This window comes from Streptomyces incarnatus, from assembly GCF_001027185.1.
Classification (GTDB): domain Bacteria; phylum Actinomycetota; class Actinomycetes; order Streptomycetales; family Streptomycetaceae; genus Streptomyces; species Streptomyces puniciscabiei.
The window spans coordinates 5,783,068-5,898,410 of sequence record NZ_CP011497.1 but is presented as its reverse complement, the minus strand read 5'-3'; the positions used below and the strand labels follow the sequence as shown (position 1 = coordinate 5,898,410).

The window sequence follows — 115,343 nt, the reverse complement described above, 5'->3', positions numbered from 1 at the left end:
CACGCCCGCGCCCACCGGCTGCCGGTCGTGCCGTTGATCGCGACCGGGGGCAGCCGGATGCAGGAGGGCATGCTCGCGCTGAGCCAGCTGCAGCGCGTGGCCCGGCAGTCGGCGCTCACCCGGGAGGCCGGGCTGCCGCAGATCGCGGTCCTGCGGGACCCGACGACCGGCGGCGGCTGGGCCACGCTCGGCGCCGGAGCGGACGTCGTCCTGGCCCTGCCGGGCGCCCAGGTGGGCTTCGCGGGTTCCCGGGTCCGCCCGCCCGGCGCCGACCCGGCGGCCTACACCGCCGAGGGGCAGGTGGCGTTCGGGTCGGCGGACGCGCTGGTACGGCCCGAGGAGCTGCGGGAGACGCTGGGGCAGTGGCTCCGGCTGCTCACCACCCCCGCGCAGGCGGCCCCCGCGCCACCTGCCCTCGGCGCCCCCGGCCTGCCCGCCACCGGCTGGGCGGCCGTCCGCCGGGCACGCTCCCCCGAACGCCCCCGCGCCCAGGCCTACCTGGACGCCTGCTTCACCCACCGACGGGACATCGGCGGCGACCGGTGCGGGGGTGCGGACACCGGCGGCATGCTGTGCGGGTTCGGCGAGCGGGACGGCCGTACGGTGGCGTACGCGGCGCAGACCGGAGCGGCGACCCGGCCCGCCGGGTACCGCACCGCCGCGCGGCTGATCCGGCTGGCGGACCGGCTCGACATCCCGGTGCTGACGCTGGTGGACACCCCGGGGGCGGCCAATGACGCGGAGGCGGAACGGCAGGGGGCGGGGGCGGCGATCGCGGAGGTCTTCGGAGCGGTCGCGGCCGCCCGGGTGCCGATCACCACGCTGGTCATCGGCGAGGGCGGCTCCGGCGGGGCTCTGGCACTGTCCGCACCGGGCAACACCTGGGCCACGCCGGACAGTTACTTCTCGGTGATCGCCCCGGAACTCGCGGCGGCCATCCTCAAGCGGCCGCCGGAGGAGGTGGAGGCCACCGCCGAGCAGCTCCGGCTCCGGCCGCAGGACCTGGTCGAGCTGGGGGTGATCCGGGGGATCGTGAACCACCCCCAGCCGTAGGTCACTTCACCCCCACCGCCCGGATGATCTCCTGCGTCACCGAACCACCCTTGTCGTCGTGGGCCGAAGCCCGCAGCGAGATCGAGCTCGCGCCGCGCGGCACGGTCAGCGTGCCGCGCCAGGAGGCGCCCGCACCGGTCAGCGGGACCGTCCGCCAGGTGCCGCCGTCGTCGTACGACACCTCCAGCCGGCCCCCGCCCAGCGTCCCGGTACCGGTGGCGCCCACCACGTACCGCGCGGCGAGCCCCACCGGCACCCGGTGGCCGCCCCGCACGCTCCCCGCGAGGTCGGTGTCGATGTCGTACGCGAGGTTGATCAACGGCAGGTAGGTCCATTGGTCCTCCGGTGTCGCCGCCGACCGGAAGGTCCACTCGGCGTGCCCCCGCGAGCCCAGCGGCCAGCGCCCCGGGTCGAGCGCGGTGTCGGTGACGACCTTGTAGGTGTGGGCGTCGGCGGGCGCGTCCCAGACGTACGCGGCCGAGCCGTTGCCCTGGTCGACCAGGGTGCCGTCGAGGTGGACGGCGGTGGTCTGGGTCATGCCGCTGTCCGCGCTCCACACGTCGCCGAACCCGGTGTGGTCGGGCCCGGAGTCGCCCCAGCCGGGGGTGTTCAACCGGATCTGGTTCCCCGCGCGTTGCTGCCCCCAGCCGAGTCCGGTGCCGAGCCACGGGTGCCACACGGGCCGGAACCAGTTCAGCACCGGCCGCGAGCCGCCCTCGTACCGCACCAGCCCGCTGCGCTCCTCCAGGGTGCCGTCGCCGATCGCCACGGACTCGTGCCACAGCTGGCCGGGGCCGGTGGAGACGTAGTCGGTGCGCTCGGCGGGCAGGTGGACCCGCTCCTGGAAGCCGAGGCCGACGGGGAAGGCGTCGGTGAGGGAGTAGCGGAACTCGCCGCCGTCCGTCGGCCGGGCGGCATGGAACCTCACGTGCACGGCGGCCAGTTGACGCTTGCCGGGGGCGTAGGTGAGGTCGCGGTCGGGAATCGCGCCCCGGTGCCCCTCGGACAGGTCGTACACGTACGGGGAGTCGGCGGTGCCGGTCATCCGGACCGAGCGCATCGCCCGCAGCCGGGCCGCGTCCGCCCGGTCCACGGTGGCGATCTGCAGCGGCCGGCCGGCGTTGTCGCCGGTGCCCCACCAGGCCATCAGCCGGCCGGGGGCGTCGTCCGTCACGAACAGCGCCCTGGCGCCGGCGTCCTGCGCGGCCCCGGCGAGCGCGGCCGGGTCGGCGCCGTCGGCGAGGTGGGCGAGCACCGCCTTGCCGGAGACACCGGTGAAGGGTCCGTCACCGACGTCCACGAGCGGCAGCCTGGTCCGGCCCCCGATCAGCGTGCCGCCCGGCTGGACGGTCGCCTCTGCGACGCCCTCGACCGCCAGCTGCGGCTCGGCGAGCCGCCACACCGTGCGGTACTCGAAGCCGCCCTCGTTCACCTTCGGCGTGGGGGCGGCGAAGACGCTGTCGTAGGTCAGGGGCACCTGGACCGCGTCGAAGAGGTCGGCGCCGTTCGCCTGCCGGTCGTACTCCATGAGGAGCTGGTGGGTCTCGGTGCGCCGGTCCACCTCCGCCCTGAGCTCGCGCAGCTTCCGGCCGTCGAGGGTGACCTCCTGGTCGTGGTCGAGGGTGACCTCGGGTGCCGCGAGGAAGCCGAGGCCCAGGGAGTCGGCGCCGTGGCTGCCGTGCACGTCGAGGAAGGTGGCCAGGGAGTAGGTGCCGGGCTTCAGACGCAGCCGGAGGGTGCCGGAGTCGCCGACGTGGGCCGGCTGGGCGTCCTCGCCCACCGCGAGCCGCTGCACGGTGAGGTCGGCGGCGGTGGGCCTGCCCGCTCGGTCCTTGACGTGGACGGTGAGGGTATACCGCTCGTCCTCCTTGACCAGCCCGAACGCGGTGTGCGCGACGGCACCGCCGGACGGGCTCGTGGCCACGATCTGCCCGCTGGTCTCACCGACCGGAGCCCTGGATCCGTCGCCGGTGACGGTGGTGGAGGCGGTGCCGTGGGCCGGGACGGTGAGGGAGGTGTCGGCGAGGGTGACGGCACCGTCCGGGGCGCCGGACACGGACAGCTTCAATTCGACTGCCGCGTCGGAGGAGTTGGTGTAGGTGACGGTCCGGATGACGGGCTTGTCCCGGTCGTACGGCCAGCTGTAAAAGCCCAGGTCGGCGCTGCCGGTGGCGGTGACCTGGGCCTTGACGGCGTCCGGCACGCTGACCCTGCCCGCGCCCAGCACATAGGCGGACGCGTCCAGTCGCTTCGAGCTGGACATCAGCGCGTCCTTCAACCGCGCGCCGGTCCAGTCGGGATGCTCCTGGGCGAGCAGGGCGGCGACCCCGGCGACGTGCGGGGTCGCCATGGACGTACCGCTCATGGAGGTGTAGTAGCCGCTGCCGGCGGTGAGCTGGGAGCGGGCGGCGAGGATGTCGACGCCGGGGGCCGAGACGTCGGGCTTGAGGGCGTTGTCGCCGTAGCGGGGTCCGGCGCTGGTGAAGTAGGCCGCCTGGTCGGCGGAGTCGACCGCGCCGACGGTGAGGGCGGCGTCGGCGGCGCCGGGCGAGCCGATGGAGGACGGGGCGCCGGTGTTGCCCGCGGCGACGACGAAGAGCGCGCCGGTCTCCTTCGAAAGGGTGTTCACCGCCTCGGCCATCGGGTCGGTGCCGTCGCTGGCCTCCGTCGACCCCAGGCTCATGGAGACGATCCGGGCGTGCACGTCCCGGGCCGCCCACTCCATCCCGGCGATGATCTGGGACTCGCTGCCCGACCCCTGGTCGCTGAGCACCTTGCCGACGGCGAGGGTGGCCTCCGGTGCGACCCCCTTCTCCTTGCCACCGGAGGCGGCGCCGCTGCCGCCGACGGTGGAGGTGACGTGGGTGCCGTGTCCGTTGCGGTCGGCGACTTCCTCGCCGTCGACGAAGCTCCTGGTGGTGGTGACCCGGTCCTTGAGGTCCGGGTGGCCGAGGTCGACCCCGGTGTCGAGGACGGCGACCGTGACGCCCTTGCCGGTGAGCCCCGCGTCCCAGGCGGCCCGCGTGCCGATCTGCGCGTTGCTCTCGGCCATGTCGGCCTTCACCCTGCCGTCCAGCCAGGCCTTGTCGACGCCGTCGCGGTGCGTGAACGACCGCCAGAAGGTGCGCCCCTTGCCGGCCTCGACGGCGGCGCCGCGCAGGCTCGGCAGGTTCCGTATCCGGTGGGTCCCGGCCGGGGCGGCGGCCCGCACGCCCTTGCCGTAGGCCACGATGAGCGGTGTCGCGCCGGCCCGGGCGTCGCTCAGCCCCTGCCGGATCAGCCCGCTCACGTCGAACAGCCGCCGGTCCAGCGTCCCGGCCCACAGATACGGCAGCGCCTCGTCCGGTACGACACTGATCCCGCCGTCGCTCTCCCGCGTCCGCACGGCCCCGGTGGCCCCCTCGGGCCGCTGCACGGTGACCGCCTTCCTCCCGTGCCCGAGGTCGGTGACGGTCACCTTGTCGCCGGTGACGAGAGTGACGGTGGTGGGGGTCGCGGAGCGGGGAGCGGGGGTGACGGTGGTGGGGGTCGCGGAGCGGGGAGCGGGGGTGACGGAGGTGGGGGCCGCGGAGCCGGGAGTGGGGGTGACGGTGGTGGGGGTCGCGGAGCCGGCGGCGGGCGGCCCCGGGGCGGCGGTGGACGGTCCGTTGGGCAGCAGGGCACCCAACAGCCCCACCGCCACCAGTGCCGCCGAGCGTCTGACTGGTCCTGTGGTCATCCACGCCTCTTCTCGTGTGGGTTCGAGCGGGTCGCGTGCTGGGACGAGTGTCATGTGCCGCCTGTTGCGGGGGTGTTGACCGTCGGCGGCGGGAATGCGCCCCGGCGGTTTTCCGCCAGGGCGCGCGGCCTGCCTCGCCGGACCCGGAGACACCGTCAGGAGCCGTCGGCCACAATGGAGTTGGAAGCACAGCGAGCACACGGGGGCGATCAACGCCATGGGCAGACTGCTGGAGTTCACCACGGAGGACGGCGCCGTGGTCGTCGTGGAGAGCGGGGAGCCCGGGACAGGGACCCGCCTCGTCGGCCGCGGCGGCACCGGCCCGGCGGCCCAGGCGTCCAGCACCTTCGAGGGCGCCCTGGACGGGGTGCGCTCGGCGGCCCAGTCCGCGCTGCGGGTGTTCCGCGACGGCAGCCTGCGTCCCGACTCGGTGGAGCTGGAGTTCGGGGTGAAGCTGACCGCGGAGGCCGGCGCGGTCATCGCCAAGGGAGCCGCGGAGGGGCAACTGGTGGTGCGCCTGGCGTGGTCGTCGCGGCGTCCGGGCGCCGAACCGGCCGCGGCGGCGCTCCCGGCGGCGGCGAGCTCCCCGGAGCCGACGTCCCGCTCATGAGAAGCGCTTCCTGGCATGCCCGGATCGAGTGCGGGGACATGGTGCTGGGAGCGGGCTTCCTGGTGGGCCCCAGCACGGTCCTGACCTGCGCGCACGTCGTGCAGGACAGCGGGCCGGGCACCCTGACCGTCTCCTTCCCGAACCGCCCCGGCTTCACCGGGCTGCCCGCGACCGTGGCCGTGCACGGCGGCTGGGCGGGCGGCGCCACCGACCCCGGCGACCTCGCCGTGCTGGAACTGGCCCGGAAGGTGCCGCTGAGCCCGGCCAGGTTCGCCCCGCCGGACACGGAGGCGGACCTGACCGAGCGGGTGCTGGAGGCGTACGGCTTCCCGGACGGCTACGCCGAGGGGCAGCTGGCCCGGTACCGGGCCGTGTCCACCACGCGGATCGCCGGCCAGTGGGTGCAGCTGGAGGCCGTCACCGCCCATGGGCAACCGCTGACGGAGGGCTTCAGCGGCGCAGCGGCGGCCCTCCCGGACGGCCGGGTCGTCGGCATGGTCGCCCAGCGGGCGGGCGAGACCGGCGTCCTGGTCGCCCGGATGCTGCCCACCGAGACCCTGGCCCGGCACTGGCCCGGCCTCGGGGAACTCGTCCCGGCCTGCGACGCCGGCGAGGACCCGACCCGGCGGCTGTACGAGCTGGTGCGGCGGGCCGAGGCCGCCGGGCTGGAGTGCTCACCGGACCAGCTGTTCGTGGACGCCGTCGGCGACTTCGGCCCGGAGCCGCCGCCCGGCGGATTCCCCTCCCTGCGCGCTGCGGTCACCTATGTGCAGTGGGAGGTCGTGCCGTCGGCGCCGGCCCTCTCCCGCTTCGCCGACCGGCTGGCGGACCTGCTGGCGGGGCCCGCCCCACAGCCGTCACCGGCCGCACCCGCCGGTTCCTGGACCCCGATCGTCATCGAGATCGACCGCAGCGGCGCGGGCACCGACCAGGTCACGGTGTCGGTGTCGGCCTGCCGCGAGGGCCGGCGCCGGCCGGTGGGCACGGCCCGGCTGGCCCGTTCCGACGTGCGGGAGTACGTCCAGCAGGGCATCGACCGGGCCTTCACCCGGCTCGCCCCGGACGCCGAGGAGCTGCTCACCTTCGTCCTGCCCCGGGACTGGCTGAACCTGCCGGTGGCCCGGTGGGCGTGTGGTGCGGAGGACCCGACGCCGCTCGGTTGCGCCCACCCGGTGGTCGTCAACGACCGCTACCGGCACCACAGCGGCCGGCTGCGGCACAAGCTCGGCAAGAAGTGGCAGCGGCTGGCCGGAGGTTCCGGCACGGTGCTGCACCGCGTCGACTGCGGCACCCCGGAGCAGCCGCCGGGCCTGCGCAGGCGCCTGAGCGAGAACGGCGCGGGCCTCGCGGGCTTCGCCGCGCCGCCCGGCACCCTGCCCGAGCACTTCGCGGTGGGCCTGAACACGCCCGTGCCCGTGCTGGTGTGGCCGCGCTCGGGCTGCCCCGGCCCGGCCGAGCCGCACGACCCGTGCACCGGTTCGGCGTTCCTGGACGCGCTCGCCCCCGCCGTCGAGGGCGTCCCCGCGGCCGAACTCCCCCGGGTCATCACCGCGTTGCGGGAGGAGGCGGAGGCCGCGCCGGAGCCGGAACGGCACTGGGCGCGGGACGTCCAGCTGCTCTGGGACGACCCCCGCTGCTTCCCCGAGACCACCGCGAGCCTGCACTCCCCCGTCGCCTGAACCGCACCACAGCCGAGCACCGCGCCCCTCGAAGACCGTGATCCGCCGTACGACCGGAAGAAGAAGGTCCCATGCCCCTGAGGCCCGTGTACACCGGCACCGCGGAGCCGCACGACGGTATCGACGAGCTGCCGCCGCCCCCGCCCTGGCGGGCCTTCGACGGCGCGCCGGTCCTTCCGACGCCCGCCGACGCCGCCGACGAGACCGCCACGTCCCCCGACCGCACCCACCGCGCCGCCACCTACCAGGCCACCCCGCAGACCGTGCAGCTGGTCAACGCCGCGCTCTACCTGCGCCGTCCGCTGCTGGTCACCGGCCCGCCCGGCACCGGGAAGTCCTCGCTGGCGTACGCGGTGGCCCGCGAGCTGCGGCTCGGCCCGGTACTGCGCTGGAACATCACCAGCCGGAGCACCCTGCACGACGGCCTCTACCAGTACGACCCCCTGTCCCGCCTGTACGCGGCGCGTCAGGCGGCGGCGAGCGAGCCCCGCGCCCGCGTCCCCGAGGCGGCCGTCGAGGACCATCTGCGCCTCGGTCCCCTCGGCACCGCCCTCCTGCCCCACGCCCGCCCCCGCGCGCTGCTCATCGACGAGATCGACAAGAGCGACCTGGACCTGCCCAACGACCTGCTCAACGTGCTGGAGGAGGGCCAGTACGAGATCCCCGAGCTGGTCCGGGCCGCCCGGCACACCCCGCACGCCGAGGTGATGGTGGACGGCACCCACGACCGGGTCACCGTGGCGGGCGGGCGGGTCCGCTGCCGTGCCTTCCCGTTCGTCGTGCTGACCAGCAACGGCGAGCGCGAGTTCCCGCCCGCCTTCCTGCGCCGCTGCGTCCGGCTGCGGCTGCGGCAGCCCGACGACGCCCAGCTGGCCGCCATCGTCGACGCCCACTTCGACGGTGCCCCGGGCGCCTACGCCCGGACCCTGATCAGCCGCTTCCTGGACCGGGTGAGCGGCGGTGAACTGGCCACCGACCAGTTGCTCAACGCGATCTACCTGGCCCGCTCCGCCGACGTGTCCGCCGACTCCCTCCAGGAGCTGGCGGAACAGCTCATGCCGTACCTCGGCGAGGCGCAGCCGTCCGATGGCTTCTGACCGCCACGGCTCCCCGGACCCGCTCGCCCGGCTGGCCGGCGCCCTGGCCGGGGCGACGGGCGGGGTCCGCCCCACCCCGCTGGAGCTGGCGGAACTGCTGTGGCTGGCCCGGCAGATGGATCCGGTGACCGAGGCACCCCCGGAGGCGCCGCCCCCGCCACCGCGCCCGCAGGAGCCGTCGGACCGGTCAGCCGGGCGGGATGCGCCCGCCGACCCGCCGCCGCCCGAGCCCGAGCCCGAGCCCCGGCCCGCGGCACCCCCGGCGTCGCCCCGCGTACCGCTCCACCTGCCGGCCCCGCACCCGCGGACCGGCCGGTACGCCTCCCTGCTGGCGCCCGCGCCCCCGATGCTGCGTCATCCGCTGGCGCTGCAACGCTCGCTGCGCCCCGTCAAGCGCCGTACCGACGCCCCGCACGGTCAGCGCCTGGACGAGCGGGCGACGGTGGACCGCATCGCCCGCCTCGGTGCCGCACCCGAGCACTGGCTGCCGGTGCTGCGACCCGCACGGGAACGCTGGCTGCGGCTCAACCTGGTCCACGACACCGGCCCGACGATGCCCATCTGGCGCCCGCTGGTCCGCGAACTGCGCACGGCGCTGGGCCAGTCGGGCGTCTTCCGCACGGTCACCGTGATCCCCGCCCTGCCGGACGGCCGGCTCGGCGGCCACGGCACCCTCGGCCCCGCCGACGGCCGCACCGTCACCCTGGTCGTCAGCGACTGCATGGGCCCGCAGTGGCGGCCGGGCCCGGCGGGCAGCCGGTGGCAGGCGACCCTGCACCGCTTGGCCCGGCGGCAGCCCGTGGCCGTCGTACAGCCCCTGCCGGAACACCTGTGGCGGGACACGGCCCTGCCCGCCGAACCCGGCCTGCTCCGTGCGCCGTTCCCGGCGGCCCCCACGGCGGCGCTGACCTTCACGCCGTACGACGGCGACCCCGCGCACTACCTCGCGGCGGGCGTCGTCACGCTGCCCGTGTTGGAGCCGGGTCCGCGCTGGCTGGCCAACTGGGCGGAGCTGCTCGCGTCGGCGGGCGGCACGGACCTGCCCGGATCGGCGGCACCGCTGGGGCGGGTGCCGGATGCCACGGCCCGGACGGATCTGGCCCGGCTGTCCCCGCGGGAGCTGGTCCTGCGCTTCCGGGCGACCGCCTCCCCGGAGGCGTTCCGGCTGGCCGGCCACCTGGCCGTCGGCCGTCCCGACCTGCCGGTCATGCGCCTGGTCCAGCGGGCGGTCGAACCCGATCCGCGCCCCCAGCACCTGGCCGAGGTGATCCTCAGCGGCCTGCTGACCACGACCGACGGCACACCCGGCTCGTACGCCTTCCGCCCCGGGGTCCGCGACCTGCTGCTGCGCGGCCTGCCCCGCTCCGCTCGCGCCGCCACGAACGAACTGCTTGCCCGGGTGGGCGGGTTGATCGAGGAACGGGCCGGGGTGGCACCCGGTGAGTTCCGCGCGGTGACGCCCGCGGCCGACGGTGCGGCGGCCGACGGTGCGGCGGGGGCGGCCGCGGACGGGGAGGCGTTCGCGACCGTACGGCCGGAGAGCGTACGGCGGTTGGCCGGGGGCAGGGCGGAGCCGATGGCGCCGTCCGATCGGATCGGCCGCTATCGGCTGGTGCGCCGGTTCACCCCGTCCGGGCGCGCCGTGTGGCTGGCCGGGGACCCGGAGACGGACCGCCCGGTGGCGGTGCGGTTGTACCGGCCGTTCCGCGACAGCGCACGGCGCGAGGCGTTCCTGCGGGACGCCGCGCGTCTGCGGGCCCTCACGCACCCCAACCTCGCGCACGTCAGCGACTTCGGCATCGAGGACGGACGACCGTACGTCGTCATGGAGTACGTGCCGGGCGTCAATCTCAACGCCCTTGCGTCGCCCGGCGATTGCCGCATCCCGGCCCCCCTGCTGGTGTCGGTCGGGGCACAGGTGGCCCGGGCGATCGCCGCGGTCCACGAGGCCGGCCTCACGCACGGCGACCTGGGCCTGTCCAGGGTGATGCTCGAACCCGACGGCACGGCCAGGCTCAGCGGCTTCGCACCGGGCCGCACCTCCGGGGCGGAGGGGCGGGCGCAGGACCTGGTGAAGCTGGGCAGGCTGCTGCAGCGGCTGGCCATGGGGAACGCGCGGGCCGCGCCGCCCTTCGCGCCGGAACGGCTCGAGCACCTTCCGGAGGGTCTGCGCGAGCCGTATGCGCGCGCGCTCGGCCTGCTGATCTCCGGAACCCCTCGGGACCAGGCGCGGGGCAGGGACCTGCTGATGGACGAGGCGCTGCTGTCGCTCGCCCGGAGGGAGTACGAGCGGCGGGTCTACCGCGTTCTGGGCCCGGTGACCGTGCACCCGGAAGACCACCCTGAACGCGCCGTGGAACCCGAGCCGGAGGCTGCAGCGGTACTCGCGATGCTGTTGCTGCGGGACGGCGGCGAGGTGACCCGCGCCGAGCTGCGGGCCGGTGTGTGGGCCCCGAGCGAGGAACCGGAGGACGCCATGGCCGCCGTGGACACGATCGCGTCCACGTTGCACGCCTTGCTGCGGCCCGGCGCACTGGCAGTGCTCCCCGAGGGGTACGCCCTGCACACCAGCGCCGACATCGTGGACCTGGAGCGCCACGAGTACTTCCAGCGAACGGCAAGCGAGCGGAGCGTGTTGGGCCCCCGCGAGGACGCGAGCACGTACTACGACATGGCGCTCGCCCTGTGGAGCAACGAGGGCCCGCTCGCGGGCGTCCCCGGCCCCGCGGCCCGCACGGCGCGCCGTCGGCTCGTCCAGCTTCGTCTGGCGCTGCATCGCAAGCTCGCCGAACTCCACCTGGATCTCGGCGAGTACGAGCGTGCCGCCGCCCAACTCACCGAGCTCGTCGCGCGGTACCCCTCCCGGGCGGACTTCCGGCGGCTGCTGATGCTCGCCCTGCGCCGCCAGGGCCGTACCGAGGAAGCACTGGAGGTGTACGAGGAGTACGAGCTGTCCGGCGGCCGCGACCCGGAGCTGCTCGCGCTGGGGCACGAGCTCCGCGGGGAGTACGACGGCCCCCCGGACGAGACCGGTGCCGACCTCGACCACGACGCCACCCCGCTCTCGCAGAACCCGGTCCCGGAGCCCGACGCGCTGCCGGAGGGCAGCTTCCCCACCGAGGAGTCGGTGCCGTCGATCTTCGAGATGCGGGAGCGGGAGTCGGCGGTGGAGGAGCCGCTGCCGCAGAACGTGGTGCCGGAGAGCCTGTTCGCCGTGGACGACCCGCCGGCCGAGGAGCCCGAGGGGCCGTACGACGAGCGGCCTGACGACGACGGCCACGACGATCTGTACGACGCCCCGGGCGACGAGCCGCCCCCGCCCACCTACCGCACCGTCGCCACCTACGAGTTGGCCGACGGCACCCAGCACCCGGACACCATGGCCGCCCTCGGCCGGGCGGTCACCCGGATGCTGACGGGGACCGACCTGGACGGCGACGCGTACCGGCTGACGGCGACGGACCACGGCTGGTCGGTGGAGACGGCACCGGACGTGCCGGCGCTGCCGCTGCTGCTCGCCACGATGCTGCGCTTGGGGGACGAGATCGTGATTCTGCGCGGACGCAGATGGCTGGTGACCTTCTCGTGCGTCCGGGACGACGGACGTACGGAAACCCCTGACCCGGTGGCCGTCCGCCGGGCGCTGGACGCCTCCGACGACCGGCGGGGCATCATGGCCGTACCGCGGACGCTCCGGGACGAGCTGGACGGGGACATCGGGGTGGCCGCCCTGTTCCAGTTCCAGTCCCTCCGTCCGGGGACCGACGCGGGCTGGTACCGGCTGCACCGGCTGGAACGCCCGCTCTTCGACGGCTCGTACTCGGTTCCGCCGGTCGTCGGCCCTCTCCCGCTTCCCTCCGGCGATTTCTTCCCCGAGGGGACCGGTGAGACCAGGACCGTCGTCTACCGGACCGACGCGGGCGGACTCAGCCGCGCCCGGCGCCCGGGAGTCACGGAGTACTTCGAGGTCGACCTCACCGAGCGCCGCCTGGAGCTGGACGAGACGGAGTCTTTCTTCCGGGCCACGGGCACGGCGGTCTGGCGCGTCAGCGACCCGCTCCGGGCCGTGGCGCACTCGGACGCCGAGTCGTTCCGCGAACTCATCCGGGAGGCCGTGCGCGGGCATCTGCGGCACCTGGCGGACACCTACCCGGACGCCATGGCGGGGCCTGGTGCATCGCCCGTACCCGTCCGGCCCGACGACGTACCCGGTTGCACGGTCCGCTGCGAGCTGCGCATCACGCGAACCCGCGCCTGACCACGCGACACACCGGGCCGCCGCCGGAAACCCCCATTCAGCGGCACCCCGCCCGGCCCCCTCCAGAAGGCGCCCGGCACGGGCCCCCGCGCAGGATGCAGGGAGAGGAAGACACCCGCCGACCGGGCGGGCGCACTGGGCCCGCGCACTCGGGAGGATCCGCCGTGACCGTCAGTCTGGAGCAGTTGCGCCGCTGCCACTTCGCCGTCGACCTGGGCGCGGCCCGTACCCGGGTGTATGTGAAGGGCGCCGGACTCGTCGTCGACCAGCCCTCGGTCGCGGCCGTGAACACCCGCACCGGGGCGCTCATAGCCGTGGGCGACTTCGCGGAGCAGATGACGGGACGGACACCGGGATACATCCGGGTGGTCCGGCCCATCTCCGGCGGCACGGTGGTCGACATCGAGATGGCCCAGCGCATGCTGCGCCAGCTGCTCGGGGACCGGAGACGCCGCAACCTGCGCCGCAACCTCCGGCTGCGCGCGGCGGCCTGCACCCCGCACGACGCCGGTCCGCTGGCCCAGCGGGCCACCATCGAGACGCTGGTCGGGCTGGGGGCGCGCAGGGTCGAGCTGGTGGACACGCTGATCGCCGCCGCCGTGGGGTGCGGGCTGCCGGTGGAACGCCCCGAGGCCACGATGATCATGGTGTGCGGGGCCGCCGCGACCCAGGTCGCCGTCCTCTCGCTCGGGTCCATCGTCACCGCCGAGCGGGTACCGGTGGGCGGTGAGGCCGTGGACCACGCGATCGTGCAGCACCTGCGGCACGAGCACGAACTGATCCTGCCCAGCCAGTCGGTACGTCCGCTGCAGCTGGCCCTGTCCGGCAACGGGCTGACCCCGCAGGGGCCGGAGTCCACGGAGATCCACGGCCGGGACGTGGCCACCGGGCTCGCCCGCAGTGTGCGCGTCGACACCGCCGCCGTGCGGGACGCGATCCAGACGCCGCTGACCGCCGTCCTCGACGGCATCGGCAAGGTGCTCCGCGACTGCCCGCCCGACCTGGTCGCCGACCTCGCCGACCGCGGGATCACGATGGTCGGCGGCTCGGCGCTGCTGCCCGGCTTCGACCAGATGCTGCGCGAGGCCACCGGGATGCCGGTGCACATCGCCGAGCGGCCCGACATCTGCGCGGCCCAGGGCCTCGGCGAGATGCTGGAGGGCCGGATCGAGCCACTCGTACTGAACCCGCTGGCGGCCTGAGCGGAATCCCCCGAGGCGAGATCCCCTGACAGGAATCCGCCGGCCGGTGGCCCCGGGCCGGAATCATCTGACCGGAATCCCCTGGCCGGAATCCGCTGGCTGGTGGCCCCGGACCGGAATCAACTGACCGCAATCCCCTGACCGGTGGCCCCGGACCGGAATCAACTGACCGGAATCCCCTGGCCGGTGGCCCCGGACCAGAATCGGCTGACCGGAATCCCCTGGCCGGTGGCTCTGGACCGGAATCGGCTGACCGGAATCCCCTGGCCGATGCCCCTGCCCGGAATCGGCTGACCGGAATCCCCTGGCCGGAGAGCGACCCGTCGCTCAGTCGCCGGTCCGCGCCACCGACAGCACCGCGATGGCTCCGACCCCCATGAGCAGGTACCCGGAGCCGGTGAGCGCACCCGACGTCCCCAGCACCGCCACCCCGAGCGCGGAACCGGCCTGCCGTATCCCGTTGAGCGCGCCCTGACTCGTCGCCGCGTACTCCCCCGGCGCCGCGACGGCCACCGCCGCGGCCGCACCCGGGATGGACAGCGTGCCGGTCGCGGCCAGCGCCAGCTCCGCGGCCACGATCAGCGGCAGCGGCGGACGCCCGCCCGCCGCGCAGGCCAGCAGCGCCCCGGCGACGACGGCGGCGGCCATGCCGGTCAGCAGCACCGGCCGGGCACCGTGGCGGGCCACGAGCCGGCCGGTGAAGAACGGCATCACGCACACCGGGAAGGTCATCGGCAGCGCGGCGAGACCGGCGTCGAACGGCGTCAGGCGGTAGGCGTGCTGGAGCCATACGGCGAGCTGGTACAGGCCGCCGAAGTAGGCGAAGCAGGACACCGCGGCGGCCACCATCGCCGCCCGGACCCGCGGCAGGGCGAGCAGCGCGGGCGGCAGGACGGGCGCGGCGGCCCGGCGCTCCACGGCGGCCACCGCGGCGAAGCAGCCGAGCGCGGCGGCGAGCGGCAGCAGCGCCGCCGGCCCTTCCCAGCCCTGGATCCCGGCCTCGACCAGGCCGAGGGTGAGCAGCCCGAGACCGGCGGTGGACAGGACCAGGCCCGCGCGGTCCAGGGCGCGGCCGGTCCGTGCGGGCGGCGTGGGCAGCCGGCGGGCGAGGAGCAGCGCGGCCAGGGCGAGGGGCGGGTTGACGAGGAACACCAGCCGCCAGCCGCCGAGTTCGACGAGGGCGCCACCGAGCACGGGTCCGGCGGCGGCACCGAGCCCGCTGACCGCCGCCCAGGCGCCGATGGCACGGGTACGGCGGGCGGGATCGGGGTTCTGGTGGATGAGGAGGGCGAGGGAGGCGGGCACCAGACCGGCGCCCGCGGCGCCGAGCGCGGCCCGCCCGGCGATCAGGGCACCGGCGCCGGGCGCGAGGGCGCAGGCCACGGACAGCGCGGCGAACAGGCCGAGCGCCAGGGTGTAGACGCGGCGGGCGCCCCAGCGGTCGGCGATGACTCCGCCGGCCAGGAGCAGCCCGGCGAAGACGACCGTGTAGGCGTCGACGGTCCAGGGCAGCGCGGCGGCGGCCGGGTGCAGCGAGGTCTGGATGTCGGGGACGGCGACGTTGAGGATCGAGGTGTCCAGCAGGACGAGCAGATTGCCGGTGGCGATGCCGGCGAAGGCCGTACGGGACATGCCTCGGGTGGTCCTGCGCGAGGCAGGATCCGAGGCGGGATCCGAGGCGGGATCCGAGGCGGGTTCGGCGGCCTGCGTCCGCGGCGCGGCCGATCGGCAGGTGGGTTCGGACGTGGTCATGCGGGCAGCGTGTCCCGGACGGCGCGGTGCTCGCGACGCCGCACTTTCGATGGGGGCATCGGAAAGTCCGATGGATTGGTTACGCTGCCGTGGTGGACTCCCGCTATCTGCGCGCCTTCGTCGCGGTCGCCGAGCACGGCGGCATCTCCGCCGCCGCCCAGGCCCTGGGCTACGCCCAGTCCAGTGTGAGCGCCCAACTCCAGCGTCTGGAGGCGGACTTGGGGGTGAGTGTACTGGTGCGGACGGGCACCGGAGCGGTGCTCACCGAGGCCGGCGCCCGGCTGCTGCCGCACGCGCGCGAGTCGTTGGAGCTGGAGGAGCGGATGCGCCGGGCGGCCCGCGGCGACCGGCCCCGGCTGCGGATCGGGGCGCCGGAGTCACTGGCCCACGTGTGGCTGCCCGAGGTGCTGGCCGCACTGGAGTACGGCGCGGGCGGCCCGGGCACCGGCGCGGACGTCGTGCTGACGGTGGCCCCGCGCAAGCCACTGGAACAGGCCTTCGCGCAGGGCGAGTTGGACCTGATGTTCGAGTACGACAACGGCGTCCACCCGGTCCGCCCGCACGCGGTGGTGGGGCACTGCCGTACGGTGCTGGTGGCGGCGCCGGGTCATCCGCTGGCCCGGCAGGAGACGGTGACCGCCGGGCAGCTGCTGGACCACGACTTCCTGGTGGCCGAACGCCGCTGCACCTCGGAGATGCTGGTGGACCGCTTCGGCCGGGACCTGCTCGCGGGCGCCCAGCACAAGGTGCTCCAGGGCTCGATGGCCGCCCTGCTCCGCCTCCTCGGGCACGGCCACGGCATCACCCTGCTCCCGCACCTGACGGTCGCCCGGGAGCTGGGCGAGGGTGAACTGGTCGAACTGCCGCTGACCGAGCCCATCCGCCCGGTCGGCATCATCGCCCAGTGGCATCCCCGCCTGGGCGAGGCCGAACGTACCGTACGCACCCTGCTCGACCTGGCCCACCGCGCCGACCCCCTGCCGGAGGTGACGCGGGCGCGACGCGCGTCCTGACGCGGCTCTCACGGCACCGCACCCGGCGACGGACAAGTGCGGCACGGCGGCAACTCGCCCGGTCAGTACGGCAGGATGCGGCCCGAAGGCGTCCTGCGGTCGATCTCCCGGTCGCGCGGGGCGGCGGGGCGCCGGATGACGCGTACCCGGATGCGACGGTCCATGACGCCTCCCTCTGCCGAAGCGGCCCGGCGATCGACGCCGGTAGGGGGTGGGTGCCCACGACACGGGCTGTTCAAGCATGTACGGGTCAAGCAGTCGGCCGTATGCCGCTCTGAGCGAACAAGGTTTCTCGTCACGTCGGCGCGCTGGCACGAGCGACTTCTGCGTTCCGGTTTCACAGGGAGGGCACAGTCATCACGCGTGCGCGCAGGTTCCAGGCGGGCCACATGGTTTCGGCCATCCCACAGCAGGCCCTTGCCACCGATGGTGACTGTGCGCCTACAGTGCCCCCGTGTGATCCAAAGGTCCAGACCAGCCGTACGGATACACATGACCGCGCACGGGGGAGACAAGACAGCACGACGGCTTCACCAAGCCGGTCGACAGCGCTCGTGCTGTTCTCGCCACGTCCCACAACCAGTAACGGCGTTCCTGCCCGAGTACACGACCGGCGCGACCCCGGGCACCTTCCCCAGGGCCGGGGAGGCGCCAGTTGGTGAGGACCCATCATGCCCAGCAGAAGAACCGTCATCGGCTTGCCGGCGATGTTCGCGGACGTCTTCGGCGCGGCAGCCTGGTACATCGAGACCCAGGTCAACGCCTCCCCCGAGCCGGTCCGTGAGACGAGACAAGTCGAGGTGACGCAGTACGGCGTCGACCAGAGCCACGGACGCCGAATGGCGGTCGCCGAGTACGTCATCCACAACGACACCGCACCCGGACCGGACACCTACACCGTGACGTTCGGCTTCGGCGACGATCCCGCGGCCTTCACCAAGACCGTCGTCAAGCGCGTCGACGCCCACGACAGCTACACCGGCAGCGTCAGCATCCCCTGGGACCAGCTCGAGACCCTCGACGGGGTTCGTGTCCTCGGAGTCCAGCGTGACTGACCGGTCCGTTCCACAACTCCCTTGAGCTCCCGCCCCTGGCCTCCTGCGGGCAGGGCGGGCCGAGCCGGGCCCCGCGACCGGGGCACGGGACATCCCATTACCCAGGAGCGGGGGAAGTCCTGTCTTGAGGTCCAGAAGACGACACATGTCAGCACCCACCCAACCGCCCAAGCCCAGCCGAAGTGAACGGCCGCTGGCTCCGCCGGAGCGCGTACCGGAGTCGGCGAAGACCCTGGGCCAGGGCTGGAAGGCCGCCAGGGACCGGGCCGTGACCACGGCAGCGGACCCCTCGGGCTTCAACATCATCGTTGCGGACAGCACGCCGTCAGTGACCAACCATGCCTGACAGCCGACTTCGACACCCTGATTACCTGGCCGACTACCGACGTCTCAGCCTCGAATCGTTCCACCCCAAGGACGCCGGAACCACGGGCTACGCCCAGGTCATGGACCAGGAACTGGCCGACATCGGATACCAGGGCGCATAGTGCGACCTGACGGCCAGGGCGGTTCGGTGGTCATGGAGCGGATCAGCCGCTCCATGACCACCTGCTGCCTGACCATATTGATCGCGTTGGTCCTCATCCTCGCGTCCGGCCTCTCCTGGCTGTACTACTCCGACTGGCACGCGGGAAAGGTCGACGACGAACGCAGGCAGAGAGCCGTGTCGTCGATCCTCCGGCAAGCCCACAAGGCGGCCGACGACACTGCCCGCTCGCTCAACGCGAGCCACTCCAGCGATGCCGACAGGCTCACCGATGTGATCTGGAAGCACACCGGATCCCCGCTGATCACCTACGACACGTCCCGCCGCGCGTTCACGGCCCGGCTGTCCAAGCAGGTCATGTACGAGACGGCGGGAGTCATTCCAGGGGGAGGGAGTGACGCTGTGCGTCGGTGCCTCGACTTCACCTACAGCCGCCCGCACGGCCAGGCGTGGACGCCGAAGGTGACCGTGCGGGACGACGACGTGTGCAGGCCGGCCACGGACATCGGCTCCCAGTCCCGGCTGGCGGCCACGCGGATCGAGGGGATCGACGTACGAGAACTGACCCGCGCCGGGGTACAGAAGGCCCTCGACCCCGCCGGAACGCTTCGTACCCTCACCGTCAAAGGCGTGGCGCGCGGGGACGGCACGATCGCGGTCTCCGTCCTGATCTCCAGCCACGACGGAACGGCGAGCCAGTGCTACCGCATCACCCGCTCCGCCCCCGCCCCCGGCCCCGGCCCCGGCCCCGGCCCCGGCGCAGCCCATCCCTCCGTCACCGAAGCCCCCACATCTTCCTGCTGAGCCCGTTCCGAGGCACACAGACCAGTCAGCGCATCGCGGCGCGTTCGATGCGGGCAGCCGTTGGGTTGTCGCGGACGGTGGTCCGCTGGTCGCGCCAGAGCGAGATGCCCAAGCCGGTCAAGGCCACTCCGGTCGGAACGGCCAGCGGCCGGTTGAACGACTCCGGAAGTACCGCGAGCGCGACGGTGGCGACGGTACCTGCGGCGAGGAGGGCCGCAGCCCACCGGGCGAGGACGCGCGCCCGGAACAGCGCGATACCGAACAGGCATCCACCCGCGAGGTAACCGACGGAACTGAGGACGAAGACCGTCCGCATGGCGCCGATGCCGTGCGTGGCGGTGCCGCCGAACGCGACGGCGAGGACGTCTTTGACGTAGCCGGGCGCGGTGTGCGCCAGCGAGGGCAGAACCGCAGCCGCGACGATCTCGATGCTCAGCATGAGCAGATAGCCGCCGGCGAACAACGCGTAGCCGACGAAGCCGAGTATCCCTGCCTGCCGGACCTGTCGCAGGTACATGCCGGTGATGCCGGCAAACGCCAGCGCGGCCATGAGCGCCTTTGCGACGCTGCGGACGACCCAGTCCGCGGTGGTGACCGACGAGACGTCCATGGGTGGGTGGTTGACCTGGACACCGATGAACAACAGTCCGGAGATCGCGGCAGAGACGGCCGCGGCCCGCATGAGCTTCGTGGCGGTGATGGTCATGAGGGGTTCCTTGTCCCTGGTGGGTTCTGACGCCGAGGTCATGCCGCACACCTCCTGCGGGTGTACGACGTACACCTTTTCGGTGGTCGAACGCTAGGTGTACTCTGTACACCTGTCAAGGCTGGACACCGGTCAGGCCGTGGAGGACCCGATGCAGGACACCGCTTCAAGCGCCGGCCGGGAACGGCTCAACCGCGCCAGGGTGTTGCGCGCGGCCGTCGAGTTGGCGGATGAGGGTGGCTTCGACGCGCTCACCATGCGCAGGCTGGCGGCGCAACTCGGCGTCGTGCCCATGGCTCTCTACAAGCACGTGGCGGACAAGCATGAGCTTCTCGACGGCATGGTCGACCTGGTCTTCGCCGAGGTGGAGATACCCGTGGACGTCGACTGGCGTACGGCCCTGCGCGCACGTGCGTCGTCGATGCGGCAGGCGCTGCTCCGGCACCCGTGGGCAGTCGGCCGGATGGAGACGGGCACTCCGGGGCCGGCGAACCTGTCCCACCACAACGCCGTGTTGCGATGCCTCCGCCACGACGCGGGCTTCCCGTTCCGCATGGCCGTGCACGCGTACAACCTGATGGACGCCTACATCTACGGGTTCGCCCTCCAGGAGAAGAACCTCGCCGGCGACATCCCGGCGGAGGCGGCGCGGCGGCGCGAAGCCGTCGCCGACCGGCAGCCGTCGGAGATCGACGACTACCCCTTCCTCGCCGAGGTGGTCACGGAACTGGCGAAGACGGGGTTCGACTTCGCCGACGAGTTCCAGTTCGGACTCGACCTCATCCTCGACGGCCTCAGGCGAATCCGCGAGCAGTCCGGCGGTGACGAAGTGCCGGGTCCGCCCGGTCGGTGACCAGCCCTGCGCCGTGCGCGGGATCCACTGGATCTCCGCGGCGTGAGGCCCGGCTCTCCCGCTTCTGCGCGGCGGCCGGTTCCCGTTCCTCCGGCGGTGTCCTCGGGCGGGTGTCGAGACTCGTCATGGGCGGCCGGCACACCGTTCAATGGCACCACTGGAATTCGAGGCGAGATCAACGGACGGGCGCGCATGACCACGTACGGCACGATGCTGATTCCCGTACCGCTCGAACAGGCGGCCCCCGTCCTGCGCGAGGTCTGCGCAGCCGGCTACGCGACTCCAGCCGGGCCTGGATTCTGCCTCGTCCATCCGGACCGGTCCGTCGACGACAACAGTGTCTTCGCGCTCGCCGGCCCGATCAGCGCCGAGTCGGGCGCCCCGGTGCTGGCCACCTTCCAGTACGACGGCGACCGACTCGAGTTGGAGGTCTGGCGGGACGGAGTGCGCGCCCACCGCTACGACTCCTGGCCGGACCGGGACGATGACAGCGCCGACGACGCGCCCCTGGGGGCTGACCCCACTGCGTTCCTGGACTTCGCCGCCGGTCCCGTGGACAGCCACCGCTTGGCCTCCGCGCTCGCGGACACCCCGATCGACGTGCAGGACATGGACGTCGACGGCGAACCGGGCGACGTCTGGGCCCAGGCCCTGCACTGGGACGTGTTGCGTGCGCTCGGCCACCCGGACCAGGTGATCCGCCGCGCGCAGTGGGACTACTTCCACATGCGCGCCGCGCCGCAGGCGCTCGCGGAGGTGCTGACTTCGCCGACCTCAAGCGCGCCTACCCCCCGGCCGACCACGAAACCACTGTGAGCGCGCCCGGCGCCGCGGAGAGAAAGCAGCTTCCTCAACTCAAGTCGAGCCAGAGGACATCGGGGCGCGACCGGCCACCTTGGAACTCACTGTGACGCGCCTCACGAAACCGGAGAGATTCTTTTCCTCTCTTACCTGGAATTGACCACCATGCCATTGTGAAGCACCTGTGACGAGTAAATGACCAGGGTTTGACGGTTCCTTGGGCGACCTGATTACATGATCCAGCCGTCACAGGAGAGCGAATCGGGGGATGAAGCTCGAGGCGAAGTATCCATGGCCTCGCGACTGCCATGTTCCTGATCCATTCCCTGCCGGACGTCACCGCAGGAGAGCTGGTTTTCTCTGTCGGTGCCGCCCAGCGGCGGCATGACAAAGGGGTGCGCCGCCCTACCAAGACTGACGCACCCCGCGGCTGCCATGCAGCCAACCACTCGATCAGAGCAGTATCTGGAGAATACATGTCTGCTGTTACCACCTCCAAGAAGCGCCTCGTCGCGGCCGGTGCCGCCGTCGCCGGTCTGGCCGCGCCGTTCACCCTGGCGCTGTCCGCCCCGGACGCCCTGACCAGCTACTTCGGCCTGTCCACCGTGGCCGCCAACCGCGTGTTCGACGCCATCGAGGCTGGTACGGACGTCGCCACCGCGCTGTCCGTGCTGGGCGGCGTCACCGCTGCGGGCGGCCTGGGCCTGTGGATGCTGAAGAAGGCCATCGCGGCCGGCGGCAGGCGCGCCGTCATCGCCTGACCCCCCATCAGCAGGTGAACCCTCGCGCGGCCCCGGAATGCCCGGGGCCGCGCCCCGCGAGTTGCGCAGTCGGGATGCCCGGTGCGCATCCGAGAAATACGGGGAGAGCCGTGACAGCTTTTATGGCTTCGATGCTGCGGCGCCAACGATTGACTCTTCTGTCTGGTCAGATCCTGTGGCTCAGCTGCCTCGCGTGCGGAATTGTTTTCGCCGATACCGCGTCGCAGCCCGTTCGCGTGGCCCCGAAAAGCCCGGGCCTCGATCTTTTCACGGAAATTCTGACGAACAACTGTGGAATCGCGGCTGTGGCGTTCAGCGGAGTCGTCACCTTCGGGCTCGGTGCCGTCGCGGTCTCGCTCTTCGCCGGCCTCAGCGGTGGTCTGTTCCTCGCGCACGCCTACGCCCTGGGCGCCGCGCCCTTCGCGCGGACCGTGCTGCCCCACGCAGTGGTGGAGCTCCCCGCGTTCGGCGTGGCCGTCGCCGCCGGACTGGCCCCTGCGGTGACCCTGGTGCGCTCCGTGCTGGCCGGTCGCAGAACCCGGATCAGCGAAAGTCTTGTCGATGCGGCAGCCCTGCTCGGGCTGTCCCTGGCCATGCTCGTCGTGGCCGCGTGCGTGGAAACGTGGGTGAGTACGAGGTGAACTCCGAACTGGCCACAGCCAGTCCGCACAGGGACACGCTGCCGGGCATGGCGCCGGAAGGCGATGCGCCGGCAGAGCGGAATCATCCCCCGGCCGCCCGGCGCCGGACCTTCCGGCTCCTCACCCTCCTGCTCGCGCTGGCGATGCCGCTGGTCAACCTCACCCTCCTCGACCAGTACCGCGAAGGCGTGATCCGGCGCGTCCCGCACGCCGACGCCGCACCAGTGAAGGTCGGCGTCGCCTCGGCCTGGGTGTTCGGCTCGGTGCTCAACGCGCTCGGCATGCTGTTCGTCGTACTGATCGCCGGTGCGGCCGGTGCGGCTGCCTGCCGACTCGCCGGAAGCCAGGGTGCTTTCGCCGACGACCGGGCCCTGCTCGGGGTCGCTGTCTCGGGCTTCCTCCTCGGCAAGCTCCTGCTGCTGACGCTGGGCTCGGTGCTGTTCTCCCTGCCGACCGCCGATCACATCGCGGCGGTCCTCGGCGGTGTGGACCCGTCCATGGCGGTACTGGCAGCCGCCTGCACATGCGCCGTACGGCACTCCGCGCGGCTTTCCTGGCCGCGCGGCACGGCCTGTGCCCTGGTGCCGACCGCTCTCCTCGCGGTCGTCTGCCTGGTCGCATGAGGCCGGAGGGATCCGCCCCACACACCATCCCGCAGCTGCCCCCCCCACGAGGTGATGGTGGCATCCCCGCAGCTGTTCCGGTCCTCTCTCTCCCCCCACGAAAGGAAGTCCATGTCGGCCTCGTCCCAGCACAAACCCCGCCCCGCGATGACGATTGCCGGCGGTCTGGCTGCGGCAGCCGCCGTGCTGGCCGTCGTGCGCGGAGTCTGGTACCGCGTCACCCGGGACGCCACCAAGGCCGCTGTCGAGCAGGCTCCGCAGATCTCCGGCGACGCCCGGGCCGGAGTCCTGCGCACGCAGGACCTGTTGAACTGGGGCTGGTTCGCGGCTGCGGCGCTGCTGGTCGTGCTCGCGGTCCTGGTGGCGCTGGCGTCGTTCGGCACCTGGCTGCTGTTCGGGCTTTCCGCTCTGCTGTGTGTCCCCCTGGCAGTGGCCGGCTGGCGGCTCCCGGCCGCGCAGGGGCTGGACGTCGTGGCCGTGGCTTTCGTCGTGTGCGTGGCAGCGGCGAGTGCCGTCGCACTGCTGTGCCGACGGTCCGCCTGATCGAGCGGGACCGAGTGATGCGGCTTCAGACTCAGGCCGGGACACCGGGCGGCCGGGCGGCGATGTCCGGTCGGAGGTATGCCTGGCGGGCCGGCCTCGCCGTGCTGGAGGCCGACCTGCGGCGCCGGCGCAACCGTCTTCCGGGCTACCGCGGGCTGTCGGCCCCGCTGCGCACGTTCGTGCTGGTCGTCGGGGCAGGTGGGCTGCTGATCGTCGGCACGCTGATGTGGAGCATCAGTGCGGCCCTGGGCCGGGCGTTCCCGCCGGACGGATCGGCTGCGTCTGTGGTGGCGGGCGTCTGCTGGATCGCGGCGCTGGTGGTTCTGGCCGCCAACCTCCTGGCGGCGCGGCCCTCCGAAACCCGGCAGCTGCTGGAACCCGCCGACCGGGGCGCGTTGCTGGCCTGGCGTGTCCCGCCCGGGGCGATCTTCCTCGCCCGCTTGTGGGCGCCGCACGTCGCGGGCGCCTGCGGGGTGTTCACGGCGGCGGCCCTGGTCGCCGTACCGTGGCTGTCGGCGTCCGCGACCGGCGTCCGCCTGCTGCCGTCCGTCCTGCTGACGGCAGCGGGCACCGCTGCCACGGGTGTCCTGGTGCGCGTCTGCGCCACGGCTGCGCCGGCCACCTCCCGCGGGGCGGGTTCCCTCGGCCGTAGGGCCGCAGGTGTGGTGACGGCGGGTTTCGCCGCCGGCTACCTTCTCTCCCCTCTCCTGGCGGGTGTTCTTCCGTCCTCCTCTGTGGCGCCCAAGGCGATGTCCGCCGCGGTGCGGCACACCGTCTCCGACATCCGCCCCGCCCTGTGGGACACGCTGTTCCACCCCGGACATCTGGGCTGGATGCTGCTGTTCTGGGCGGCCTCGACCACCGTCCTGGGCGTCCTGGCCCGGATCCTGCTGCACCGCGCCGCGCGGCACAGCGCGCTGCACCCGCGCGGCCCAGCGGCCCCGGCTGCCGACGTACGCCTTGTCTCCCGCACGCTGCACACACGGGGACTCGTCACCGCGGTCGTCGTCAAGGACCTGCTGTCCGCCCGGCGCCGCCCCGCGGCGGTGACCGGCCCGCTGCGCCGCGTGTGTGTGCTCGGGCTGGGCCTCGCCGCCCTCGGCTGCGGCGTACGCATGCGGTACGGCGCCCGTCTCCCGTGGGAGCTTCCCGCCCATACCTGGGGCACCGCGGCGGCGGTGACGCTGTACCTCGCCGTGTCCGGCGTCGTCGCCCAGGTCGCGGGTGTCGAGGCCGAGCACCGGTCCATCGAGGTGTTGCGCCAGGCGCCCGTCCCCTTCGGCCGCATCCTCGTCGGCAAGATCGCTGCGTGCGCCGCCGTGGCGGCACTGCCGGTGGTGCCCGCCTATCTCGGGCTGCTGCTCGCCGCCGGTGGCCCCCTGGTTCCCAGCACGTTCCTGGCACTGCCGGTCGCGCTGCTGGCCGGAAGCTGCGCGGTGGTGGCGACGGCGTTCCTCGTGCCTCCCCCCGAGCGGTTCGACGACGAGCGAGCAGGCCGTTCCGGTGTCGCCGAGACGGTCGAGGGCGTACTCGCCGCGCTGCTGGCGTCCCCCACCGCCCTGGGCCCCCTGCTGCGCAACGCGACCGGAGCCCACGGTGGCACCGCGCTCGCCATCGACACCGGAGCACACCTCGCCGCCCTGCTCGTGCTCAGCACGGGACTGGGCGTGCTGGCCCGCCGTGACCCGCACTTCAGGAAGGCAACACCGTGATCGAGGTCGCATCCGTCACCGTACGCTTCGACAACCACACAGCCCTCAGCGAGGCGTCCTTCACCACGGCGCACGGCGAGTTCGTCTGCCTGGTCGGCCACAACGGGTCCGGCAAGACGACGCTGCTGAGGCTGCTGGCCGGACTGGCCGAACCCAGCACCGGCCAGGTACGCGTCGCCGGTCACGCCGCGACCGATCCGTCCGCGCGGACCGTCCGGGGATTCGTCCAGGCCGAACCTCCCCTGTACGACTTCCTCACCGTCCGGGAACAGCTGTCCTTCGTCTGCCGGCTGTACGGCGTCCCCCTGCGATCCGCTCTGGAGCGGCTGGAGCACACCGTGCTCGCCGACCGCCACGACGCACTGGTCCGGGAACTCTCCCTGGGCATGCGCAAGCAGCTCGGGATCGTCGCGGCCACCCTCCACGACCCGGCCCTGGTCCTCCTGGACGAACCCGCCAACGCTCTCGACGCCGCAGCGGTCGGCGCGCTGCGTACGACGGTGCGCGACTGGCGCGCCCAGGGCAGGACGGTCGTCCTGTGCACCCACGATCTGGCCTGGGCGGACGACCTCGCCGACCGCCTCCTCGTCCTCCAGCGGGGACGCGTCGTGCACGACATACGCGTGGCGGACGAGACCGTCACCGCGGCCCTGCGGCGCCTGGACCCCACCGGCATGCTCACCCGCCCCGAGGCACACGGAGCGGAGGCCCTCCGATGACCTCCGCCATCCCTCGCCCTCGCCCCGCGGACGCCTCCGCGGCACCGCCGGCCGATCCCGCCGTACACGTCACGGGCCTGCGACGCGCGTACGAGGGCCGCGCCGCCCTGCGCCACCTCGACCTCACCGTGCCCGCCGGGTCGCTCACCGCCCTCGTCGGCCCCAACGGATCAGGCAAGACGACCACCATGCGCATCCTGCTCGGGCTGGACCGGCCCGACGCGGGCTCGGGCACCGTCCTGGGCGCTCCGCTGACCCGCCCTGCCCGGTACCTGCCGGCGGTCGGCGCGCTCATCGAGCAGCCCGCTCTCTACCCCCGGCTCACCGGCCGTACGAACCTGAAAGTCCTCGCCGAACTCGCCGGTTGCGGCGACGACAGCATCCGCCGCGCCCTCCGCCTGACCGGCATGGAAGAGCAGGCCGACCGGCGCGTGGCCGCGTACTCGCTGGGCATGCGGCAGCGGCTGGGCATCGCCGCGGCCCTGCTCACCGAGCCGCGCCTGCTCATCCTGGACGAACCCACCAACGGCCTCGATCCGGTCGGCACCGCACAGCTGCGCACGCTGCTGCGCGGCCTGACGTCCGACGGGATCACGGTGCTCATATCGAGCCATCAGCTCAACGAACTCGACGCGCTGTGCGACCACTTCGTCTTCCTGCACCAGGGCGCCACCCGCTTCCAGGGGGACCGGGACGCACTCGCCGCCTGCCGGCAGCCGGTTGCCGAGACGGCACCGGAACGCACGGACCAACTGGCGCCGCTGACCGAGGCCTTCGAAGCGGCCGGCTACCGCGTACGCCGAGAGGCGGACCGCCTGCTGGTCGACGCGCCGCCGGACCAGGCAGGCGCCCTCAACCGCGTCGCAGCCGCCCAGGGCATCACCCTGGCCCATCTCGCGGTGCGGCACCCCACGCTCGAAGAAGCCTTCTTCTCTGTCCTCGGTCAGGAACCGCAGTGCTGAACGCCGTCATCCGCGCCTACCGCAGCGAACGCGTGAAAACCCTCCGCCCCCGCCTGCTGGTCCCTCTGCTCACCGGCACCTGCGCACTGGCCGCCGTGGCGGCGGCGACCACGGTCGTCCTCACCCGCTCCGGAACGACGAGCGGCGGGCCGCTGAGACCCCTGCAGACGGCCGCGTCCCTCCTCTGCCTGATCCTCATGGCAGTCGCGGCGACCTCCGTGACCAACGAATACCGCCACGGCACCTGGCGCACCCTGCTCGTCCGGCTGCCCAGCCGGCCCGCACTGCTGCTGGGCAAGGTGGCCGGACTCGCCCTGCTCGCCCTCCTGGTGGCCCTGACCACCTCTCTGACCACCGGTACGACCACGTGGATCACCGCCGGCCTGCGCCGCCTGGACACCTCCGCCTGGGCCACCGGCGCGGCCTGGCTCGACTGCCTCTCCGTCTCCGTGCGCGTGCTGGCGGCCCTGACCGTCGCCACGGTGTACGGCGCCGCAGCAGGCCTGCTGATGCGCAGCGCCGGGGCAGCCCTCAGCGTCATCTTCACCTGGATCCTGGTGGGCGAGTCCGTCCTCACCGCCGTCGCCGCGTCGCAGGGCTGGACCGTCTCCGGCCGGCTGCCCGGCTCCTGCCTCACCCGGCTCGCATCCGACCCGCACTGGGCACCAGCAGCCCTGTCCGCCACCGCGTGGGGCGCCCTGCTCCTCACCGCGAGCATCTGGCACCTCACCCGGACGACCAGGCTCACGTGAAGCCCGGCACGTGGTGGCCCGCCACTCACCGAACGGGGCCTGATCGAGGTCGACTTCGCCACGGAAACCGCCGTCGTGGTCCGGGCGCCCCACCGCTGCGCCGGATGTGATCGTGGAGGTGGCCCACCGGCTGTACGGCGGCGCCGCCCTCCGGCCCCTGTGGGGTCCCTGGATCTTGAACTGGGCGGGTGAACGAGGGTCGCCGCCTCGGCGTGGCGACCAGCGCTCTTTCGACTTCGCAGGTCAGATCGTTTCTGCACTGACCTGCGCCTGGTGGGGCGGGTGGGACTCGAACCCACGGCCGACGGATTATGAGTCCGCTGCTCTAACCGGCTGAGCTACCGCCCCATAGCGGCGTGTCGCGTACAAGTGTGCGCGCCGTCTGCCGCAGCATAGCCGCTCATACGATCTCCTGCTCTCGGATGGTCGGCTTCCGCGCTGCTCATGACCTTGAGGACATCGGCGCTGGCGCGGCGGTTCCCGCGGGCATGAAAAAGGACCCCCAAGGGGCCCTCGTTCATCGCGCTCCCCCGACTGGACTCGAACCAGTAACCTGCCGGTTAACAGCCGGCTGCTCTGCCAATTGAGCTACGGAGGACCGAAGCTCCCCCGACTGGACTCGAACCAGTAACCTGCCGGTTAACAGCCGGCTGCTCTGCCAATTGAGCTACGGAGGATCGCCTCGATTGCATCGAACGTACCTACCCGGGTATTCGCCAGGGGGCGGGCGCTCGCTGCGACACATACATTAGCGCAAGCAGGGGGGTGCTCCGCCAATCGGTTCCCCCGGCGCCCACGTCGCACCAGCAGACCAGGCAAGGGAAGGGTGGCAGCCATGCGCTACCGGCTCACGTTCGTCGCCGGACTGGCCCTCGGTTACGTACTCGGCACGAGGGCCGGACGCGAGCGCTACGAGCAGCTGAAGAAGTCCGCTCAGCGGATCGCGCAGAACCCCGCCGTGCGCAACACGGCCGAGACCGCCGCCCAGCAGGGCCGCCAGTACGCCGGCAAGGCCTTCCACACGGTCAGCCACAAGGTCGGCGACCGGGTCCCCGCGACCGTGGCCCAGCGAGTGAGGTCCCTGCGCGAGCGGAACCTGGACGGCACGCCGGAGGACGACTGGGGCACCAGCAACACCTAACCGGGGCACCAGCGGCACCCGGGGAACAGGTCCCGCGCGCGCAGTCGACACCGCATGGCCGCCGATGCTGCAAAATTCCATGCATGGGGATAGTCGCCGGCTTGGACAGCTCACCGGATTTCACGCGCATCGTGGTCTGCGACACCGACACCGGTGCCGTACTACGGCAGGGGTATGCCCCGCACCCGGTGGAGGGCCGGCCCAGCGACGTGGATCCGCAGGCCTGGCTGCTCTCCCTCGGCGAGGCGGCCGGCGGCGGCCTCCTCGAGGGCGTGCAGGCGATCGGCGTGTCGGCGCAGCAGAACGCACTGGTCCCGCTGGACGCCCAGGGCAACACCGTGCGCCCGGCGCTGGTCGGCGCCGACAAGCGGGCGCAGGTCGCGGCGGCGGATCTCATCGACGCGCTCGGCGGCCGGGAGGCCTGGGCGCAGGCCGTCGGCTGCGTGCCGCAGGCCGCCCAGCCGGTCACCAAGCTGCGCTGGCTCGCCAAGAACGAGACCGAGAACGCCCGGCGGACGGCCGTACTGCTCCAGGCGCACGACTGGCTGGTCTGGCAGCTGCTCGGGCGGCCCGTGCGCCGGACCACCGACCGCGGCGGGGCGTCCGGCACCGGGTACTGGTCGGCCGCCACCGGCGCCTACCGGCCGGATCTCGTGGAGCTGGCGCTCGGGCACCAGGCGATGCTGCCGGAGGTGATCGGCCCGTCGGACGCGGCCGGTACGACCCCGGAGGGGCTGCTGATCTCCGCGGGGACCGGGGAGACCATGGCCGCCGCGTTCGGGCTCGGGATCGGGCTGGGGGACGCGGTGGTGTCCCTCGGCGCCTCCGGGTCCGTGATGGCCGTGCACCCCGAGGCGCTCGCCGACCAGTCCGGGATGATCACCTCGCTCGCCGACGCCACCGGCATGCACCTGCCGGTCGTCACCACCCTGAACGCCGTACGGACCCTGCGCGGGACCGCCGAACTCCTCGGGCTGCCGGACCTGGAGAGCCTGTCCGAGCTGGCGATGAAGTCCACGCCGGGCTCCCACGGGCTCGTGCTGCTCCCCTATCTGGAGGGTGAGCGGACGCCGAACCTGCCGCACACCGCCGGGACGCTCGCCGGGCTCAGGCGCGAGTCGATGAAGCCCGAGCATCTGGCGCGGGCCGCGTTCGAGGGCATGCTGTGCGGGCTCGGCGACGCGCTGGACGTGCTGCGCGGGCGGGGCGTGGACGTGCGGCGGATCTTCCTGCTCGGGCCGGCCGCCGAGCTGCCCGCCGTACAGGCCTCGGCGCCCTCGCTGTTCGGCGCCCAGGTCGTCGTGCCGCAGCCCGCGGACTACGCGGCGATCGGCGCGGCCCGGCAGGCGGCCTGGGCGCTCGGCGTGTCGCAGGGCACCCTCGATCCGCGTACCCCGCCGGCCTGGCAGGGCGCGGCGGCGCAGGTGCTGGAGCCGGGCGACGAGCTGGCCGTGGGGCAGGCGGTGCGGCAGCAGTTCACGGCGGTGCGGGAACAAACCCACCCGGGGGCGTTCCGCGGGTGAGACGTAGGGCCGGCGGACGAGACACCGTCGGTCCTTGGTCCGCTGTCGGGTTAATCGGTTGAGGTAACGCGGGTGGAGTGTCCGACGATAGGGGCCAGGGGCAACCGACCGGCCCCCACCCGCCGACTCCGAGAGACCAAGCGTGCTCATACGACTGCTGCGGACCTATCTCAGGCCCTACAAGAAATCCATAGCTCTGCTGGTGCTGCTGCAGTTCCTGCAGACCTGCGCCACCCTCTACCTGCCCACGCTGAACGCGCACATCATCGACAACGGTGTCGTGAAGGGTGACACGGACTACATCCTGTCCTTCGGCGCGCTGATGATCGGCATCTCGCTCGCGCAGGTCGTCTGCAACATCGGCGCGGTGTACTTCGGCGCGCGGACCGCCTCCGCGCTCGGCCGGGACCTGCGCGGTGCCGTCTTCGACCGGGTGCAGTCCTTCTCCGCGCGTGAGGTGGCTCACTTCGGAGCACCCTCGCTCATCACGCGTACGACGAACGACGTACAGCAGGTCCAGATGCTGGCCCTGATGACGTTCACCCTGATGGTGTCGGCGCCCATCATGTGCGCCGGCGGCATCGTGCTGGCCCTCGGGCTGGATGTCCCGCTGTCCGGTGTGCTCGTCGCGGTCGTGCCGGTGCTCGGCATCTCCGTGACGCTGATCGTGCGCCGGCTGCGGCCGCTGTTCCGGGCCATGCAGACCCGGCTGGACACGGTCAACCGGGTGCTGCGCGAGCAGATCACCGGCAACCGGGTGATCCGCGCCTTCGTCCGGGACGAGTACGAGCAGGGCCGCTTCGGGAAGTCGAACGCCGACCTGACCGAGATGCAGCTCGCCACCGGCCGGATGCTGGCACTGATGTTCCCGATCGTGATGACGGTGGTGAACCTGTCGTCCATCGCGGTGGTGTGGTTCGGCGCGCACCGCATCGACAGCGGCGGGATGCAGATCGGCGACCTGACCGCCTTCCTCGCCTATCTGATGCAGATCGTCATGTCCGTGATGATGGCCACCTTCATGTTCATGATGGTGCCACGCGCGGAGGTGTGCGCCGAGCGCGTCGAGGAGGTCCTCGGGACCGACTCCAGCGTGGTGCCGCCCGTCGCGCCGGTCACCGAGCTGCGCCGGCACGGCCATCTGGAGATCCGGGGCGCGGGCTTCCGCTATCCGGGTGCCGAGGAGCCGGTGCTGAAGTCCATCGACCTGGTGGCCCGGCCCGGCGAGGTGACGGCCGTGATCGGCTCCACCGGCAGCGGCAAGTCGACGCTGCTCGGGCTGGTCCCGCGGCTGTTCGACGCCACCGAGGGCGAGGTCCTCGTCGACGGCGTGGACGTCCAGGAGGTCGACCCGAAGCTGCTGGCCAGGACGGTCGGCCTGGTGCCGCAGAAGCCGTACCTGTTCGCGGGCACGGTCGCCACCAACCTGCGCTACGGCAATCCGGACGCCACCGACGAGGAGCTGTGGCACGCGCTGGAGGTGGCGCAGGCCAAGGAGTTCGTGAGCAAGCTGGAGCGCGGCCTGGACGCGCCGATCGCGCAGGGCGGCACGAACGTCTCCGGCGGTCAGCGCCAGCGCCTCGCGATCGCCCGCACCCTGGTCCAGCGCCCGGAGATCTACCTCTTCGACGACTCCTTCTCCGCGCTCGACTACGCCACCGACGCCGCCCTGCGCGGCGCGCTCGCCCGGGAGACCGCCGAGGCGACCGTCGTCATCGTCGCCCAGCGGGTGGCGACCATCCGGGACGCGGACCGGATCATCGTGCTGGACGAGGGCCGGGTCGTCGGCTCCGGCCGGCACCGGGAGCTGATGGCGGCCAACGAGACCTACCGGGAGATCGTGCTCTCCCAGCTGACGGAAGCGGAGGCAGCCTGATGGCCGGGCCCATGGGACGCATGATGGCCGGGGGCGGCCCCGACCAGCGCTCGATGGACTTCAAGGGGTCGGGCAAACGGCTCGTCGCCCAGTTCCGACCCGAACGGATCACGATCTACGGCCTGCTGCTCTGCGTGGTCGTCAGCGTGACCCTCAACGTCATCGGCCCGAAGATCCTCGGCAAGGCCACCGACCTGGTCTTCGCCGGCATCATCGGCCGCCGGATGCCCGCCGGGGCCACCAAGCAGCAGGTCCTCGACCAGATGCGGGCCCATGGCCACGGCTCCATCGCGGACATGCTGAAGAGCACCGACTTCACGCCCGGCAAGGGCATCGACTTCGGCGCCGTCGGGGACGTCCTGCTGCTCGCGCTCTGTACGTTCCTGGTCGCCGGCCTGCTGATGGCGGTGGCCACCCGGCTGGTCAACCGGGCCGTGAACCGCACGATGTACCGGATGCGCGAGTCCGTGCAGGCGAAGCTGTCGCGGCTGCCGCTGTCGTACTTCGACAAGCGCCAGCGCGGCGAGGTGCTCTCCCGTGCGACCAACGACATCGACAACATCGGGCAGACGCTCCAGCAGTCCATGGGCCAGCTGATCAACTCGCTGCTGACCATCATCGGCGTCCTGGCGATGATGTTCTACGTCTCCTGGATCCTGGCGCTGGTCGCGCTGGTGACCGTGCCGCTGTCGTTCGTCGTGGCCACCCGGGTCGGCAAGCGCTCGCAGCCGCACTTCGTGCAGCAGTGGCGCTCCACCGGCAAGCTGAACGCCCACGTCGAGGAGATGTACACCGGGCACACCCTGGTGAAGGTGTTCGGCCGGCAGGAGGAGTCGGCGAAGCGGTTCGCCGAGCAGAACGAGGCGCTGTACGAGGCCGCGTTCAGGGCGCAGTTCAACAGCGGTGTCATGCAGCCGCTGATGATGTTCGTGTCCAACCTGAACTACGTGCTGGTGGCGGTGGTCGGCGGACTGCGGGTCGCGTCCGGCGCGCTCTCCATCGGCGATGTCCAGGCCTTCATCCAGTACTCGCGGCAGTTCTCGATGCCGCTGACGCAGGTCGCGTCGATGGCGAACCTGGTGCAGTCCGGTGTCGCCTCGGCCGAGCGGATCTTCGAACTCCTGGACGCGGAGGAGCAGGAGGCGGATCCGGTGCCGGGCGAGCGGCCGGAGGAACTGCGCGGCCGGGTCCGGCTGGAGCACGTGTCCTTCCGGTACGACCCGGAGAAGCCGCTGATCGAGGACCTCTCGCTCACGGTGGAGCCCGGTCACACGGTGGCGATCGTCGGTCCGACGGGGGCGGGCAAGACCACGCTGGTCAACCTGCTGATGCGGTTCTACGAGGTGTCGGGCGGCCGGATCACCCTCGACGGGGTCGACATCCGGAAGATGTCCCGCGGCGAACTCCGGTCCGGCATCGGCATGGTGCTGCAGGACACCTGGCTGTTCGGCGGCACCATCGCGGAGAACATCGCGTACGGGGCGGCCAGGGAGGTCACCCGCGGGGAGATCGAGGAGGCGGCACGGGCGGCACACGCCGACCGGTTCATCCGCACCCTGCCCGACGGGTACGACACCGTGATCGACGACGAGGGCACGGGCGTCAGCGCGGGTGAGAAGCAGCTCATCACCATCGCGCGGGCGTTCCTGTCCGACCCGGTGATCCTGGTCCTGGACGAGGCGACGAGTTCGGTCGACACCCGCACCGAGGTGCTGATCCAGAAGGCGATGGCGAAGCTGGCGGCGGGTCGGACGTCGTTCGTGATCGCCCACCGGCTCTCGACGATCCGGGACGCGGACACGATCCTGGTCATGGAGAACGGCTCGATCGTGGAACAGGGCGCGCACGCGGAGCTGTTGGCCGCGGACGGCGCCTACGCCCGGCTGTACAAGGCCCAGTTCGCGCAGGCTGTGGCCGAGGTGGACTAGGGCACAGGGGGACCAGGGCACAGGGGGGCGCCGGCGGGCGCCTCCCTGTCCGTGCGGACAGCTCAGTCCAGGTAGCCCCTCAGCTGGTCCGCGAAGGCGTGGTCCCGGAGCTTGTTCAGGGTCTTGGACTCGATCTGCCGTATCCGCTCCCGGGTCACCCCGAACAGCCGGCCTATCTCCTCCAGCGTGCGGGGCCGGCCGTCGATGAGCCCGTACCGGAGCTGTACGACCTTCCGCTCCCGCTCGCCCAGCGTGGACAGCACGGCCTCCAGGTGCTCCCGGAGCAGAAGGAACGCCGCCGACTCGACCGGAGATGCCGCGTCCCCGTCCTCGATCAGGTCACCGAGGGCCACGTCGTCCTCCTCGCCGACCGGGGCGTGCAGGGAGACCGGTTCCTGGGCGAGCCGCAGCACCTCGGAGACCCGCTCGGGCGGCAGGTCGAGGTGGGCGGCGACCTCTTCCGGCGTCGGTTCGTAGCCGCGCTCCTGCAGCATGCGGCGCTGCACCCGGACGACGCGGTTGATCAGCTCGACCACGTGCACCGGGACGCGTATGGTGCGGGCCTGGTCGGCCAGGGCGCGGGACATGGCCTGGCGGATCCACCAGGTGGCGTACGTCGAGAACTTGTAGCCGCGGGCGTAGTCGAACTTCTCCACCGCACGGATCAGCCCGAGGTTGCCCTCCTGCACCAGGTCGAGCATGGTCAGGCCGCGGCCGACGTACCGCTTGGCGACGGAGACGACGAGCCGCAGGTTGGCCTCGATGAGCCGTCGCTTGGCCATGCGCCCCAGGACGACGAGCCGGTCCAGGTCGAGCGCCAACTGGCTGTCCAGGTCCGGGGTGTTGCCCAGCTTCTCCTCGGCGAACAGACCGGCCTCGACGCGGCGGGCGAGCTCGACCTCCTCGGCGGCGGTGAGCAGCGGGATGCGGCCGATCTCGCGCAGGTACTGGCGGAACAGGTCGGCCGAGGGTCCGCCGGTGTCGGCCCGGGCCGCGACCGGTGTCCCGACGGTCTCGGCGGGCTCGGCGGCCGCCGGCGGTTCACCGTCCTCGTCGGGCTCGTCCACGAGCGCGTCCGCCGGTGGTTCGGCGGGTTCGGCGGGCGCCGCCTCCGGGTGGAGGGCGACGCGGCTCTGCGGGGGCACGGCCGCGAGGACGTCCAGCTCCGCGTCCGGCTCGTCCGCGGTCGTACCGGTGGTACGGCTGGTACCGGTGGTACCGGTGGCACTGGTGGCGCTGTCGGTCTGGGTGAGGGTCTGGGTCTGCACGGGGGCGACCTCCAGGATGATCGCTGCTGAAGGTGTGCGGCAGCGGTACTTCGGGAGCGGAGAGTCGACGGCCTGCGCTCCGAGGACTCGGGCACCGGACCCAGTGTGGAGTACGACACATCCTCGCCACGAGGGGCTTGCGGTGACTTTTTGCGTCCGGTTCGTGACCGCACGGTGATCGGCGCAGGAAAACCGGGCGCCGTACTCCGCCCTGATCTGGGAGGATCCCCGGGTGTCCGGACTTCTGTACGAAACCCATGTCACCGTCCTCTGCACCGGCCCCGCCGAGACGGAGCGGCTGCGCGGCTGGGCGGACGCGGCCGGACTGAAGCTGACGCACATCGTGCTGGCCCGGGGCCGGATGCGGGACCAGCCGATGCTGACCCTGGCCGGTTCGGCCTCGTACGCCGAGCAGTCGGCGCGGGCGGCCGGGACCGTGACGGCACTGCGCTCGGCCGGTTTCACGCCGGTCCGGGTGAAGACGGAGTCGGTGCCGTGGGCACCGGAGGTGCCGGGCGGGCCGTGCGGCGGCGGGCAGTATTTCGAGCACCACGTGAAGCTGCTGCTGGACGCCGGTACGGACCTCGCCGGGCTGACCGCCCGGGTCGTCCCGCACGGCGCGCACCTGTCGTGGAACGCGCGCCGGGTGCGCGGCGACGGACGGCACGAGCGGTTTGTGACGCAGCGCTGCCGGGGCGTCCGCGACGCGGAGGCCGAGGCGGCGCTGCGGCTGCTGCTCGCGGAGCTGGAGGGGCTCGAAGTGCTCGGTGTGGAGCGGGAGTTCGTGCTGTACGACAGCGACGAGTCGGTGGACGACGGGTGGCTCGAGGAGCGGGCCGTGCAGGAGGTGCGGGCGTGAGCGGGACGTGGGACGGCTTCGGGTGGCGCAGCAAGGAGATCCCGCACGAGCCGCTGGACGAGGCGACCCGGCGGGTCAACGACCTGCCGCGCACGCTGACGCGGGTATCCGGCGACGACGTGACCCAGCGGCCCGTCTTCGAACCGGCCCTCAAGCAGTACCAGAACGCCTACCGCGCCACCGACCCCGTCTTCACCGACCCGGCACGCGGCGAGGCCTGGCGTACCGCCCGCCGGCAGGCCCTGCACCTGGTCCTGGCCGCGATCGCGGACTCGGAGTGGGCCGAGTCGCTGGTGCTGCGCGGCAGCCTGCTGATGTCCCTGTGGTTCGGGGAGGCGGCCCGCGAGCCCGGCGACCTGGACTTCGTCGTCGTACCGGCCGACTGGGGAATCGAGGAGGAGCGGACCGACCGGATGATCCGGGGGATCGCGCAGGCCGCGGGGTCCCGCGGGGGCGAGGTCGCCTTCTCGGCGCGGGACGCGGTCGTGGAGGACATCTGGACCTACGAGCGTGTGCCCGGCCGCCGCATGGTGCTGCCCTGGTCGGCACCGGGTCTGCCCGGCGGACACGTCCAGCTGGACTTCGTCTTCAACGAGCGCCTGCCGGAGGCTCCGGAGCCCGTGGAGCTGCCGGGCGGGGCGGTGCTGCTCGCGGCGACACCCGGGCTGTCGCTGGCCTGGAAGCTGATGTGGCTGCTCACGGACACGTACGCCCAGGGCAAGGACCTCTACGACGCCGTCCTCCTCGCCGAGCGCCACCCGCTCTCCCACGAGCTGCTGCACGAGGTGTTCCGGCTGTCCGGGGAGTGGCCGTACCCGTACCGGGAGAGCGTTCTCCTGGAGGACGTCGAGGAAGCCGTCGGCTACGTCGAGTGGCGCCACTTCGTCACCGAGTACCCCCAATTCACCGACCGCGAGGGGGAGTTCGCAGCCCGTCTGCTACGGGCGGTGACACCGTCCTTCCCCACGGACGCCGCCTCCGGGGCGTGACCGGTCGGTTACTCAGCTCGTTGGACTATGCGATGGGCAACTGCGGGCACTGGGCCGCACCGAGTTGAGGCCCGGGCGCCTAGGCGCCCCTACAGCGCCTCCGCCCCCCGCTCCCGCAGCGTCTGGTCGTACTGCTGCAGCACCCACATCTCGTTCTGTACGGCGGCCAGCTGGGCGGGGTCGCCGCCGGTGGCGAGGCGGGTGAGCTGGGACTGGATGTCGTGGATGCGGCGTTCCACGGCGCGGCGGCGGATCTGGACCAGGACCGTGCCGGCGTAGGTCTCGTCGACCGTGCGGCGGAGGATGGGCTCCACGGCCAGCTCGGTGACCATCGCGCGGACGGTGTCGTCGGGCGCCGCCTCGCGGACCCGGACCAGGTACTCCTGCGGGTCCTGGACGCCGTACTCGGCGCCGCCCGCCTCCGCGACCGCCTGGCGCACGGCCGCGTACGGCGGCGCGGTGAACTCGTCCACGCCGTAGGCGTCGAAGGCCGGGGAGACCAGTTCGGGGCGTTGGAGGGCGAGTTTGAGCAGTTCCCGTTCGGCGGCGTAGACGGGGTTGCGCAGGGTGAGGGCCGGACCGCCGCCGGCCGGGCGGGGGGCGGCCGCCCACTGCTGGTCGGCGGGGCGGGGGCGGCCCTGCTGCGGCGAGCCCTTGCCGTCCCGGGCCCAGCGGGCCAGCTGGGCCACCCGCCGGACCACGAACTGGGTGTCCAGGATGCCGAGCATGCCGGCCAGCTCGACGGCGACCTCGTGCTGGGCGCCGCTGTTCTTGATGCGGGCCACGATCGGCGCGGCCTCGTCCAGCGCGGCCGCGCGGCCGGCCGGGGTGTCCAGGTCGTAGCGGCCCAGGATCTGGCGGAGCGCGAACTCGAAGAGCGGCGTGCGGGGTTCGACCAGGTCCGCCACCGCCTCGTCGCCCTTGGCGAGGCGCAGTTCGCAGGGGTCCATGCCGTCGGGCGCGATCGCGATGTACGTCTCGGCGGCGAACTTCTGGTCGTCCTCGAAGGCGCGCAGGGCGGCCTTCTGGCCGGCCGCGTCGCCGTCGAAGGTGAAGATCACGCGGGCCGAGCCGTTGTCCATCAGGAGGCGGCGGAGGATCTTGATATGGTCGCCGCCGAAGGCCGTACCGCAGGTGGCGATCGCGGTGGTCACTCCGGCGAGGTGGCAGGCCATGACGTCGGTGTAGCCCTCGACCACGACCGCCCGGCTGCTCTTGGCGATCTCCTTCTTCGCCAGGTCGATGCCGTACAGCACCTGGCTCTTGCGGTAGATCGCCGTGTCGGGCGTGTTCAGGTACTTCGGGCCGTTGTCCGCCTCGTACAGCTTGCGGGCGCCGAAGCCGACGACCTCGCCGCCGATGTCCCGGATCGGCCACATCAGCCGGCCCCGGAAGCGGTCGATGGGGCCGCGCCGGCCCTCCTGGGAGAGCCCGGAGAGGAGCAGCTCCTTGTCGCTGAAGCCCTTGCCGCGCAGGTAGCGGGTGAGGTGGTCCCAGCCCTGAGGGCTGTAGCCGACGCCGAAGTGGACGGCGGCGGCCTGGTCGAAGCCTCGCTCGGCGAGGAAGATCCGACCGGTCTCGGCCTCGGGGCTGGTGGCGAGCTGCTCGGCGTACCACTGCGCGGCGATCTTGTGCGCCTCGACCAGGCGGATGCGCTCGCCGCGCTGGTGGGCCGGGTTGTACCCGCCCTCCTCGTAGCGCAGCGTGATGCCGGCCTGGGCGGCGAGCCGCTCCACCGCCTCCGAGAAGGAGAGGTGGTCCACCTTCATCACGAAGGTGATGGTGTCGCCGCCCTCCTGGCAGCCGAAGCAGTGGAAGAGGCCCTTGCTCGGGCTGACCTGGAAGGACGGCGACTTCTCGTCGTGGAACGGGCACAGGCCCTTGAGGTTGCCGCCGCCCGCGTTGCGCAGCTGGAGGTACTCGGAGACCACGGCGTCGATCGGGACCGCGTCCCGTACCGCCTTCACGTCCTCGTCGTTGATCCGTCCTGCCACGAGGTGATTCTACGGGGCACCGCTGACACACCCGGGTGCGCCGACCGGCCCCCGGCCGGGGGTCCGGGGGTTGCCCCCCGGGAATTGCGGCACGGGGGTGCTGTGACGGTCCCGGCCGTCAGGAGACGAGGCTGTCCAGAGGTACGTGCGGGTCGGCCAGCGCTTCCGTGTTCACCTGGGCCTTGGAGCGGATCAGTTTCTGGATCTGCTCTGTGACATCCCACACGTTCACGTTCATCCCCGCCAGCACGCGGCCCTCCCGCACCCAGAACGCGATGAACTCCCGCTTCCCGGCGTCGCCCCGGATCACCACCTGGTCGTACGACCCGGCCGGCGCCCAGCCGCTGTACTCCATGCCCAGGTCGTACTGGTCGGTGAAGAAGTACGGCACGCGGTCGTACGTCACGTCCTGGCCGAGCATCGAGCGGGCCGCCGCCGGTCCGCCGTTCAGGGCGTTCGCCCAGTGCTCCACCCGGACCCTGGTGCCGAAGAGGTCGAGCGGGAAGGCGGCCACGTCACCGGCCGCGAAGATGTCGGGGTCGGACGTGCGCAGCCGCTCGTCCACCAGGACGCCGCCGCCGTGCGCCCGGTCGACCAGCTCCAGGCCCGCCGCCTCGGCCAGGCCGGTGCGCGGCACCGCGCCGATCGCGGCGAGCACGTCGTGCGCCGGGTGCTCCTCGCCGTCGTCGGTGCGGGCCGCGAGGACCATGCCGTCCTGGCCGACGATCTCGGTGAGGTGCCGCCCGAAGTGGAAGCGGACGCCGTGCTCGCGGTGCAGCTCCGCGAAGACGCCGCCCAGCTCGGGGCCGAGGACGCCGTGCAGCGGGGTCGGACCGTGCTCGATCACGGTGACCTCGGCGCCGTACTCGCGGGCCGCCGCCGCGACCTCCAGGCCGATCCAGCCGGCGCCCGCGATCACGAGGTGCCCGTTGTCCCGGCCGAGCGAGCTCAGTACGCCCTTGAGCCGCTCGGCGTGCGCGAGCCGGCGCAGATGGTGCACGCCCGCCAGGTCGGTGCCCGGGATGTCCAGGCGGCGGGGCTCGGCGCCGGTGGCGAGCAGCAGCTTGTCGTAGCGGACGAGGGTGCCGTCGTCGCCGAAGCGGACCGTCTTCGCGCCGCGGTCGACGCGGTCCACGAACTGGCCGAGGTGCAGTTCGATGTCGTTCCGCGCGTACCAGGCCGGTTCGTGCACGAAGACGCTGTCGCGCTCCTCCTTGCCGAGCAGGTAGCCCTTGGACAGCGGCGGGCGTTCGTAGGGGTGGTCGCGCTCGTCACTGATCAGTATCACCCGGCCGGTGAAGCCCTCCGCCCGGAGCGTCTCGGCCGCCTTCGCGCCGGCGAGTCCGCCCCCGACGATGACGAATGTCTGATCCGCGTCGACCACTTGATGCCTCCTCGTAAGGGTGCCGCCACATGGGAGCGTCCCGCACGCAGCGTGATGCGGGAAGAGGGAGTGACCCGATCAGGCCACGGACGGTCATGTTCCTCTCACATATGCCCCGTAAGTCTCGCGTGCAGCGAGCGCGCGGAGGCGTCGGTGAGGGAGGCGATCTGGTCGACGATCACCCGCTTGCGTGCGTGGTCGTCGCCTGCCCCGTCGAAGAGCGCCCGAAACTGCGGATCCAGCCCGTCCGGGGCCCGGGCGGTGAGCGCCTCCGCCAGCTCCGCCACGACGACCCGCTGGTCCGCGCGCAGCCGCTCCTGCTCGGCGCGCTGCATCACATAGCGGTCCGCGACCGCCTTGAGCACCGCGCACTCCATCCGGGCCGCGCGCGGTACGACGAGCTCGGCGTCGTAGCGGGTGAGCCGGCCGGTGCCGTACGCGGCGCGGGTGGCGCCCTCGGCGGCCAGGCAGAACCGGCCGATGAGCTGGCTGGTGGCGTCCTTCAGGCGGGCCTGCGCGACCGCCGTGCCGTCGTAGCCGTGCGGCCACCACTCCTCGTCCTGGAGGCGGTCGAGCGCGGCGGAGAGTTCGGCGGGGTCGGTGCCGGCGGGCACGTACCGGCCGATGGCGACCTCGAACACCGCCTGCCGCTCGGGCTCGGCGTGCAGGCAGTTGGGGTCGATGTGACCGGCGTGCAGGCCGTCCTCGACGTCGTGCACCGAGTACGCCACGTCGTCCGACCAGTCCATGACCTGGGCCTCGAAGCAGGTGCGGGTGCCGGGGGCGTGCGCCCTGACCCAGTCGAACACCGGGCGGTCGTCCTCGTACACACCGAACTTCTTCGACGCCGGGTCGGTGGGGTGGGCGCCGCGCGGCCAGGGGTACTTGGTGGCGGCGTCGAGGGTGGCGCGGGTGAGGTTGAGGCCGACGGATCCCTCCGGGGTGAACCGCTTGGGCTCGATGCGGGTCAGGATCCTGAGCGACTGGGCGTTGCCCTCGAAGCCGCCGCAGTCGTCCGCGAAGGCGTTCAGCGCCTGTTCGCCGTTGTGGCCGAAGGGCGGGTGGCCGAGGTCGTGGGCCAGACAGGCGGCTTCCACCAGGTCGGGGTCACAGCCGAGGGCCGCGCCCAGCTCCCGGCCCACCTGGGCGCATTCGAGCGAGTGGGTGAGCCTCGTTCTGGGGCTGGCGTCCCAGACCTGGCTGTGGGCTCCCGGGGTGACGACCTGGGTCTTGCCCGCGAGCCTTCTGAGGGCGGCGGAGTGGAGAATGCGGGCGCGGTCGCGTTGGAAGGCGGTGCGGCCGGGGCGTTTGTCGGGCTCGGGGGCCCAACGCTCCGCTGCGGTCGGGTCGTAGGGGCCGTTGTCGAGTGCGGTGCCTTCCATTCTTCGACAGTATGCCTACTCATCTGCCGAGTTCTGTTTTGGGCGGCTACGGGTTGTGTGTGGCTGATCGCGCCCGCGCGGCGGAGCCGCATATGGATACAGCCCCGCGCCCCTTGGGGGTTACCGCCTCCCCCCGCTTTCAAGCCGAGGCCAGTTCCAGCGGTCTGATCGCCCGTGCTTCGTCGTACCGGTGCAGGACCAGACGGGCCATCGCCGGGTGGGCCCCCAAGGGGGCCGCGGCTATCCACGGCGCCGCGTCCGCGCACTGCGTCGCGAAGCGTCCCGGTGCCGTGAAGTACGACGCGACCGCCACCCGGTGCCGGCCGCGGGCCGCCAGGGCGCGTACCGCCGTCGGGACGGTCGGGGTCGCCGCGGAGGCGTAGGCCGGGACGACCGGCACCCCGAGGCGGTCGGCGAGGAGGCGGGCCGTGCGGCGGGTGTCGGCGGACGAGTCGGGGTCGCGGGAGCCGGCGGCGGCCAGGACGACCGCGCTCGCGCGGCGGGTGGCCGCGTCCATGGCCGTGGGCCAGCCGGCCTCGAGCAGGCGGTCGTAAAGGGTCTCCACCAGGAGCGGGTGCGGGCCGAGCGGGGCGGCCGGCCGGGTGGGGGCGGGAGCGGCGGCGGCCATCTCGGGGATGTCCTGCTTGACGTGGTAGCCGCGGGAGAGCAGCAGCGGGACCAGGACGGCGGGCGTGTCGCCGAGCGCGGCGAGGGTGTCCGGGAGCAGGGGCGCGTTCAGCTCGATGTGGCCCAGGTGCACGGGGAGGCCGGGGCGCAGTTCGTGTACCCGGTCCCGCAGGGCCTGGACGGTCTCCAGCGCGCGCGGGTCGCGGCTGCCGTGGGCGACCAGGACGAGGGCGGGCGGGGCCGCGCGGCGGTGGCCGAGCGGGGAGACCAGCCGGAGCTGACCGGCGAGCTGGCTGCTGATGCTGTTCATGAGGTGCGCCGTGCTGTCGAGGTGGATGCGGGACTCGGAGCGGGGAAGGTGCGACGCCGTCATGAAGGAATCCTGACGGTGTCACGTTGCCGGGCCGTTGCCGGACCGTCACGAGCTTTTTCCGCTGCTTCACGTCGTACGGATGCTCGGTGTGAGGCGAACCGGACGGCTGCCGGTGGCGTCCTCCAAGGGCGGAACCGGTTGGAACCGATCCCTGGGGGCCTTGTGAAGATCCGTCGACCGCGGCTGCCGCGCACCCGCACGGGGCAGCGCCGGCTGGTGCAGGCCGTGATGGCCGGGTGTGTGCTGGCGCTCTTGCCGGCGACCTGGCTGTTCGTGTCCACGGCGGACCGGCTGCGCACCACGGCGGACGTCCCGCGCACGCGGGTCGCCATGGTGTTCGGTGCCGGGCTGTGGAACGGGGAGCCGTCGCCGTACCTCGCGCACCGGCTGGACGCGGCGGCGGCGCTGTACCGGGCGGGGCGGGTCGAGGTCGTCCTGGTGACCGGGGACAACAGCCGCAAGGACTACGACGAGCCCGACGCCATGCGCGCCTATCTCGAGAAGCACGGGGTGCCGGGCCGGCGGATCGTCCGTGACTACGCCGGGTTCGACACCTGGGACTCCTGTGTGCGGGCCAGGAGGATCTTCGGCGTGGACCGGGCCGTGCTGATCAGCCAGGGCTTCCACATCCGGCGGGCGGTGGCGCTGTGCGAGGCGGCGGGGGTGGACTCGTACGGCGTCGGGGTCGCCGACAAGCACGATGTGACCTGGTACTACGGCGGGACACGCGAGGTGTTCGCGGCGGGCAAGGCGGTGCTGGACGCCGTGTTCCGCCCGGATCCGACCTTTCTGGGGCCGCGGGAGAACGGGGTCGGCAAGGCGCTCGCGGAAGCGCGGGACTGAGCATGGAGATCACGGACCTGACGCCCGCCGAGCGCCGCGTGTGGGACGCCTTCCCGCTCGGCGCGGCGGTCGACTTCCGGGACGGCGAGGACGAGGACCCGGAGCAGGGCGCCGCATGGGGTCCGGAGCGGACACTGCGGGCGGAGGTGCTGCGGGAACTGCTGCTGGGCGGTCCGGTGCGGGAGGGGCGGATCGCCGGGCTGAAGGTGTGGGGCGCGCGGATCACCGGGGAGCTCCATCTGATGTACGGGACGGTCGACCACCCGGTCCGGCTGCGGGCCTGCCACTTCGACGAGGCCCCGAACCTGTACGGGGCGAGGATCCGCGCCCTGGTACTGACCGATTCGGTCCTTCCGGGGCTCACCGCGGGCACCCTCCACGTCGACGGGGCGCTGCGGATCACCTGCTGCCGCATCACGGGTCCGGTACGGCTGGCGGGCGCGAGGATCTCCGGGGCGTTGTTCGCCAACCAGGCGCGGCTCGGCCTCCTCGGCCAGGCCGGTGAGGAACCCGCTCTCCAGCTCAGCCATGCGGAGGTGGGCGCGGACGTGTGGGCCGTCGGGCTCGTCGCCCACGGCGAGGTCCGGCTGAAGGCGACCGCCGTGGGCGGGCAGCTGAACCTCGACGACGCCGTGCTGCAGAACCCCGGCGGTACGGCACTGGACGCGGAGACCCTGTCGGTCGGCACCGACCTGCGGGGGATGCGGCTGCGCACCCACGGGCGGTTCAACCTGCGCGGCGCCCGGATTCCCCACCAGCTGAACCTCGCCTACGCCCGCCTGTCCCATCCGGAGGGAGTGGCCCTGCGCGCGAGCAGCAGTGTCATCGGCGAGCTCTGGCTGCGCGAGGCCGCACCCCTGCAGGGTGCCGTCAATCTGCGCCGCGCCCAGGTGGAGCTGCTGCACGTGCCGCCCGAGGTCTGGCCCGAGCGCGTGCAGACCGACGGGCTCAGCTACCGGATCCTGGCCCCGCATTTGCCCGCCGAGCAGCGGCTGCCGCTGCTGGAGCGTGAGGTCAGCGGCTATCTTCCCTACCCCTACGAGCAGCTGACCACGGCCTACCGCACCGCCGGCGACGACGCCGCCGCGCGCACCGTGCAGCTGGCCAAGCTCCGCCGGCACCGCCGCACCCTGCCGCCGTACGCCCGGCTGTGGGGCTGGCTGCAGGACGCGGCCGTCGGCTACGGCTTCCGTCCGATGCGGGCCGCGGGCTGGCTGCTGCTCCTGCTGTGCACCGGCACGCTCGCCTTCGCCCTGCACCATCCGCCCGCGCTCAAGCCGTCCGAGGCGCCCGCGTTCAACCCGCTCTTCTACACCCTCGACCTGCTGCTGCCGATCATCGACTTCGGCCAGGAGGGGGCGTACGCGCCGGTGGGGTGGTACCAGTGGCTGTCGTATCTGCTGATCGTCACCGGCTGGGTGCTGGCGACGACGATCGCGGCGGGCGTCAGCCGCTCGCTGAGCCGGCAGTAGGGACCTCACGGCGCCACCGGCCGGGCGGGGAGGTCGCCGTGCCGGGCGTGTAACCGGAAGCGGTCGGGGCCGTAACACGCCCGACGCACGCTGGCGGCATGGAACCGATCGCCTCGACGCCCACCCACTGCCCGTACTGCGCCCTGCAGTGCGGGATGAACATCACGCCCCTGCCGCAGGGTGGCGTCGAGGTGACCGAGCGGACGGACTTCCCGGTGAACCGGGGCGCGCTGTGCGGCAAGGGCCGTACGGCGGCCGAGGTGCTGTCGCCCGCGGTACGGCTGACCTCGCCGCTGGTGCGGTCCGGGGGCCGGCTGGTCGAGGCGAGCTGGGCGGAGGCGCTGGACCTGGTCGCCGAGCGGCTCGGGAGCACGCGGCGGGAGCACGGCGCGGACGCGCTGGGTGTGTTCGGCGGGGGCGGGCTGACGAACGAGAAGGCGTACGCGCTCGGGAAGTTCGCCCGGGTGGTGCTCGGCACCTCGCAGATCGACTACAACGGCCGGTTCTGCATGTCGTCGGCCGCGGCGGCCGGGACGAAGGCGTTCGGCCTCGACCGGGGCCTGCCCTTCCCGTTGGAGGACATCCCGAGGACCGGGTGCGTGATCCTCGTCGGGTCGAACCTCGCCGAGACCATGCCGCCCTCCCTGCGCTTCTTCACCGAGCTGCGGGAGAACGGCGGGAAGCTGATCGTCGTCGACCCGCGCCGGACCAGGACGGCCGAGCAGGCGGACCTGCACCTGGCCCCCCGCCCCGGCACCGATCTCGCGCTGGCCCTCGGCCTGCTGCACCTGATCGTGGCCGAGGGGCGGGTGGACGAGGAGTACGTCCGGGAGCGGACCACCGGCTGGGAGCAGGCGCGGGCGGTGGCGATGGCGCACTGGCCGGAGCACGTGGAGCGGATCACGGGGGTGTCCGTTCCGCAACTCCGGGAAGCCGTACGGCTGTTCTGCGAGCCGGAGAGCGCGATGGTGCTGACGGCGCGCGGGCCAGAGCAGCAGTCCAAGGGCACCGACACGGTGGGCGCGTGGATCAACCTGTGCCTGGCCACGGGCCGGGCGGGCCGCCCGCTGTCCGGGTACGGCTGCCTGACCGGGCAGGGCAACGGGCAGGGCGGCCGCGAGCACGGCCAGAAGGCCGACCAGCTGCCCGGCTACCGCAAGCTGGACGACCCGGCGGCGCGGGCCCACGTGGCCGGCGTGTGGGGCGTGGACCCGGATGCGCTCCCCGGCCCCGGGCGCAGCGCGTACGAGCTCCTCGACGCCCTGGGCACGGACATCCGGGCGCTGCTGCTGATGGGCTCCAACCCGGTGGTGTCGGCGCCGCGCGCGGCCCACATCGAGGAACGCGTCAAGTCCCTCGGCTTCCTCGCCGTGTGCGACGTGGTGCTGTCCGAGACGGCGCAGCTGGCGGACGTCGTCCTGCCGGTCACCCAGTGGGCGGAGGAGACGGGCACGACGACCAGCCTGGAGGGCAGGGTCCTGCTGCGCCGCCAGGCGGTCACCCCGCCGCCCGGGGTCCGCAGCGACCTGTACGTCCTGCACGAGCTGGCGGCCCGGCTCGGCGTGGAGAAGGGCTTCCCGACCGATCCCGAGGAGGTCTTCGAGGAACTCCGCCGGGCGAGCGCCGGCGGTCCGGCGGACTACTCCGGGATCACCTACCGGCGCCTGGCGGAGGAGAACGGGGTGTTCTGGCCGTGCCCGCAGCCGGCGGAGGACCCCGCGGCCGAAGCGCACCCGGGCACCCCGCGCCTCTTCCTGGACCGTTTCGCCACCGCGGACGGGCGGGCCCGTTTCGCGGCGGTGGCGCACCGGGCCACGGCGGAGGAACCGGACGCCGAGTACCCGCTCCTGCTGACCACCGGCCGGGTGGTGTCCCAGTACCAGTCGGGGGCGCAGACCCGGCGGGTGGCAGAGCTGAACGCGGCCGCGCCCGGTCCCTTCGTGGAGCTGCACCCGCGCCTCGCGGCCCGGATCGGCGCGGCCGAGGGCGACCCGGTGACCGTGACCTCCCGGCGGGGCCGGGCGACGGCCCCCGCCCGGATCACCGCCGCCATCCGCCCGGACACGGTCTTCATGCCCTTCCACTGGCCGGGCGAGGGCCGCGCCAACACCCTCACCAACCCGGCCCTCGACCCGACGTCCCGGATGCCGGAGTTCAAGTCCTGCGCGGTGCGGGTGGAGGTCGTAGGACCAGGGACGTAGCACGCATCGATCCGCGGGTCGGGGCGGGCAGCGGCCTCAGCGCGTTAGGTTCGAGGTATGTCCGACTCCGAGCAGTTCGACCTCGACGCCTATCTGGACCGCATCGGATGGCAGGGCGGCCGGCGGCCCGGCCTGCAGACCCTGCGCGGGGTGCACCTGGCGCACGCGCTGTCCCTGCCCTTCGAGAACCTGGACGCCGTGTCCGGCCGGGCCCCCTCGCTCGCCCCCGCCGATCTGACGGCGAAGATGATCCACGGCCGGCGCGGCGGCTACTGCTACGAGCACAACACCCTGCTCCGGCTGGCCCTCCAGAGGCTCGGGTTCGGGGTGACACCGCTGGCGGGGCGGGTGGTGCTGGGCGCCGCGACACCCGAGAGCCGGCCGCGCACCCACGCGATGCTGCGGGTCTCGGTGCCGGGTGAGCCCGAGCCGTACCTCGCGGACGTGGGCTTCGGCGCGATCGGCGCGCTGCTGCTGCCGGTGCCGCTGGTCACCGGCGAGGAGTCCGAGGGCGCGGGACGCCGGCACCGCCTGGTGCACCTGCCGCACGAAGGCCCGTCGGAGCTGTGGGAGTTGCAGGCGTACGACCGCCGGGCGCGGGAGTGGACCGGCCAGTACGCCTTCACACTGGAGCCGTTCGGCGCGCCGGACCTCGAGGTCTTCAACTGGTACGCCGGCACCCACCCCCGCTCCCCCTTCACCCAGCGCCCCTACCTCCAGCGCACCACCGCCGAACGCCACCTGTCCCTGGACGGCCCCCGGCTGACCGAGACCCGCGCCGACGGCACGGTGACCGAACACAAACTGACGAACGAGACGGAGGCACGCCGCGTGGTGGAGGAGCACTTCGGGATCGCGGTGCCGGAGGGGGTGCGGTTGCTGGGGTGAGTCAGCGCCGGAGGCGGTTCAGCCGCCGCATCAATGAACTGCACTCAGCCTGACGTGCTGCTGAACCTGCGCAGTTGTCGATCCGGTCCCGGGATCGTCGCCTGTGACGTTGAACGTCATGAAGTACTCCACCGAGTTGCCGACTCGACCGACGTCCAGATACACGGGCAGGGTCTGCTGCCCGATCCTCGCTGTCAGCCGTAGAGTGACGTTGCTCTGAGCGGTGAGGTAGCCGTCGTACTCCGCTACGCCCACGTGCTGTTCCTGGCCGTTGCCCGTGCTGCCGATGAAGCCCTTGCAGCCCGTGTCCGCGTTCGCCAGACCAGCCATGACCTTGTCGGCGTCCCCAGGGGAATACGAGACAAGACGAATCCGCACCATGACGCCGGAGCGGTCCCTCGCCACAGCGCTCCGTTCCACCGCAGCAACCGCCGTGACAGCCCCGGCCCCGCTCAGCGCGTCGGCGACCGGCTGGCACGCCGGCTTGTCAGCCACCAGCCGCTGCCCGCCAATCGGCCCAGCCGACGACTTGGGAACGCTCACCTCCCACCCGGAGACGTCACCACTGTTGATCGCAGCGCCCTCGAGTTGCTTGCGCGTCAGCACCGACGACGGCTTCGCACCGGAGGAGCCTGATTTCGCAGCCGTGGACTCGCGGCCCGACTGCCCAGCCGGCTTTGCCGCCTTAGGGCTGTCCCGCAATTGATCTTTGAGCGCGTCCGCGGTCGCCAGGTTCGGGCTGCGTGGGTGGTCTACAGGGGCTGTAGGAGGTTGTGCAGGCGGGCGATGCCGAGCATCGCGGTGTGGACGCCGTTGCCCTTCAGGCGGCAGTCGCGGAGGATCTTCCAGGTCTTCATGCGCGCGAAGACGTGCTCAACGCGGGCACGGACCCGCTTGTGGGAGTGGTTGTGCTCTTTCTTCCAGTCGCACAGGTCACCGCCAGCAGGGCGACGGTGCGGAATGATTAGCCCAGTGCCCTGGTAGCCGCCGTCGGCGATGGTGATCGTCTTGCCGACTACGGCGGCGGCACCCGACTCGGTCCACGCCTTGCAGTCGTTGCGATTGCCCGGCACGGGCCGGCCGACGGCGACGACCAAGCGGGAGTCGGCGTCGATGACCACCTGGTGGTTGGTCGAGTAGCGATAGTTCTTCGACTGCTCCGCCACCTGGTGGTCGCGGGTCGGAACCAGAGTCCCGTCCACGATGAGCACCGTGCCGCGACGGAACCGCTGACGCTGGTGCAGCGCCAGCAATGGCCCCGTGTGGTCGACGATCCGATCCGCCGTCGACTTGGACACCCCGAACAGCGGAGCGAGTTGCCGCAGAGTCAGGTTGGTGCGTCAATACGCCGCAACCAGAAGCACCCGATCCTCCAACGGCAGCGACCAGGGACGGCCCGGCCGTGTCGCATCGGCCCCCTCGCGCCGCAGCTGGGTGAGCAGCTTCCCGAAGGCCCGCGGGCTCAGCCCGGTGAACGGGGCAATCCAGGACGGCTCCGACGCGGTGATCACATTAGGCACCGCAAGATCATCGCAGCTGTGATCGGCAGCTCTGGCGGGGACCGTTGAAAACCACCCTGCTCAAAGTGGGACAGACTACTGGCTTCGATTCCCCACCCGCGCAGCTCGTGACGCACCACTGGGGGTCGGGGTCAACCGGGCACCCGCGCTACCGTCAGCCCCTCACCGTCGTGCCACTCAACCAGGACCGCGCTGCCAGCGAGGTAGATCCAGCAGTTGGGACGGACGTCTTCGACCACCTCGGCGTGGTCCGCGATCAGAGAGGCCTCCAGCGCCACCGACGGCACCGCAAGGTTGTCCCAGAAGACGATCGCGAGTTCGCCCGGCTCGGCATGCGCAAGAACAGTCCTGCGCAGCTGCCCGCCATCGAATGCGTCGCACCGGTGGATCACCTCATGCCCACGCCAGTCCAGCCGGACCGACCCCGCCGCTCCGAAGCGGTCCAGACTCATGGCGGCAAATGATCGGTCCTCCTGATACGAGAGCACCATCACGGAGTCGCCGACGGCCTCCAGGAGAGCCGCGATCGCCCCCCGCTGTGTCCCGTACATCTCGCTGGCGCCCACGCTGCTCCTACCGTTCCCTCTGCACCTGAACGGCACCGAGTACCGTTCAACCCGCCCCACGCCCCCGGCCGTCTTTCGCGGATCCTCATCAGCTCCGGGGCGGACCGGTCTCAGAGGTCCCACCAGAGGTCGATGTTCGGGTGGACTCTCTCGCGCAGACAGCTTGAGTGCGAGTAGGCCCGCTGCCATACATCACCGCCTCGCACCGGGTCGACAGCACCAAGCCTGACCTCCGTCGCTGCACTGTCCTGGTCGAGATCGACGATCTGGAAGCAGAAGCAACAGGTGGGGTTCAGGTTCAAGATGCCCTCTCACGTGGCCGGGACAACGGCGCCGACCACGCCGTCCAGCAGACCCTATGCCGAACAGACCTCGATAGCGGGACAACCCTTTGGAGTCGTGTCCCCCACAGGCCACGGCAGACGTAATGCAAACACCTACGCACAAGGCCGCGATTATTCCTTGCCGTCTCTTCACTCAACTTCCTACTCTGTAATGGTTGACACCCAGCCTCAGTCGTACGCATCGCCAAGACATCCAAAACCGTCCTGCAGCCAGAACAAATACCCGCCGTCAGCTTCCACTGAACTCGTCACCGAAAATGACCTGGTTCCAGGCTCGGAGGACATTCCGAATTCCTCGAACCGCACCGACAGTTCGCCGACTTCACAGTGAGGGTCCTGTCTAGGGCCAGACCGTTGCACGGTCAAGCCCCGAAGTAATTAGGAACGACCATCCTGATCCTGGGCTGACATTCTGACTCCCCTCACGCCCTTGATCAGGTTTTCGAGCGCCTCATCCGGCGCCCCGAGGCGGAACGCCCATGCTGCCAGCAGATACAAGACACCGTACTCGTCCATCCCGAGGAAGAAATCTCCGACTCCGAATTCCCCGATTGGGAACAACCTGAGGCCGAATCGCTCCGACAACTCCTCGAAGCGCTGCTCTTCCCCAATGGCAAGGGCCGGATCGATCACGAACGGCTCCCTCGCACAGGTGACACCAGGGCCGCTGAGGTCGACAGAAATTCCACCGAACTCGGTCAGGAAGCGTACTGCTGCGGCGTGCCAGGCGAAATCAGCAAGTCGGTCTTGCCAGGCCCGGATGTCCACCTGTCGCCCAGGGAACCAGCCGGAGGCAAGCAAAACGCTCTCTGTCTCAGCAGAAAACCTCGACATGTGTCACCCCGTCAGAAAGTTTATACCGTAGTGCTCTACCAGCACAGCACAACTCGGGCACGGTCCGCTGCCGTGCAGTACGTCAGCGCCGTCGGGTCCGGTGACCACACCGCGGACACCGCCACCACCGCGTTCACCGGCACCGGTGTGCAATTGAGCGAGTTCACCGACATCCTCACCGGCATCGACGTCACCACCAGTGCAATCCAGGGGGCGTTGTGCGTCCTCGCGGAATTCGACGTCAGCGCCGGGACAGCCAGTCGCCGTCCTCGATGAGTTGTCCGTCGGCACGCAGCCGGGCGGCAACGCGTGGGGCGGCCAGGTAGACCCAGGCCAGGGTGGGGGTGTCGTCGGTGGTGCGGATGACGGTGCGGGCGGTGCGTTCGTAGAGGTTGTGCGGGTCGCCCGGGACGTACTCCTCCAAGTGGTCCAGGGCGGTGAGCAGTTCGGTGTACGACTCCGGGTGGGGCGTGATCAGTTCGCCCCGGATCTCGCCGTCCGGCCGGTCCACGGCGTAGGGGTAGCCGGGGCCGTCGTAGAGGGCCGCGCCGGGCAGGTGTGCCGGTTCCTCCGTCGCGGTGCGGTCTCGGAGGAACAGGTCGTGGTTGGCCTCGCCGGGGCGGAGGGTGCCGTAGACGAAGAAGGGCAGCGGGGTTCCGGGGTCCTCGGGCCGCTCGGGCTCGTCAATGATCACGGAAACGATTCTGTACCCCCCTCGGCCCCTCACACATCTCCATGAAGGGGCTATGGACATGACATGTCAGGGCCCCTTAAATCTCTGGGGACATCAGCGCCGCCCCCACGCCTAGTCGGGCGCTTCCCCGAGGAGACCGATGAGCCGGATACGCCAGCACGTCCGAGGATCCCGTCGTCTCACCACCACCGCCGGCGTCGCCGTCAGCACCGCGACGCTGCTGACCATGGCCCTCTCCCCCGCCGCCCACGCCGACGCCAGACCGACCCGGGCCACCGCCATCCAGCACGCGGCGTCGGCGCTGCTGGCCCATGCCGCGAGCCTGGGTCTGACCTCCGCCGAGAACACCAGCGTCCGCGACGTGATCGTGGACAGGGACGGCACCCAGCACGTCCGCTACGACCGCACCTACCACGGACTGCCCGTGCTCGGCGGCGACTTCGTGGTCCACCTGGCCCCGGACGGCGCCTACCGCAGCGCGAACCGGGCCACCCGCGGCGAGATATCCCTCGCCTCGGTCCTCCCGAAGGTCCCGGCCGCCAAGGCCGCCGACCTCGCCGTGAACGCCCTGCGCGCCGTCAACCTCGGCGACACGCTCAAGCAGGTCAAGGCGAAGCCCGAGCTGATCGTCGACGCCCTGCACGGCACCCCGAAGCTCGCCTGGCGCACCAACGCGGCCGGCCTGGACTCGCTCGGCAACCCGGTCGCCCGGACCGTGCTGACCGACGCCCGCACCGGCCGGCAGATCGACGCCTGGGACAGCATCGAGACCGCGGCCGGCGACGGAAAGTCCCTGTACAGCGGGACGGTGCCGCTGGAGACGACCCCGTCGGGATCGTCGTACCAGCTCAAGGACCCGACGCGCGGCAACACCTACACCGGTGACGCCGAGGGCAAGACGGACCTGTGCTTCTTCGGCATCTGCTTCAGCCGGGCCCCCGCGGACCTGTTCACGGACGCCGACAACCACTGGGGCACGGGCACCACCGCCGACCGCGCCTCGGCCGCCGTCGACGCCCAGTACGGCACCAACATGACCTGGGACTACTACAAGAACGTCCAGGGGCGCAGCGGCATCGCGGGCGACGGCAAGGGGTCGTACAACCGCGTCCACTACGGCAGCAACTACAACAACGCCTTCTGGGACGACAGTTGCTTCTGCATGACGTACGGCGACGGTGACGGGAGCACGTTCGGGCCGCTGGTCGCCCTCGACGTCGCCGGGCACGAGATGACCCACGGGGTGACGTCGAAGACCGCCGCGCTGACCTACTCGGGCGAGTCCGGCGGGCTCAACGAGGCCACCTCGGACATCCTCGGCACGATGGTGGAGTGGTACGCGAACAACCCGTCCGACCCCGGTGACTACCTCATCGGCGAGAAGATCGTGAAGTCCGGCTTCGGCCACACCGCGCTGCGCTACATGGACAAGCCGTCGAAGGACGGCAACTCGGCGGACTACTGGAGCAGTTCGGTCGGCAACCTCGACGTCCACTACTCCTCCGGCGTCGCCAACCACTTCGCCTACCTGCTGGCGGAGGGCAGCGGAGCGAAGACCATCAACGGCGTCAGCTACGACTCGCCGACGTACAACGGCTCCACGGTCACCGGCATCGGCCGGGACAAGGTCGGCAAGATCTGGTACCGGGCGCTGACGGTCTACATGACCTCCTCCACGAACTACGCGGGGGCCCGCACGGCGACCCTGAACGCCGCCAAGGACCTGTACGGCGCGGGCAGCACGGAGTACAACGCGGTGGCGGCGGCCTGGAGTGCCGTCAACGTGAACTGACGCCGACGTCCCGTCACCCGTTCAACGGCGGACATCGCTCCATTCGTGTTCTTTTCATACCAGTCGCCCCTGCACCCCCGAGGCGCGCCTGTGACCTGCCGGAATCCGGCGGGGACTGGGCCGTGTGGGGGTCGGGGGCGACACCCGTTCACCGTATTTCTGACGGGCTATCAGGGAGCGCGGCTCCCGGACTGCGACTTACCTCGGTAAGGGACAGACCGAGACGCTTGACCTGGAGAGCACCATGCGACGCACCGCCCGTCTGCTGACCGGTACCGCGCTCGTCGTGGTGGCCGCGGCACCCGCCTGGGCCGGCACCGGCAGCCTGGACGTGTACCCCTCCAGCGTGGTGCCCGGCGGCCAGGTCACGGCGAACACCGCCGCGTGCGGCGACAAGGGCTCGGCGCTCGGGGACGCGAGCGCGGTCGGCTCCGGCACCTTCACCCTGGCGCCCAGCTCGCACGACGGCGAGGCGATCGGGCAGTTCCGGGTGCCGGAGAGCGCCCAGCCGGGGACGTACGAGATCGTCGCCAAGTGTGCCGAGGGCGGCCGGCAGGTGACCGGCGACCTGGTGGTGGCGTTGAGCGCGGCGCACGAGCAGGTGCAGCCGCGGGGAAGCGTGAAGACGGGGGTCGGCGGCGCGCTCGGCGCCGACCCCGTGCAGACCGCGGCGGGTGTGGCGGCGCTGGCCGTCGCCGCCGCGGGCGGTACCTGGCTCCTGCATCGCCGGGCGAGAGGCGACGGGATCTGACGGACACCCTCCGCTGTCCGTCAGCCGGTACCGCACATTCCCGCCCCCTCCGGGCCCGATGCCCCTCGCGGCCCGGAGGGGGAGGGGGTCGACGGGGGTCCGCCCCCGGTGTTCGGGGTCCGCCCCCGGGAGAGGGCTTCGCCATGCGCAAGCGAACCAGGCGCGACAGGGTCGGCGACACCGCGATAGCCGCGGTCACCGTCGTGGCCCTCGGCTCCGGGGTGTGGCTGCTCGGCGGCGGCACCGGGACCCACACGCCACCGCAGCCCGCCGCGGCCGAGGGGCGCCCGCAACCGCGTGACGAGCGGCTCGCCGCCCCCGCCCTCGTCCCCTCCATGCCCACCCGGATCCGCATACCCGCGATCCGGGTGAACGCCCCGCTGATGGGCCTGGCCCTCACCCGCTCCGGCAGCCTGGACGTGCCCCCGGCGCAGAACAAGAACCTGGCCGGCTGGTACGAGGCCGGCACCATACCCGGCGAGACGGGCACCGCGATCGTCGCCGGCCATGTCGACAACGCCGAGGGCCCCGCCGTCTTCTACGATCTGGGCGCGCTGAAGCGGGGCGCCCGGATCGAGGTGGACCGCCGGGACGGCTCGGTGGCCGTGTTCACCGTGGACGCGGTGGAGGTGTACGCGGCGCACGACTTCCCCGACGACAAGGTCTACGGCGCGGCGCCCCGCCCCGAGCTCCGCGTCATCACCTGCGGCGGCGGCTACTCGAAGGCCACCGGCTACCAGGGCAACGTGGTCGTCTTCGCCCACCTGACGGGCAGCCGCGGCTGAGCGGAGAGACCGGCGCCGGCGAAGCGCCCCCGAAGGGGCGCGGGCCTGTATCCATATGCGGCTCCGCCGCGTGGGCGCGACCAGCCCCGACGGCGCCGCACCCGAAAGACGACCCACCACACCCCCGGACCTCACAGGCCCAAGCGCCGCAGGCTGAGCGCAGCGTTCCCCGTGGGAAACAGACGTGATGCGGCCGGGTAACGTCGGCACCGCACGCTCAAGGACATGACCTCGAATACGCGTGTGGTGGTGATCGGCGCCGGCCTCGCGGGCGTACGGCTCGCCCGGCGGCTCGGCGAGCTGGGCATGCCCGCGCTGCTCGTCGGCGAGGAGGAGCACCCGCCGTACAACAGGGTGCTGCTCGCCGAGGTGCTGGCCGGACGGTACGCCCCCGAGGTGATCGGCCTGCCGGCACCCGAGGGGCTGCTGCGGGCCCGGGTCACCGGTATCGACCGGGGCGCCCGGACCGTCGGTTGCGCCGACGGCTCCTCGATCGCATACGACACGCTGGTTCTCGCCACCGGCTCCAACCCCGTGCTGCCGCCGCTGCGCGGTCTGTTCACGCCGGACCACCAACTGCCCGAGGGCGTCCACGCGTTCCGCACCATGGACGACTGCCTGGGGCTGGCCAAGGCGGTCCGGCCGGGGGTGCGCGCGGTCGTCATCGGCGGCGGGCTGCTCGGCGTCTCCGCCGCCCGCGCGCTCGCCGTGCGCGGCGCCCAGGTGGTCCTCGCCCAGCAGTCCGAGCGGCTCATGGAACGCCAGCTCGACCCGGACGCCTCCCGGCTGGTGCTGCGGCACCTCACCGAGCTGGGCGTCGAGGTGCACACCGAGTGCCGGGTGCGGGACGTGCGCTCGGTCGCGGGCGCGGTCCGCTCGGTGGAGATGGCCGACGGGTACGCGCTCGACGCCGACCTCGTCGTCCTCGCCTGCGGCGTGCGCCCGCGCACCGGACTCGCCGAAGAGGCCGGTCTCGCCGTGCGCAACGGCATCCTCGTCGACGACGAACTGCGCACCTCCGACCCGCACATCCACGCCGTCGGCGACTGCGTCCAGCACGACGGCACGGTCTACGGCCTGGCCGCACCCGCGCTGGAACAGGCCGACGCGCTCGCCGAGCTGCTCGCGGGCGACGCCGGTGCCCGGTACCTGGGGACCCGTTCCCTGACCCGGCTGACGCTCAACGGCCCGGGCTCCCCCTTCGACCTGGCCGCGTTCGGCGAGCCCGAGGCGCGCCCCGGCGACGACGTCATACGGCTCGCCGACGCCACCCGGGGCACCTACCGCAAGGTCGTCGTCCGCGACGACCGCCTGGTCGGCGGGGTCCTCGTCGGCGAACTCGGCACCGTCGGCGCGCTCGCCCGCGCCTGGGGGGGAGCAGAGCCGCTCCCCTCCGACGGCGGCCCCCTGCTCCACCTGCTCACCAATGATGGAGGCTCCTGATGACCACCGCCCTGGGGGCCACCCCCACGATCGTGCTCGTCGGCCATGGCATGGTCGGCCAGCGCTTCCTCGAAGCGCTCGCCGAGCGCGGCCTGACCGCCACGCACCGCGTGGTCGTGCTGTGCGAGGAGCCGCGTCCCGCGTACGACCGCGTCGCCCTCACCTCGTACTTCTCGGGCAAGACCCCCGAGGACCTGTCCATGACCGACATGGAGTTCATCGGCACGCACGGCATCGAGCTGTACGTCGGCGACCCCGCGGAGACGATCGACCGCGCGGCGAAGAAGGTCACGGCCCGGTCCGGCCAGGTCTTCGAGTACGACACCCTCGTCCTGGCCACCGGCTCCTACCCCTTCGTGCCGCCGGTGCCGAACAAGGACGCCGAGGGCTGTTTCGTCTACCGGACCATCGAGGACCTCCTCGCCATCGAGGAGTACGCGAGGACGAGGGCGACGACCGGCGCCGTGGTCGGCGGCGGCCTGCTCGGCCTGGAGGCCGCCGGCGCGCTGAAGGGGCTCGGACTGACCGCGCACATCGTGGAGTTCGCGCCGCGCCTGATGCCGGTGCAGGTGGACGAGGGCGGTGGCGCGGCGCTGCTGCGGACCATCGAGGGCATGGGCCTGACCGTGCACACGGGTGTGGGCACGCAGGAGATCGTCACGGACGCCTCCGGTGCCGTCACCGGCATGAAGCTGTCCGACGGTTCCGAACTGGCCACCGACATGGTGGTGTTCAGCGCGGGCGTCCGCCCCCGCGACCAGCTGGCCCGGGACTGCGGCCTCGCGGTCGGCGAGCGCGGCGGCATCACCGTCGACGAGCAGTGCCGTACGGTCACCGACCCGCACGTGTTCGCGATCGGCGAGTGCGCGCTGGCGGCCGACGGCCGGGTGTACGGCCTGGTGGCGCCCGGCTACGAGCAGGCGGAGACGGCCGCGGCCACCATCGCCGAGGACGAGGCGTCCTTCACCGGCGCCGACCTGTCCACCAAGCTGAAGCTGCTCGGCGTAGACGTGGCGTCCTTCGGTGACGCGCACGGCACCACCGAGGACTGCCTGGACGTCGTCTACTCCGACTCCCGCGCCGGCCTGTACAAGAAGCTGGTCATCGGCCCGGACGGGACGCTGCTGGGCGGCATCCTCGTCGGCGACGCGGAGGCGTACGGCACCCTGCGCGCGCTGACCGGCTCGGTGCCTCCCATCTCCCCCGAGTCGCTCGTCCTGCCCGCCGGAGCCGACTCGGGGGCCCAGCTCGGCCCGTCCGCCCTGCCGGACGAGGCGGTCATCTGCTCCTGCCACAACGTCAGCAAGGGCACCATCCGCGGCGCGGTGACGGAGCACAAGTGCACCACCGTGCCCGAGGTGAAGAAGTGCACCAAGGCCGGCACCGGCTGCGGTTCCTGCGTCAAGGTGCTGGGCCAGCTGGTCAACGCCGAGCTGGAGGCGTCCGGCGTCGAGGTCGACAAGGGCCTGTGCGGCTGCTTCTCCCAGACCCGCGAGGAGCTGTACGAGATCGTCCTCGCCCTGCGCATCACGTCGTACCAGGAGCTGCTGGACCGGTACGGCCGTGAGGCCGCCCGGGGCGGCGACGGCTGCGAGGTCTGCAAGCCGGCCGTCGGCTCGATCATCGCCTCCCTCGCCCCGACGATCGGCGCGAGCGGCTACGTCCTGGACGGCGAGCAGGCGGCCCTGCAGGACACCAACGACCACTTCCTGGCCAACCTGCAGAAGAACGGCTCGTACTCGGTGGTGCCGCGCATCCCCGGCGGCGAGATCACGCCCGAGAAGCTGATCGTGATCGGCGAGATCGCCCGGGACTTCGGCCTCTACACGAAGATCACCGGCGGCCAGCGGATCGACATGTTCGGCGCGCGGGTGGAGCAACTGCCGCTGATCTGGGCGCGGTTGGTGGACGCCGGCTTCGAGTCGGGGCACGCCTACGGCAAGTCGCTGCGCACGGTGAAGTCCTGCGTCGGCTCCACCTGGTGCCGGTACGGCGTCCAGGACTCGGTCAAGATGGCGATCGACCTGGAGCTGCGCTACCGGGGCCTGCGCTCCCCGCACAAGCTGAAGTCGGCGGTCTCCGGCTGCCAGCGCGAGTGCGCCGAGGCCCAGTCGAAGGACTTCGGCGTGATCGCCACCGCCAACGGCTGGAACCTGTACGTCGGCGGCAACGGCGGCGCCACCCCGCGCCACGCCGACCTGCTGGCCCAGGACCTGTCCGACGCCGAGCTGGTCCGCCTGATCGACCGGTTCCTGATGTTCTACATCCGCACGGCCGACCGCCTGGAGCGCACGAGCGTCTGGCTGGAGCGGATCCCGGGCGGCCTGGACCACGTGCGCGATGTGGTGGTGCACGACTCGCTCGGCATCTGCGACGAGCTGGAGCAGCTCATGCGGGCCCACATCGCGAACTACCGCGACGAATGGGCGGAGACCATCAACGACCCCGAGAAGCTGGCCCGGTTCGTGTCCTTCGTGAACGCCCCGGACACCCCGGACCCGGTCGTGGCCTTCGTCCCCGAGCGCGACCAGATCAAGCCCGACCTGCCGCTGCTGAACATCGGCCTGCGGCCCGCCGACGACGTACTGGAAGGAAGCGCCCGATGACCCTGGCTGTCGAGACCACCGACCTGAAGGTCCAGCTCCGGCTCGCCGACGACGACTGGTTCACGGCCTGCGACCTGAGCGCGCTCACCCCGGGCCGCGGGGTGGCCGCCCTGCTGCCGGACGGCCGCCAGGTGGCGCTCTTCCGGGACCGCGCCGACCGCCTGTACGCCGTCGACAACCGCGACCCCTTCACCGGCGCGGCCGTCCTCTCCCGCGGCCTGACCGGCACCCACGCCGGCCGCCCGTTCGTCGCCTCGCCCCTGCTGAAGCAGCGTTTCGACCTGGTCAGCGGGGAGTGCCTGGACGACGGCGAGGTGCGGGTGGCGGCGTACGAGGTGCGCACGGTCTGACCGGCGCCCGGCGGATCGATTTTGCTTGACTGACCGTTCCAGAAAATCCTAGGCTGCGGTACGTGGCCAGGACCAAGGAGTTCGATCCGGACGCCGCGCTGCAGTCGGCCCTGGAGCTGTTCTGGCGGCGCGGCTACGAGGCGACGTCGATGGCCGACCTGGTCGAGCACCTCGGCATCGGCAGGGCGAGCCTGTACGCGACCTTCGGCAGCAAGCACGAGCTGTACCTGAGGGCGCTGGAGCGCTACGAGGAGTCGGGGCTCACCCGGATCGTGCGGGACCTGTCCCGGCCGGGCCCCGCCCTGCCGGCCGTGCGCGCGGTCGTACGGCGGTACGCGGCGGAGGCGGCCGACGAGCGGCTGCGGCGGATGGGCTGCCTGATCACCAACACGGCCGCCGAGCTGGCCCCGCACGACCCGGCCGCGGCCCGGCGGGTCGAGCGCAACTGGGACCACGTCGAGACCGCGCTGCACTCGGCGCTCGCCCGCGCCCAGGCCCAGGGCGAGCTGCCCGCCGGCCGGGACCCGCTCGCCCTCGCCCGCATGCTGCTGGTGCTGATGCAGGGGCTGCGGTTGGTCGGCAAGGCATCCTCGGACCCCGCCCGGGTCCGGGACGCCGCGGAACAGGCGCTGGCGCTGTTCGACTGAGACACACGGTCGGCAGCGCCGCTTTTTCGCACCGCATACTGAACCGAACGGTCAATAAAAAGGAGATCCCCATGGCTCGCTTCTCCGGGCGGACCGCCCTCGTCACCGGCGCCGGCTCCGGCATCGGCCGGACCGTCGCCCTCGCGTTCGCCGCCGAGGGTGCCCGGGTCGTCGTCGCCGGACGGCGGCCGGAGCCGCTCGCGGAGACCGTCCGGCTGATCGAGGAACAGGGCGGCAAGGCCCTCGCGGTGAGCGCCGACGTCTCCCGCGCGGCCGACGCGGAAACGCTGGTCCGGGCCGCCGTGGACCACTTCGGCTCACTCGACGTGGCGGTCAACAACGCCGGCGTGTTCCGGGGCGGGCAGCCCCTCGCGGACCTGACGGAGGAGGACTGGCACACCCAGCTCGCGACCAACGTCACCGGCGTCTTCCTGGCCCTCCAGGCGCAGATCCGCCGGATGCGCACCCAGCCGGCGGGCGGCGCGATCGTGAACACCTCCTCCACCTTCGGCCCGCACACCGCCTCCCCCGGGGCCGCCGCCTACTCCGCCTCCAAAGCGGCCGTGACCGCGCTCAGCCGGGGCGCCGCCCTGGACCACATCAAGGACGGAGTCCGGATCAACGTGGTCAGCCCCGGTGCCACCGAGACCCCCATGTCCCTGCGCCCGGGCGAGACCGACGCGGACCGGGCCGAGCGGGCGAAGGCCACACTGCCGCTCGGCCGCATCGCGACCACCTCCGAGGTCGCCGCCGCCGTCCTCTACCTGGCCTCGGACGAGGCGGCCTCCGTCGTCGGCACCGACCTGGTCGTGGACAGCGGCGCCACGCTGTGACCGGCCGCCGACCGCTGCCGACGGGACAGAAGAGCTAGTCGATCCCCGACCGCTCCACCCCCGCCACGATCCACCGCTGGAAGAACAGGAACACCACGAGCAGCGGCAGGATCGACACGGCCGCGGCGACGAACAGCTCGTGCAGCCGCACGACCTGGGAGGTGGTGAAGGAGGACAGGGCCACCTGCACCGTCCAGGCGCTCTGGTCCTGCCCGATCACCAGCGGCCACAGGAAGGAGTTCCACGCGCCGAGGAACACGATCGTCCCGACCGCCGCGAACACCGGCCGCGCGTTCGGCACCACCACCAGCCAGTACGTCCGCCAGTACCCGAGCCCGTCGACCTGCGCCGCGTCCTCCAACTCCCGTGGAAAACCGAGGAAGTACTGCCGGAACACGAAACAGGCGAACGCGGAGAACAGCGTCGGGACGATCAGCCCCCGGTAGGTGGAGATCCAGCCCAGCGAGGACACCAGCACGAAGCTGGGCACGAAGGTGACGGCGGCCGGGACCAGCAGGGTGCCGAGGACGCCGTAGAAGACCTTGTTCGCGTGCCGGTAGGGGATGCGGGCGAGGCCGTAGCCCGCGAGGGAGGCCAGGAGCAGGGTGCCCAGCGTGGTCGCGACCGCGATCAGCGCGGAGTTGAGCAGCGAGCGGGCGAACGGGACGGACGGGTCGTCGAACAGCTCCCGGACGTTCTCCCACCTCAACTCGCCCGGGAAGAAGGTCCATTCGGGCGAGGTGATGTCCTGCTCGCTCGACAGCCCGTTGCGCACCAGCAGATAGAAGGGGATCAGGAAGAGCAGGGCGAGCGCGATCAGCAGCACCAGCCTGAGCGCGCGCCCCACCCGGACCACGGCGTCATCCATCGGCGTCCGTCCTTCCCAGCCGCAGCCACCGCGCCTGCCCCACCGTGACGACGGCGATGACCAGCGCGAGGATGACCGCGCCCGCGCTGCCGAGCCCCAGGTTCTGCCCCTGCCCGAGGGCGGTGTAGTAGAGGTAGACCAGCGGCGGACGGGCGTACGGGGGATAACCCCGGGCGTCCGAGAGCAGGTTGTAGAACTCGTCGAAGGCCTGGAAGGCGTTGATGACGAGCAGCAGCACCACCGCGACCGAGGTGGCCCGCAGCTGCGGCAGGGTGATGTGCCGCAGCACGGTCCAGCCGGGCCGGGCCCCGTCCACGGCGGCCGCCTCGTACAGCACCGGGTCGATCCGCTGCAGCCCGGCCAGGAAGAGGATCATGTAGAACCCGGCCTGCAGCCACAGCCGTACGGTCACGATGACCAGCCAGTACCAGGGCGGATCGCTGCCGGCCAGCCAGGCGACGGGGTCCTGGCCGACCCACCCGAGGACGGTGTTGGCGAGCCCGAACCGCACCCCGTTGAAGATCGACATCTTCCATACCAGCGCGGCGACGACGTAACTGCAGGCGGCCGGGAGGAAGAAGACGGAGCGGAAGAAGGCCTGGGCGCGTCCGAGGCGGTTCACCATCAGGGCGAGCGAGAGGGCGAGGGCGTAGGTGACCGGCACGATGAAGGCGGTGAAGACGAGAAAGGTCCGCAGGCTGCCGACGAACGCGTCGTCCCGGAGCATCGCCGTGTAGTTGTCCAGCCCGACGAAGTGCGTGGGCGTGACGGTGTTGTGCGCGTCGAAGAAGCTCAGTCCCACGCTCCACAGCAGCGGGACGTAGGTGAACAGCGCCAGCCCGAGCGCGAACGGCCCCACGAACACCCAGAACCAGAGGGTCCTGCGGCGCGTCATGAGGTCTTCTTCGCGCTCTTCGCGCCGTTTGTGCGCTTCACCCGGTCGAGCTCGGCCGCCACCTTCCGTACGACGGCCCGCAGTTCGCCCTCGGAGCTCGCCCCGCTCGTGATGATCCGGCTGAGCGCGTCCTGGTAGGCGGTCTGGGCGGCCGGCGTCCACAGCAGCGGCTGGGCGTAGCCGTGGTCGGTGGTGAAGCGCACGGCGTCGGCGGCGGCCCCCGACCGCAGCTGGGTGGCCTTCCTGGCGAGGGAGATCCGGGCCGGGATGTGAAAGCCGTACGACAGCGCGAAGTCCTCCTGGTAGTCGGTGCGTTCGACCCACAGCCACCGCACGTACTCCTTCGCGGCCTCCTTGTGCCTGCTGCGGCCGCTGACGGCGGCGCCGTACGCCCCCACCGGTACGGCGGGCTTGCCCCGGCCGCCGTCCCTGGGGAACGGCAGGACCCCGAAGTCGTCCCCCAGCTCCTTCTTGATCTGCGGCAGCGCCCACAGCCCGGACCACTGCATCGCGGTCAGCCCCTGGACGAAGGCGGACGGGTCGGACCAGTCGGCGGGCGCGCCGAGCAGGAGGGACTTGTCGGCGTACAGCCGGTGGAGCTTGCCGAGGGTGCGGGCGGCGGCGGGATCGTCGAAGCCGACCTTGCCGTCCTCGGTGACGAGCTGCAGCCCGGCGGCGTACAGGGGCGTGCCGCCGAGCACACCGGCACCCCCGTCGTTCCCCAGGAACAGGCCCTTGACCTTGCCGCTGGTGAGCTTGTGGGCGGCGTCCACGAGGGCGTCCAGCGTGTCCGGCGGCTCGACCCCGGCGTCCCGCAGCAGGCTCTTGCGGTAGTAGAGCATCTGCATGTCGATGACCTGCGGAATGCCCCAGACCCGGCCCTCGTACGTCTTGGGCGCGAGGACGGCCGGGTTGAAGTCGTCCCGGACGTCCTCGACCAGGTCGGTGAGGTCGACGACCTGGCCGCCCTGGATCTGGTCGAGCGTGGGCCCGTTGACCTCGAAGACGTCCGGCCCGGAGTCGGTGAGCAGGGCGGCGGCGGTCTGCTGGTCGTAGTTCCCCGGGCGCCACTGCACCGTGACGCGCGCCTTGCGGTAGGCGCCGGCGTACCGCTCGACGGCCTGCTGGGTGCCGGCCTCACCGTACTGGTGATACCACTGCGACAGCGCCGTCCCGTGGGCGTCCCCGCCTCCGCGCCCGGTGTTGGACCCGCAGGCGCCGAGTAACCCGGCACCTGCCACTGCCCCCGCGGCCAGCAGTCCCCTACGGCTCATCGTCATCGTCGGTGCCCCCTGACGTCGGTCCACTTCGTGGGTCCTCTTGGTGGGTCCTCTGGGTGGGTCCTCTTCGTCGGTCCCCTTCGTCATTGATGCACGGCCCAACGATCAACCATGCGCGCCGATGACGAAAGGCGTGTTGCGGCCGCGTGTCAGGGGACCCGCAAGGCGATGGGCGAGGGGTGGGCACAACTTTTCCGGCCCGGGGCGCATCCAACAAAGTGCCCTTCATCCACCCATTCACCCGATGGAGGCGGATGTGCCATGTTTCCGTATCCTCAGCCTCTGAATCCTCGGAATCCCCTGAAATCCCTCCGGAGACTCTCCGGGCGCGGCCCGGCGGCCGTGCTGACCGCCGCTCTTCTCGGCCTCACGGCCGCGGGAGCCGCGTGGAGCGCCACCCCGGCGACGGCACGGGCCTCGACCACCGTCCGGACCTGCGGGGTGAGCGACCTGTACCTCTCCATGGGCCGCAAGGAAGGCGCGGCCGGGTCGCTGTACTGGTCGATCCGGTTCACCAACACCGGCACGACCAGCTGTGCCCTGCGCGGCTACCCGGGCGTCAGCGTCCTGGACACCGCGCACCACCAGACAGGCCCGGCCGCCACCCGCAGCGGCCGGTCGTACGGCACGGTCACCCTCGCCCCCGCCCGTACGGCGTCGGCGGTGGTCCGCACCACCAACGGCCCGGTGGGCGGCCCCTGCCTGCACACCGGCAGCTACCTGCGGGTCTACCCGCCGGCTTCCCGCACCGCGACCCTGGTCCCGGCGGCCTGGACGATCTGCTCGGGCGTGTTCCAGGTGGGTCCGGTGAACGTGCAGGGCGCTTTCTGAGCGGGAGGTCCAGGGCGCCTTCTGAGAGGAGGCAGTAGAGAAGAGGCAACAGATCCGAAGGGGCGGCGTACCCGGACCGGGCGCCGCCCCTCGCGCCTCCCGGCGGCGCGGATCAGTTGCCGGGAGCGGTGCGCTTGTCCTGCTGTGAGCCACACCGACGGGTGATCGACATCAGATCGCTCGGAGCGTCCAGTTCGAGCCGGTGCCAGCGGCCACGGGGCACGATCACGGCGGTGCCCGGCCCCAGCCGCACCATCTCCTCGGCGCCGCCCTCAGCCGTGGGGCGGACATACAGGCGCACGCCCCCGGCGAGACAGCACACGGCTTCCTCGCCCGCGGGATGCACCTCCCAGTGGTCGGCGTGCACGTCGGCGTCGGTCTCCACGTGGAAGGCCGCGACCTGCCAGGAGCCGGGGTCACCTTCAGTCATCCGCCGGGCGCCGGACAGGACACCGCCGTCGGGCCGGAAGTCCAGCATCGAGGAGAACAGATCGACGGTCGTGAGGGTCATGACGGTGTTCCTTCCATCCGCTGGTCCGCGGGAGGTGCGAGGTGGGGGGCATCGGTGTCGGCGCTCCGGATGCGGCGCCGGGGCGGTCGGGGCACTCGGGGCACTCCGGGTGTTCGGGGCAGCACAGCGACCGCCACGACCGCCGCGAGCAGGAGGAGGACGGCCGTGACGGCCAGGGCGAGGGCGTAGCCGCCGTTGAGGGCGCCGGGGCCGGTGGCCGTACCGGTGTGGTGGGCGGCGACCGTGGCCAGCGTGGCCACGCCGATGCATCCGCCCAGCTGGCGTGCGCTGTTGAACAGCCCGGAGGCCATGCCGGCCTCGCCGGGCCGGACGCCGGTCGTGGCGGCGGCCGCCGCCGGTGCGAACACCAGCCCGATGCCGACGCTGGTGAGCAGGGACGGCCCGAGCACGTCGGTGAGGAAGCTGCCGTGCGGGCTGATCCGGGCGAACCAGGCCATGCCCGCGGCGGCGAAGAGCGCGCCGGGTACGAGGGCGGTGCGGGGCGAGCGGTTCGCGGTGATCCGGGTGGCGGCGAAGGTGGCCGCGACCGAGCCCACGCTGAACGGCAGGAACGCGGCGCCGGTCGCGGCGGCGCCGAGGCCCAGGACCTGCTGGAGGTACAGCGAGACGAAGTAGAACGCGCTGAACTGCCCGGCCGCGGCGAGGAACACGAGCAGGTTGGCACCGGCGACCCAGCGACCGCGCAGCAGCCCGAGCCGCAACAGCGGTGCGTCCGCGCGGGATTCGACGACGGCGAACGCGGCCAGCAGAAGAGCCGCACCACCGAGAGCGGCCAGGGTCTCCCGGCTCGCCCACCCCCGCACGTCGGTCCGTACGACACCGAACACCAGCAGCCCGGTGCCGCCGGTGGCCAGCAGCGCTCCGAGCAGGTCCGGCCGCTCCCGCCGCACCGGCCCGGGCTCGCTCGGTACGGCCGCGCGGACCAGCACGAGGGCGGTCGCCACGATGGGCAGATTGATCAGCATCACCCAGCGCCAGCCCGCGTACTGGGTCAGCACTCCGCCCGCGAGGACACCCAGCGCCCCGCCGACGGCGTTCATCGCGCTCCACACCCCGAGGGCGCGGACGCGGGCGGGGCCGTCGGTGAAGGTGGTGGTCAGCAGGGCGAGGGCGGCCGGCGCGGCGGCGGCCGCACCCACGCCCTGCCCGGCGCGCGCGGCGACCAACTGCCAGGGTTCCTGGGCGAGGCCACCGGCGAGCGAACAGACGCCGAAGACGAGGAGCCCCGCGACGAACAGCCGGCGCCGCCCGTAGAGATCGCAGGCCCGGCCCCCGAGCAGCAGGAATCCGCCGAAGGTGAGCGCGTACACGTGCACCACCCAGGACAGGTCGAGCGGGGCGAAGCCGAGGGCGGTACGGATCGCGGGGAGCGCGACGTTGACCACGGCCATGTCGAGAGCGACGACGAACTGGGCGACGGCGGCGGCCGCGAGCAGCAAGCCGCCCCTGCCGCGTAAGCCCGTGGCTTTGTTTTTATACATGTAAGAAAACTAGCGCGACCGACCGGCGTTGTCGACACGTCGAAATCCGCGGCCGACGGCGGAGGCATGATGGACCCCATGCCGCAACCGCCCACCACCCGAAAGCCCACCGGCACCACGACCGGTAGGACCACCGGCAACGCCCCCGGCGGCACGACCGGCAGGACCGCCCGCACCACGACCGGCAACGCCCCCGGCCGACCAGCCCGTATCTCCCGCGAGGAGATCATCCGGACGGCGCTCCGGATCGTGACGGACGAGGGAGTGAAGCGGCTGACGATGCGCCGCCTGGCCGCCGAGATCGGCAGCACACCCATGGCGCTGTACCACCACGTCCGCGACAAGGAGGAACTCCTCGTCCTGCTCCTGGACGACTACGCCGCCCGCACCCTGCGCCGCCCGCCCGCCCCTCCCACCGACCCACGCGAACGTGTCATCGCCGCCGCCACCGCGATCCACGAGGTACTGGCGGCCTGCCCCTGGACGGTGGACGTCCTCACGGCGGACGACCTCATGTCCACGTCGGCCCTGTGGCACGTCGAGCAGATCGTGGACGGCCTGACGGAGTGCGGACTGTCCCCGGACTACGCCGTCCACGGTTACCGCGCCATCTGGTACTACACCGCCGGCGAGATCCTGGTCCGCGCGACAGCGGCCCGCCGACGCACCACCGACGCCCGCCCGACCTACCGCGACCGCGTCTTCGCCGACCTCGACCCCGACGAACTCCCCCGCCTGGCACAACTGGCAGACCGCTGGGCCCCCCTGACCGCCCAGGACACCTACGCCCACGGCTTGGCGGCCCTGGTGAAAGGCCTGTTGACCCCCCACAACTGAAGAGGGACGACACCCACCCCGGGTACCGCCCCCCTCACCTGCCGCGCCGCTCAGTCCCGCCGAATCAACTCGGGGTCGATCCGCCGCCCGATCAACGGCAACGACCCGAGCGCGGCCACGGCCACGGCCCCGAGCGAACAGGCGAGCAGCAGTGGCACGCCCTGCCCGTCCCAGAAGATCGCGCCGCCTCCGGTGACGAGATAACTCGACTCGGCGGCCTTCCCGGTGACGACGGCCAACACCAGTCCTGCGGTCAATGGCACGACGACCTGCGCAACCTGCGCGGCCCGCAGGGTGCGGGGCCGCGCGCCGAGCAAGGCCAGCGCCGTGACCTGGGGCTTCCGCTCCATGGCCCGGTCGGTGGCCGCGACCAGGTAGGCGGCCACACCGATGATCAGGCCGAGCACCATGCCGATGGCCAGCAGGGTCCTGACGACGGCGATCTGTTGGAGGGCGGTGACGTTGATGCCGTAGGGGTCGACGGCGATCGTGGGGTCGACGCCGCCGATTCCGTCCAGCACGCGTCGCACGGTTGCGGGGTCGGAATCACTGACCAGTTCCAGGGTGGCATGGTCGGGACGGTAACCGGCGGGGAGGAACGACGGCGGCAGAAGGACGTCGGCGTCCATCGCCTGGATGTCGTCCCAGTCGCGGTACCGGAGGACGTCTTGAGGGACTTTCAGTGGCTGGAAGCGGCGGTGCCCGTCGTTCCAGAGGTGGAATCGGAAGGTCGCTCCCGGCTGGACGTCGTCGTGAGGGTATCCGTTGGCCACGTCCAGCAGCCGGACAGGGCGGCCATCAACGCAGCCTTCGACCTTCGACACCGACTCTCGCAACTGGTTGCATGTGGCGATCACCGCGTTGAGAACGGGTTGGTACGAGTCGACGCGGAGCTCCGTCCATGAGCTCATTCGGATGGCATGCCCCCGAACGCCTCTGATGCCTTCCAAAGCGTGCTGTTGCTTGGCCGTCACACCGTCGATTTCGATGCTGTAGATCTGCACGGGCGAGTTGTGCCTGGAAACCTGGTCGAGTTCGATGAGGACGCCTTGGACGAGCGAGGCCGCGTACACCAAGAGGATCAGGCCAGTCGCCACGCGGAGGGCACCTCCGGGTTCCGCCTCGTTGCGGCGCATGGCCAGGCCCAGGGACAGCGAGCCGCTCGAGCGGGCCACCCTGCGGGCAAGGACCTGTGAGAGAAGCGGAAGCGTCAGTACGAGACCGGCCCCAATCAGTACGACGGCGGCTGGCACGAGGACGGCGGACACTGAGGTGTCCCGCGGCGCGTGGCCCGTCGCACCGGCCACGCAGTACCCGACGACGATACCCAGCCCAGGAACGAGTGGCAGCAAACCCCATTTGGTGAGCGGTTTCTCCACGGCACTGCGTCGCACGGCCAGGGGGCTCGCCGCCGCCTTACGAGCGCTCGCGCGCCCCACGAACCATGCGAGGGCAGGACAGCCGAGCAGGCAGACGAGGATCGTCGAAACACTGAGGGCGCCGTCACTCGGATACCACTTGAAGCCGGGAAGGCCCGCACGGCTGATCATTTGGTTGGTCAACTCGTAGATTCCGAGGCCAAGCACGGCACCGAGCAGTACAGCAGCCACCGTTTCGGCCGCATTGACCCGCTGAACAGCCTTCGCGCTCAAGCCGAGAAGGCGCAGTGCGGCCAACCGCCGTACTCGGACGGCAGCGGAGAGCCTGGCGCACACCGAGAGGAAGACCGCCAGTGGCAGCAGTACGACACCTGCCAGAGTGAACCGCAGGATGCCGAGGGTGGACTTCTCAACCGTGGGGCTCGGTGGATAGGGCTCGCCGAAGAGCGTTACGACGTCGGCATTCCTCAGCTTGTGCGGGGAGACGCCGATGTACGCGTACAACTCATCCGGATGTGCGAGGCCTTCTGCACCGATAAGTCCGCGTTCCCGCCCTGGGAGGAGCTGGGCGAGCCCTGGATCCCCATGAAGCACCTGGTGCAGCCGCGGAGACAGGATGATCTCACCCGGACGTGGAAGTGCCACCAATCCCGGTGGCGGCCCAATGAGTTTGGTACCGGGTGCGATGAAGACGCGGGTCATGGGCTGGGAGCCGAGCGGGTCCGTCCTGGTCAGTTCCCGTGAGGCTCCCTCCGCCCCGATGCATTTCCTCTGTGAGTCCCTGACGCAGGTCGGCTCGCGCGCTGCCATGCGCGCATCCTGTGCTGCCAGGACTGCTGGGATGGTCAGGACTACGGCGAGGCAGCTCACGCCGATCGCGCTGCCAAGAGTCATGAGAAGGAACCGCACCCGGTTCCCTGGCCCACTGCCCATGAGCAGGCGCAGCCCCAGGAGTAATTCTCTCACTTCGCCTCCCGGGCATGAGTTGTGAGAGCACCGTCGCGCATCGTGTAGTGGGTGTCCGCTCGCGCTGCCACTTGCTGATCATGTGTGACGAGTACTACGGCGGTACCCTGGGATCGCGCGAGTGCCAGGAACTCCTCCAGTACGGACGTGGCGTTGGCGCTATCGAGAGAGCCGGTGGGCTCGTCGGCGAACACAACGGCCGGTTGATGGACCAACGCACGGGCGACGGCAACTCGTTGATTCTGTCCTCCGGACACCTGCGAGGGCCGACGCCGCCGCAGATCCGCTAGGCCGAGCCGACCGAGTACCTCGCCCGCGGCGGCGAGCGCGGGAGCTTTACGTTGTCCAGCCAGACGAAGAGGCAGGGCTGTGTTCTCCTCGATGGTCAGTTCGGGGAGCAGTTCTCCGTACTGGAATACGAATCCGAATCGCTCGCGGCGGACGGCGCTCAGCTCCTCGTCAGGCAGCTCAGAGAGAACGCGCCCCTCGAATCGGACCTCGCCTCGGGCTACGGGAAGGACTCCGGCCAGGCAGTACAGCAACGACGACTTGCCCGAACCGCTCTGCCCAGTGATCGCCGCGACCTCACCGCGGCTCAGGGCGATTTCCGCATTCCGGACCGCGGAGGTGTCACCGTAGAAGAGGTCGACACCCACGGCGGAGAGGACTTCTGACGTAATGATGGCTTCCCCTCGGGAGAGTGCGAGCCCGGATGCGGGGATCCGGGCTCTGGATGTCGACAAGACCTAGCGTTTGGTGAAGTGCTGACTGGGAGAGCAGTTGTCCGGACGGAGACTTCCCCGGTCGCGACAGGCGCGCATGTACGCGTCGATGGTGTAGCGCTCAGCACCATCCCAGTCGGAGTGGTGCATCCACACCGACTGCTTCTGCTTGCCGTCGTACCGGACCCAGTCGTGGCCCTCAACACGGACCTGCATGTAGACGTTGTGGCCGTCACCGCCATCCGTGTCGCGGAGCCTGCCGGCCCACTCGAAGGCACCGTGGTTCACTCCCGCAGGGTTGAACCTGTACCGGCCGTCCACGAACCCGACACCGTCCGACCGCAGCGCAGGAATCGCCGAGGACCAAGCCGCAGCCGCCGTCCCCCCAGCCGTGAGGATCAGACCGGCCGCCGCCAAGCCCGCCAACGCTTTCTTCATCTTGGTACCTCCGTCATCGCCGGTGGCTCCGTCAGCCACCATGCGATCACGGACTGTAACGCTATGAAAACGCAAAGAAACGATCTGCCCTCCTCATCACCACCACATCAGGTGATCGACAACCAGACAGCGGCCGAAAGCCGACGCTCCTCCACGGGGAAACACGACACTGACGTGCGAGCCCGTTCCGGAAACGCCGGAGAGGCGGCACCCCCCGCACAGGGGTGCCGCCTCTCCTCTTTCGTGCGCCGGAGCCGTCGCCGATCGGTGAGGGTCGGGGACCGGCGGCGGCTCCGGGGTTCAACCAGCCCGGAAGGGCCTAGCGGTGGTCGCTGCCCGCCGACTGGGTTGCCGCGCGGCCTGCCTCGAGGCGGGCCACCGGGATGCGGAAGGGGGAGCAGGAGACGTAGTCCAGGCCGACCTCGTGGAAGAAGTGGACGGACTCGGGGTCACCGCCGTGCTCGCCGCAGACGCCGAGCTTGAGGTCGGGGCGGGTGCGCCGGCCCGCCTCCGCCGCCGACTTCACCAGGGAGCCGACGCCGTCCTTGTCGATCGTCTCGAACGGGCTCACGCCGAAGATGCCCTTCTCCAGGTACGCCGTGAAGAAGGAGGCCTCGACGTCGTCGCGGCTGAAGCCCCACACCGTCTGCGTCAGGTCGTTCGTGCCGAAGGAGAAGAACTCGGCCGCCTCGGCGATCTGGCCCGCCGTCAGCGCCGCCCGCGGGAGCTCGATCATCGTGCCGATCGCCAGCTTCAGCGCCGTACCCGTCGCCGCCTCGACCTCCGCGATGACCTTGTCCGCCTCCTCGCGGACGATCTCCAGCTCCTGCACCGTGCCGACGAGCGGGATCATGATCTCCGCGCGCGGGTCGCCCTTCGCCGACTTGCGGGACGCGGCCGCCTCGGCGATCGCGCGGACCTGCATGGTGAACAGGCCGGGGATGACCAGGCCGAGGCGTACGCCGCGCAGGCCCAGCATCGGGTTCTGCTCGTGCAGGCGGTGCACCGCCTGCAGCAGGCGCAGCTCGTTCTCGTGCGGCTCCTGGCGGGACTCCGCCAGGGCCACGCGGACCGAGAGTTCCGTGATGTCGGGGAGGAACTCGTGCAGCGGCGGGTCCAGGAGACGGATCGTCACCGGGAGGCCGTCCATCGCCTCGAAGAGCTCTACGAAGTCCTTCTTCTGGAGGGGGAGGAGCTCGGCCAGCGCGGCCTCGCGCTCACTCTCCGTGTCCGCCAGGATCAGCTTCTCGACCATCTCGCGGCGCTCACCGAGGAACATGTGCTCCGTGCGGCACAGGCCGATGCCCTGGGCGCCGAAGCGGCGGGCGCGCAGCGCGTCCTCGGCGTTGTCGGCGTTGGCGCGGACCCGCAGGCGGCGCTTGCGGTCGGCGAAGGCCATCATGCGGTGGACCGCCTCGACCAGCTCGTCCGCGTCGTCCGCGCCCGGGTGCATCCGGCCCTCGAAGTACTCCACCACCGGGGAGGGGACCACGGGGACTTCGCCCAGGTAGACCTTGCCCGTGGAGCCGTCGATGGAGATCAGGTCGCCTTCCTCGACGACGTGGCCGCCGGGGACCGTCATACGGCGGCGCTTGGTGTCGACCTCCAGCTCCTCCGCGCCGCAGACACAGGTCTTGCCCATGCCCCGGGCGACCACGGCCGCGTGGGACGTCTTGCCCCCGCGCGAGGTCAGGATGCCCTCCGCCGCGATCATGCCGTCCAGGTCGTCGGGGTTCGTCTCACGGCGGACCAGGATCACCTTCTCGCCCGAGCGGGACCACTTGACGGCCGTGTAGGAGTCGAAGACCGCCCTGCCCACCGCGGCGCCCGGAGACGCGGCGATGCCGCGCGCGACCTTCTCGACCTTCGCGTGCTCGTCGAAGCGCGGGAACATCAGCTGGGCCAGCTGGGCACCGGTGACGCGCTGGAGCGCCTCGGTCTCGTCGATCAGGCCCTGGTCGACCAGCTGGGTGGCGATGCGGAAGGCGGCGCCGGCGGTGCGCTTGCCCACGCGGGTCTGGAGCATCCACAGCTGACCGCGCTCGATCGTGAACTCGATGTCGCACAGGTCCTTGTAGTGGTTCTCCAGCGTCTCCATGATCTGCATGAGCTGGTCGTACGACTTCTTGTCGATCGACTCCAGCTCCGCCAGCGGGACGGTGTTGCGGATGCCCGCCACCACGTCCTCGCCCTGGGCGTTCTGCAGGTAGTCGCCGTAGACGCCCTGGTGGCCGGAGGCGGGGTCACGGGTGAAGGCGACGCCCGTGCCGGAGTCGGGGCCCAGGTTGCCGAAGACCATCGAGCAGACGTTGACGGCCGTACCGAGGTCGTGCGGGATGCGCTCCTGGCGGCGGTACAGCTTGGCGCGGTCGCCGTTCCACGAGTCGAAGACCGCCTTGATGGCGAGGTCCATCTGCTCGCGCGGGTCCTGCGGGAAGTCCCGGCCGGCCTCCTTCTTGACGATCTTCTTGAAGGTGGTGACCAGCTTCTTCAGGTCGGCGGCCTCGAGGTCGGTGTCGACCGTGACGTTCTTGGCCTCCTTGGCCTTGTCGAGGGCCTCCTCGAAGAGCTCGCCGTCGACGCCGAGGACGGTCTTGCCGAACATCTGGATCAGGCGGCGGTAGGAGTCCCAGGCGAAGCGGTCGTCGCCGGCCTGCTTGGCCAGGCCCTGCACCGACTTGTCGGAGAGGCCGATGTTCAGGACCGTGTCCATCATGCCGGGCATGGAGAACTTCGCGCCCGAGCGGACCGAGACCAGCAGGGGGTTGTCGGGCTGGCCGAGCTTCTTGCCCATGCGGGACTCGAGGGCGTCGAGGTGCGCACTCACCTCGTCACGCAGTGCCGCGGGCTCCTCACCGCTCTCCAGGTAGACCTTGCAGGCCTCGGTGGTGATGGTGAAGCCGGGAGGCACCGGCAGACCGAGGTTGGTCATCTCGGCGAGGTTGGCGCCCTTGCCGCCGAGGAGGTCCTTGAGGTCCTTGTTGCCCTCGGTGAAGTCGTAAACGAACTTCACTACGTGGGGTTCTTTGTTTTCCGACACGGGTCTCGACTCCTTGAGGCCACGGTGGCTGCCCTGACGGCGAGGAACATACCCAGATCGAAGGCGCATGGGTACGTCCACTTGCGCGTCATGAGCCCGTAACCAGTCGTCCGCCAGCGGATCGAAAGTCAAGGCTTGGCAAGCCAGCACCACCAGATGCCTTCACTTCTTGAACGCAAGCACCCTCCAACCCGCGGTTTTTCGCTCAGATGAGCGGCCATCCCGCACGTCTGATTTCGATCGGTGAACGATCAAGGGGTGGCACCCAGTGCCACCCCTTGGAGAAGTGCAGTCGCCCATGATCCGCTCATCTGAGCGCAACCCTTATCAAGGGTGGCGAGAATCACGCTGCCACAGCCCGCCGGATTTCACCATGCGGACCGCTTCCCGGTACCCGGAAACACCCACGTCACACGCCCGGAACGGCCGCGTCGGACCCGCTCACCAGCCCAGTCGGAGCCCGCTCACCAGCGAGGTCGGACCCGGTCACCGGCCATGTCAGACGCCCAGCGCCCGCAGCCGCTCCTCGGCCCGCTCCGGCGCGTAGAGGTGTTCCACGACCAGCGCCCCCGCTCCGATGAGCGCGGCCCGCTCCCCCAGCCGGGAGGTCACGACGTCGAGGTGGGCCGTGGAGCGCGGCAGCGCCCGCTGGTAGAGGAGTTCCCGGACGCCGGTGAGGAAGGGGGTCCCGGCCAGGTCGCCCGCGATCATCAGCACCCCGGGGTTCAGCAGGGTCACCACCGTCGCCAGCACGTCACCGACCCGCCGCCCGGCCTCCCGGGCCAGCGCGGCCGCCTGCGGATGCCCGGCGGCCAGCAGATCCCGTACGTCCGCGCCGGAGGCGGCCGGCACCCCGCTCTCGGCCAGCCGCCGGGCCACGGCGCCGCCGCTCGCCACGGCGGCGAGGCAGCCGTGCGAACCGCAGCGGCACAGCGCGTCCGCGCCGACCCGGATGTGCCCGATGTCCCCGGCCCCGCCGTCGATCCCCCGGTAGACCGAGCCGTCCACGATCACCCCGGCGCCGATGCCCGTGGACACCTTGACCAGCACGAAGGCCGCGCAGTCGGGGTGCCCGGCGCGCTGCTCGCCGTACGCCATGAGGTTGGCGTCGTTGTCGACCAGCACGGGGACGGCCGCGGCGCCCGTGTGCTCGGTGAAGGCGCGGGAGAGACGGCCCGTTATGTCGTAGCCGTCCCAGCCCGGCATCATCGGCGGTTGGACCACGCGGCCGGTCCCGGTGTCCACCGGGCCGGGCACGGCGAGCCCGATGCCGCAGACCTCCGCCGCCGGCCGCCCGGCCTTCTCCAGCAACTCGCCGAACCAGCGGCCCAGTTCGGGCAGTACGGCCTCCGGGCCGTCCCCGATCACGAGCGTCCCCGAGTCCTCGGCGAGGATCTCGCCGGTCAGCGTCAGGACGGCCGCGCGGGCGTGCCGGGTGTCCAGGTCGGCGGCGAGGACGACGGCGTGCGAGTCGGCGAACTCCAGCGTGATGGAGGGGCGGCCGCCGAGCGGCGAGTCGACCGGGCCGCCGGCGCCCTCGCGCAGCCAGCCGGCCCGGAAGAGGCGGTCCAGGCGCTGGCCGACGGTCGCGCGGGACAGTCCGGTCGCCTGCTGGAGCGCACCACGTGTCACCGCCCGCCCGCTGCGGACCAGTTCGAGCAGTTCTCCGGCGCCGGCCGGGCTGCCGGCCTTCCCGATTCTTCCCGGACGTTCGGTCATGCGCACCCCCTTGTGTTTCTCAAGCCTGCATTACATATTGAGTTTTGCGTGTTAAATAGACGTAACTCTACGACGGTCAACACCAAACCCGGTCGGCCCGGCCGGGCGTCTTCGTCTTCGGGGAGCCCCGAGTGGATCGCAGCAGCACGCAGCTCACCGTCCGTCCCGCGGCGCCCGTGCCCTACGGGACCGCGTGCGATCCCCCGTCCTCGGACACGTCCCTGCGGGTGAGAGCGGCCCGGGTGCTCGACGCGAACTGGACGGGCGGCTCGACGGTCCCCTCCCGCAGCCTGTATCCGCACCAGTGGTCCTGGGACTCGGCGTTCATCGCGATCGGCCTGAGGCACGTCTCGCCGCTGCGGGCCCAGACCGAGCTGGAGACCCTGCTGGCCGCCCAGTGGGCCGACGGGCGCGTCCCGCACATCGTGTTCAACCCCTCCGTACCGCTCGACGCCTACTTCCCCAGCCCCGACTTCTGGCGCTCCGCCACCGCCGGCCGCACCGCGGGCGCCCCGCGCACCGTACAGACCTCGGGGATCGTGCAGCCACCGGTGCACGCGCTCGCGGCCTGGCTGGTGCACCGCGCCGACCCCGGGCTGTCGCGCGCCCGCGGCTTCCTGGCCCGGATGTACCCGCGGCTGGCCGCCTGGCACCGCTATCTGCTGCACCGCCGGGACCTGGGCGGCGCCGGGCTGGTGTCCGTCGTCCACCCCTGGGAGCAGGGCATGGACAACAGCCCCTGCTGGGACGCCCCGCTCGCCCGGATCACCCCGGCCCCGGCCCGCTCCTTCCGCCGCGCCGACCTCGACCACGGGGCACCCGAGGACCGGCCGACGGATCTGGACTACGGACGGTACGTGCGGCTGGCCGCCGACTACCGGGATGCCGGGTACGCCGACGAGGAGGGCGAGTTCGCGGTCGAGGACCCGGCGTTCAACGCCCTGCTCATCGCCTCCGAACACGCGCTGGCCCGGATCGCCGGGGAACTGGGCGCGGCCGGCACCGCACGGCACGCACGCGCCGAGCGGCTGACCCAGGCGCTGGTGGACCGGCTGTGGGACCCGGCGTACGGGATGTTCCTGTGCCGGGACCTGCACGCCGGCGGAGCGACCCACGAGCGGGGCGGATCCGTGGCACCCCACGGTGTCGCCGACGCGCTCCATGCACAGGGCGCCGTCAACCCGGCCCACGGGCAAGGCGCCACCACCCCGCCCCACGGGCAAGGCGCCACCACCCCGCCCCACGGGCAGGGCGCCGCCGACCTGGCACACGGGCGGGGCCCCTCCGACCCGGACCACCCCCAGGGCGCCTCCATCCCACCCCACCACCAGGGCCCCTCCGGGCTGATCCCGGAGCGGAGTGTGTCCGGGCTGGTGCCGCTCATGCTGCCCGGGCTGCCGCGCGAGGTGGCCGCCGCGCTGGTGCGCACGCTGGGCGGGCCGCACTTCGGGCTCGGGGAGCGCACCCGGCTCGTGCCCAGCTACGACCTCCTCGGCGAGGCCTTCGACCCGCACCGGTACTGGCGCGGCCCGGCCTGGTTCAACACGAGCTGGCTGCTGGAGCGGGGCCTGCGGGTGCACGGCGAGCGGGAGCGGGCCGACGCGCTGCGCGCGGCCGTGCTGGAGCTCGCCGAGGCCACGGACTTCGCCGAGTACGTCGACCCGTACACCGGCGAGGCCTGCGGCGCGACCGGCTTCGGCTGGACCGCCGCACTCGCCCTCGACCTCCACCACGAGCTGCACAAAGAGCTTCCCAAGCCCCCCGGACACACCGTGTCCCGCACCGGCGGCGGCACGTTCGACAGGAGTGACGAAGGAGGGGACCGGCGATGACGGACCGGCACCATCTGCTCGTGCACGGGGCGACGTTCGCCGCCGTGGGCGACCGGGGCGACATCAGCGGGGTCCGGGGCAGCGGCTCCCCGGACGGGTTGTTCGTACGGGACGCCCGGCACCTCAGCCGCTGGCAGCTCACCGTCGACGGCGCCGTGCCCGAGGTGCTCACCCCGGTCACCGACGGTGACGCGGCCCGCTGCGTGCTCGTCCCGCGCGGCGGCCGGCAGGAGCCCCCGGCGCACACCCTCTTCCGGCAGCAGGCCGTCGGCGACAGCTCGTTCGCCGAATCGCTCCGGGTGACCAGCAACCGCCCGGTGCCGACCACCGTCCGGCTCGCCATCACCGCCGACGCCGACTTCACCGACCAGTTCGAACTCCGCTCCGACCACCGCACCTACGCCAAGCCCGGCGCCCTGCGCTCCCGCGAGGTCCTCGACGACGGCATCGAGTTCACCTACCGGCGCGCCGAGTGGCAGTCCCGTACGACCATCACCGCCGACCCGGCCCCCGACGCCGTGGAGGAGACCGGCACGGGTGCCCGTCGGCTGGTGTGGACCCTCGACCTGGCGCCGCACGGCACGACCGAGCTGGTGCTCCGGGTGGTGGCCCGCCCGCACGGCGAGAAGCGCGCCCTGCGGGTGCCCCGCGACCCGGCGTCGGTGCACGCCCAACTCCGCACCACCGAGGGCGAGTTCATGGAAGGCGTGGCCTTCCCCACCGGCTGGCCGGAACTGGCGGCGGCCTGCGCGCGGGGCCTCGCCGACCTGGCCGCGCTCCAGGTGCCGGCCCGCGGGCCCGACGGCGAGGAACTGCGCGTCCCGGCCGGCGGCGCCCCCTGGTTCCTCGCCCTCCTCGCCCGGGACGCCCTGCTCACCTCCCTGTTCGCGCTGCCGTACCGCCCGGAACTGGCCGCCGCCACGCTTCCCGCGCTCGCCGCGACCCAGGCGACCGGCGGCGACCCGTCCCCGCTCGCTCAGCCCGGCAAGATCGTGCACGAGGTACGGCACGGCGAGCTGGCGCACTTCGGCCAGGTGCCGTTCGGGCGGTACTACGGCTCGGTCGACGCGACCCCGCTGTTCCTCATCCTGCTCGGCGCGTACGTCGAAGGCACCGGGGACACCGGCCCGGCGCGGCGCCTGGAGCCGCACGCGCGTGCCGCCGTCGGCTGGATGCTGGACCACGGCGGGCTGACCTCGCGCGGCTACCTCGTCTACCGCGCCGACGAGGGCGGCCTCGCCAACCAGAACTGGAAGGACTCCCCCGGCGCGATCTGCTGCGCCGACGGCACCCGGCCCACCGGCGCGGTGATGGCGGCGGGCGCGCAGGGCTACGCCTACGACGCGCTGCGCCGCACGGCGGGGCTGGCGCGGACGGTGTGGGGCGACGAGACGTACGGCGCCCTGCTGGAGCAGGCCGCCGCCGACCTCCGGGACCGGTTCCAGCGGGACTTCTGGATGCACGAGCAGTCCTTCCCGGCGCTCGCGCTGGACGGCGAGGGCCGCCAGATCGACGCGCTGGCCTCCGACGCCGGGCATCTGCTGTGGTCCGGGCTGCTGGACAAGGAGTACGGCGAGGTGGTGGGCCGGCGGCTGCTGGAGCCGGACTTCTTCTCCGGGTGGGGCGTGCGGACGCTGGCCGCGGGGCAGGCGGCGTACCACCCCCTGTCGTACCACCGGGGTTCCGTGTGGCCGCACGACAACGCGCTGATCACCCTGGGGCTCGCCCGGTACGGGCTGCATGACGAGGCCCGGGCGGTGGCGCGTTCGCTGATCGACGCGGCGACGGTGGCGGGGTGCCGGCTGCCGGAGGTCCTGGCCGGGTACGGGCGGGACACGCATCCGGAGCCGGTTCCCTATCCGCACGCGTGTGTGCGGGAGGCGCGGTCCGCTGCCGCACCGCTCGCGCTGTTGACGGCGGTGGGCGGGGTTTAAGGGGCTGTATTTGCCCGGTGTTTGCTCAGCGCCCTGAACAGGAGCCGGTGGTTGGCCGTACGGGACTGCGGATCGGGTCTCGTAGGGAAGGACGCTGGGTGTCCCAGGACATGAGCACGCGCGAATCAGCCGTAGCGGAAGCCGAAGAGGCCGAGCCGGAACAGTCCGCCACCCCCCTGTCCGGCCCGCGCCGCCCCTTCCCGCGCCCCTGGACCGCGTGCAGGGCATGGGTGCGGCGCCGGCGGGAGGCGCATCCGACCGCCGCCCAAGCCCTGTCCGTCACCGTGACCGTGCTCGCCGCCGCCCTGGTCATCGCGGCGCTGGTGATGCCGAACTCCGTCGTCCGGCTGGAGCCCGAGCAGTTCGTGCGGATTCCGGCGGAGGCCGTGATCGGCGCGGCCGTGATGATCGCGCTGCCGCGCCGGCCGCGCGTGGTGCTGGCGGCCGTGTCCGGGGTCGCGCTGGGCGCGATGACCGTGCTGAACGCCCTCGACATGGGCTTCAAGCAGTATCTGGGCCGTGGTTTCAACGTCGTTCTCGACTGGAGCCTGTTCGGCGACGCGGAGTCGTACCTGGAGGACTCGCTCGGCCGTACCAAGACCCTGGTCGCCGTGGCCGGTGTGATCACCGCCGTCCTGCTCCTGTTCGTGCTGCTGGCCCTGTCCGTGGTCCGGTTGAGCAATCTGCTCGCCCGGCACACCGCCGTCGCGACCCGGGGCACGCTGGTCGCCGGGGTCGTCTGGATCACCTGCTCCTCCCTCGGCCTCCAGCTGTCCGGCGTGCCGCTCGCCTCCGACAGCACCGCCGGCGCGCTGAAGACCCAGGCCCACCTGGTCTCGGCCACGCTCAAGGACGAGGCGGAGTTCGAGAAGGTCGCGAAGGTCGACGCGTTCGGGAACACCCCGGGCAGCCAGCTGGTCCCGGACCTGCGCGGCAAGGACATGATCTTCACGTTCATCGAGAGCTACGGCCGCAGCGCGATCGAGGACCCGCTCATGGCGCCCGGTGTGGACGCGACGCTCGACGCCCGCACCAAGGCGCTGGCCAAGGCCGGTTTCCACGCCAGGAGCGGCTGGCTGACCTCGGCGACCTACGGCGGCAGCAGCTGGCTCGGTCACTCCACCACCATGTCGGGCCTGTGGATCAGCAACCAGCAGCGCTACCGCACGGTGATGGCCAGCGACCACCTCAGCCTGACCGAGGCGTTCAGGAAGACCGGCGCGTTCGACACGGTCGGGGTGATGCCGGGCGTGGTGAAGGCGTGGCCGGAGCAGAAGTGGTACGGCCTCGACAAGGTCTACAACGCCTTCGGACTCGGCTACAAGGGCCCGAAGTTCAGCTGGTCGACCATGCCCGACCAGTACACCCTGCAGCAGTACCAGGACCGGGTGCACAGCAAGAAGCCCGCCGACGGCAAGTCACGGATGTCCTTCCTCATCCTGACCTCCAGCCACCAGCCCTGGGCGCCGATCCCGAAGATGGTGCCCTGGAACCAGCTGGGCGACGGCTCGATCTTCAACGGCATCGAGAAGGCCGGCAACCCGTCCTCCTACACCCTCACCGACGACACCCACTCCAAGGTGGAGTACGGCAAGTCGGTGCAGTACTCGGTGACGGCGCTGACCGAGTGGCTGGAGCGCTACGGCAACGAGAACACCGTGCTGGTCTTCCTCGGCGACCACCAGCCGAACGCCCACGCCAGCGGCAACCACGCCAGCCGTGACGTGCCGATCTCGATCGTCGCCAAGGACCCGAAGCTCCTCGACAAGATCGCGAGCTGGAACTGGACCGACGGGCTGCGGCCGGCCCACAACGCCCCGGTGTGGAAGATGAGCGCGTTCCGCGACCGCTTCCTGACGGCGTTCGGCTCGACACCGCACCCGAAGAAGGGCTGATCAGCCGCCGGAGGTGTCCAGCTCCGCGTCCTCGCTGATCCCCGCGCAGTCGTACGGGTCCTTCAGCCAGCCGTCCGGCAGCACCACCCGGTTGTTGCCGGACGTACGGCCGCGCGGCCCGTCGGCGCCGGCCGGCCACGGCTGGTCGAGGTCCAGCTCGTCCAGCCCGGCCCGGAGTTCTTCCAGCGAGGACGTGATCGCGAGCCGCTTCCGCATCTCGGAGCCGACCGCGAAGCCCTTCAGGTACCAGGCGACGTGCTTGCGGAAGTCGACGACGCCCTTGGACTCGTCGCCGATCCACTCCCCGAGCAGGGTGGCGTGCCGGACCATGACGCCGGCGACCTCCCGCAGCGTCGGCCGCGCGAAGGAGGTACGCCCCTCGAACGCGGCGACCAGGTCCGCGAACAGCCACGGCCGCCCCAGGCACCCGCGGCCGACCACGACCCCGTCGCAGCCGGTCTCCCGCACCATCCGCAGCGCGTCCTCGGCGGACCAGATGTCGCCGTTGCCGAGCACCGGGATCTCCGGGACGTGCTCCTTCAGCCGGGCGATGGCGTCCCAGTCGGCGGTGCCGCCGTAGTGCTGGGCGGCGGTGCGGCCGTGCAGGGCGATCGCCGTGACGCCCTCCTCGACGGCGATGCGGCCGGCGTCGAGGTAGGTGATGTGGTCGTCGTCGATGCCCTTGCGCATCTTCATGGTGACCGGGAGGTCCCCGGCGCCGCTCACGGCCTCCTTCAGGATCGCCCGCAGCAGGTTCCGCTTGTACGGCAGGGCCGAGCCGCCGCCCTTGCGGGTCACCTTGGGAACCGGGCAGCCGAAGTTCAGGTCGATGTGGTCGGCCAGGTCCTCCTCCGCGATCATGCGGACGGCCTTGCCGACGGTCGCCGGGTCCACGCCGTACAGCTGGATCGAACGCGGCCGCTCGCTCGCGTCGAACCTGATCAGCTGCATGGTCTTCTCGTTGCGCTCGACCAGCGCCCGGGTCGTGATCATCTCGCTCACGAAGAGCCCCTTGCCCCCGCTGAACTCACGGCACAGCGTGCGGAACGGCGCGTTGGTGATCCCCGCCATGGGTGCGAGCACGACGGGCGGCGTCACGGCGTGCGGGCCGATGGAGAGGGGCTGGGTCATCACAGGGCTCCGGGACGGATCTACGGCACGGGGACACGGGGCAGGCACCCATTGTCCCTCACTCCGCCGGCAGCCCGGCCGCTGATCGTGTAGCACACATCATTTAGGCACGCTATTAGTTAGACGTACTATCGAGTTGGGCGTACGATTGGGTCCATGCCCGAGCTGAGCCACCGTCGCCGTCTCCTCGTGCTCGCGATCTGCTGCATGAGCCTGCTGATCGTGAGCCTGGACAACACCGTGCTGAACGTGGCGCTGCCGTCGATGCAGCGCGATCTGCACGCCACCACGTCCGGCCTGCAGTGGACCATCGACGCCTACACCCTGGTCCTCGCCTCGCTGCTGATGCTCGCCGGCTCGACGGCCGACCGGATCGGCCGCAAGCGGGTCTTCATGGCCGGCCTGGTGGTGTTCTCCATCGGCTCGCTGCTGTGCTCGCTCGCGCCGAACCTGTCCCTGCTGGTGGTGTTCCGGATGGTGCAGGCGGTCGGCGGCTCGATGCTCAACCCGGTCGCCATGTCGATCATCACCAACACCTTCACCGACGCCCGGGAGCGGGCCAGGGCGATCGGCGTCTGGGGCGCGGTCGTCGGCATATCCATGGCGGCAGGCCCGCTGGTCGGCGGACTGCTGGTGCAGTCGGTGAGCTGGCGCTCGATCTTCTGGATCAACCTCCCGGTCGGCCTCGCGGCCCTTCTCCTCACCCTCCGCTTCGTCCCCGAGTCCCGCGCACCCAAGGCCCGCCGCCCCGATCCGGTCGGGCAGCTCCTGGTCATCGCCCTGTTCGGCTCGCTGACGTACGCGATCATCGAGGCACCGGACTCGGGCGCGACCGCGGTGGCCCCCTTCTTCGCCGTCGCCGTCGCGGCCCTCCTCGGCCTCCTGTGGTACGAGCCCCGCCGCACCGAACCCCTGATCGACCTGCGCTTCTTCCGCTCGGCGCCGTTCAGCGGCGCCACGGTGATCGCGGTCAGCGCGTTCGCGGCACTGGGCGGCTTCCTCTTCCTGTCCACGCTCTACCTGCAGAACGTCCGCGGTCTGAACGCCCTGCACGCGGGCCTGTGGATGCTCCCGATGGCCGCGCCGACCTTCCTGTGCGCCCCGCTGTCCGGCCGCCTGGTGGGCAGCCGCGGCCCCCGCCTGCCCCTGCTGATCGCCGGTACGGCGATGACGGCGAGCGGCGCCCTCTTCGCCGCCTTCGAGGCGGAGACGTCGAACGCCACGCTGCTCGTCGGCTACGTCCTGTTCGGCATCGGCTTCGGCTTCGTCAACGCGCCGATCACCAACACGGCCGTCTCCGGCATGCCGCGCGCCCAGGCCGGGGTCGCCGCCGCGGTCGCCTCCACGAGCCGGCAGCTGGGCCAGACGCTCGGCGTCGCCGTGGTGGGCGCGGTCCTGGCCTCCGGTATCGGCTCCTCCCCGATGAAGCAGGCCTTCGTCTCCGCCGCCCGCCCCGGCTGGTGGATCCTCACCGCCTGCGGCCTGGCCGTCCTTCTCCTCGGCCTCCTCACCAGCGGCCACTGGGCCCACCGCACCGCCGAACGCACGGCCGAGAGCCTGGAGTCCGCGGAGATCCGCCAGACGGTGGGAGCCTAGCGCTTCGCTGGGAGGGCCGCGGTGTCCGTCGTTCGAGTGCGGCGCCGTTGTGGCTGGTCGCGCCCGCGCGGCGGAGCCGCATTCCGATACAGCCCCGCGCCCCTTCGGGGTGCAGGAGCGCCTTCGGGGTGCAGGGGGCCGCCTCTTCAGGATGCTGCGGCAGGCTCGGCAACGGCCGCGCGGGCGAGGTCGTACAGCTGCTCCAGGCGTTCGCGGGTCTCCTCGTCGGCCGGGGTGTAGGTGATCATCCGGGCGCCCGGTTCGGGGTCCAGCCACAGGTCGGTGTGGACCAGTCTGAGGTGGCCGACGCGGGCGTTGAGGAACTCCTTGGTCTTCGCGCGGCTGCCGACGACCTCGTAACGCTCCCAGTGCTCGCGGAAGTTGGGGGATTCCGTCTCCAGGCGCTTCAGCAGCATCTTCCAGGCCGGCTCGCCGAGATGGCCGGCCAGGGACGCGCGCAGTCTGGCGGCCATCAGGCGCTGGGTCTCCTCCAGGTGGATGACCGATGACTGCCAGTCCTTGTTCGTGTACACGAGGAGCATGCAGTTCCGGTCCTCCGCCGGTATCGCGTCCAGGTCGCACAGGAGGCGGCCGTAGGTGAGGTTGTAGGCGAGGATGTCGTACCGGCTGTTCTGGATGCACGCCGGGATCGGCTCCAGCCGGCGCAGCAGCTCGCGCTGGGCCGGGCTGACGCCCGAGCAGTTCGCCGCGGGGCTCGGATCGGTGGCGCCGGCCAGCTGGAAGAGGTGGGCGCGTTCGCTGGCGTCCAGCATCAGGGTGCGGGCGAGTGCGTCCAGGACCTGCACGGAGACCTGGATGTCGCGGGCCTGTTCCAGCCAGGTGTACCAGGTGACGCCGACCGCGGAGAGCTGGGCGACCTCCTCCCGGCGCAGTCCCGGCGTACGGCGCCGGGCCCCGCGCGGCAGGCCCACCTGCTCGGGGCTGATGCGCTCGCGGCGGCTGCGCAGGAACGCGGCCAGCTCGTGCCGGCGGATGTCCGAGCCACGGGTCGGCGGCTGCGGGGCGGGCGTCTTGCGGTCCGTGGCCGTGGTGGTCATGGTTCCAGGGTGCCCGCGCCCGCATCCTGTTGCCAGGTAGTTCTTGTACCAGGATCAGGACACTCTGGTACCAGTCTGCGCGGCGGCGCAGGCTCGGGGGCATGAGTGAGACCGTCACCACCCCGGCCGTCCGCGCGACGGCCGCGCCGCCCGCACTCGGCGGGCCCGGGCTGTTCACCGTACTGCTGGCCGCGGCGCTGCCGCTCGTCGATTTCTTCATCGTCAACGTCGCCCTGCCGACCATCGGCACCGACCTCGCCGCGGGCGAGGCCGTGCTGGAGCTGGTGGTGGCCGGGTACGGCGTGGCGTACGCCGTGCTGCTGGTGCTCGGCGGGCGGCTCGGCGACCTGTTCGGGCGCCGCCGGCTGTTCCTCGGCGGCATGGCCGCGTTCGGGCTGACCTCGCTGGCCTGCGGGCTGGCGCCCGACGCCTGGAGCCTGGTCGCGGCGCGGGTCGCGCAGGGCGCCGCGGCCGCCGCGATGCTGCCGCAGGTGCTCGCCACCATCCAGGCCACCACCCGCGGCGCGCGCCGCGCGAAGGCCATGAGCCTGTACGGCGCGACCGCCGGACTGTCCATGGTCGCCGGGCAGATACTCGGCGGGGTGCTCGTCGCCGCCGATGTCGCCGGGACCGGCTGGCGCGCGGTGTTCCTCGTCAACGTGCCCGTGGTCCTGCTGGGGCTGGTCCTCGCCGTGCGGGTCGTGCCCGAGACCCGGTCGCAGCACCCCGAGCCCGTCGACGGGCCCGGCACGGTCCTGCTCGCGGTGTCCCTGCTGACGCTGCTGGCCCCGCTCACCGAGGGCCGGGCCGCGGGCTGGCCGCTGTGGACGTGGCTGTCGCTGGCCGCGTTCCCGTTCGCCGCCGGTGCGTTCTGGACGGTGGAGCGGCGGGCCGACCGGGCGGGGCGGACCCCGCTGGTGCCGCCGAGCCTGCTGGCGCTCGCCTCGCTACGGCGGGGGCTGATCCTGATCCTGCCGTTCTCCGTCGGCTTCAGCGGGTTCATGTTCGTCATCGCGCTGGCGCTGCAGCAGGGCGCCGGTCTCGGTCCGGTCGCGGCCGGGCTCGCGCTCGCGCCGATGGCCGTGGTGTTCCTGTTCACCTCCCTCGCCGGGCCCCGGCTGACGGCCCGTCACGGCACCCGGGTGGTCACCGCCGGCTCGGTGGTCCAGGGCGCGGGCGTGCTGCTGATCGTGCTGGCCGCCTGGCGGGACTGGCCGCACCTGGACTTCGGCTCGCTGCTGCCGGGCGCCGCCGTGGCCGGTGCCGGGCAGGCGCTCCAACTGCCCAACGTCTTCCGGATCGTGATGTCGGAGGTGCCGCCCGCCCGGGCCGGTGTCGGCAGCGGTGTGATGGTCACCACCCAGCAGTCCGCGCTCGCCCTCGGCGTGGCCACGCTCGGCACTCTGTTCCTCACCCTCGTGCCGCGGATGGGCATGCGGGACGCGCTGGTCACGACGCTGCTGGTGCAGTTGGCCGGGGTCGTGCTGACCGGGCTGCTCAGCCTGCGGCTGCCGCGCGAGGTGGGGTGAGGCGGCCGGGGCCGGGCCACGGCTTGGACAACTCCGCGCGAAGCTCCCCCTGTTGATGTTCGTCTTGCTGCACACTCCTGTCCCGGCCGGGGTGTGCCACATCGGGCGAGGAGGCGCGAGACGTCATGGCGCAGGACAACAGCACGAGCAAGGTGAGCCGCTGGGACCAGCACGGCCGGGAGCACGTCGTCCGGGTCCAGCGCACGGGGGTGCAGCGCACGATCAGATGCGACACGTGCGGCTGGCGCAGAGGCGCCCAGTTCCTGCCGTGGCTGAAGGCGGCGGAGCATCTGGCCGAGGCCCATCAGGCGACGGTCGATCCGGCGGCGGCCCGGCAGCCCTCCCGTTGATCGCCGGGGCCCGAAAAGGGCCCGGACACCCCTGCTGACCTGCGCACTTACCTGACCCGATGCTGGTTACAGAGGGTCTCGAGTGGCCGACGGAGCGAAGTCGGGTCAGCCTGGAAGGCGTCCGATCGAGCGATCGACAGGAGATGAACATGAACTCCGAACTCCGCCACCACCGCTACGGCCGCGCGCTCGGCGCCGGCGTCCTCTCCGTGGCGCTGCTCTCCGGCGGTACGACCGGAGCCTTCGCAGCGACCAGCACCCCCACCCCCTCGCCGACCCGCACCGGCATGCCCACGCCCACCCGCACCGGCATGCCGACGCCGACTCACACCGGCATGCCGACCGCCATGCCCTCGGTGACCCGCACCGGCAAGCCGAGCGTGAAACCGTCGCGGACACCGGCCGCGACGGGCTCGATCACCGTCCGGGCCAACCGCAAGGCCGTCAAGGTCGGGAACACCGTGGTGTTCGTCGGCCGCGTCAGAGGCGTCAAGTCCGGCTCCACGCTGGTGCTCCAGCACCTGCACAACGGCAAGTGGACCACGCTCAAGACCACGGCGGTCGTCCACAGGAACGGCACCTACGCGATCAAGCGGACGTTCACCACCAAGGGCACCGAGCAGGTGCGGGTGTCGACCAAGTCCGGCACGCTGCACTCCGCGCCGGTCACCGTGAACGTGAGCTGAGACCGCGTACCAGCAGGTCCACCACGGCCGTGAACTCCTCGTCGACGCCGGGAGTGGTCCACTCCCGGGCGTAACAGGGGTCGTGGAAACGGCCGGTGGCCTGGAAGACGGCTCGAGCCGCTGCGGCCGGATCGGGCACCGCGAAGGTGCCCGACCCGGCCCCGTCCGCGATGATCCGGGTCAACTGCGCGGTCAGGTCGGCGATGTGCTCGCCGACCACCGTGCCGACCTCGTCGGTCAGCACCGTGTAGGTGGCGAAGAGCTCCGGATCGTCGCCCGCCTTGTGCCGCTTGGCCTCGAACAGCGCCGCGAGCCAGGCCCGCAGCCGCTCCTCGGGGGTGCCGTCCGCCACGACGATCCCGGCGAGCCGCTCCGCCGTACGGTCCAGCCACCGCTTGGTGACCGCCTCGCGCAGGGCCGCCTTGGTGCGGAAGTGCCGGTAGACACTGCCGTGGCTGACGCCGAGCGCGCGGGCCACGTCGACCACGGTGGCCTTGGCCGGGCCGTGGCGGCGCAGCACCTCCTCGGTCGCTTCGAGGATGCGCTCGGCGGTCAGGGTCTCGGTGGGCGGTGCCATGCCTAAGACCGTACCCGCAGCCGTGGTCAGCGCTCGCTGTCGAGGTGTGCCATCTGCGCGGTCGGATAGCGGTCGCCGGCCGCCGCGTCCGCCGGGACGGCCTCCTCGATCGCCGCCAGGTCGGCCGCGTCCAGGGTGACGTCCAGCGCGCCGAGCGACTCGCCCAGCCGCTCGCGGGTGCGGGCGCCGACGAGGGGAACGATGTCGTCGCCGCGCGAGAGGACCCAGGCGATGGCGATCTGCGCGACGGTGACGCCCTTCTGCTCGGCGATCTTGCGCAGGGCCTCGACCAGGTTCAGGTTGTGCTGGAGGTTCTCGCCCTGGAAGCGGGGCGAGTGGGCGCGGAAGTCGTTCGCGGCGAGCTGCCGGTCGCGGGTGAAGTGCCCGGAGATCAGCCCGCGCGAGAGCACGCCGTACGCCGTGATCCCGATGCCCAGCTCCCGGACGGTCGGCAGGATCTCCTGCTCGATGCCCCGGCTGATCAGCGAGTACTCGATCTGGAGATCGGCGATCGGGGCGGTGGCGGCGGCCCGGCGGACGGTCTCGGCGCCGACCTCGCTCAGACCGACGTGCCGGACGTAGCCCTTCTCGATCAGTTCGGCGATCGCGCCGACGGTCTCCTCGATCGGCACGTCCGGGTCGAGGCGGGCGATCCGGTAGACGTCGATGTGGTCGACGCCGAGGCGCTGCAGGGAGTAGGCGGCGAAGTTCTTCACGGCGGCGGGGCGGCCGTCGTAGCCGCTCCAGTTGCCGTCCGGGTCGCGCAGGGCGCCGAACTTCACGCTGGTCAGGGCCTGCTCGCGGAGGGCGGCCGGGGCGGTGCGCAGGGCCTCGCCGATCAGCATCTCGTTGTGCCCCATGGCGTAGAAGTCGCCGGTGTCCAGCAGGGTGACGCCCGCGTCCAGGGCGGCGTGGACGGTCGCGATGGACTCCGCGCGGTCGGCGTCGCCGTAGAGGGCGGACATGCCCATGCAGCCGAGGCCGAGGGCGGAGGTTCCAGGGCCGGTGGTTCCGAGGGTTCGGGTGTGTGTCGTCATGGCTCCACTGTCGCATGACGGCTGACAGATTTCAATATCTGTCATTCCATAGATGTCAGTTTGGTCCAGACCTATTGACGAAAGGTCTGGACCACTTCACTGTCATGCCTACGACACACCTCACCGCACCCCCACCGGGAGGCCTCGCATGATCAGACGTCTGCTCGCCACCGCGCTCGGCGCGGCCCTCCTCGTCCCCCTCGGCATCGCCACCGCCCCCACCGCCTCCGCCGCCGACACCTGCGCGGTGAAGTCCCGGCCGGCCGGGAAGGTGCTCCAGGGGTACTGGGAGAACTGGGACGGCTCCGCCAACGGCGTCCACCCGCCCTTCGGCTGGACCCCGATCACCGACTCCCGTATCCCCGCGCACGGTTACAACGTGATCAACGCGGCCTTCCCGGTCATCCGCTCCGACGGCACGGCCCTGTGGGAGGACGGCATGGACACCGGCGTGAAGGTGGCGACGCCCGCGGAGATGTGCGCGGCGAAGGCGTCGGGGCAGACGATCCTGCTCTCCATCGGCGGCGCGGCGGCCGGCATCGACCTGAACTCGGCCGCCGTGGCCGACCGTTTCGTCTCGACGATCGTCCCGATCCTGAAGAAGTACAACTTCGACGGCATCGACATCGACATCGAGACCGGCCTCACGAACAGCGGCAACATCGGCCAATTGTCCACGTCCCAGGCCAACTTGATCCGGATCATCGACGGGATCCTGGCGCGGATGCCGTCGGACTTCGGCCTGACGATGGCCCCCGAGACCGCGTACGTCACCGGTGGCAGCATCACCTACGGCTCCATCTGGGGCGCCTACCTGCCGATCATCAAGAAGTACGCCGACAACGGCCGGCTGTGGTGGCTGAACATGCAGTACTACAACGGCAGCATGTACGGCTGCTCCGGCGACTCCTACGAGGCCGGCACGGTCGCCGGCTTCACCGCCCAGACCGACTGCCTGAACAAGGGCCTGGTGGTCCAGGGCACGACCATCAGGGTGCCCTACGACAAGCAGGTTCCGGGGCTGCCGGCCCAGCCCGGCGCGGGCGGCGGCTACCTGTCCCCGTCCCTGGTCGCCCAGGCCTGGAACCACTACGGCACGTCCCTCAAGGGGCTGATGACCTGGTCGGTCAACTGGGACGGGTCGAAGAACTGGACCTTCGGCGACAACGTCCGGGCGCTGCAGCACCGCTGAGCCGCGGCGGCCGTCAGCCCGCCGGTTCCGTCAGCGCCTCGATCGCCGGCCGCAGCAGGGCGGCGACGCGGTCGGCGGGGGCGTCCCGCAGCGCGGCCAGGCCGAGGAGCTGGTGGCCGATCGTGACGCCCAGCAAGGCGGTGACGATCAGCGCGGCGCGCAGCTCGCGGTCCTCGGCCCCGGGCAGCGCGTCACGGACGCCGCCGATCTGCCGGCCCAGGGTCTCGCGGGCCTGCTCGGCGGCGGCCGGGTCGGTGAGCATGGAGCGCAGCATCGCCAGCGCGCCCTCGGGCAGGCCGCCCAGCCTGAGGCCGAGCGTGGCCAGCAGCTGATCGACGAGCGCGTCGGCGCCGGTGGCCGCCGGCAGCGCGGGAACGGCCTGCACGGCCCGGGTGAACAGCTCGCGCTTGGAGCCGAAGTACTGCATGACCAGCGCCGGGTCGACGCCGGCCGCGCTCGCCACGGCACGGATGGTGGTGCGGTCGAAACCCTTCTCCGCGAACAGCTCCCTGGCCCGATCCAGGATGCGCGCCTCGGTGGCACGGCGGCGGTCGGCGCGGCTCTCGTGAGGGGCGGACATACGTTCACTCTACAACCGTTGACCGAACACGCGGGCGACTCCTGGGCCGACTGGGTCAACAGCTGTTGAGCGAATGGAGCGACCCGTGTACGGGTTCCCGTTCACCTCCCCCGGCTTCCCCCGCGCTTCGAGGGGCGCGAGGCGGTGCGCGCGGGCTACCGGGCGGCCTGGGGCGCCAGCCCCGCCCGGGTGGAGGAGGTCAGAAGGATCGCGACCTACGAGACCACGGAGCCCGGACATGGACGGCGCGGGGTGGCGGCGGCCAGGTCGTGAGGCGAGGGTGCCCACAACGCGGAACGCCCACCCTCCGGCCGACCGGGTCGGGTGGAGGGTGGGCGTAGGCCGGGGGTCCGGAGCCTCCGGAACGGCGAGCTCAGCGGGCGTCAGCAGCCGAGGAGCCGGCCGGCGAGGTAACCCTCGATCTGGTCCAGCGACACGCGTTCCTGCTTCATCGAGTCACGCTCACGCACGGTCACCGCGTTGTCCTCGAGCGTGTCGAAGTCGACGGTCACGCAGTACGGCGTACCGATCTCGTCCTGGCGACGGTAGCGGCGGCCGATGGCACCGGCGTCGTCGAACTCGATGTTCCAGTGCTGGCGCAGCGCCTGGGCGAGACCCTTGGCCTTCGGGGACAGCTCGGCGTTGCGGGACAGCGGCAGGACGGCGGCCTTCACCGGGGCGAGGCGGTGGTCCAGGCGCAGCACCGTCCGCTTCTCCATCTTGCCCTTGGCGTTCGGCGCCTCGTCCTCGACGTAGGCGTCGAGCAGGAAGGCCAGCATGGTCCGGCCGACACCCGCCGCGGGCTCGATGACGTACGGCGTCCAGCGCTCCTGGGCCTCCTGGTCGTAGTAGGCCAGGTCCTGGCCGGAGGCCTTGGAGTGCGACGAGAGGTCGTAGTCGGTGCGGTTGGCGACGCCCTCCAGCTCGCCCCACTCGCTGCCGCCGAACTGGAAGCGGTACTCGATGTCGGCGGTGCGCTTGGAGTAGTGGGAGAGCTTCTCCTTCGGGTGCTCGTACCAGCGCATGTTCTCCTCACGGAGACCCAGGCCGGTGTACCAGTTCCAGCGCTGCTCCATCCAGTACTCGTGCCACTTCTCGTCCTCGCCCGGCTTGACGAAGAACTCCATCTCCATCTGCTCGAACTCGCGGGTGCGGAAGATGAAGTTGCCCGGCGTGATCTCGTTGCGGAACGACTTGCCCATCTGGGCGATGCCGAACGGCGGCTTGCGGCGCGAGGCGGTCTGCACCTGGGCGAAGTTGGTGAAGATGCCCTGGGCGGTCTCAGGACGCAGGTAGGCGATCGAGCCGCTGTCCTGGGTCGGGCCGAGGTGCGTCGACAGCAGACCGGAGAACTGCTTGGGCTCGGTGAACTGGCCCTTGTTGCCGCAGTTCGGGCAGTTGATGTCGGCCAGGCCGTTCGCCGGGGCGTGGCCCTTCTTCTCCTCGTAGGCCTCTTCCAGGTGGTCGGCGCGGAACCGCTTGTGACACGCGGTGCACTCGGTCAGCGGGTCCGTGAAGGTGGCGACGTGGCCGGACGCGACCCAGACCTCGGAGGCCAGGATGACGGACGAGTCGATACCGACCACGTCCTCGCGCGACGTCACCATGTAGCGCCACCACTGGCGCTTGATGTTCTCCTTGAGCTCGACACCCAGCGGTCCGTAGTCCCAGGCGGCACGCTGTCCGCCGTAGATCTCACTGCACGGGAAAACGAAGCCACGGCGCTTGCTCAGGCTGACGATGGTGTCGATCTTGTCGGCGGCCACGGTGCTCTCTTCATTACGACGACGGGCGTTGAAGCGAGATGCTTCCAGCGAATGATTCAGGTTACCGGCGCAGGCTCCCCCCGGACCAAATCGGCCCCCTCCCGAAGTCCGTCTCCCGGGCTCTCACCGGGCCTTTACCGGCGCTTGTTGACAACGGTTTCCATGTTTGTTGAAAATGACTGTCATGAACGTACGACGAGGCCTCATACCCAGCGCCGCCCTCACCGCCGTGACCGCCCTCGGCCTCGGCACCCTCACGGCCTGCTCCGGCGACCGGGCGGAGGCGGCGAACACGGGCAGGTTCGACGTCGTCGCGTCCTTCTACCCCATGGCCTTCCTCGCCGAGCGGATCGGCCAGAACCACGTCCACGTCACCAGTCTCACCTCCCCCGGCCAGGAGCCGCACGACCTGGAGATCAGCCCCAGGCAGATCGCCTCGATCCAGGACTCCGACGCGGTCCTGTACCTGAAGAACCTCCAGCCCTCCGTCGACGACGCCGTGGCCCAGTCCCCGGTCAAGACCAAGATCGACGCGGCCTCCCTGACCACGCTGGAGGAGCACGGCAACGAGGTCGGCGGCCACGCGGCCGCGCACGACACCCACAAGAACGAGGAGTCCTCGGGCAAGGACCCGCACATCTGGCTCGACCCGGTGCGCTACGCCCAGGTCGCCGAGGGCGTCGGCAAGGCCTTCGAGAAGGCCGACCCGAAGCACGCCGCCGACTACCGGAAGAACACCGCGGCCCTGGTCAAGCAGCTCGACGACCTCAACACCCAGTTCAAGAACGGCCTCGCGCACACGAGGACCAAGGTCTTCGTCACCACCCACGCCGCCTTCGGCTACCTCGCCGAGCGCTACGGCCTGACCGAGGAGGCCATCAACGGCCTCGACCCCGAGTCCGAGCCCAGCGCCGCGCGCGTGAAGGACCTGGAGACGATGGCGAAGGCCGACGGCGTCTCCACCGTCTTCTACGAGACGCTCGTCAGCGACAGGACCGCGAAGACCATCGCGAACGACGCCGGGCTGCGGACGGACGTCCTCGACCCGATCGAGGGCATCACCGCCAAGTCCCGCGGCAAGGACTACTTCTCCGTCCAGGAGGCCAACCTCAAGGCGCTCCAGCAGGCGCTGGGCGCGAAATGACAGGGGAACGGATGACCAGCGAGCCCGTCATATCCCTGCGCGGGGTCACCGCCGAACTCGGCGCGCGCCCCGTGCTCCGCGGCATCGACCTCACCGTCGGCCGCGGCGAGGTCGTCGCGCTGCTCGGCGCCAACGGCTCCGGCAAGTCCACGGCGATCCGTACGATCATCGGCCAGGTCCCCGTCAGCGGCGGCGCGATCGAGCTGTTCGGCACCCCGCGCCGCGCCTTCCGCGACTGGGCGCGCGTGGGCTACGTACCGCAGCGGACGACGGCCGCGGGCGGCGTCCCGGCGACGGTCACCGAGATCGTCTCCTCCGGCCGGCTGTCCCGCACCCGCTTCGGCGTCTTCCGCAGGGCCGACCTGGAGGCCGTGCAGCGGGCCCTGGAGCTGGTCGGGATGGCCGACCGCGCCAAGGAATCGGTGAACGCCCTCTCCGGCGGCCAGCACCAGCGCGTCCTGATCGCCCGCGCCCTGGTCGCCGAACCCGAGCTGCTGATCATGGACGAGCCGATGGCGGGTGTCGACCTGGCCAGCCAGGAGGTGCTCGCGCGCACGCTGAAGCAGCAGGTCGACTCCGGTACGACGGTCCTGCTCGTGCTGCACGAACTCGGCCCCCTGGAGCCCCTGATCGACCGGGCGGTCGTCCTGCGCGACGGCTGCGTCCGGCACGACGGCCCGCCTCCGCAGGCCGTCGGCCAGCACGCTCTCCCCGGCCACGACCACGTACACCCGCACGCACCGTCGGGTACCGAACCTCTGCGGACGGGACTGCTGAGCTGATGGACTTCCTGAACTACGCCTTCATGCAGCGGGCGCTGCTCGCCGCCGTCCTGGTCGGCATCACCGCGCCCGCGGTCGGCATCTACCTGGTCCAGCGCCGCCAGGCCCTGATGGGCGACGGCATCGGACACGTGGCGATGACGGGCGTCGGCCTCGGTTTCCTGTTGTCGACGTCCCCCGTGTGGATGGCGACGGCCGTCTCGGTCCTCGGCGCGGTCCTGATGGAGCTGATCCGCTGGTACGGCAGGACCCGCGGCGACATCGCCCTCGCGATGCTCTTCTACGGCGGCATGGCCGGCGGCGTGATGTTCATCAACCTCGCGCCGACCGGCTCCAACGCGAACCTGACGACGTACCTCTTCGGCTCGCTCTCCACGGTCTCGCAGTCGGACGTCGTCTCGATCTGCCTGCTGGCCGCGTTCGTGGTGCTGGTCACGCTCGGCCTGCGCCGCCAGCTGTTCGCGGTCAGCCAGGACGAGGAGTTCGCCCGGGTCACGGGCCTGCCGGTGCGCGCGCTCAACCTCCTGACGGCGGTCACGGCGGCGGTCACGGTCACGGTCGCCATGCGCGTGGTCGGCCTGCTGCTGGTGTCCGCGCTGATGGTCGTACCCGTCGCGGCGGCACAGCAGCTCACCCGCAGCTTCACGGCGACCTTCGTGATCGCGGTCGTGATCGGCGTCGCCGTGACCGTCAGCGGCACGATCACCTCGTACTACCAGGACGTGCCGCCCGGCGCGACGATCGTCCTGCTGACCATCGGCGCGTTCGTCGCGCTGACGGCCCTGGCCACGCCGCTGGCCCGCCGCCGCGCCCGTGCGGCGGCCGCCGCACAGCCCGCCGGTGACCCCGCGGAGTGCTCGATTCCGGCCAGAAGAGAGGCCGGGAGCAAGATCGGCGTCTGACCGCTGACAGCCCGGGCTGGCACAATGGCCGCCCGGGCAGAAGCGAGACGTGAGGAGACAACGGTGACGACCGCTGGACCGCCCGTGAAGGGCCGCGCGACCCGTCAGCGTGCAGCCGTGGCGGCGGCCCTGGACGAGGTCGAGGAGTTCCGCAGCGCCCAGGAACTGCACGACATGCTCAAGCACAAGGGCGACTCGGTCGGTCTGACCACGGTCTACCGCACCCTCCAGTCCCTCGCCGAGGCCGGCGAGGTCGACGTCCTGCGCACGTCCGACGGCGAGTCCGTCTACCGCCGCTGCAGCACCGGAGAACACCATCACCACCTCGTGTGCCGCGCCTGCGGCAAGGCGGTGGAGGTGGAGGGCCCGGCCGTCGAGAAGTGGGCGGAGGCGATCGCCGCGGAGCACGGGTACGTGAACGTGGCCCACACGGTGGAGATCTTCGGCACGTGCGCGGAGTGCGCCGCGGGCTAAGCGCCGAGGTGAGCCCGGTTTCGGGCAATCACCAGCTGCCTCATCCGATGCGTGCTGGTCATCTGCGGCTGGGGGAGATTGCCCGCGTGAAGCCGCTGCCTCAGCTGCCGGTACAGCTCCTCCATGGAGAGGAACTCGGGCCCCCCGCTCACGCCCTCGCTCAAAAGGCCGATGAGTTCCCCGGTGAAGGCCGTGTACGTGCTCTCACGCGGAGCCATCGCAACGCGGTCACTCGCGGCCAGCACCAGCGTGTCCCCGGTGTCCTCCCGGACGTCGAGGGCATCGCCGGACGGGGTGACGCGCACGGCCTCGCCGCTGTCGCAGCAGTCGAGGATGACGATCTTGTGCAGAGCCCTGCTGGCGCGCAGCGCCTCGCGGACGAATCGGAACGGCAACGCCGTGGTGCCCCTGTCCTGGCGGGTCCCTGCCATCGCCAGACTCAACTCGCCCGAGGCCGGATCCCGCAGACTGTGCCCGGCGAAGTAGACGAGCAAGGTGTCCTCGGCGGAGCGGGCGGCCAGGTCAAGATGCTCCAGCACCTCCGGCACGCTCACCGGATCACTCACCACAGCGGTGCGGTCCCTGGCAAAGGCTCCCGGCGGGTCCGTCAACAAAGCTGCCAGGGCATCGAGGCCCGTACGCACCTGCGGCAGGTCCGGCAGCTCCATGTAGTGACCGACTCCGACCAGAACCGCGCTCGAACGGTTCCGGTCCGGGAGCCGGGCAACCGACCCGTCCTCGGCAGCGGCGACCAGCAGCCAGCCCCAGACCTCCTGGTCCTTGGACGGGACCCCCACACGCCGGAGACGGCCGCGCAGCGCGGGCACCCTCTGGTGGATCTCCTGCGACACGATGAGCCCGAGGCCCGCCTGAGGGTGGGTCACCATCGAGTCCCGGAGGGCGGCGGAGTCGAGGAGGCGGGCGGTGTGCAAGACCGCCCTGCCGGTCCCCTCCATGCCCCCGATGAAGTCCCCGATGAGGCCGAGTTCCTCTTCTCCGATCGCGACGCGCATGCGCAACGGCCATGCTGCCAGCCTGTTGTAAGCGCTCAGCCGTTGCGCGAGGTCCTCGACGAACCTGGGGATCACCGCCGCCGCGTCGGTTCCCCCGGGAAGGACGATGATTTCGCCGTCGCTCCAGATCTCCTGGATGCAGGCTCTGACGGAGGTCCCGGCCGCCTCCAGCGCCTCGCGGGTGGCCGTCATCATGGAGCGCTGCTGTACGGCTCGCTGCACGTCATCCAGTCCGCCGAAGCCCATGCCGTCCACGGCGATGCAGACCCTGTGGACCGGCGTCGGCGGATCGTCGGCGGGCGGTACCGGCCGGCTGGTCGTGCCCGGCGCGGTCCGGAGTCGCAGCCCGACGACGAGCCCTCCGCCGGAAGGCCAGCAGCTCACGCAGTCATCGAACAGGACCGGTCCGGCCGGCTGCTCGGTGTCATCGATGATCAGGAGGAACCACACAGGGTGGTGCTCATCCGGTCCCGCGACCAGCCGCAACTGTGAGAAGGCCCAGGTGAAAGGCAGTCCACGGCGCTCGACCTCAACCGGGAACCGATGCCCGCGAGCCCGCCAGACCAGGTCGTACCTTGGTTTTCCTCCGGACCGCGGTTCCTCCCGGTCGACAGGCTCAGCGATGCCACTCCTCCGCCCGTCGAGAAACCGCGCCAGGTCTTCGACGACATCCCTCTCCGGCCTGCCGAATCCCTCCGGCACGGGGCTCCGTTCGTCGAGGTAGGTGAGCAGGTGAAGCAGCAGCAGCTCCGCTTCCTGCGGGGCCCCGTGGGACCGCAGGGCGGCGCGAACATGTTCGTACGGCCTCCGGATCACCTCCCGGCTGGAAGCCAGCGCCACGTCGATGTACAGCCCCAACAGACGGCCCCGCATTTCGGGCCCGGCCACGAGCCGTGACTGCATGGACTCCAAAGAGGCCAGGACGACGTCCCACTGAGGAGCAGCTCGGTCCTTGAGGATGTGGCCGAGTGCCGCGAGCGACAGGTTACGGTCGGCGGCGAACGCTTCTGACAGGACATCAAGATCGAACAACTGCCGGAGCCTCTCGCGCAGGTCTCCGTCCGACGATGGTTCGCCCCCCTCGCCCGCCGGACCGGACGGCGACGGTAGGACGGGAGCCGCTGCGTCGGCGGAAGGTACGGCCGCCACCGGCAGCCCCAGACGCGCCTGAAGTGCGGGGCCGAGGTACGCGAACGGCTGGGCGCCCGGTCTGTCGCGGTGCGACCCGGGGTGCACGGGCCAGGCCGGGAAGTCGGAGGAGCGGCCGACCAGGGACTCGATGCGCCTGCCGACCCGGCGACCGCACTCGACGAGTTCGGCCGTGGGCACGGCGTCGAGCAGCAGGTCCTTGGCCTCGTCCGTGAAGTCGAACAGGCGGTGTCGCCCAGTGGACTGCGATCCCTCGGGGACAGGAAGGGGCTGGACGAGCCCGCCGAGCAGGACCTCGGCCAGCGCCGCGGTGTTCTGTCCCTGGTCGAGGCAGGCGTGGACCAGCTGCATCACCGGCACGGTGACCGGCGCCACGGCCGCGAGATGCGCAGCCAGCCGCACCGCCTCCGGGGACGCCGCGCGGCCGAAGTCCTGGGCGGAGACACGACCCGGCCGGTCGGCACGCCCCGAGACCGGATCCGGCGGTGTCCACAGCGGCACCGGAAAGGACCGGCCGATGACGGTGTTCACGGCCGCCCAGGTCGCCAGGCCGGACGGCGAGAGCTCCAGAACGGGCATGGGGGGCAAAGGCGCAGGGGCGACGCTCGGGGGGAGCAGCGGGTGTGTCACCTTCCAGGACCGGTTCGGTGCGCCCGGCCGGGGTGAGGTGACCTGCCAGGTGTCCGCCCGCACACCGGAGCCCGCCCACAGCCGCCGGGGCAACGTGTGGACGACGGCGGTGGGTCCCTTACGCGCCCATCTCTCGAGCACCGGGCGCATCCGTCCGTCACGCCAGGCGGCCGCCGCTCCGTCGGTCACCACCAGCACCATGGTCTGTCCGAAGGCGTCCCCCACGGCACTGGCCGGCCGGGTCGCCACAGCGGTGGTCCACGGGCGCCCGAGCCGGACCGCGCCCTGGGGGCCGTAATGGATCTGGCACGTCTCCACCTGCCGGAACGCACCGCTGCGCTCGAAGATGCCCTTGAGCTCCGCGCAGTGGCGCTCCCAGAGGAGCATGGACACGCCGCCGTCGATGACGAGTGCGAGCCGGAGCCACCGCTCCGGCTGTGGCCGCATGACCATCTGCGGGGTGCGGGGGGTCTCCGCCTGCAGGGTGGCCGTCGCCACCTCGTCGAGTTCGCTCCGGTGACGGCTTGGGGTACGCCGCTTCAGCGGGCGCAGGGTTCTGCCGAGAGGCAGGGCGGAGCCCAGTGCACGGGTCCCGGGCGTCCACACGGCTGTGCCGGACGCTCCGGCCGCGCTGTGACCGGATGTCACCCCGATGTACGGGGCCTGCCGCACGGGCTCCGTACCGGCTGCGGCGTGCCCGCCGTCGGGAGCGGGCCCATCGCCGGTGGACGGGTCCGACGGCGTCCCGGGGTCCGTGGGTCCGGGCTCGGTGTCGGGAGCCGAGCCGGTGCGGTGGCCGACGCCGAGGGCGAGTGGGGCGGCCGGTCCGGTGGGGACCCGCGCGGCGAGCCAGAGGACGTCGAGGAGGTCCTCCGCATCCAGCGGCCTGCCGTCGCCGGACGCCAGGAGGTGCCGCAGCTCCTGGAACACGCTCCTCACCCCGCGTTGAGCCGGTGCAGTACGGCTCGCAGCAGGCCGTCGGCAGCCAGCCGGGCCCCTCCATGGCGCAGGAACACGGCGTTGAGGAGCTGGTCGGTGGCCAGTTCGCCTTCGGCACGCTGCTGCAGAAACGCCGTGACCAGGTCGTCGGCCTCGGCCAGGGCGTCCGGCCCCAGATGACCCTCGATGATCGCGCGCAGCCGGGGCTCGTCCGGGTCCTTGAGGTCCAGGGGGACGCACCGGCGCCGGAACGCGGGCGGAAAGTCCCGCTCTCCGTTGCTGGTGATGACGACGACGGGGAACTGTGTGCACTGCACCATCCCCCTGACCACCTTCGCGCGCCGGTGCGGGTCCGCGGTGAGTACGTGCACCTCCGACTGCTCCTCCGGCAGCCTGGACAGCTCCGGGATCTCGAAGCGGCCCTCCTCGAAGACGGTCAGGAGATCGTTCGGCAGATCCACATCGCCCTTGTCCAGCTCGTCCACGAGCAGCACCCTGGGCCGGGCAGCCTGGACGAGCGCCGTTCCGACCGGTCCCAGCCGCAGGAACAAGCCGATGTCGCGCCGGGCGTCCTGCCCTGCCCCGTCCAGTTGGCCGGCCTGCAAACGGCCGATGGCGTCATAGCGGTACAGCGCCTCCTGAAGCGTGGAGCGGCTGTTGACAGGCCAGTGCAGCACGGGTCCGAGGTCCAGCTCGTGGGCGATGGCGGCGGCGAGCGACGACTTGCCGGTACCCGGGTGCCCGGTCACGAGCAGCGGCCGTCGCAGATGGATGGCGGCGTTGACCACGTCGGTGTCCTCGCGGCTCATGACGTAGTGGTGCGTGGTCTCGGATGCGGCGGCCGCCGGGTCCCCTGCGCTCTTCGCATCCTCCGCGTTCTCCTGGTGGGTGACGAAGCACCGCCACGGCGGGGCGTCGGGAATCGCCGCGGCGCGCCGGCGTCCGTCCCCCCGGAAGATCTGCCAGTCCGCGTCCTCCGCAGTGGCACCGGTGTCCGCGGAGGCGTCCGCCTCGGATTCGTGCGGCATCAGGAATTCACTTCCTCGGGGTCGGACAGTGCATCAGACACTGCGTCGGGCGGTGCGTCGGACAACTCGGTCAGGGACAGCACGGGCGGCAACGGGCGGTCCGCAGCCTCCAGCAGCACGGCCGGGCGTGCGGGATGAGCCACCGGATCGGTGCACGCTTTCGCCCGGTAGTCGCGGACGCGCCAGGGCAGCCCGTCCACGGCTGCCTCGGGGCGCAGGGGGGCGAAGTGGCTGTCGGGGACCGGTCCCGCAGCCTGCCTGTCCCACAGCACGACGGGGTAGCCGAGCAGGAGCGCCGTCTGGACCAGCCGGTCCCGGCCGCCCGGAGCGGCTCTCACCACGGCACGCGCCGCACCCACGTCCTGCATCAAAGCCCCGTACCCGGCATGGCCCTCGGTGTGTCGGTCGTCCAGGTGGACGACCTTGTCGCTGTGGCGCCCGAACCAGCGGCGTTGCAGTCCGGCCCGACGCTGCTTCTCACGCTCGGGCGCAAGGGGTGCACAGCGCAGCACCGTTGCCCGTTCCACCCCGAGCAGGCTCGGCAGCGGATCCGTGTCCTCGGAGCCGTTCCAAGAGTCGACGGGCAGGTGCAGGGCGTCCGGTTGGACCAGGATTTCCACGACCGCCGTTTGACGCGTGACGGCGCGGAGTTCGAAAACGGCTCGCTCGATCAGGCGCACCACGTCCCGCGGTGGCAGGGGCGCGGGGCCCTGGTCGGCGGCCCGCACCAGGTCACCGGTACCGGTGTCGATCCAGAGGACGCAGGTGAAGGACTGACCGCCCTCACCGGCCCCGGCGGCGCTCCGGCCCGGCGTGTGCACATCCAGCTGAGCCACGACGCGGGGTGGTCGCTCCTCTGGGCCGAGGCCGGCCGCCCAGGCCTCGGCATCGGCACGGCGCTCGGCCAGGCCGCCGGGGTCGACGCCCAGTCTGCGGGCCACGCGGTCGCCCCACTCCCGCAGTTCCCGGCGGGCCTCTGGCAGGGCCGCGGCGAGCAGCTCGGTGAAACGGACGACGGCCGGCACGAGGTGCCGGCCGGGGTGCGCCACGCTGAGACCGCCGGCGTGCTCCTCGAAGTGCTCGACGCAGGCCATGAGCTGGCCGACGGTCGGACCGTCGGGCTCATGCGGCGGCAGCCATGCCCGTCCCAGCGGCAGGGAGGTCCGCACCGCGTCGATCACCTGGGCCATGGGCGGCAGCCCTGGTGTCCGCTCCAGCAGTTCGCGCAGCGAGGCGTGCTCCAGCGGGGACAGCAATCCGGGCGCGCCCAGCGAGCGGGCCAGCATGAGGAACTCGTCGGCGGCTTGCCGGTTCTGCTGGCACACCACCTCCACCAGAGCCGCCATCGCCCGTTTCGCCGTGAGAAGGACGTGGGCGATCCGCTCGTCGGAGGGGCACGGTCCGAGCCGTATCTGCGGGCAGGCCGAGGTGAGGTGGTCGAGGCACCGTGCGCGCAGCTCCGGGTCGCCGAGCGCACTGCGCAGGGCGAGGGCGACCAGGCCCCGGTCGGCCGACTCCGGCAGCGGAGGGAGAGCCGGTTCGGCGCACTGGTGCTCGGAGCCGTCCAGCGTACGGATGAAGAGGCGGACGGGGGTCTGCAACGGGCCGCCTGCCCGGTGCAGTTCACCGAACCACGTCTTGACGTGTTCTTCCAGTGAGCCGAGATCCGGTCGCAGATCGGCGGCATGTGCCTCCAGCCAGTCGAGCACGGCGCGGGAGAAGACGCCGCTGCGCCGTGCCGGGTCGTTCTCGGCGACCTGGCCGGCTGCCGCGGCGCACAGCCGGAACTGCTCGACACCACGGCGTGGCGCCGTGGGAAAGGCGGCAACCGCGGGCCCGACGGGATCCTGGTGATGTTCCAGGAACGTCGCACAGGCGTCGAAGAGGAGCACCTGCTGTGCGAAGCCGTGCAGGTCGGCTCGGGCGAGGTGTTCGGTCAAGTTGTCGGTGTCGATACAGCGTTTGTCCTTCAGGGAGGCGTCGGGGCAGAGCAGCAGCCGCCGTTCGCCATGGTCCAGGACCCCGTGGCTGCCCCAGTAGACGTACAGCAGGTCGCCGGCGCGCTGGTCCAGGCCGCTGGTGAAGGCGTCCATCAGCCCGTCGCGGGAGGAGACTTCGCACCAGTCGATCTCGTCGGTCTGCGACACCTCGTCCAGCAACCGCCGGCTCTCCTCACCCGGCGCCAGCAGCAGGTGGATGTTGGCAGCCGGCACGCCCCCCTTGCGCAGCCACCGGGCGAAGCGCACGGCATCGCCCACGGCACCCGGCAGGCTCCATGCCGGACACTTCTCGTACCGTTCCACACCGACGACCACAGCGTGCACGCGCCGCGGCTCGACCACGCTCAGCCCATCCATGTGCCGATGGCGCTCCAGACCGCACGGTTGGACCAGTAGGCACTGTGCGCGAGCGGAAAGGGCTGCCGGTTGTCGACTTCGTGATCGACGGCGTGCCCGGGGAAGACCGCGCCGGCACGGAACGACAGCAGATCGCGTCGGTCGTAGAGGTTGAGCCAGCGCCTCGGGAAGTGCTCGGGCGGCGCCTGGGGATGTTCCAACGAGACCAGCGCGCCGGCTTCGTAGAAGAACGGCGCCTGGGAGCCCACGGTGATCAACTGATCGACTCTCGGAAGCTTTTCCCGCACCATCAGATCCACGCAGGCCACACCTCCCAGACTGTGGGCGACGACGGTCACCTTGTCGCCCGGTGCGTGATCGATGGTGCGCCCGATCAGCCGGCGCAGTGCCTCCCCCCGGGCCTGGTAGCGCAGGATGTCACCGACCGCGGGAAGCAGGAGGTCGTCGTTGAGGGCGCCGCGCCGTCGGCGGGCATACCAGGTCAGTGCCCGCAGAGCAGGGGCGGCCGCCGCCTTGGCCACGGCCCCCGGAAGGGCGCGTCCTTGGCTGTGGAGGTCGGCGCTGACGAGGGAGAGCAGAGCATCGCGCTCGAGTCCGTCGAGTGCGTCGGCTCCCCCGTCCACGGCGTCCGCGAGCGCCGCGGCCACCACGGCGCGCGCGAACGCGTGCCGGTGTTCATAGCCCCCTTCGTCCGCCGTGGCCACGGCGTCCCGCAGCTCCGGGGACTCGGCCACGCGGCGCACGGCTTCGTCGAGGGCGGCCGCCAGCCCGTGTTCCGCGAAGGCGTCCCGCACCTGAGAGGAGGGGCTGTAGGCCGAGAGCTGGTCCCGCAGCTTCTCCGCCGGGCTCTGCCCTCGCCCCAGGCCGGGGGCGACGGCCGGACGCAGACCCAGCAGGCGCAACTCGTAGCCGGGGTCGCGGTACAGCACGCCCCAGACGGCCACCTCCTCGTCCCCCTCACGCCCGCCGCCGGACTCCGTGTAGCCGGGGACGCTGAGGCCGTCCAGAGCCAGGCCGGCTCCCGCTTCGCGGCCCCAGAAGCAACCGCGTACCTCGATTCCGGGTTGTAACCGCGCCAAAGCGGTTCGCACGGCGCCGAAGGTCTTGTTGTACGACTCCTCCCGCACACCAGTGCCATGCACGAAAACCACGGCGCGCCGCATGCCCCCACCCCCGACCCGTCCGACGGGCGTCATCGCCCGCTCCGCCTCGATGCTAATGCGGCATTCGGCCGGGAGTGGCCCGTTGTCCACAACAGGTCCGCGAGAGCTCCAATACGATCACATTCGCCCGAAGCACCGCTCCAGTTCGTCCAGGTCGTAGAACGCGCTGCCCTCGGCGATCGGGTGGCAGCCGGCCCGGAACGGTGTCTCCCGCTCGTTGTAGAGCATGCGGACGAGGTAGCGGCCGTCCTTCTCGTACACGTCCCACTGGAGGTTCACGCCGAGGGGGGCGACGGACGCGCCCCGCCAGGGGTTGTCGGCGTAGGTGTACGGCTCCCCCGGTGTCGCCGGCTGCGTGCTGCCGGGCAGGCCCATCAGCGCGGCCAGGGGGATGATCTCCTCGGCGTGGGTGAAGCGCAGTTCGGCGCCGAGGTCACTGGTGCCGGCGCGCTTGGCCTCGACCTGCTCGAAGAAGTCGTCCAGGAGCACGCCGGCCATCTTGTACGTGATGTCGCTGCCGGAGAAGCCGGGGCCCTTTTCGTAGAAGTCCTCGGCATCGGAGAGGTAGCCGAACCAGGACGCGTCGGAGGGGGAGAGGGAGCGCTCCAGGCCCCAGCCCGCCCCGTCCGGGCTCTCCTCGGTCATCGCCGGTGCGATGGCGTACAGGTTGTAGATCGCCCGCGCGGCGCCGACCTGGTCCGTGATCCCGTCGACGAAGGGTTCCCTGAAGATCCGGCGCAGCACACTGCGCGCGGCCTCGTGCGTCCTGGGCTGGCCGGTGAGCGCGTTCAGCGTGTCCTTGAGGCGCTGGTCGTGGGCGAGGTAGTCGCGGTACGCCGCACCGCCCGGCGCCTTGTGGAAGTACAGCAGGTCCTTGTCGGTGCGGGCGGGACCGATCAGCGGCCGCAGCGCGGGGTCGGCGGCGGCGAGGGCGCCGGTGTACTCGGCCGCGCTGTCCACGGCCCGCCCCTGCCCGGAGGTGACCACGTCGATCTTCTCGCCCTCGTCGGCGATCTCCGCGAACAGCGTGGGCAGGCGCTGCTCCATGCGCGTCGCGGTGTCCCGCATCTCCCGCCGGCCGCGCCCGCTGAGGTTGCCGTACCCCACCTTCTCCACGGCGGCCACGAGCGCCCGCACCGTCGGCCCGAACTCCTCGCCCCGGCCGGTGAGTTGGCCCTCCTCCTGCGCCTTGTCCCACAGCCCGAGGACCAGGTCGCCGTCCTCGCTGCCGGTCGCCGCACGGGAGCCGTGCCGGGAGACGTTCTCGGTGAAGACGGCGGTGTAACCGGCCGGGGGCCGCTGGTAGGCGTGCGCGCTCTGCTCGGGCTCGTACGGCGCCTTGGTGCCGTACCTCTCGCGGTGCGCGGGGCCGTCGGCGGCGTGCGCGGGCAGCGCGGTGAGCAGCAGAGCGCCGAGGGCGAGGACAGGCGTGAGACGTCTCATGAACCCCGCATCCTCGGCGACCCGCGTGAACCGCCGGTGGCTACGAGGTGGCGTCGCCCTTCATGGCCTCCTCCATGGCGAGGAGTTCCTCGTTCGGGACGGCGCCGCCGAACCGCCGGTCGCGGGAGGCGAATTCGACGCAGGCCCGCCACAGGTCACGGCGGTCGAAGTCGGGCCACAGCACGTCCTGGAAGACCATCTCGGCGTACGCGCTCTGCCAGAGCAGGTAGTTGGAGGTGCGCTGCTCGCCGCTGGGCCGCAGGAACAGGTCCACGTCCGGCATGTCCGGGTAGTACAGGTACTTCTGGATGGTCTTCTCGCTGACCTTGGCCGGGTCGAGCCGTCCCGCCGCCACGTCCTCGGCCAGCGCCTTCGCCGCGTCGGCGAGCTCGGCACGCCCGCCGTAGTTCATGCAGAAGTACAGCGTGAGCAGGTCGTTGCCCTTGGTCTGCTCCTGGGCGACCTGCAGCTCCTTGGCGACCGACTTCCACAGCCTGGGCATACGGCCCACCCAGCGCACCCGGATCCCGAGCTCGTCGAGCTGGTCCCGCGTCTTGCGGATGAAGTCCCGGTTGAAGTTCATCAGGAAGCGGACCTCGTCGGGCGAACGCTTCCAGTTCTCGGTGGAGAAGGCGTAGAGGGAGATGTTGCGGACGCCGACCTCGATCGACCCCTGGAGCACGTCCAGCACCCGCTCGGCGCCGACCTTGTGCCCCTCGGTCCGGGGCAGCCCCCGCTCCTTCGCCCACCTGCCGTTGCCGTCCATGACGATGGCCACGTGGTTCGGCACCAGCTCGCCGGGGAGCTTGGGCGCGCGGGCGCCGGACGGGTGCGGCTCCGGCGCCTTGTACTCGCGCCGCTGGCGCCCCAGGATCCCGCGTACGACCATGTGCTTCTCGTCTCCCTCTTACTTCTCGACGTACCTGAGCGAACGCAGCCCGCGCTCCAGATGCCAGTGCAGGTAGGCGGACACCAGCCCGCTGCCCTCGCGGACGTACCGCGCCTCGCAGGCGTCCGCCGTCTCCCAGTCTCCCGTAAGCAGCGCACCGAGGAGCACCAGGGTCTGCGGCGACGGTACGACACTCCCGGGCACCCGGCAGTCGGCGCAGACGGAACCGCCGGAGCCCACGGAGAAGAACCGGTTCGGTCCGGGCATCCCGCACTTCGCGCAGTCACTGAAGCTCGGCGCGTATCCGTTGACGGCGAGGGAGCGGAGCAGGAAGGCGTCCAGGACGAGGTGGGGGGCGTGCTCGCCCCGGGCGAGCGTGCGCAGGGCGCCGACCAGCAGCAGGTACTGCTGCACCGCTGGCTCGCCCTCATGGTCGGTGAACCGCTCGGCCGTCTCCAGCATGGCCGTGCCGGCGGTGTAGCGGGCGTAGTCGGTCACGATTCCGCCACCGTACGGCGCTATGGTCTCACTCTGCGTGCACAGCGGCAGCCCCCGCCCGACCAGCTCGCTCCCGCGCGCGAAGAACTGCACGTCGACATGGGAGAAGGGTTCCAGCCGGGCCCCGAACTTCGACTTCGTCCGGCGCACTCCCCGGGCCACGGCCCGTACCCGCCCGTGACCGCGCGTGAGCAGCGTGATGATCCGGTCCGCCTCACCCAGCTTCTGGGTGCGCAGCACGATGCCGTCGTCGCGGAACAGAGTCATGAGCACCATTCTCGCCCAAGCGCTGCCCCGCCGGGGGACCTATGGCACCTCACCCCGGCTACGGGCGTTGGCGTAGGCGGTCGCCGCGCTCAGTCGCTCGGCGGGGGTGGCGAGCCGCACGGCTGCGGGGTCGGCGTCCCACTCCCTGCCTCCGCCGTAGGGTCTCAGCTGGACGTACGGCCCCTCGTGCCCCATGACGATCCCGACCCGTCCGGTACGGGTGTCCACGGCACAGCTGCCGATGACGGGAGGCTTCACTACGGCACCACTCCTGCCTTTTCCGGTCCCGGCATCTCGCTCCCCTCTCTTTCCGGGTTTCACTCTTCGTACATCGGCAGTGACACAGCGCCTCTACACTCGGCAGAGGTCTGCGCCCCTCAAGCACAGGGTTGGCGAGGCCGCACGCCGCCCCTTCACCGCCGCCACTGGTGCCTGCCTCTGGCGGCTGGTCCATTCGTGTGCGCCGTCTTGACCGCCCCCATGCCCCCTCCTATGGTCGCGCTACCGGACGTAGGACGTAGGACGTCGTATCTCCCACCCTCCCCTCAATCCTTGCTGGAGGACCCGTGCGCGACGACGTGACACCCGGCCCCGGCGTACCGGCACCGCGCCGCCGGCAGTTCCTCGGCTACACCGGTGCGCTCGGCGCGGCCGCGCTCCTGCCGCCCGCGCTGACCGCCTGCTCCGCCGGACCTCAGTCCACGAACGACACCGGGGGCGGCGGTACCGGCAAGGACCGGACACTGACCGCCGTGATCGGCTACGGGAACGACGGCAGCTGGGATCCGACGCAGACGGCGTCCGCGTTCTGCATGGCCGCCAACAACCACATCTACGAAGGCCTGCTGGACACCGACCCGATCACCCGGGTGCCGTACCCGGCCCTGGCCACCGGGGTCCCGACGGACCCGAAGGCCACCACCTGGCGGTTCACGCTGCGTCCGGGCGCGACCTTCCACGACGGCAGGCCCGTCACCGCCGACGACGTCGTGTTCGTCTTCGACCGGATCCTCGACCCGGGCACACAGACGCTCGCCAAGGGCTTCTTCGCCGGCTGGCTGGACGGCGTACGCAAGACCGGCTCCCGCACCGTCGAGCTCGTGCTCAAGTTCCCCTTCCCGGACGGGCTCTCCCGGCTCACCCTCGCCAAGATCATGCCGAAGCACGTCTTCTCCAGGCCCGGCGCCTGGGACGAGGCCGTCAGGGGGCTGGCCGTCGGCTCGGGGCCGTACCGGCAGACCGCGCACCACCCGAAGTCCAACACCACCTTCGAGGCGTACGCCGCCTACAACGGGCCCCGCCCGCCCGCCTTCAAGCGGATGAACTGGCTGACGATCGTGGACGCCGCGCCGCGCGTCGCGAAGATCTCGGGGAGCGACGCCGGGGCGCAGATCGCCGACAACATCCCCTACGCCAACCTCGCGCGGCTGGAGCAGGGCGGGCTGAAGGTCGCCGGTGGCGCCGGGATGAACAACCTCTTCCTGATGTTCAACACCCGGCACAGGCCCTTCGACGACGTGCGGGTGCGGCAGGCGCTGCACTACGCGATCGACACCGAGAAGATGGTCCGGGTCGCCCTCAAGGGACACGGGAAGCCCGCGTCCTCGTTCCTCGACGAGGGCAACCCCGCCTACCGGCGGGCCAGGACCGTCTACGACTACGACCCGCGGAAGGCCAGGGCCCTCCTCGAAGCCGCCGGGGTGACCGGCCTGAAGGTCAACGTGCTGGCCGTCAACGTCAGTTGGATCGTGGACTGCCTGCCGACCATCAAGGCGTCATGGGACGCGATCGGGGTGGAGACGTCTCTCGCGCCGCAGGAGACCACCGCCGTGTTCACCAAGATGGACCAGAAGCAGGACTACCAGGTCGTCGCCGCCGCATCCAACCCCAACCAGTTCGGGCTCGACGCCGACCTGATCATGCACTACAACTACGGGCCGCGGAACCTGTGGATGGGGTACACCCGGTGGGCCGGCGACCCGGTCGCCGAGCGGCTCTTCAAGGAGATGGACCGGGCGACCCGGGAGCCGGATCCGGAACGGAAGAAGGCGATCGTCCAGGACTACATCGACCTCGTCGCCGAGCAGGCCGTGCTGTACCCGGTCGTGCACAACGAGCTGATGACCGCGTGGGACCCCCGGAAGCTCACCGGCATCAGGGCGCAGCCCTACCCCGGCATCAACCTCCTCCAGGCCAAGTGGGTCTGACGGCATGACGGCCGTCGTACGCATCCTGCTCCGCCGGATCGCGCTGCTCGTGCCGCTGACGCTCGGGATCGTGCTGTTCGTGTTCCTGGTGATGCGGTTCTCGGACGTCGACCCGGCGTCCGCGTTCTTCCAGGGGGCGAATCCGACCCCGCGGCAGCTGCACGACTTCCGCGAGCACAACGGCCTGCTCGATCCGCTCCCCGTCCGGTACGTCCGCTTCGTCGGCGATCTGCTCCACGGCGACCTCGGCACCAGCGCCCTGACCCGGGCCCCGGTGGCCGACCAGGTCACCACCGCGCTGCCGCTCACGCTCCAGCTGACCTTCCTCGGCCTCGCCATCGCGGTGGTGCTGGCGTTGGCGGGGGGCGTCACGGCGGCCGTGTACCGGGACCGGATCCCGGACCAGGTGATCCGGGTCGTCTCGCTCGTCGGGGTGGCCGCGCCCGGCTTCTGGCTGGCGCTGCTGATGATCCAGTACCTGGCGGTGGACCGGGGCTGGTTCCCGACCGGCGGCTACGTCAATCCGGCCGACTCGGTCACCGGCTGGCTGCGGACCATGGCGCTGCCCGCCTTCGCCCTCTCCCTGCCGGTGGCCGCCCAGCTGACGCGGATCGTGCGCACCTCGGTGGTGGAGGAGCTGGACAAGGACTACGTCCGTACGGCCGTCGGGAGCGGGCTGCCGCCCTGGGTGGTCGTCGGGCGGAACGTGCTCCGCAACGCCCTGGTCAATCCGCTGACGGTGCTCGGACTGCGGGTCGGCTATCTGCTCGGCGGTGCCGTCGTCATCGAGACGATCTTCTCGCTGCCCGGCATGGGCAAGCTGATGATCGACGCCGTGCAGAACGGGGACCCGGCCGTCGTGCAGGGGGTCGTCCTCACCACCGCCACCGGCTTCGTCGTCGTCAACCTCGTCATCGACCTGCTGTATCTGCTGGTCAACCCACGTCTGAGGGCGGGGTGACGGTCATGCGCGCGCGTCTTGCCGAGCGGCTCTCCCGGCCCGGTGGCGTCCGGCCGCGCGGCCGGCGCCGGCTGCCGCCGCTGTCGAGGGCCGCCGTCTGTTTCCTGGTCCTCGTCGTCCTCGCCGCCGTACTCGCCCCTCTCCTCGCCCCCGACGATCCGCTCGACCAGCAGGAGCCGGCGGGCGGCAGCGGGCATCCGTCCGCCGCGCACTGGCTCGGGCAGGACAGCCTCGGCCGGGACATCCTGAGCCGGCTGATGTACGGCGCCCGGTGGTCGCTGGCGATCGGGCTGGGGGCGACGGCGCTCGCGCTGGTCGTGGGGGCCGTCGTCGGGGCGGTGGCCGCCACCTCCCGCAAGGCGGTCGACGAGACGCTGATGCGCTGCCTGGACGTGGTGATGGCGTTCCCGGGGATCGCGCTCGCGGCGGTCCTGGTCGCGGTCTTCGGCGGCGGGATCGGCGTGCTGATCTGTGCCATCGCCTTCCTGTTCACACCGCCCGTCGCCCGGGTCGTACGGGCCAACGTCCTCGATCAGTACGGCGAGGACTACGTCACGGCGGAACGGGTGATCGGCGCCCGTACGGCCCACATCGTGGCGCGGCACGTGGCCGTCAACTGCGCCGCCCCGGTGCTGGTGTTCTGCACGGTGCAGGTCGCCGAGGCGATCGTGTTCGAGGCGTCGCTGTCCTTCATCGGCGCCGGGGTGCGGCCGCCGGACCCGTCCTGGGGCAGTGTCATCGCCGACGGCAAGAACATGGTGCTGACCGGCGGCTGGTGGGCGACCGTCTTCCCCGGGCTGCTGATCCTGCTGACCGTGCTGTCGCTGAACGTCCTCGCCGAGGGCGTGTCCGACGCGTGGGCGGCACCGGCCGCGCGCGAAGTGCAGGCGGCGCCGGACCAGTCGGAGAGGGCGGAACCCGGTGCCGTGCTTCCGCTGCCCGGGCTGTCCGAGGCGGCCCGGCGGCTGCGCTCCCGCGCCCGGCCCCGCCCCGCGCCGGGCGGGCAGCCGGTGCTCGCCGTGGAGAACCTGACCATCGGCTTCCCGGACCGGCACCGGGGCGTGGACGTCGTCGCCGGGGTCGGCTTCGAGGTGTACCCGGGTGAAGTGCTGGGTGTGGTGGGCGAGTCGGGGTGCGGGAAGTCGCTGACCGCGCTCACGGTCATGGGGCTCCAGCCGAGGGACGCGCGCGTCGGCGGCCAGGTGCGGTTCCGGCAGCGGGACCTGCTCGCCGAGCCGATGCGGGTACGGCGCCGGCTGCTCGGGCACGAGATGGCGATGGTCCACCAGGACGCCCTGTCCTCGCTGAACCCGGCGATGACCGTCCGTGCCCAGCTGAAGCAGCTCGTGCGGCGCGGCGGCCGCCGAAGCCCCCGGGAGCTGCTGGAGCTGGTCGGGCTGGACCCCGAGCGCACCCTGCGCAGCTATCCGCACGAGCTGTCCGGCGGCCAGCGGCAGCGCGTGCTCATCGCCATGGCGCTCTCCCGCGACCCACGGCTGATCGTCGCGGACGAGCCGACGACCGCCCTGGACGTCACCGTGCAGGCCCAGGTGATGGAGCTGCTGCTGCGGCTGCGCGAGGAGCTGGGGTTCGCGCTGATCCTGGTCTCGCACGACCTGGCGCTGGTCGCCGACGTCACCGACCGGGTGGTGGTGATGTACGGCGGGCAGATCGTGGAGAGCGGGGTGACCGCCGACCTGGTGGCGGCGCCGGCCCACCACTACACGCGCGGCCTGCTCGGCAGCGTGCTGTCGCTGGAGTCGGCCGAGGAGCGGATGACGCAGATCAAGGGGGTCGTACCGGCCCCGGCCGACTTCCCGGCGGGCTGCCGCTTCGCCGACCGCTGCCCGCTGGCGAGCGAGGTGTGCCACGCCCACGCGCCCGTCCTGGCCGGTACGGCCACCCACATGGCCGCCTGCCACCATCCGGCCGTACCCGTTCAGGAGGCTCTCCCGTGAACGCCGTCGTCGAGGTCCGGGACGCCCACGTCGTGCACAGGGCGCGCGGCGGCGGGGTGTTCCGCCGGGACCGGGTGTACGCCCTGACCGGCGCCGATCTCACCGTGGGCGCCGGGGAGACGGTGGGCGTGGTCGGCGAGTCCGGGTGCGGGAAGTCGACGCTGGCGCGGGTGCTGGTGGGCGTCCAGCGGCCGGTCGCCGGGTCGGTGGCGTTCCGGGGCCGTGACCTGTGGACGATGCCGGCCGCCGAACGCCGGACCCTGGTCGGCGCGGGCGTCGGCATGGTCTTCCAGGACCCGTCGACCGCGCTCAACCGGCGGCTGACCGTACGGCGGATCCTGCGCGACCCGCTGGATGTGCACCAGCGGGGCACGCGGGCCGAACGGGAGGACCGGGTGCGGGAGTTGATGTCCCTGGTCGGGCTCCCCCGGGCCCTCGCCGACGCGCTGCCCGGGCAGCTCTCCGGCGGGCAGCGGCAGCGCGTCGCCATCGCCCGCGCGCTCGCCCTGGACCCGGTGCTGGTCGTCGCCGACGAACCGACCAGCGCGCTGGACGTGTCGGTCCGCGCGCAGATCCTCAACCTGCTGCTGGACCTCAAGGAGCGCCTCGGTCTCGCGCTGGTGTTCGTGTCGCACGACATCCAGACGGTACGGCGGATGAGCGACCGGGTGATCACCATGTACCTGGGCCGGATCGTGGAGGAGAGCCCGGCCGGCCGGGTCACCGACGCGGCCCGGCACCCGTACACCCGCGCCCTGTTCTCCGCCACGCCCGGTCTGCTGGACCCCATCGACCCGATCCCGCTGAGCGGTCCGGTGCCCTCGGCGACCCGGCCGCCGAGCGGCTGCCCGTTCCGCACCCGCTGCTGGAAGGCAGACGGGGTGTGCGCCGGGGCCATGCCGGACTTCTCGGCCGCGTCACGGCCCGGACACCGCTACCGGTGCCACCATCCTGTCCAGGAGGACGAATCGAGCCGAGACCCGGCAGACCCCGTACGCCAGGAGCCCTGACATGCCCTTCCCCACCCCGCTCACCGGTGTCGTCCCGCCCGTCTGCACGCCCCTGACGCCGGAGCGCGAGGTGGACGTGCCCTCGCTGCTCAGGCTGGTCGACCATCTCGTGGGCGGCGGCGTGCACGGGCTGTTCCTGCTCGGGTCCACGTCCGAGGCCGCGTTCCTGACCGACCGGCAGCGCAGGCAGGTGGTCGAGGCGGTCGTCGCCCATGTGGACGGCCGGCTGCCGGTCCTCGCCGGCGCCATCGACATGACCACGCCGCGCGTCCTCGACCACGTCGCGGCGGTGACGGCGGCCGGAGCGGACGCGGTGGTCGTCACCGCGCCCTTCTACGCCCGCACCCACCGCTCCGAGATCGTCCACCACTACCGCCGGATCGCCGGCGCGTCGCCGGTCCCGGTCATCGCCTACGACATCCCCGCCGCCGTGCACACCAGGCTCCCCGCCGACGTGGTGCTGGGGCTGGCCGCCGACGAGGTGCTGGCCGGGATCAAGGACTCCAGCGGGGACCTGGCCGCCTTCCGCGAGATCGTCACCGGCGCCCGCGCGCACCCCGGGTTCAGCGTGCTGACCGGCTCCGAGCTGATCGTGGACTCCGCGCTGGCGCTCGGCGCCGACGGGGCGGTGCCGGGGCTGGCCAACGTCGACCCACACGGGTAC

Annotated in this window: 94 protein-coding genes, 3 tRNA genes and 2 pseudogenes (2 of these 99 only partly in view); 59 read left to right on the top strand and 40 right to left on the bottom strand. The window is 71.8% G+C overall.

Going from position 1 to position 115,343, the window contains the following annotated elements:
* Positions 1-1,053, top strand: partial view of a carboxyl transferase domain-containing protein gene (locus ABB07_RS26555; RefSeq protein WP_208901059.1) — the 3' portion only. It extends 291 nt beyond the left edge of the window; only the last 1,053 of its 1,344 coding nucleotides appear in the window; the start codon falls outside the window, past its left edge; its stop codon occupies positions 1,051-1,053.
* A gap of 1 nt (position 1,054) precedes the next feature.
* Here ABB07_RS26555 and ABB07_RS26550 read toward each other — a convergent pair whose 3' ends face one another.
* Positions 1,055-4,771 carry a S8 family serine peptidase gene (locus ABB07_RS26550; RefSeq protein WP_208901058.1) on the bottom strand — a complete coding sequence of 1,239 codons (3,717 nt, stop codon included), beginning with the start codon at positions 4,769-4,771 and terminating at the stop codon, positions 1,055-1,057.
* Positions 4,772-4,988: 217 nt separating this feature from the next.
* Here ABB07_RS26550 and ABB07_RS26545 point away from each other — a divergent pair, with 217 nt between their 5' ends.
* The 5 genes from ABB07_RS26545 to ABB07_RS26525 all read left to right on the top strand — a co-directional run bounded on the left by ABB07_RS26545 (position 4,989) and on the right by ABB07_RS26525 (position 13,617).
* Positions 4,989-5,381 carry a CU044_2847 family protein gene (locus tag ABB07_RS26545; protein ID WP_208901057.1) on the top strand — a complete coding sequence of 131 codons (393 nt, stop codon included), beginning with the start codon at positions 4,989-4,991 and terminating at the stop codon, positions 5,379-5,381.
* Positions 5,378-7,060 (top strand): VMAP-C domain-containing protein, encoded by a 1,683-nt coding sequence (locus tag ABB07_RS26540; RefSeq protein WP_208901056.1) that lies wholly within the window; start codon positions 5,378-5,380, stop codon positions 7,058-7,060. Before ABB07_RS26545 ends, ABB07_RS26540 begins: the two co-directional genes overlap by 4 nt.
* A 71-nt stretch (positions 7,061-7,131) precedes the next feature.
* A complete protein-coding gene (locus ABB07_RS26535) occupies positions 7,132-8,157 on the top strand; it encodes an AAA family ATPase (RefSeq protein WP_208901055.1) in 1,026 nt (341 codons plus the stop codon).
* A complete protein-coding gene (locus ABB07_RS26530; protein ID WP_208901054.1) occupies positions 8,147-12,415 on the top strand; it encodes an SAV_2336 N-terminal domain-related protein in 4,269 nt (1,422 codons plus the stop codon). Before ABB07_RS26535 ends, ABB07_RS26530 begins: the two co-directional genes overlap by 11 nt.
* Before the next feature lie 164 nt (positions 12,416-12,579).
* The gene (locus tag ABB07_RS26525) at positions 12,580-13,617 is read left to right on the top strand and encodes a rod shape-determining protein (RefSeq protein ID WP_208901053.1); all 1,038 of its coding nucleotides are present in this window, start codon (positions 12,580-12,582) and stop codon (positions 13,615-13,617) included.
* Positions 13,618-13,944: 327 nt separating this feature from the next.
* On the opposite strand, the gene ABB07_RS26520 is transcribed toward ABB07_RS26525, so the two are convergent.
* A complete protein-coding gene (locus tag ABB07_RS26520) occupies positions 13,945-15,369 on the bottom strand; it encodes an MFS transporter (protein WP_244189535.1) in 1,425 nt (474 codons plus the stop codon).
* A 92-nt stretch (positions 15,370-15,461) separates the two neighbouring features.
* Here ABB07_RS26520 and ABB07_RS26515 point away from each other — a divergent pair, with 92 nt between their 5' ends.
* The 5 genes from ABB07_RS26515 (at position 15,462) to ABB07_RS26495 (ending at position 18,728) form a co-directional block, all read left to right on the top strand.
* A complete protein-coding gene (locus tag ABB07_RS26515) occupies positions 15,462-16,382 on the top strand; it encodes a LysR family transcriptional regulator (protein WP_208901052.1) in 921 nt (306 codons plus the stop codon).
* A gap of 671 nt (positions 16,383-17,053) precedes the next feature.
* Positions 17,054-17,437 carry a hypothetical protein gene (locus ABB07_RS26510; RefSeq protein WP_208901051.1) on the top strand — a complete coding sequence of 128 codons (384 nt, stop codon included), beginning with the start codon at positions 17,054-17,056 and terminating at the stop codon, positions 17,435-17,437.
* Positions 17,438-17,582: 145 nt separating this feature from the next.
* Complete coding sequence (locus tag ABB07_RS26505) at positions 17,583-17,783, top strand: hypothetical protein (protein ID WP_208901050.1); 201 nt, start codon at positions 17,583-17,585, stop codon at positions 17,781-17,783.
* Positions 17,776-17,925 (top strand): hypothetical protein, encoded by a 150-nt coding sequence (locus tag ABB07_RS26500; protein WP_208901049.1) that lies wholly within the window; start codon positions 17,776-17,778, stop codon positions 17,923-17,925. The genes ABB07_RS26505 and ABB07_RS26500 overlap by 8 nt, the downstream gene beginning before the upstream one ends.
* Positions 17,925-18,728: a hypothetical protein gene (locus tag ABB07_RS26495; RefSeq protein ID WP_208901048.1), complete on the top strand. Its 804-nt coding sequence runs from the start codon at positions 17,925-17,927 to the stop codon at positions 18,726-18,728. The genes ABB07_RS26500 and ABB07_RS26495 overlap by 1 nt, the downstream gene beginning before the upstream one ends.
* A gap of 25 nt (positions 18,729-18,753) precedes the next feature.
* Here ABB07_RS26495 and ABB07_RS26490 read toward each other — a convergent pair whose 3' ends face one another.
* The gene (locus ABB07_RS26490; protein ID WP_208901047.1) at positions 18,754-19,434 is read right to left on the bottom strand and encodes a V-type ATP synthase subunit I domain-containing protein; all 681 of its coding nucleotides are present in this window, start codon (positions 19,432-19,434) and stop codon (positions 18,754-18,756) included.
* Between the two features lie 151 nt (positions 19,435-19,585).
* On the opposite strand from ABB07_RS26490, the gene ABB07_RS26485 reads away from it, so the two are divergent.
* The 10 genes from ABB07_RS26485 to ABB07_RS26440 all read left to right on the top strand — a co-directional run bounded on the left by ABB07_RS26485 (position 19,586) and on the right by ABB07_RS26440 (position 27,801).
* Complete coding sequence (locus ABB07_RS26485) at positions 19,586-20,287, top strand: TetR/AcrR family transcriptional regulator (protein WP_208901046.1); 702 nt, start codon at positions 19,586-19,588, stop codon at positions 20,285-20,287.
* A gap of 192 nt (positions 20,288-20,479) precedes the next feature.
* The gene (locus ABB07_RS26480) at positions 20,480-21,103 is read left to right on the top strand and encodes a hypothetical protein (protein ID WP_208901045.1); all 624 of its coding nucleotides are present in this window, start codon (positions 20,480-20,482) and stop codon (positions 21,101-21,103) included.
* Positions 21,104-21,564: 461 nt separating this feature from the next.
* Entirely contained in the window at positions 21,565-21,849 is a 285-nt protein-coding gene (locus tag ABB07_RS26475) for an uberolysin/carnocyclin family circular bacteriocin (RefSeq protein ID WP_208901044.1), read from the top strand.
* Between the two features lie 110 nt (positions 21,850-21,959).
* Positions 21,960-22,490, top strand: a complete 531-nt coding sequence (locus ABB07_RS26470) for a stage II sporulation protein M (RefSeq protein ID WP_208901043.1) — start codon at positions 21,960-21,962, stop codon at positions 22,488-22,490.
* Between the two features lie 47 nt (positions 22,491-22,537).
* A complete protein-coding gene (locus ABB07_RS26465) occupies positions 22,538-23,113 on the top strand; it encodes a hypothetical protein (protein WP_208901042.1) in 576 nt (191 codons plus the stop codon).
* 111 nt (positions 23,114-23,224) lie between these two features.
* Positions 23,225-23,656, top strand: a complete 432-nt coding sequence (locus tag ABB07_RS26460; RefSeq protein WP_208901041.1) for a hypothetical protein — start codon at positions 23,225-23,227, stop codon at positions 23,654-23,656.
* A gap of 17 nt (positions 23,657-23,673) precedes the next feature.
* Entirely contained in the window at positions 23,674-25,368 is a 1,695-nt protein-coding gene (locus tag ABB07_RS26455; protein ID WP_208901040.1) for a hypothetical protein, read from the top strand.
* Entirely contained in the window at positions 25,365-26,087 is a 723-nt protein-coding gene (locus ABB07_RS26450; RefSeq protein ID WP_208901039.1) for an ABC transporter ATP-binding protein, read from the top strand. Before ABB07_RS26455 ends, ABB07_RS26450 begins: the two co-directional genes overlap by 4 nt.
* Positions 26,084-27,049 (top strand): ABC transporter ATP-binding protein, encoded by a 966-nt coding sequence (locus ABB07_RS26445; RefSeq protein WP_208901038.1) that lies wholly within the window; start codon positions 26,084-26,086, stop codon positions 27,047-27,049. The genes ABB07_RS26450 and ABB07_RS26445 overlap by 4 nt, the downstream gene beginning before the upstream one ends.
* A complete protein-coding gene (locus tag ABB07_RS26440) occupies positions 27,043-27,801 on the top strand; it encodes an ABC transporter permease (RefSeq protein WP_208901037.1) in 759 nt (252 codons plus the stop codon). The genes ABB07_RS26445 and ABB07_RS26440 overlap by 7 nt, the downstream gene beginning before the upstream one ends.
* A gap of 271 nt (positions 27,802-28,072) precedes the next feature.
* On the opposite strand, the gene ABB07_RS26435 is transcribed toward ABB07_RS26440, so the two are convergent.
* The 3 genes from ABB07_RS26435 to ABB07_RS26425 all read right to left on the bottom strand — a co-directional run bounded on the left by ABB07_RS26435 (position 28,073) and on the right by ABB07_RS26425 (position 28,478).
* A tRNA-Ile gene (locus ABB07_RS26435) sits at positions 28,073-28,149 on the bottom strand.
* Between the two features lie 177 nt (positions 28,150-28,326).
* A tRNA-Asn gene (locus ABB07_RS26430) sits at positions 28,327-28,399 on the bottom strand.
* A gap of 6 nt (positions 28,400-28,405) precedes the next feature.
* Positions 28,406-28,478: transfer RNA gene (locus tag ABB07_RS26425), tRNA-Asn, on the bottom strand.
* A 158-nt stretch (positions 28,479-28,636) separates the two neighbouring features.
* Here ABB07_RS26425 and ABB07_RS26420 point away from each other — a divergent pair.
* The 4 genes from ABB07_RS26420 to ABB07_RS26405 all read left to right on the top strand — a co-directional run bounded on the left by ABB07_RS26420 (position 28,637) and on the right by ABB07_RS26405 (position 34,269).
* On the top strand, positions 28,637-28,942 hold the full coding sequence (locus tag ABB07_RS26420) for a YtxH domain-containing protein (protein WP_208901036.1): 306 nt from the start codon (positions 28,637-28,639) through the stop codon (positions 28,940-28,942).
* A gap of 83 nt (positions 28,943-29,025) precedes the next feature.
* Entirely contained in the window at positions 29,026-30,465 is a 1,440-nt protein-coding gene (locus ABB07_RS26415) for an FGGY family carbohydrate kinase (protein ID WP_208901035.1), read from the top strand.
* A gap of 142 nt (positions 30,466-30,607) precedes the next feature.
* The gene (locus ABB07_RS26410; RefSeq protein WP_208901034.1) at positions 30,608-32,341 is read left to right on the top strand and encodes an ABC transporter ATP-binding protein; all 1,734 of its coding nucleotides are present in this window, start codon (positions 30,608-30,610) and stop codon (positions 32,339-32,341) included.
* On the top strand, positions 32,341-34,269 hold the full coding sequence (locus ABB07_RS26405; protein WP_208901033.1) for an ABC transporter ATP-binding protein: 1,929 nt from the start codon (positions 32,341-32,343) through the stop codon (positions 34,267-34,269). Before ABB07_RS26410 ends, ABB07_RS26405 begins: the two co-directional genes overlap by 1 nt.
* Positions 34,270-34,331: 62 nt before the next feature.
* Here ABB07_RS26405 and ABB07_RS26400 read toward each other — a convergent pair.
* Positions 34,332-35,658 (bottom strand): annotated as a pseudogene (locus ABB07_RS26400) (RNA polymerase sigma factor).
* Positions 35,659-35,769: 111 nt separating this feature from the next.
* Here ABB07_RS26400 and ABB07_RS26395 point away from each other — a divergent pair.
* Both ABB07_RS26395 and ABB07_RS26390 read left to right on the top strand, forming a co-directional pair.
* The gene (locus tag ABB07_RS26395; RefSeq protein ID WP_208901031.1) at positions 35,770-36,396 is read left to right on the top strand and encodes a hypothetical protein; all 627 of its coding nucleotides are present in this window, start codon (positions 35,770-35,772) and stop codon (positions 36,394-36,396) included.
* Positions 36,393-37,385 carry a nucleotidyl transferase AbiEii/AbiGii toxin family protein gene (locus ABB07_RS26390; protein ID WP_244189534.1) on the top strand — a complete coding sequence of 331 codons (993 nt, stop codon included), beginning with the start codon at positions 36,393-36,395 and terminating at the stop codon, positions 37,383-37,385. Before ABB07_RS26395 ends, ABB07_RS26390 begins: the two co-directional genes overlap by 4 nt.
* Positions 37,386-37,474: 89 nt before the next feature.
* On the opposite strand, the gene dnaG is transcribed toward ABB07_RS26390, so the two are convergent.
* The 4 genes from dnaG to ABB07_RS26370 all read right to left on the bottom strand — a co-directional run bounded on the left by dnaG (position 37,475) and on the right by ABB07_RS26370 (position 43,145).
* Positions 37,475-39,379, bottom strand: coding sequence for a DNA primase (gene dnaG / locus ABB07_RS26385; RefSeq protein WP_208901029.1), 1,905 nt, complete (start codon positions 39,377-39,379; stop codon positions 37,475-37,477).
* Between the two features lie 118 nt (positions 39,380-39,497).
* A complete protein-coding gene (locus tag ABB07_RS26380; RefSeq protein ID WP_208901028.1) occupies positions 39,498-40,763 on the bottom strand; it encodes an NAD(P)/FAD-dependent oxidoreductase in 1,266 nt (421 codons plus the stop codon).
* A gap of 104 nt (positions 40,764-40,867) precedes the next feature.
* Positions 40,868-42,145 (bottom strand): deoxyguanosinetriphosphate triphosphohydrolase, encoded by a 1,278-nt coding sequence (locus ABB07_RS26375; protein WP_208901027.1) that lies wholly within the window; start codon positions 42,143-42,145, stop codon positions 40,868-40,870.
* A 139-nt stretch (positions 42,146-42,284) separates the two neighbouring features.
* Positions 42,285-43,145: a sirohydrochlorin chelatase gene (locus tag ABB07_RS26370; RefSeq protein ID WP_208901026.1), complete on the bottom strand. Its 861-nt coding sequence runs from the start codon at positions 43,143-43,145 to the stop codon at positions 42,285-42,287.
* Between the two features lie 162 nt (positions 43,146-43,307).
* Here ABB07_RS26370 and ABB07_RS26365 point away from each other — a divergent pair, with 162 nt between their 5' ends.
* From ABB07_RS26365 to ABB07_RS26350, 4 genes are all read left to right on the top strand, one after another.
* Positions 43,308-43,988 carry a SanA/YdcF family protein gene (locus tag ABB07_RS26365; protein ID WP_244189533.1) on the top strand — a complete coding sequence of 227 codons (681 nt, stop codon included), beginning with the start codon at positions 43,308-43,310 and terminating at the stop codon, positions 43,986-43,988.
* A gap of 2 nt (positions 43,989-43,990) precedes the next feature.
* The gene (locus ABB07_RS26360; RefSeq protein WP_208901025.1) at positions 43,991-45,460 is read left to right on the top strand and encodes a translocation/assembly module TamB domain-containing protein; all 1,470 of its coding nucleotides are present in this window, start codon (positions 43,991-43,993) and stop codon (positions 45,458-45,460) included.
* A 98-nt stretch (positions 45,461-45,558) separates the two neighbouring features.
* Positions 45,559-47,661 (top strand): molybdopterin oxidoreductase family protein, encoded by a 2,103-nt coding sequence (locus tag ABB07_RS26355; protein ID WP_208901024.1) that lies wholly within the window; start codon positions 45,559-45,561, stop codon positions 47,659-47,661.
* Positions 47,662-47,718: 57 nt separating this feature from the next.
* Positions 47,719-48,549 (top strand): arylamine N-acetyltransferase family protein, encoded by an 831-nt coding sequence (locus ABB07_RS26350; RefSeq protein ID WP_208901023.1) that lies wholly within the window; start codon positions 47,719-47,721, stop codon positions 48,547-48,549.
* A 30-nt stretch (positions 48,550-48,579) separates the two neighbouring features.
* Here ABB07_RS26350 and ABB07_RS26345 read toward each other — a convergent pair whose 3' ends face one another.
* The 4 genes and pseudogenes from ABB07_RS26345 to ABB07_RS26330 all read right to left on the bottom strand — a co-directional run bounded on the left by ABB07_RS26345 (position 48,580) and on the right by ABB07_RS26330 (position 51,813).
* Entirely contained in the window at positions 48,580-49,155 is a 576-nt protein-coding gene (locus ABB07_RS26345) for a hypothetical protein (protein WP_208901022.1), read from the bottom strand.
* Between the two features lie 146 nt (positions 49,156-49,301).
* Positions 49,302-50,069, bottom strand: a pseudogene (locus tag ABB07_RS26340) (transposase).
* A 131-nt stretch (positions 50,070-50,200) separates the two neighbouring features.
* A complete protein-coding gene (locus tag ABB07_RS26335; protein WP_208901021.1) occupies positions 50,201-50,635 on the bottom strand; it encodes a hypothetical protein in 435 nt (144 codons plus the stop codon).
* Positions 50,636-51,357: 722 nt separating this feature from the next.
* A complete protein-coding gene (locus ABB07_RS26330) occupies positions 51,358-51,813 on the bottom strand; it encodes an SUKH-3 domain-containing protein (RefSeq protein WP_208901020.1) in 456 nt (151 codons plus the stop codon).
* 72 nt (positions 51,814-51,885) lie between these two features.
* Between ABB07_RS26330 and ABB07_RS26325 the strand changes: the two genes are divergently transcribed.
* Entirely contained in the window at positions 51,886-52,089 is a 204-nt protein-coding gene (locus tag ABB07_RS26325) for a hypothetical protein (RefSeq protein ID WP_208901019.1), read from the top strand.
* Here ABB07_RS26325 and ABB07_RS26320 read toward each other — a convergent pair.
* Positions 52,055-52,507: a gamma-glutamylcyclotransferase family protein gene (locus ABB07_RS26320; protein WP_244189532.1), complete on the bottom strand. Its 453-nt coding sequence runs from the start codon at positions 52,505-52,507 to the stop codon at positions 52,055-52,057. The two genes, ABB07_RS26325 and ABB07_RS26320, sit on opposite strands and share 35 nt — an antisense overlap.
* Positions 52,508-52,646: 139 nt before the next feature.
* On the opposite strand from ABB07_RS26320, the gene ABB07_RS26315 reads away from it, so the two are divergent.
* The 8 genes from ABB07_RS26315 (at position 52,647) to ABB07_RS26280 (ending at position 61,714) form a co-directional block, all read left to right on the top strand.
* Complete coding sequence (locus ABB07_RS26315) at positions 52,647-54,299, top strand: M4 family metallopeptidase (protein ID WP_208901017.1); 1,653 nt, start codon at positions 52,647-52,649, stop codon at positions 54,297-54,299.
* Positions 54,300-54,543: 244 nt separating this feature from the next.
* Entirely contained in the window at positions 54,544-55,050 is a 507-nt protein-coding gene (locus tag ABB07_RS26310; RefSeq protein WP_208901016.1) for a hypothetical protein, read from the top strand.
* Positions 55,051-55,193: 143 nt separating this feature from the next.
* Complete coding sequence (locus tag ABB07_RS26305) at positions 55,194-55,835, top strand: class F sortase (RefSeq protein WP_208901015.1); 642 nt, start codon at positions 55,194-55,196, stop codon at positions 55,833-55,835.
* Positions 55,836-56,060: 225 nt separating this feature from the next.
* Positions 56,061-57,278 (top strand): NAD(P)/FAD-dependent oxidoreductase, encoded by a 1,218-nt coding sequence (locus tag ABB07_RS26300; RefSeq protein WP_208901014.1) that lies wholly within the window; start codon positions 56,061-56,063, stop codon positions 57,276-57,278.
* Entirely contained in the window at positions 57,278-59,884 is a 2,607-nt protein-coding gene (gene nirB, locus ABB07_RS26295; protein ID WP_208901013.1) for a nitrite reductase large subunit NirB, read from the top strand. Before ABB07_RS26300 ends, nirB begins: the two co-directional genes overlap by 1 nt.
* A complete protein-coding gene (gene nirD / locus ABB07_RS26290; RefSeq protein ID WP_208901012.1) occupies positions 59,881-60,234 on the top strand; it encodes a nitrite reductase small subunit NirD in 354 nt (117 codons plus the stop codon). The genes nirB and nirD overlap by 4 nt, the downstream gene beginning before the upstream one ends.
* Before the next feature lie 62 nt (positions 60,235-60,296).
* A complete protein-coding gene (locus ABB07_RS26285; protein ID WP_208901011.1) occupies positions 60,297-60,881 on the top strand; it encodes a TetR/AcrR family transcriptional regulator in 585 nt (194 codons plus the stop codon).
* A 71-nt stretch (positions 60,882-60,952) separates the two neighbouring features.
* A complete protein-coding gene (locus ABB07_RS26280) occupies positions 60,953-61,714 on the top strand; it encodes an SDR family NAD(P)-dependent oxidoreductase (RefSeq protein ID WP_208901010.1) in 762 nt (253 codons plus the stop codon).
* A gap of 34 nt (positions 61,715-61,748) precedes the next feature.
* Here the strand turns inward: ABB07_RS26280 and ABB07_RS26275 are convergent, their stop codons facing one another.
* From ABB07_RS26275 to ABB07_RS26265, 3 genes are read right to left on the bottom strand one after another with little or no spacing between them, the layout of a single operon-like run.
* Positions 61,749-62,582: a carbohydrate ABC transporter permease gene (locus ABB07_RS26275; RefSeq protein ID WP_208901009.1), complete on the bottom strand. Its 834-nt coding sequence runs from the start codon at positions 62,580-62,582 to the stop codon at positions 61,749-61,751.
* Complete coding sequence (locus ABB07_RS26270; protein ID WP_208901008.1) at positions 62,575-63,477, bottom strand: carbohydrate ABC transporter permease; 903 nt, start codon at positions 63,475-63,477, stop codon at positions 62,575-62,577. The genes ABB07_RS26275 and ABB07_RS26270 overlap by 8 nt, the downstream gene beginning before the upstream one ends.
* A complete protein-coding gene (locus ABB07_RS26265; RefSeq protein ID WP_208903638.1) occupies positions 63,474-64,757 on the bottom strand; it encodes an ABC transporter substrate-binding protein in 1,284 nt (427 codons plus the stop codon). The genes ABB07_RS26270 and ABB07_RS26265 overlap by 4 nt, the downstream gene beginning before the upstream one ends.
* 441 nt (positions 64,758-65,198) lie before the next feature.
* Between ABB07_RS26265 and ABB07_RS26260 the strand changes: the two genes are divergently transcribed.
* Positions 65,199-65,588 (top strand): DUF4232 domain-containing protein, encoded by a 390-nt coding sequence (locus ABB07_RS26260; RefSeq protein WP_208901007.1) that lies wholly within the window; start codon positions 65,199-65,201, stop codon positions 65,586-65,588.
* 112 nt (positions 65,589-65,700) lie between these two features.
* On the opposite strand, the gene ABB07_RS26255 is transcribed toward ABB07_RS26260, so the two are convergent.
* Positions 65,701-66,099 (bottom strand): cupin domain-containing protein, encoded by a 399-nt coding sequence (locus tag ABB07_RS26255; protein ID WP_208901006.1) that lies wholly within the window; start codon positions 66,097-66,099, stop codon positions 65,701-65,703.
* Positions 66,096-67,601: an MFS transporter gene (locus tag ABB07_RS26250; RefSeq protein ID WP_208901005.1), complete on the bottom strand. Its 1,506-nt coding sequence runs from the start codon at positions 67,599-67,601 to the stop codon at positions 66,096-66,098. The genes ABB07_RS26255 and ABB07_RS26250 overlap by 4 nt, the downstream gene beginning before the upstream one ends.
* Positions 67,602-67,811: 210 nt before the next feature.
* On the opposite strand from ABB07_RS26250, the gene ABB07_RS26245 reads away from it, so the two are divergent.
* Entirely contained in the window at positions 67,812-68,438 is a 627-nt protein-coding gene (locus tag ABB07_RS26245; protein WP_425264824.1) for a TetR/AcrR family transcriptional regulator, read from the top strand.
* A gap of 50 nt (positions 68,439-68,488) precedes the next feature.
* Here ABB07_RS26245 and ABB07_RS26240 read toward each other — a convergent pair whose 3' ends face one another.
* The 5 genes from ABB07_RS26240 to ABB07_RS26220 form a co-directional block, all read right to left on the bottom strand.
* Entirely contained in the window at positions 68,489-70,519 is a 2,031-nt protein-coding gene (locus ABB07_RS26240) for an FtsX-like permease family protein (RefSeq protein ID WP_244189531.1), read from the bottom strand.
* 260 nt (positions 70,520-70,779) lie between these two features.
* Positions 70,780-71,463 (bottom strand): ABC transporter ATP-binding protein, encoded by a 684-nt coding sequence (locus ABB07_RS26235; protein ID WP_208903637.1) that lies wholly within the window; start codon positions 71,461-71,463, stop codon positions 70,780-70,782.
* A gap of 66 nt (positions 71,464-71,529) precedes the next feature.
* Positions 71,530-71,985, bottom strand: coding sequence for a hypothetical protein (locus tag ABB07_RS41030; protein WP_244189530.1), 456 nt, complete (start codon positions 71,983-71,985; stop codon positions 71,530-71,532).
* A 277-nt stretch (positions 71,986-72,262) separates the two neighbouring features.
* Positions 72,263-74,983, bottom strand: a complete 2,721-nt coding sequence (gene ppdK / locus ABB07_RS26225) for a pyruvate, phosphate dikinase (protein WP_208901002.1) — start codon at positions 74,981-74,983, stop codon at positions 72,263-72,265.
* A 498-nt stretch (positions 74,984-75,481) separates the two neighbouring features.
* A complete protein-coding gene (locus ABB07_RS26220) occupies positions 75,482-76,702 on the bottom strand; it encodes an ROK family protein (RefSeq protein WP_208901001.1) in 1,221 nt (406 codons plus the stop codon).
* A gap of 131 nt (positions 76,703-76,833) precedes the next feature.
* Here ABB07_RS26220 and ABB07_RS26215 point away from each other — a divergent pair, with 131 nt between their 5' ends.
* The 3 genes from ABB07_RS26215 to ABB07_RS26205 all read left to right on the top strand — a co-directional run bounded on the left by ABB07_RS26215 (position 76,834) and on the right by ABB07_RS26205 (position 82,363).
* Positions 76,834-78,534 carry an MGH1-like glycoside hydrolase domain-containing protein gene (locus ABB07_RS26215; RefSeq protein WP_208901000.1) on the top strand — a complete coding sequence of 567 codons (1,701 nt, stop codon included), beginning with the start codon at positions 76,834-76,836 and terminating at the stop codon, positions 78,532-78,534.
* Complete coding sequence (locus tag ABB07_RS26210) at positions 78,531-80,468, top strand: amylo-alpha-1,6-glucosidase (RefSeq protein ID WP_208900999.1); 1,938 nt, start codon at positions 78,531-78,533, stop codon at positions 80,466-80,468. Before ABB07_RS26215 ends, ABB07_RS26210 begins: the two co-directional genes overlap by 4 nt.
* Before the next feature lie 110 nt (positions 80,469-80,578).
* A complete protein-coding gene (locus ABB07_RS26205) occupies positions 80,579-82,363 on the top strand; it encodes an alkaline phosphatase family protein (RefSeq protein WP_244189529.1) in 1,785 nt (594 codons plus the stop codon).
* Here ABB07_RS26205 and dusB read toward each other — a convergent pair whose 3' ends face one another.
* Entirely contained in the window at positions 82,364-83,494 is a 1,131-nt protein-coding gene (gene dusB, locus ABB07_RS26200) for a tRNA dihydrouridine synthase DusB (protein ID WP_208900998.1), read from the bottom strand.
* A 156-nt stretch (positions 83,495-83,650) separates the two neighbouring features.
* On the opposite strand from dusB, the gene ABB07_RS26195 reads away from it, so the two are divergent.
* Positions 83,651-85,090 carry an MFS transporter gene (locus ABB07_RS26195; RefSeq protein ID WP_208900997.1) on the top strand — a complete coding sequence of 480 codons (1,440 nt, stop codon included), beginning with the start codon at positions 83,651-83,653 and terminating at the stop codon, positions 85,088-85,090.
* Positions 85,091-85,236: 146 nt separating this feature from the next.
* Here the strand turns inward: ABB07_RS26195 and ABB07_RS26190 are convergent, their stop codons facing one another.
* Positions 85,237-86,148 (bottom strand): helix-turn-helix transcriptional regulator, encoded by a 912-nt coding sequence (locus tag ABB07_RS26190; protein WP_208900996.1) that lies wholly within the window; start codon positions 86,146-86,148, stop codon positions 85,237-85,239.
* Between the two features lie 101 nt (positions 86,149-86,249).
* Here ABB07_RS26190 and ABB07_RS26185 point away from each other — a divergent pair, with 101 nt between their 5' ends.
* The 3 genes from ABB07_RS26185 to ABB07_RS26175 all read left to right on the top strand — a co-directional run bounded on the left by ABB07_RS26185 (position 86,250) and on the right by ABB07_RS26175 (position 88,713).
* Positions 86,250-87,677, top strand: a complete 1,428-nt coding sequence (locus ABB07_RS26185; protein WP_208900995.1) for an MFS transporter — start codon at positions 86,250-86,252, stop codon at positions 87,675-87,677.
* A gap of 125 nt (positions 87,678-87,802) precedes the next feature.
* A complete protein-coding gene (locus ABB07_RS26180) occupies positions 87,803-88,027 on the top strand; it encodes a hypothetical protein (protein ID WP_208900994.1) in 225 nt (74 codons plus the stop codon).
* A 149-nt stretch (positions 88,028-88,176) separates the two neighbouring features.
* Positions 88,177-88,713 carry a hypothetical protein gene (locus ABB07_RS26175; RefSeq protein WP_208900993.1) on the top strand — a complete coding sequence of 179 codons (537 nt, stop codon included), beginning with the start codon at positions 88,177-88,179 and terminating at the stop codon, positions 88,711-88,713.
* Here ABB07_RS26175 and ABB07_RS26170 read toward each other — a convergent pair.
* Entirely contained in the window at positions 88,694-89,290 is a 597-nt protein-coding gene (locus tag ABB07_RS26170) for a TetR/AcrR family transcriptional regulator (protein ID WP_208900992.1), read from the bottom strand. The genes ABB07_RS26175 and ABB07_RS26170 overlap by 20 nt on opposite strands.
* 26 nt (positions 89,291-89,316) lie before the next feature.
* A complete protein-coding gene (locus ABB07_RS26165; protein ID WP_208900991.1) occupies positions 89,317-90,327 on the bottom strand; it encodes an aldo/keto reductase in 1,011 nt (336 codons plus the stop codon).
* A gap of 148 nt (positions 90,328-90,475) precedes the next feature.
* Between ABB07_RS26165 and ABB07_RS26160 the strand changes: the two genes are divergently transcribed.
* Positions 90,476-91,519, top strand: coding sequence for a chitinase (locus ABB07_RS26160; RefSeq protein WP_208900990.1), 1,044 nt, complete (start codon positions 90,476-90,478; stop codon positions 91,517-91,519).
* A 13-nt stretch (positions 91,520-91,532) separates the two neighbouring features.
* Here ABB07_RS26160 and ABB07_RS26155 read toward each other — a convergent pair whose 3' ends face one another.
* Complete coding sequence (locus ABB07_RS26155; RefSeq protein WP_208900989.1) at positions 91,533-92,099, bottom strand: TetR/AcrR family transcriptional regulator; 567 nt, start codon at positions 92,097-92,099, stop codon at positions 91,533-91,535.
* Between the two features lie 383 nt (positions 92,100-92,482).
* Entirely contained in the window at positions 92,483-93,865 is a 1,383-nt protein-coding gene (locus tag ABB07_RS26150) for a glycine--tRNA ligase (protein ID WP_208900988.1), read from the bottom strand.
* Between the two features lie 184 nt (positions 93,866-94,049).
* Here ABB07_RS26150 and ABB07_RS26145 point away from each other — a divergent pair, with 184 nt between their 5' ends.
* From ABB07_RS26145 to ABB07_RS26130, 4 genes are all read left to right on the top strand, one after another.
* Positions 94,050-95,009, top strand: a complete 960-nt coding sequence (locus ABB07_RS26145) for a metal ABC transporter substrate-binding protein (protein ID WP_208900987.1) — start codon at positions 94,050-94,052, stop codon at positions 95,007-95,009.
* Between the two features lie 11 nt (positions 95,010-95,020).
* Positions 95,021-95,791 (top strand): metal ABC transporter ATP-binding protein, encoded by a 771-nt coding sequence (locus ABB07_RS26140; protein ID WP_208900986.1) that lies wholly within the window; start codon positions 95,021-95,023, stop codon positions 95,789-95,791.
* Positions 95,791-96,693: a metal ABC transporter permease gene (locus ABB07_RS26135; protein ID WP_208900985.1), complete on the top strand. Its 903-nt coding sequence runs from the start codon at positions 95,791-95,793 to the stop codon at positions 96,691-96,693. Before ABB07_RS26140 ends, ABB07_RS26135 begins: the two co-directional genes overlap by 1 nt.
* A gap of 63 nt (positions 96,694-96,756) precedes the next feature.
* Positions 96,757-97,167 (top strand): Fur family transcriptional regulator, encoded by a 411-nt coding sequence (locus tag ABB07_RS26130; RefSeq protein WP_208900984.1) that lies wholly within the window; start codon positions 96,757-96,759, stop codon positions 97,165-97,167.
* Here ABB07_RS26130 and ABB07_RS26125 read toward each other — a convergent pair.
* The 8 genes from ABB07_RS26125 to ABB07_RS26090 all read right to left on the bottom strand — a co-directional run bounded on the left by ABB07_RS26125 (position 97,164) and on the right by ABB07_RS26090 (position 108,801).
* The gene (locus ABB07_RS26125) at positions 97,164-100,889 is read right to left on the bottom strand and encodes a caspase, EACC1-associated type (protein WP_208900983.1); all 3,726 of its coding nucleotides are present in this window, start codon (positions 100,887-100,889) and stop codon (positions 97,164-97,166) included. The two genes, ABB07_RS26130 and ABB07_RS26125, sit on opposite strands and share 4 nt — an antisense overlap.
* Before the next feature lie 5 nt (positions 100,890-100,894).
* Positions 100,895-101,926, bottom strand: coding sequence for an AAA family ATPase (locus ABB07_RS26120; RefSeq protein WP_208900982.1), 1,032 nt, complete (start codon positions 101,924-101,926; stop codon positions 100,895-100,897).
* Entirely contained in the window at positions 101,926-104,283 is a 2,358-nt protein-coding gene (locus ABB07_RS26115) for a VMAP-C domain-containing protein (RefSeq protein ID WP_208900981.1), read from the bottom strand. Before ABB07_RS26115 ends, ABB07_RS26120 begins: the two co-directional genes overlap by 1 nt.
* A complete protein-coding gene (locus ABB07_RS26110; protein WP_208900980.1) occupies positions 104,271-105,425 on the bottom strand; it encodes a lipase family protein in 1,155 nt (384 codons plus the stop codon). Before ABB07_RS26110 ends, ABB07_RS26115 begins: the two co-directional genes overlap by 13 nt.
* Before the next feature lie 138 nt (positions 105,426-105,563).
* Positions 105,564-106,889 carry a histidine-type phosphatase gene (locus ABB07_RS26105; protein WP_208900979.1) on the bottom strand — a complete coding sequence of 442 codons (1,326 nt, stop codon included), beginning with the start codon at positions 106,887-106,889 and terminating at the stop codon, positions 105,564-105,566.
* A gap of 40 nt (positions 106,890-106,929) precedes the next feature.
* Positions 106,930-107,778: an isoprenyl transferase gene (locus ABB07_RS26100; protein WP_208900978.1), complete on the bottom strand. Its 849-nt coding sequence runs from the start codon at positions 107,776-107,778 to the stop codon at positions 106,930-106,932.
* 18 nt (positions 107,779-107,796) lie between these two features.
* The gene (gene recO / locus ABB07_RS26095) at positions 107,797-108,543 is read right to left on the bottom strand and encodes a DNA repair protein RecO (protein ID WP_055704970.1); all 747 of its coding nucleotides are present in this window, start codon (positions 108,541-108,543) and stop codon (positions 107,797-107,799) included.
* A gap of 39 nt (positions 108,544-108,582) precedes the next feature.
* On the bottom strand, positions 108,583-108,801 hold the full coding sequence (locus ABB07_RS26090; RefSeq protein WP_208900977.1) for a hypothetical protein: 219 nt from the start codon (positions 108,799-108,801) through the stop codon (positions 108,583-108,585).
* 308 nt (positions 108,802-109,109) lie between these two features.
* Between ABB07_RS26090 and ABB07_RS26085 the strand changes: the two genes are divergently transcribed.
* The 5 genes in view from ABB07_RS26085 to ABB07_RS26065 are tightly spaced (at most 5 nt apart) and all read left to right on the top strand, a layout consistent with a single transcriptional unit that may run on beyond the window.
* The gene (locus ABB07_RS26085; RefSeq protein WP_208900976.1) at positions 109,110-110,750 is read left to right on the top strand and encodes an ABC transporter substrate-binding protein; all 1,641 of its coding nucleotides are present in this window, start codon (positions 109,110-109,112) and stop codon (positions 110,748-110,750) included.
* 4 nt (positions 110,751-110,754) lie between these two features.
* A complete protein-coding gene (locus ABB07_RS26080) occupies positions 110,755-111,711 on the top strand; it encodes an ABC transporter permease (RefSeq protein ID WP_208900975.1) in 957 nt (318 codons plus the stop codon).
* A gap of 5 nt (positions 111,712-111,716) precedes the next feature.
* A complete protein-coding gene (locus ABB07_RS26075) occupies positions 111,717-113,669 on the top strand; it encodes a dipeptide/oligopeptide/nickel ABC transporter permease/ATP-binding protein (RefSeq protein WP_208900974.1) in 1,953 nt (650 codons plus the stop codon).
* On the top strand, positions 113,666-114,679 hold the full coding sequence (locus ABB07_RS26070; RefSeq protein WP_208900973.1) for an ABC transporter ATP-binding protein: 1,014 nt from the start codon (positions 113,666-113,668) through the stop codon (positions 114,677-114,679). Before ABB07_RS26075 ends, ABB07_RS26070 begins: the two co-directional genes overlap by 4 nt.
* A 1-nt stretch (position 114,680) precedes the next feature.
* On the top strand, positions 114,681-115,343 hold the 5' portion of the coding sequence (locus ABB07_RS26065) for a dihydrodipicolinate synthase family protein (RefSeq protein WP_208900972.1). Its footprint extends 264 nt past the window's final position; only the first 663 of its 927 coding nucleotides appear in the window; its start codon is at positions 114,681-114,683; the stop codon falls past the right edge of the window.

Excerpts from the sequence above, each read along its gene's own strand:
- ABB07_RS26550 (WP_208901058.1), bottom strand. The coding sequence starts at position 4,771 with ATGACCACAGGACCAGTCAGACGCTCGGCGGCACTGGTGGCGGTGGGG.
- ABB07_RS26545 (WP_208901057.1), top strand. The coding sequence starts at position 4,989 with ATGGGCAGACTGCTGGAGTTCACCACGGAGGACGGCGCCGTGGTCGTC.
- ABB07_RS26540 (WP_208901056.1), top strand. The coding sequence starts at position 5,378 with ATGAGAAGCGCTTCCTGGCATGCCCGGATCGAGTGCGGGGACATGGTG.
- ABB07_RS26535 (WP_208901055.1), top strand. The coding sequence starts at position 7,132 with ATGCCCCTGAGGCCCGTGTACACCGGCACCGCGGAGCCGCACGACGGT.
- ABB07_RS26530 (WP_208901054.1), top strand. The coding sequence starts at position 8,147 with ATGGCTTCTGACCGCCACGGCTCCCCGGACCCGCTCGCCCGGCTGGCC.
- ABB07_RS26520 (WP_244189535.1), bottom strand. The coding sequence starts at position 15,369 with ATGACCACGTCCGAACCCACCTGCCGATCGGCCGCGCCGCGGACGCAG.
- ABB07_RS26510 (WP_208901051.1), top strand. The coding sequence starts at position 17,054 with ATGCCCAGCAGAAGAACCGTCATCGGCTTGCCGGCGATGTTCGCGGAC.
- ABB07_RS26505 (WP_208901050.1), top strand. The coding sequence starts at position 17,583 with ATGTCAGCACCCACCCAACCGCCCAAGCCCAGCCGAAGTGAACGGCCG.
- ABB07_RS26500 (WP_208901049.1), top strand. The coding sequence starts at position 17,776 with ATGCCTGACAGCCGACTTCGACACCCTGATTACCTGGCCGACTACCGA.
- ABB07_RS26490 (WP_208901047.1), bottom strand. The coding sequence starts at position 19,434 with ATGACCATCACCGCCACGAAGCTCATGCGGGCCGCGGCCGTCTCTGCC.
- ABB07_RS26485 (WP_208901046.1), top strand. The coding sequence starts at position 19,586 with ATGCAGGACACCGCTTCAAGCGCCGGCCGGGAACGGCTCAACCGCGCC.
- ABB07_RS26480 (WP_208901045.1), top strand. The coding sequence starts at position 20,480 with ATGACCACGTACGGCACGATGCTGATTCCCGTACCGCTCGAACAGGCG.
- ABB07_RS26475 (WP_208901044.1), top strand. The coding sequence starts at position 21,565 with ATGTCTGCTGTTACCACCTCCAAGAAGCGCCTCGTCGCGGCCGGTGCC.
- ABB07_RS26465 (WP_208901042.1), top strand. The coding sequence starts at position 22,538 with ATGGCGCCGGAAGGCGATGCGCCGGCAGAGCGGAATCATCCCCCGGCC.
- ABB07_RS26460 (WP_208901041.1), top strand. The coding sequence starts at position 23,225 with ATGTCGGCCTCGTCCCAGCACAAACCCCGCCCCGCGATGACGATTGCC.
- ABB07_RS26455 (WP_208901040.1), top strand. The coding sequence starts at position 23,674 with ATGCGGCTTCAGACTCAGGCCGGGACACCGGGCGGCCGGGCGGCGATG.
- ABB07_RS26445 (WP_208901038.1), top strand. The coding sequence starts at position 26,084 with ATGACCTCCGCCATCCCTCGCCCTCGCCCCGCGGACGCCTCCGCGGCA.
- ABB07_RS26420 (WP_208901036.1), top strand. The coding sequence starts at position 28,637 with ATGCGCTACCGGCTCACGTTCGTCGCCGGACTGGCCCTCGGTTACGTA.
- ABB07_RS26415 (WP_208901035.1), top strand. The coding sequence starts at position 29,026 with ATGGGGATAGTCGCCGGCTTGGACAGCTCACCGGATTTCACGCGCATC.
- ABB07_RS26405 (WP_208901033.1), top strand. The coding sequence starts at position 32,341 with ATGGCCGGGCCCATGGGACGCATGATGGCCGGGGGCGGCCCCGACCAG.
- ABB07_RS26375 (WP_208901027.1), bottom strand. The coding sequence starts at position 42,145 with ATGGAAGGCACCGCACTCGACAACGGCCCCTACGACCCGACCGCAGCG.
- ABB07_RS26370 (WP_208901026.1), bottom strand. The coding sequence starts at position 43,145 with ATGACGGCGTCGCACCTTCCCCGCTCCGAGTCCCGCATCCACCTCGAC.
- ABB07_RS26360 (WP_208901025.1), top strand. The coding sequence starts at position 43,991 with ATGGAGATCACGGACCTGACGCCCGCCGAGCGCCGCGTGTGGGACGCC.
- ABB07_RS26355 (WP_208901024.1), top strand. The coding sequence starts at position 45,559 with ATGGAACCGATCGCCTCGACGCCCACCCACTGCCCGTACTGCGCCCTG.
- ABB07_RS26350 (WP_208901023.1), top strand. The coding sequence starts at position 47,719 with ATGTCCGACTCCGAGCAGTTCGACCTCGACGCCTATCTGGACCGCATC.
- ABB07_RS26330 (WP_208901020.1), bottom strand. The coding sequence starts at position 51,813 with ATGTCGAGGTTTTCTGCTGAGACAGAGAGCGTTTTGCTTGCCTCCGGC.
- ABB07_RS26315 (WP_208901017.1), top strand. The coding sequence starts at position 52,647 with ATGAGCCGGATACGCCAGCACGTCCGAGGATCCCGTCGTCTCACCACC.
- ABB07_RS26310 (WP_208901016.1), top strand. The coding sequence starts at position 54,544 with ATGCGACGCACCGCCCGTCTGCTGACCGGTACCGCGCTCGTCGTGGTG.
- ABB07_RS26305 (WP_208901015.1), top strand. The coding sequence starts at position 55,194 with ATGCGCAAGCGAACCAGGCGCGACAGGGTCGGCGACACCGCGATAGCC.
- ABB07_RS26300 (WP_208901014.1), top strand. The coding sequence starts at position 56,061 with ATGACCTCGAATACGCGTGTGGTGGTGATCGGCGCCGGCCTCGCGGGC.
- nirB (WP_208901013.1), top strand. The coding sequence starts at position 57,278 with ATGACCACCGCCCTGGGGGCCACCCCCACGATCGTGCTCGTCGGCCAT.
- nirD (WP_208901012.1), top strand. The coding sequence starts at position 59,881 with ATGACCCTGGCTGTCGAGACCACCGACCTGAAGGTCCAGCTCCGGCTC.
- ABB07_RS26280 (WP_208901010.1), top strand. The coding sequence starts at position 60,953 with ATGGCTCGCTTCTCCGGGCGGACCGCCCTCGTCACCGGCGCCGGCTCC.
- ABB07_RS26275 (WP_208901009.1), bottom strand. The coding sequence starts at position 62,582 with ATGGATGACGCCGTGGTCCGGGTGGGGCGCGCGCTCAGGCTGGTGCTG.
- ABB07_RS26270 (WP_208901008.1), bottom strand. The coding sequence starts at position 63,477 with ATGACGCGCCGCAGGACCCTCTGGTTCTGGGTGTTCGTGGGGCCGTTC.
- ABB07_RS26265 (WP_208903638.1), bottom strand. The coding sequence starts at position 64,757 with ATGACGATGAGCCGTAGGGGACTGCTGGCCGCGGGGGCAGTGGCAGGT.
- ABB07_RS26255 (WP_208901006.1), bottom strand. The coding sequence starts at position 66,099 with ATGACCCTCACGACCGTCGATCTGTTCTCCTCGATGCTGGACTTCCGG.
- ABB07_RS26250 (WP_208901005.1), bottom strand. The coding sequence starts at position 67,601 with ATGTATAAAAACAAAGCCACGGGCTTACGCGGCAGGGGCGGCTTGCTG.
- ABB07_RS26240 (WP_244189531.1), bottom strand. The coding sequence starts at position 70,519 with ATGACCCGCGTCTTCATCGCACCCGGTACCAAACTCATTGGGCCGCCA.
- ABB07_RS41030 (WP_244189530.1), bottom strand. The coding sequence starts at position 71,985 with ATGGTGGCTGACGGAGCCACCGGCGATGACGGAGGTACCAAGATGAAG.
- ABB07_RS26220 (WP_208901001.1), bottom strand. The coding sequence starts at position 76,702 with ATGACCGAACGTCCGGGAAGAATCGGGAAGGCCGGCAGCCCGGCCGGC.
- ABB07_RS26210 (WP_208900999.1), top strand. The coding sequence starts at position 78,531 with ATGACGGACCGGCACCATCTGCTCGTGCACGGGGCGACGTTCGCCGCC.
- ABB07_RS26205 (WP_244189529.1), top strand. The coding sequence starts at position 80,579 with ATGAGCACGCGCGAATCAGCCGTAGCGGAAGCCGAAGAGGCCGAGCCG.
- dusB (WP_208900998.1), bottom strand. The coding sequence starts at position 83,494 with ATGACCCAGCCCCTCTCCATCGGCCCGCACGCCGTGACGCCGCCCGTC.
- ABB07_RS26195 (WP_208900997.1), top strand. The coding sequence starts at position 83,651 with ATGCCCGAGCTGAGCCACCGTCGCCGTCTCCTCGTGCTCGCGATCTGC.
- ABB07_RS26190 (WP_208900996.1), bottom strand. The coding sequence starts at position 86,148 with ATGACCACCACGGCCACGGACCGCAAGACGCCCGCCCCGCAGCCGCCG.
- ABB07_RS26185 (WP_208900995.1), top strand. The coding sequence starts at position 86,250 with ATGAGTGAGACCGTCACCACCCCGGCCGTCCGCGCGACGGCCGCGCCG.
- ABB07_RS26180 (WP_208900994.1), top strand. The coding sequence starts at position 87,803 with ATGGCGCAGGACAACAGCACGAGCAAGGTGAGCCGCTGGGACCAGCAC.
- ABB07_RS26175 (WP_208900993.1), top strand. The coding sequence starts at position 88,177 with ATGAACTCCGAACTCCGCCACCACCGCTACGGCCGCGCGCTCGGCGCC.
- ABB07_RS26170 (WP_208900992.1), bottom strand. The coding sequence starts at position 89,290 with ATGGCACCGCCCACCGAGACCCTGACCGCCGAGCGCATCCTCGAAGCG.
- ABB07_RS26165 (WP_208900991.1), bottom strand. The coding sequence starts at position 90,327 with ATGACGACACACACCCGAACCCTCGGAACCACCGGCCCTGGAACCTCC.
- ABB07_RS26160 (WP_208900990.1), top strand. The coding sequence starts at position 90,476 with ATGATCAGACGTCTGCTCGCCACCGCGCTCGGCGCGGCCCTCCTCGTC.
- ABB07_RS26155 (WP_208900989.1), bottom strand. The coding sequence starts at position 92,099 with ATGTCCGCCCCTCACGAGAGCCGCGCCGACCGCCGCCGTGCCACCGAG.
- ABB07_RS26145 (WP_208900987.1), top strand. The coding sequence starts at position 94,050 with ATGAACGTACGACGAGGCCTCATACCCAGCGCCGCCCTCACCGCCGTG.
- ABB07_RS26140 (WP_208900986.1), top strand. The coding sequence starts at position 95,021 with ATGACCAGCGAGCCCGTCATATCCCTGCGCGGGGTCACCGCCGAACTC.
- ABB07_RS26135 (WP_208900985.1), top strand. The coding sequence starts at position 95,791 with ATGGACTTCCTGAACTACGCCTTCATGCAGCGGGCGCTGCTCGCCGCC.
- ABB07_RS26120 (WP_208900982.1), bottom strand. The coding sequence starts at position 101,926 with ATGCCGCACGAATCCGAGGCGGACGCCTCCGCGGACACCGGTGCCACT.
- ABB07_RS26115 (WP_208900981.1), bottom strand. The coding sequence starts at position 104,283 with ATGGATGGGCTGAGCGTGGTCGAGCCGCGGCGCGTGCACGCTGTGGTC.
- ABB07_RS26105 (WP_208900979.1), bottom strand. The coding sequence starts at position 106,889 with ATGAGACGTCTCACGCCTGTCCTCGCCCTCGGCGCTCTGCTGCTCACC.
- ABB07_RS26100 (WP_208900978.1), bottom strand. The coding sequence starts at position 107,778 with ATGGTCGTACGCGGGATCCTGGGGCGCCAGCGGCGCGAGTACAAGGCG.
- recO (WP_055704970.1), bottom strand. The coding sequence starts at position 108,543 with ATGACTCTGTTCCGCGACGACGGCATCGTGCTGCGCACCCAGAAGCTG.
- ABB07_RS26080 (WP_208900975.1), top strand. The coding sequence starts at position 110,755 with ATGACGGCCGTCGTACGCATCCTGCTCCGCCGGATCGCGCTGCTCGTG.
- ABB07_RS26075 (WP_208900974.1), top strand. The coding sequence starts at position 111,717 with ATGCGCGCGCGTCTTGCCGAGCGGCTCTCCCGGCCCGGTGGCGTCCGG.